The organism is Saccharopolyspora ipomoeae, from assembly GCF_029952525.1.
GTDB classification, from domain to species: Bacteria; Actinomycetota; Actinomycetes; order Mycobacteriales; family Pseudonocardiaceae; genus Saccharopolyspora; species Saccharopolyspora ipomoeae.
Window position 1 is genome coordinate 1 of record NZ_JASAOF010000018.1, and the last position, 112,803, is coordinate 112,803.

The 112,803-nt window shown below is 70.6% G+C and carries 106 protein-coding genes and 1 pseudogene (1 of these 107 only partly in view); 56 read left to right on the top strand and 51 right to left on the bottom strand.

What is annotated here, in order from left to right:
- Window positions 1–84 precede the first annotated feature (84 nt).
- Window positions 85–693 (bottom strand): malonic semialdehyde reductase, encoded by a 609-nt coding sequence (locus QFW96_RS22475; RefSeq protein ID WP_281457690.1) that lies wholly within the window; start codon window positions 691–693, stop codon window positions 85–87.
- Between the two features lie 74 nt (window positions 694–767).
- Entirely contained in the window at window positions 768–1,088 is a 321-nt protein-coding gene (locus QFW96_RS22480; RefSeq protein ID WP_281457691.1) for a hypothetical protein, read from the bottom strand.
- 297 nt (window positions 1,089–1,385) lie between these two features.
- Here QFW96_RS22480 and menD point away from each other — a divergent pair, with 297 nt between their 5' ends.
- The 4 genes and pseudogenes from menD (at window position 1,386) to QFW96_RS22500 (ending at window position 6,485) form a co-directional block, all read left to right on the top strand.
- The gene (gene menD / locus QFW96_RS22485; protein WP_281457692.1) at window positions 1,386–3,086 is read left to right on the top strand and encodes a 2-succinyl-5-enolpyruvyl-6-hydroxy-3-cyclohexene-1-carboxylic-acid synthase; all 1,701 of its coding nucleotides are present in this window, start codon (window positions 1,386–1,388) and stop codon (window positions 3,084–3,086) included.
- Between the two features lie 16 nt (window positions 3,087–3,102).
- Window positions 3,103–4,257: an acyl-CoA dehydrogenase family protein gene (locus QFW96_RS22490; RefSeq protein ID WP_281457693.1), complete on the top strand. Its 1,155-nt coding sequence runs from the start codon at window positions 3,103–3,105 to the stop codon at window positions 4,255–4,257.
- A 434-nt stretch (window positions 4,258–4,691) separates the two neighbouring features.
- Window positions 4,692–5,447: pseudogene (locus QFW96_RS30245) on the top strand (isochorismate synthase); the annotation flags it as partial.
- An 18-nt stretch (window positions 5,448–5,465) separates the two neighbouring features.
- Window positions 5,466–6,485: a methyltransferase gene (locus QFW96_RS22500; RefSeq protein ID WP_281457695.1), complete on the top strand. Its 1,020-nt coding sequence runs from the start codon at window positions 5,466–5,468 to the stop codon at window positions 6,483–6,485.
- On the opposite strand, the gene larA is transcribed toward QFW96_RS22500, so the two are convergent.
- Entirely contained in the window at window positions 6,478–7,758 is a 1,281-nt protein-coding gene (gene larA / locus QFW96_RS22505) for a nickel-dependent lactate racemase (protein ID WP_281457696.1), read from the bottom strand. The two genes, QFW96_RS22500 and larA, sit on opposite strands and share 8 nt — an antisense overlap.
- A gap of 401 nt (window positions 7,759–8,159) precedes the next feature.
- Between larA and sbnA the strand changes: the two genes are divergently transcribed.
- From sbnA to QFW96_RS22565, 12 genes are all read left to right on the top strand, one after another.
- Window positions 8,160–9,092 carry a 2,3-diaminopropionate biosynthesis protein SbnA gene (gene sbnA / locus QFW96_RS22510; RefSeq protein WP_281457804.1) on the top strand — a complete coding sequence of 311 codons (933 nt, stop codon included), beginning with the start codon at window positions 8,160–8,162 and terminating at the stop codon, window positions 9,090–9,092.
- Between the two features lie 29 nt (window positions 9,093–9,121).
- Window positions 9,122–10,141, top strand: coding sequence for a 2,3-diaminopropionate biosynthesis protein SbnB (gene sbnB, locus QFW96_RS22515; RefSeq protein WP_281457697.1), 1,020 nt, complete (start codon window positions 9,122–9,124; stop codon window positions 10,139–10,141).
- Window positions 10,141–11,778 (top strand): IucA/IucC family protein, encoded by a 1,638-nt coding sequence (locus QFW96_RS22520; protein WP_281457698.1) that lies wholly within the window; start codon window positions 10,141–10,143, stop codon window positions 11,776–11,778. The genes sbnB and QFW96_RS22520 overlap by 1 nt, the downstream gene beginning before the upstream one ends.
- Window positions 11,778–12,998 carry an MFS transporter gene (locus QFW96_RS22525; protein WP_281457699.1) on the top strand — a complete coding sequence of 407 codons (1,221 nt, stop codon included), beginning with the start codon at window positions 11,778–11,780 and terminating at the stop codon, window positions 12,996–12,998. Before QFW96_RS22520 ends, QFW96_RS22525 begins: the two co-directional genes overlap by 1 nt.
- 365 nt (window positions 12,999–13,363) lie before the next feature.
- Window positions 13,364–14,782 (top strand): IucA/IucC family protein, encoded by a 1,419-nt coding sequence (locus tag QFW96_RS22530; protein ID WP_281457700.1) that lies wholly within the window; start codon window positions 13,364–13,366, stop codon window positions 14,780–14,782.
- Complete coding sequence (locus QFW96_RS22535; protein WP_281457701.1) at window positions 14,779–16,554, top strand: IucA/IucC family protein; 1,776 nt, start codon at window positions 14,779–14,781, stop codon at window positions 16,552–16,554. Before QFW96_RS22530 ends, QFW96_RS22535 begins: the two co-directional genes overlap by 4 nt.
- Complete coding sequence (locus tag QFW96_RS22540; RefSeq protein ID WP_281457702.1) at window positions 16,548–17,321, top strand: HpcH/HpaI aldolase family protein; 774 nt, start codon at window positions 16,548–16,550, stop codon at window positions 17,319–17,321. Before QFW96_RS22535 ends, QFW96_RS22540 begins: the two co-directional genes overlap by 7 nt.
- Window positions 17,314–18,492, top strand: a complete 1,179-nt coding sequence (locus tag QFW96_RS22545) for a type III PLP-dependent enzyme (protein ID WP_281457703.1) — start codon at window positions 17,314–17,316, stop codon at window positions 18,490–18,492. The genes QFW96_RS22540 and QFW96_RS22545 overlap by 8 nt, the downstream gene beginning before the upstream one ends.
- An 87-nt stretch (window positions 18,493–18,579) precedes the next feature.
- Window positions 18,580–19,188, top strand: a complete 609-nt coding sequence (locus tag QFW96_RS22550) for a class I SAM-dependent methyltransferase (RefSeq protein WP_281457704.1) — start codon at window positions 18,580–18,582, stop codon at window positions 19,186–19,188.
- A 139-nt stretch (window positions 19,189–19,327) separates the two neighbouring features.
- Window positions 19,328–20,797 carry a sulfatase family protein gene (locus tag QFW96_RS22555; RefSeq protein ID WP_281457705.1) on the top strand — a complete coding sequence of 490 codons (1,470 nt, stop codon included), beginning with the start codon at window positions 19,328–19,330 and terminating at the stop codon, window positions 20,795–20,797.
- Between the two features lie 70 nt (window positions 20,798–20,867).
- Window positions 20,868–21,647, top strand: a complete 780-nt coding sequence (locus QFW96_RS22560) for an SDR family NAD(P)-dependent oxidoreductase (protein ID WP_281457706.1) — start codon at window positions 20,868–20,870, stop codon at window positions 21,645–21,647.
- Between the two features lie 290 nt (window positions 21,648–21,937).
- The gene (locus QFW96_RS22565) at window positions 21,938–22,795 is read left to right on the top strand and encodes an SAM-dependent methyltransferase (protein WP_281457707.1); all 858 of its coding nucleotides are present in this window, start codon (window positions 21,938–21,940) and stop codon (window positions 22,793–22,795) included.
- A gap of 134 nt (window positions 22,796–22,929) precedes the next feature.
- On the opposite strand, the gene QFW96_RS22570 is transcribed toward QFW96_RS22565, so the two are convergent.
- A complete protein-coding gene (locus tag QFW96_RS22570) occupies window positions 22,930–23,691 on the bottom strand; it encodes an SGNH/GDSL hydrolase family protein (protein ID WP_281457708.1) in 762 nt (253 codons plus the stop codon).
- Between the two features lie 203 nt (window positions 23,692–23,894).
- Between QFW96_RS22570 and QFW96_RS22575 the strand changes: the two genes are divergently transcribed.
- Window positions 23,895–24,812, top strand: a complete 918-nt coding sequence (locus QFW96_RS22575) for a hypothetical protein (protein ID WP_281457709.1) — start codon at window positions 23,895–23,897, stop codon at window positions 24,810–24,812.
- Between the two features lie 15 nt (window positions 24,813–24,827).
- Here the strand turns inward: QFW96_RS22575 and QFW96_RS22580 are convergent, their stop codons facing one another.
- Together QFW96_RS22580 and QFW96_RS22585 are read right to left on the bottom strand one after the other, a co-directional pair.
- Window positions 24,828–25,634, bottom strand: coding sequence for an SAM-dependent methyltransferase (locus QFW96_RS22580; protein ID WP_281457710.1), 807 nt, complete (start codon window positions 25,632–25,634; stop codon window positions 24,828–24,830).
- A gap of 172 nt (window positions 25,635–25,806) precedes the next feature.
- Window positions 25,807–26,025, bottom strand: a complete 219-nt coding sequence (locus QFW96_RS22585) for a hypothetical protein (protein ID WP_281457711.1) — start codon at window positions 26,023–26,025, stop codon at window positions 25,807–25,809.
- Between the two features lie 409 nt (window positions 26,026–26,434).
- On the opposite strand from QFW96_RS22585, the gene QFW96_RS22590 reads away from it, so the two are divergent.
- Window positions 26,435–27,040 carry a glycoside hydrolase family 25 protein gene (locus tag QFW96_RS22590; RefSeq protein WP_281457712.1) on the top strand — a complete coding sequence of 202 codons (606 nt, stop codon included), beginning with the start codon at window positions 26,435–26,437 and terminating at the stop codon, window positions 27,038–27,040.
- Between the two features lie 27 nt (window positions 27,041–27,067).
- Here the strand turns inward: QFW96_RS22590 and QFW96_RS22595 are convergent, their stop codons facing one another.
- Both QFW96_RS22595 and QFW96_RS22600 read right to left on the bottom strand, forming a co-directional pair.
- Window positions 27,068–28,138: a hypothetical protein gene (locus tag QFW96_RS22595; protein ID WP_281457713.1), complete on the bottom strand. Its 1,071-nt coding sequence runs from the start codon at window positions 28,136–28,138 to the stop codon at window positions 27,068–27,070.
- Window positions 28,139–28,299: 161 nt separating this feature from the next.
- Window positions 28,300–29,013 (bottom strand): C39 family peptidase, encoded by a 714-nt coding sequence (locus QFW96_RS22600; protein ID WP_281457714.1) that lies wholly within the window; start codon window positions 29,011–29,013, stop codon window positions 28,300–28,302.
- Window positions 29,014–29,946: 933 nt separating this feature from the next.
- Here QFW96_RS22600 and QFW96_RS22605 point away from each other — a divergent pair.
- Entirely contained in the window at window positions 29,947–31,362 is a 1,416-nt protein-coding gene (locus tag QFW96_RS22605) for an amino acid permease (RefSeq protein ID WP_425524783.1), read from the top strand.
- A 66-nt stretch (window positions 31,363–31,428) separates the two neighbouring features.
- Here the strand turns inward: QFW96_RS22605 and QFW96_RS22610 are convergent, their stop codons facing one another.
- Complete coding sequence (locus tag QFW96_RS22610) at window positions 31,429–31,863, bottom strand: nitroreductase family deazaflavin-dependent oxidoreductase (RefSeq protein ID WP_281457715.1); 435 nt, start codon at window positions 31,861–31,863, stop codon at window positions 31,429–31,431.
- Window positions 31,864–31,951: 88 nt separating this feature from the next.
- Window positions 31,952–32,689, bottom strand: a complete 738-nt coding sequence (locus QFW96_RS22615; RefSeq protein ID WP_281457716.1) for a LysR family substrate-binding domain-containing protein — start codon at window positions 32,687–32,689, stop codon at window positions 31,952–31,954.
- A gap of 42 nt (window positions 32,690–32,731) precedes the next feature.
- Here QFW96_RS22615 and QFW96_RS22620 point away from each other — a divergent pair, with 42 nt between their 5' ends.
- A complete protein-coding gene (locus QFW96_RS22620; protein WP_281457717.1) occupies window positions 32,732–33,142 on the top strand; it encodes a DUF5997 family protein in 411 nt (136 codons plus the stop codon).
- 264 nt (window positions 33,143–33,406) lie between these two features.
- On the top strand, window positions 33,407–34,297 hold the full coding sequence (locus tag QFW96_RS22625; RefSeq protein WP_281457718.1) for an AurF N-oxygenase family protein: 891 nt from the start codon (window positions 33,407–33,409) through the stop codon (window positions 34,295–34,297).
- Between the two features lies 1 nt (window position 34,298).
- Here QFW96_RS22625 and QFW96_RS22630 read toward each other — a convergent pair whose 3' ends face one another.
- Window positions 34,299–34,985, bottom strand: a complete 687-nt coding sequence (locus QFW96_RS22630; RefSeq protein ID WP_281457719.1) for a TetR/AcrR family transcriptional regulator — start codon at window positions 34,983–34,985, stop codon at window positions 34,299–34,301.
- Between the two features lie 103 nt (window positions 34,986–35,088).
- Between QFW96_RS22630 and QFW96_RS22635 the strand changes: the two genes are divergently transcribed.
- Window positions 35,089–35,991, top strand: a complete 903-nt coding sequence (locus tag QFW96_RS22635) for an AurF N-oxygenase family protein (protein WP_281457720.1) — start codon at window positions 35,089–35,091, stop codon at window positions 35,989–35,991.
- A gap of 61 nt (window positions 35,992–36,052) precedes the next feature.
- On the top strand, window positions 36,053–37,471 hold the full coding sequence (locus tag QFW96_RS22640; RefSeq protein WP_343231402.1) for an FAD-dependent oxidoreductase: 1,419 nt from the start codon (window positions 36,053–36,055) through the stop codon (window positions 37,469–37,471).
- Between the two features lie 194 nt (window positions 37,472–37,665).
- Here the strand turns inward: QFW96_RS22640 and QFW96_RS22645 are convergent, their stop codons facing one another.
- Both QFW96_RS22645 and QFW96_RS22650 read right to left on the bottom strand, forming a co-directional pair.
- Window positions 37,666–39,117, bottom strand: a complete 1,452-nt coding sequence (locus QFW96_RS22645; RefSeq protein ID WP_281457722.1) for a DHA2 family efflux MFS transporter permease subunit — start codon at window positions 39,115–39,117, stop codon at window positions 37,666–37,668.
- 461 nt (window positions 39,118–39,578) lie between these two features.
- Window positions 39,579–40,982, bottom strand: a complete 1,404-nt coding sequence (locus tag QFW96_RS22650; protein ID WP_281457723.1) for a PepSY-associated TM helix domain-containing protein — start codon at window positions 40,980–40,982, stop codon at window positions 39,579–39,581.
- Between the two features lie 160 nt (window positions 40,983–41,142).
- On the opposite strand from QFW96_RS22650, the gene QFW96_RS22655 reads away from it, so the two are divergent.
- A complete protein-coding gene (locus QFW96_RS22655; RefSeq protein WP_425524784.1) occupies window positions 41,143–42,027 on the top strand; it encodes a formylglycine-generating enzyme family protein in 885 nt (294 codons plus the stop codon).
- A 73-nt stretch (window positions 42,028–42,100) separates the two neighbouring features.
- Here QFW96_RS22655 and QFW96_RS22660 read toward each other — a convergent pair whose 3' ends face one another.
- Entirely contained in the window at window positions 42,101–43,030 is a 930-nt protein-coding gene (locus QFW96_RS22660; protein ID WP_281457724.1) for an LCP family protein, read from the bottom strand.
- Between the two features lie 417 nt (window positions 43,031–43,447).
- Between QFW96_RS22660 and QFW96_RS22665 the strand changes: the two genes are divergently transcribed.
- Window positions 43,448–43,858, top strand: coding sequence for a hypothetical protein (locus QFW96_RS22665; protein ID WP_281457725.1), 411 nt, complete (start codon window positions 43,448–43,450; stop codon window positions 43,856–43,858).
- 50 nt (window positions 43,859–43,908) lie between these two features.
- Here QFW96_RS22665 and QFW96_RS22670 read toward each other — a convergent pair whose 3' ends face one another.
- Window positions 43,909–45,072 (bottom strand): LLM class flavin-dependent oxidoreductase, encoded by a 1,164-nt coding sequence (locus QFW96_RS22670; RefSeq protein ID WP_281457726.1) that lies wholly within the window; start codon window positions 45,070–45,072, stop codon window positions 43,909–43,911.
- Window positions 45,073–45,444: 372 nt separating this feature from the next.
- Here QFW96_RS22670 and QFW96_RS22675 point away from each other — a divergent pair, with 372 nt between their 5' ends.
- Window positions 45,445–46,773, top strand: a complete 1,329-nt coding sequence (locus QFW96_RS22675; RefSeq protein WP_281457727.1) for an MFS transporter — start codon at window positions 45,445–45,447, stop codon at window positions 46,771–46,773.
- Between the two features lie 66 nt (window positions 46,774–46,839).
- Here QFW96_RS22675 and QFW96_RS22680 read toward each other — a convergent pair whose 3' ends face one another.
- The 5 genes from QFW96_RS22680 to QFW96_RS22700 all read right to left on the bottom strand — a co-directional run bounded on the left by QFW96_RS22680 (window position 46,840) and on the right by QFW96_RS22700 (window position 51,628).
- Entirely contained in the window at window positions 46,840–47,250 is a 411-nt protein-coding gene (locus tag QFW96_RS22680) for an FHA domain-containing protein (RefSeq protein ID WP_281457728.1), read from the bottom strand.
- 284 nt (window positions 47,251–47,534) lie between these two features.
- Window positions 47,535–48,356: a carbohydrate ABC transporter permease gene (locus tag QFW96_RS22685; protein ID WP_281457729.1), complete on the bottom strand. Its 822-nt coding sequence runs from the start codon at window positions 48,354–48,356 to the stop codon at window positions 47,535–47,537.
- Window positions 48,356–49,279: a carbohydrate ABC transporter permease gene (locus QFW96_RS22690; RefSeq protein ID WP_281457730.1), complete on the bottom strand. Its 924-nt coding sequence runs from the start codon at window positions 49,277–49,279 to the stop codon at window positions 48,356–48,358. Before QFW96_RS22690 ends, QFW96_RS22685 begins: the two co-directional genes overlap by 1 nt.
- A complete protein-coding gene (locus tag QFW96_RS22695; protein ID WP_281457731.1) occupies window positions 49,276–50,634 on the bottom strand; it encodes an ABC transporter substrate-binding protein in 1,359 nt (452 codons plus the stop codon). The genes QFW96_RS22690 and QFW96_RS22695 overlap by 4 nt, the downstream gene beginning before the upstream one ends.
- Complete coding sequence (locus tag QFW96_RS22700; protein ID WP_281457732.1) at window positions 50,627–51,628, bottom strand: zinc-dependent alcohol dehydrogenase family protein; 1,002 nt, start codon at window positions 51,626–51,628, stop codon at window positions 50,627–50,629. Before QFW96_RS22700 ends, QFW96_RS22695 begins: the two co-directional genes overlap by 8 nt.
- Before the next feature lie 130 nt (window positions 51,629–51,758).
- Here QFW96_RS22700 and QFW96_RS22705 point away from each other — a divergent pair, with 130 nt between their 5' ends.
- A complete protein-coding gene (locus QFW96_RS22705) occupies window positions 51,759–52,742 on the top strand; it encodes a sugar-binding transcriptional regulator (RefSeq protein WP_281457733.1) in 984 nt (327 codons plus the stop codon).
- A 100-nt stretch (window positions 52,743–52,842) separates the two neighbouring features.
- Here QFW96_RS22705 and QFW96_RS22710 read toward each other — a convergent pair whose 3' ends face one another.
- A complete protein-coding gene (locus tag QFW96_RS22710; RefSeq protein WP_281457734.1) occupies window positions 52,843–53,124 on the bottom strand; it encodes a hypothetical protein in 282 nt (93 codons plus the stop codon).
- 104 nt (window positions 53,125–53,228) lie between these two features.
- Between QFW96_RS22710 and QFW96_RS22720 the strand changes: the two genes are divergently transcribed.
- The 6 genes from QFW96_RS22720 to QFW96_RS22745 all read left to right on the top strand — a co-directional run bounded on the left by QFW96_RS22720 (window position 53,229) and on the right by QFW96_RS22745 (window position 60,590).
- Entirely contained in the window at window positions 53,229–54,542 is a 1,314-nt protein-coding gene (locus QFW96_RS22720) for a helix-turn-helix domain-containing protein (RefSeq protein WP_485119555.1), read from the top strand.
- A gap of 29 nt (window positions 54,543–54,571) precedes the next feature.
- Window positions 54,572–55,231 carry a toll/interleukin-1 receptor domain-containing protein gene (locus QFW96_RS22725; RefSeq protein WP_281457735.1) on the top strand — a complete coding sequence of 220 codons (660 nt, stop codon included), beginning with the start codon at window positions 54,572–54,574 and terminating at the stop codon, window positions 55,229–55,231.
- Window positions 55,228–57,243 (top strand): nSTAND3 domain-containing NTPase, encoded by a 2,016-nt coding sequence (locus QFW96_RS22730; protein WP_281457736.1) that lies wholly within the window; start codon window positions 55,228–55,230, stop codon window positions 57,241–57,243. The genes QFW96_RS22725 and QFW96_RS22730 overlap by 4 nt, the downstream gene beginning before the upstream one ends.
- Window positions 57,240–57,566, top strand: a complete 327-nt coding sequence (locus QFW96_RS22735; RefSeq protein WP_281457737.1) for a hypothetical protein — start codon at window positions 57,240–57,242, stop codon at window positions 57,564–57,566. The genes QFW96_RS22730 and QFW96_RS22735 overlap by 4 nt, the downstream gene beginning before the upstream one ends.
- 192 nt (window positions 57,567–57,758) lie before the next feature.
- On the top strand, window positions 57,759–60,095 hold the full coding sequence (locus tag QFW96_RS22740) for a molybdopterin cofactor-binding domain-containing protein (protein ID WP_281457738.1): 2,337 nt from the start codon (window positions 57,759–57,761) through the stop codon (window positions 60,093–60,095).
- Between the two features lie 18 nt (window positions 60,096–60,113).
- Window positions 60,114–60,590: a (2Fe-2S)-binding protein gene (locus QFW96_RS22745; RefSeq protein ID WP_281457739.1), complete on the top strand. Its 477-nt coding sequence runs from the start codon at window positions 60,114–60,116 to the stop codon at window positions 60,588–60,590.
- Window positions 60,591–60,595: 5 nt separating this feature from the next.
- Here QFW96_RS22745 and QFW96_RS22750 read toward each other — a convergent pair whose 3' ends face one another.
- Window positions 60,596–61,549: an LCP family protein gene (locus QFW96_RS22750; protein ID WP_281457740.1), complete on the bottom strand. Its 954-nt coding sequence runs from the start codon at window positions 61,547–61,549 to the stop codon at window positions 60,596–60,598.
- A gap of 144 nt (window positions 61,550–61,693) precedes the next feature.
- Here QFW96_RS22750 and QFW96_RS22755 point away from each other — a divergent pair, with 144 nt between their 5' ends.
- A complete protein-coding gene (locus QFW96_RS22755) occupies window positions 61,694–62,038 on the top strand; it encodes a hypothetical protein (protein ID WP_281457741.1) in 345 nt (114 codons plus the stop codon).
- A gap of 69 nt (window positions 62,039–62,107) precedes the next feature.
- Window positions 62,108–64,135, top strand: coding sequence for a glycosyltransferase (locus tag QFW96_RS22760; RefSeq protein ID WP_281457742.1), 2,028 nt, complete (start codon window positions 62,108–62,110; stop codon window positions 64,133–64,135).
- A gap of 177 nt (window positions 64,136–64,312) precedes the next feature.
- Here QFW96_RS22760 and QFW96_RS22765 read toward each other — a convergent pair whose 3' ends face one another.
- A complete protein-coding gene (locus QFW96_RS22765) occupies window positions 64,313–65,752 on the bottom strand; it encodes an Nramp family divalent metal transporter (RefSeq protein WP_281457743.1) in 1,440 nt (479 codons plus the stop codon).
- A 239-nt stretch (window positions 65,753–65,991) separates the two neighbouring features.
- Window positions 65,992–66,792: a hypothetical protein gene (locus QFW96_RS22770; RefSeq protein WP_281457744.1), complete on the bottom strand. Its 801-nt coding sequence runs from the start codon at window positions 66,790–66,792 to the stop codon at window positions 65,992–65,994.
- Between the two features lie 79 nt (window positions 66,793–66,871).
- Here QFW96_RS22770 and QFW96_RS22775 point away from each other — a divergent pair, with 79 nt between their 5' ends.
- Window positions 66,872–67,054: a PspC domain-containing protein gene (locus QFW96_RS22775; RefSeq protein ID WP_093416368.1), complete on the top strand. Its 183-nt coding sequence runs from the start codon at window positions 66,872–66,874 to the stop codon at window positions 67,052–67,054.
- Between the two features lie 57 nt (window positions 67,055–67,111).
- Entirely contained in the window at window positions 67,112–68,080 is a 969-nt protein-coding gene (locus tag QFW96_RS22780; protein WP_281457745.1) for an LLM class flavin-dependent oxidoreductase, read from the top strand.
- A 7-nt stretch (window positions 68,081–68,087) separates the two neighbouring features.
- On the opposite strand, the gene QFW96_RS22785 is transcribed toward QFW96_RS22780, so the two are convergent.
- The 8 genes from QFW96_RS22785 to QFW96_RS22820 all read right to left on the bottom strand — a co-directional run bounded on the left by QFW96_RS22785 (window position 68,088) and on the right by QFW96_RS22820 (window position 77,231).
- Window positions 68,088–70,013, bottom strand: a complete 1,926-nt coding sequence (locus tag QFW96_RS22785; RefSeq protein ID WP_425524786.1) for an APC family permease — start codon at window positions 70,011–70,013, stop codon at window positions 68,088–68,090.
- Window positions 70,014–70,174: 161 nt separating this feature from the next.
- Window positions 70,175–70,930 (bottom strand): ectoine/hydroxyectoine ABC transporter ATP-binding protein EhuA, encoded by a 756-nt coding sequence (ehuA, locus tag QFW96_RS22790; RefSeq protein ID WP_281457807.1) that lies wholly within the window; start codon window positions 70,928–70,930, stop codon window positions 70,175–70,177.
- Window positions 70,931–70,934: 4 nt separating this feature from the next.
- Window positions 70,935–71,591, bottom strand: coding sequence for an ectoine/hydroxyectoine ABC transporter permease subunit EhuD (gene ehuD, locus QFW96_RS22795; protein ID WP_281457747.1), 657 nt, complete (start codon window positions 71,589–71,591; stop codon window positions 70,935–70,937).
- A complete protein-coding gene (gene ehuC / locus QFW96_RS22800; protein ID WP_281457748.1) occupies window positions 71,588–72,289 on the bottom strand; it encodes an ectoine/hydroxyectoine ABC transporter permease subunit EhuC in 702 nt (233 codons plus the stop codon). Before ehuC ends, ehuD begins: the two co-directional genes overlap by 4 nt.
- 6 nt (window positions 72,290–72,295) lie before the next feature.
- Complete coding sequence (gene ehuB / locus QFW96_RS22805; RefSeq protein WP_281457749.1) at window positions 72,296–73,165, bottom strand: ectoine/hydroxyectoine ABC transporter substrate-binding protein EhuB; 870 nt, start codon at window positions 73,163–73,165, stop codon at window positions 72,296–72,298.
- A 264-nt stretch (window positions 73,166–73,429) separates the two neighbouring features.
- On the bottom strand, window positions 73,430–74,530 hold the full coding sequence (locus QFW96_RS22810) for an acetate/propionate family kinase (RefSeq protein WP_281457750.1): 1,101 nt from the start codon (window positions 74,528–74,530) through the stop codon (window positions 73,430–73,432).
- A complete protein-coding gene (locus QFW96_RS22815; protein WP_281457808.1) occupies window positions 74,515–76,890 on the bottom strand; it encodes a phosphoketolase family protein in 2,376 nt (791 codons plus the stop codon). The genes QFW96_RS22810 and QFW96_RS22815 overlap by 16 nt, the downstream gene beginning before the upstream one ends.
- 119 nt (window positions 76,891–77,009) lie before the next feature.
- Window positions 77,010–77,231, bottom strand: a complete 222-nt coding sequence (locus tag QFW96_RS22820; protein WP_281457751.1) for a hypothetical protein — start codon at window positions 77,229–77,231, stop codon at window positions 77,010–77,012.
- Window positions 77,232–77,349: 118 nt separating this feature from the next.
- Here QFW96_RS22820 and QFW96_RS22825 point away from each other — a divergent pair, with 118 nt between their 5' ends.
- Both QFW96_RS22825 and QFW96_RS22830 read left to right on the top strand, forming a co-directional pair.
- Entirely contained in the window at window positions 77,350–78,186 is an 837-nt protein-coding gene (locus QFW96_RS22825) for a helix-turn-helix domain-containing protein (RefSeq protein ID WP_281457752.1), read from the top strand.
- Window positions 78,187–78,212: 26 nt separating this feature from the next.
- Window positions 78,213–78,410 (top strand): DUF397 domain-containing protein, encoded by a 198-nt coding sequence (locus QFW96_RS22830; protein ID WP_281457753.1) that lies wholly within the window; start codon window positions 78,213–78,215, stop codon window positions 78,408–78,410.
- Window positions 78,411–78,569: 159 nt separating this feature from the next.
- On the opposite strand, the gene QFW96_RS22835 is transcribed toward QFW96_RS22830, so the two are convergent.
- From QFW96_RS22835 to QFW96_RS22855, 5 genes are all read right to left on the bottom strand, one after another.
- Window positions 78,570–79,631: a Gfo/Idh/MocA family protein gene (locus tag QFW96_RS22835; RefSeq protein WP_281457754.1), complete on the bottom strand. Its 1,062-nt coding sequence runs from the start codon at window positions 79,629–79,631 to the stop codon at window positions 78,570–78,572.
- A gap of 25 nt (window positions 79,632–79,656) precedes the next feature.
- On the bottom strand, window positions 79,657–80,355 hold the full coding sequence (locus QFW96_RS22840) for a response regulator (protein ID WP_093416391.1): 699 nt from the start codon (window positions 80,353–80,355) through the stop codon (window positions 79,657–79,659).
- Window positions 80,356–80,392: 37 nt separating this feature from the next.
- Window positions 80,393–81,634, bottom strand: a complete 1,242-nt coding sequence (locus QFW96_RS22845) for a sensor histidine kinase (protein ID WP_281457755.1) — start codon at window positions 81,632–81,634, stop codon at window positions 80,393–80,395.
- 211 nt (window positions 81,635–81,845) lie between these two features.
- Window positions 81,846–82,475: an MBL fold metallo-hydrolase gene (locus QFW96_RS22850; protein ID WP_281457756.1), complete on the bottom strand. Its 630-nt coding sequence runs from the start codon at window positions 82,473–82,475 to the stop codon at window positions 81,846–81,848.
- Between the two features lie 35 nt (window positions 82,476–82,510).
- Window positions 82,511–83,593, bottom strand: coding sequence for an S-(hydroxymethyl)mycothiol dehydrogenase (locus QFW96_RS22855; RefSeq protein WP_425442002.1), 1,083 nt, complete (start codon window positions 83,591–83,593; stop codon window positions 82,511–82,513).
- A 185-nt stretch (window positions 83,594–83,778) separates the two neighbouring features.
- Here QFW96_RS22855 and QFW96_RS22860 point away from each other — a divergent pair, with 185 nt between their 5' ends.
- Window positions 83,779–84,582 (top strand): SAM-dependent methyltransferase, encoded by an 804-nt coding sequence (locus QFW96_RS22860; protein ID WP_281457757.1) that lies wholly within the window; start codon window positions 83,779–83,781, stop codon window positions 84,580–84,582.
- A gap of 6 nt (window positions 84,583–84,588) precedes the next feature.
- On the opposite strand, the gene QFW96_RS22865 is transcribed toward QFW96_RS22860, so the two are convergent.
- From QFW96_RS22865 to QFW96_RS22875, 3 genes are all read right to left on the bottom strand, one after another.
- Entirely contained in the window at window positions 84,589–85,749 is a 1,161-nt protein-coding gene (locus tag QFW96_RS22865) for an MFS transporter (protein WP_281457758.1), read from the bottom strand.
- Between the two features lie 74 nt (window positions 85,750–85,823).
- On the bottom strand, window positions 85,824–87,017 hold the full coding sequence (locus QFW96_RS22870) for an acyl-CoA dehydrogenase family protein (protein WP_281457759.1): 1,194 nt from the start codon (window positions 87,015–87,017) through the stop codon (window positions 85,824–85,826).
- Window positions 87,014–88,195 carry a CaiB/BaiF CoA transferase family protein gene (locus QFW96_RS22875; protein ID WP_281457760.1) on the bottom strand — a complete coding sequence of 394 codons (1,182 nt, stop codon included), beginning with the start codon at window positions 88,193–88,195 and terminating at the stop codon, window positions 87,014–87,016. Before QFW96_RS22875 ends, QFW96_RS22870 begins: the two co-directional genes overlap by 4 nt.
- Before the next feature lie 118 nt (window positions 88,196–88,313).
- Here QFW96_RS22875 and QFW96_RS22880 point away from each other — a divergent pair, with 118 nt between their 5' ends.
- Complete coding sequence (locus tag QFW96_RS22880) at window positions 88,314–88,976, top strand: GntR family transcriptional regulator (RefSeq protein WP_281457761.1); 663 nt, start codon at window positions 88,314–88,316, stop codon at window positions 88,974–88,976.
- A gap of 167 nt (window positions 88,977–89,143) precedes the next feature.
- On the opposite strand, the gene QFW96_RS22885 is transcribed toward QFW96_RS22880, so the two are convergent.
- Entirely contained in the window at window positions 89,144–90,004 is an 861-nt protein-coding gene (locus QFW96_RS22885; RefSeq protein ID WP_281457762.1) for a 3-hydroxybutyryl-CoA dehydrogenase, read from the bottom strand.
- 345 nt (window positions 90,005–90,349) lie between these two features.
- Between QFW96_RS22885 and QFW96_RS22890 the strand changes: the two genes are divergently transcribed.
- Window positions 90,350–91,540: a low temperature requirement protein A gene (locus tag QFW96_RS22890; RefSeq protein WP_281457763.1), complete on the top strand. Its 1,191-nt coding sequence runs from the start codon at window positions 90,350–90,352 to the stop codon at window positions 91,538–91,540.
- Here QFW96_RS22890 and QFW96_RS22895 read toward each other — a convergent pair.
- The 4 genes from QFW96_RS22895 to QFW96_RS22910 form a co-directional block, all read right to left on the bottom strand.
- Window positions 91,524–92,348, bottom strand: a complete 825-nt coding sequence (locus QFW96_RS22895; RefSeq protein ID WP_281457764.1) for a serine hydrolase — start codon at window positions 92,346–92,348, stop codon at window positions 91,524–91,526. The two genes, QFW96_RS22890 and QFW96_RS22895, sit on opposite strands and share 17 nt — an antisense overlap.
- Before the next feature lie 265 nt (window positions 92,349–92,613).
- Window positions 92,614–93,618 carry a sugar ABC transporter substrate-binding protein gene (locus tag QFW96_RS22900; RefSeq protein ID WP_281457765.1) on the bottom strand — a complete coding sequence of 335 codons (1,005 nt, stop codon included), beginning with the start codon at window positions 93,616–93,618 and terminating at the stop codon, window positions 92,614–92,616.
- 33 nt (window positions 93,619–93,651) lie between these two features.
- On the bottom strand, window positions 93,652–94,662 hold the full coding sequence (locus QFW96_RS22905) for an ABC transporter permease (RefSeq protein WP_093416417.1): 1,011 nt from the start codon (window positions 94,660–94,662) through the stop codon (window positions 93,652–93,654).
- Window positions 94,655–96,163, bottom strand: coding sequence for a sugar ABC transporter ATP-binding protein (locus tag QFW96_RS22910; protein ID WP_281457766.1), 1,509 nt, complete (start codon window positions 96,161–96,163; stop codon window positions 94,655–94,657). Before QFW96_RS22910 ends, QFW96_RS22905 begins: the two co-directional genes overlap by 8 nt.
- A 230-nt stretch (window positions 96,164–96,393) precedes the next feature.
- Between QFW96_RS22910 and QFW96_RS22915 the strand changes: the two genes are divergently transcribed.
- Together QFW96_RS22915 and rocD are read left to right on the top strand one after the other, a co-directional pair.
- Window positions 96,394–98,007, top strand: a complete 1,614-nt coding sequence (locus QFW96_RS22915; RefSeq protein WP_281457767.1) for a serine/threonine-protein kinase — start codon at window positions 96,394–96,396, stop codon at window positions 98,005–98,007.
- A gap of 113 nt (window positions 98,008–98,120) precedes the next feature.
- A complete protein-coding gene (gene rocD, locus QFW96_RS22920; RefSeq protein ID WP_281457768.1) occupies window positions 98,121–99,347 on the top strand; it encodes an ornithine--oxo-acid transaminase in 1,227 nt (408 codons plus the stop codon).
- Window positions 99,348–99,551: 204 nt separating this feature from the next.
- Here rocD and zapE read toward each other — a convergent pair whose 3' ends face one another.
- Entirely contained in the window at window positions 99,552–100,583 is a 1,032-nt protein-coding gene (zapE, locus tag QFW96_RS22925; RefSeq protein ID WP_281457769.1) for a cell division protein ZapE, read from the bottom strand.
- 267 nt (window positions 100,584–100,850) lie between these two features.
- On the opposite strand from zapE, the gene QFW96_RS22930 reads away from it, so the two are divergent.
- Genes QFW96_RS22930 through QFW96_RS22970 form a run of 9 tightly spaced genes read left to right on the top strand, consistent with a single transcriptional unit; the run spans window position 100,851 to window position 105,739 of the window.
- Window positions 100,851–101,366 (top strand): Asp23/Gls24 family envelope stress response protein, encoded by a 516-nt coding sequence (locus QFW96_RS22930; protein ID WP_281457770.1) that lies wholly within the window; start codon window positions 100,851–100,853, stop codon window positions 101,364–101,366.
- 35 nt (window positions 101,367–101,401) lie between these two features.
- Entirely contained in the window at window positions 101,402–101,704 is a 303-nt protein-coding gene (locus tag QFW96_RS22935) for a hypothetical protein (protein WP_281457771.1), read from the top strand.
- Window positions 101,705–101,747: 43 nt separating this feature from the next.
- Window positions 101,748–102,014 (top strand): hypothetical protein, encoded by a 267-nt coding sequence (locus QFW96_RS22940; protein ID WP_281457772.1) that lies wholly within the window; start codon window positions 101,748–101,750, stop codon window positions 102,012–102,014.
- 31 nt (window positions 102,015–102,045) lie between these two features.
- Window positions 102,046–102,228, top strand: a complete 183-nt coding sequence (locus QFW96_RS22945; protein ID WP_281457773.1) for a hypothetical protein — start codon at window positions 102,046–102,048, stop codon at window positions 102,226–102,228.
- Entirely contained in the window at window positions 102,225–102,590 is a 366-nt protein-coding gene (locus QFW96_RS22950) for an Asp23/Gls24 family envelope stress response protein (RefSeq protein ID WP_281457774.1), read from the top strand. Before QFW96_RS22945 ends, QFW96_RS22950 begins: the two co-directional genes overlap by 4 nt.
- Before the next feature lie 3 nt (window positions 102,591–102,593).
- Window positions 102,594–103,130: a DUF6286 domain-containing protein gene (locus QFW96_RS22955; protein WP_281457775.1), complete on the top strand. Its 537-nt coding sequence runs from the start codon at window positions 102,594–102,596 to the stop codon at window positions 103,128–103,130.
- Window positions 103,127–103,729: an alkaline shock response membrane anchor protein AmaP gene (gene amaP / locus QFW96_RS22960; protein ID WP_281457776.1), complete on the top strand. Its 603-nt coding sequence runs from the start codon at window positions 103,127–103,129 to the stop codon at window positions 103,727–103,729. Before QFW96_RS22955 ends, amaP begins: the two co-directional genes overlap by 4 nt.
- Window positions 103,729–104,832 (top strand): ATP-dependent DNA ligase, encoded by a 1,104-nt coding sequence (locus QFW96_RS22965; protein WP_281457777.1) that lies wholly within the window; start codon window positions 103,729–103,731, stop codon window positions 104,830–104,832. Before amaP ends, QFW96_RS22965 begins: the two co-directional genes overlap by 1 nt.
- A gap of 10 nt (window positions 104,833–104,842) precedes the next feature.
- On the top strand, window positions 104,843–105,739 hold the full coding sequence (locus QFW96_RS22970) for a 2-dehydropantoate 2-reductase (protein WP_281457778.1): 897 nt from the start codon (window positions 104,843–104,845) through the stop codon (window positions 105,737–105,739).
- Here the strand turns inward: QFW96_RS22970 and QFW96_RS22975 are convergent.
- The gene (locus QFW96_RS22975) at window positions 105,736–106,608 is read right to left on the bottom strand and encodes an EamA family transporter (RefSeq protein WP_281457810.1); all 873 of its coding nucleotides are present in this window, start codon (window positions 106,606–106,608) and stop codon (window positions 105,736–105,738) included. The two genes, QFW96_RS22970 and QFW96_RS22975, sit on opposite strands and share 4 nt — an antisense overlap.
- Before the next feature lie 284 nt (window positions 106,609–106,892).
- Between QFW96_RS22975 and QFW96_RS22980 the strand changes: the two genes are divergently transcribed.
- The gene (locus QFW96_RS22980; protein WP_281457779.1) at window positions 106,893–108,449 is read left to right on the top strand and encodes an alpha/beta fold hydrolase; all 1,557 of its coding nucleotides are present in this window, start codon (window positions 106,893–106,895) and stop codon (window positions 108,447–108,449) included.
- A 275-nt stretch (window positions 108,450–108,724) separates the two neighbouring features.
- Here the strand turns inward: QFW96_RS22980 and QFW96_RS22985 are convergent, their stop codons facing one another.
- Window positions 108,725–109,495 (bottom strand): DUF4389 domain-containing protein, encoded by a 771-nt coding sequence (locus tag QFW96_RS22985; RefSeq protein ID WP_281457780.1) that lies wholly within the window; start codon window positions 109,493–109,495, stop codon window positions 108,725–108,727.
- Window positions 109,496–109,630: 135 nt separating this feature from the next.
- On the opposite strand from QFW96_RS22985, the gene QFW96_RS22990 reads away from it, so the two are divergent.
- The gene (locus QFW96_RS22990; protein ID WP_281457781.1) at window positions 109,631–109,930 is read left to right on the top strand and encodes a hypothetical protein; all 300 of its coding nucleotides are present in this window, start codon (window positions 109,631–109,633) and stop codon (window positions 109,928–109,930) included.
- A gap of 87 nt (window positions 109,931–110,017) precedes the next feature.
- Window positions 110,018–110,434, top strand: coding sequence for a peptide-methionine (R)-S-oxide reductase MsrB (gene msrB / locus QFW96_RS22995; protein WP_281457782.1), 417 nt, complete (start codon window positions 110,018–110,020; stop codon window positions 110,432–110,434).
- A 99-nt stretch (window positions 110,435–110,533) separates the two neighbouring features.
- On the opposite strand, the gene hemQ is transcribed toward msrB, so the two are convergent.
- The 3 genes in view from hemQ to hemE are tightly spaced (at most 4 nt apart) and all read right to left on the bottom strand, a layout consistent with a single transcriptional unit that may run on beyond the window.
- Window positions 110,534–111,229 carry a hydrogen peroxide-dependent heme synthase gene (hemQ, locus tag QFW96_RS23000; RefSeq protein WP_281457783.1) on the bottom strand — a complete coding sequence of 232 codons (696 nt, stop codon included), beginning with the start codon at window positions 111,227–111,229 and terminating at the stop codon, window positions 110,534–110,536.
- 4 nt (window positions 111,230–111,233) lie between these two features.
- Window positions 111,234–112,679 carry a protoporphyrinogen oxidase gene (hemG, locus tag QFW96_RS23005; protein WP_281457784.1) on the bottom strand — a complete coding sequence of 482 codons (1,446 nt, stop codon included), beginning with the start codon at window positions 112,677–112,679 and terminating at the stop codon, window positions 111,234–111,236.
- On the bottom strand, window positions 112,679–112,803 hold the 3' portion of the coding sequence (hemE, locus tag QFW96_RS23010) for a uroporphyrinogen decarboxylase (RefSeq protein WP_281457785.1). 961 nt of this gene lie beyond the right edge of the window; only the last 125 of its 1,086 coding nucleotides appear in the window; the start codon falls outside the window, past its right edge; the stop codon is at window positions 112,679–112,681. The genes hemG and hemE overlap by 1 nt, the downstream gene beginning before the upstream one ends.

Below are 112,803 nucleotides of genomic sequence, written 5' to 3' on the forward strand. Positions count from 1 at the left end.
AAGCCCTCGACCGGCTCCCACAACTTCGGATCAAACAGCTCAGACACAACGGGATCCTGCATCGAGGCGAACCGTCCAATGTGGTCAGATGAGGGAGACGACTTCCTCGTACTCCAAACGCGGGAGGCGGTCGAACCAGGGGTCCGGGCCGGGAGTGCCGACGTTGACGACCAGCACGACGTGCCGCCCGCCGTCGGGGAAGAACTCGGCGTCCACGCCTGCCGGGTCGAAACCGAGCATCGGACCGGCCGCGAGACCGGCCGCGCGGACGGCCAGGATGGTGTAACCCGCTTGCAGGGTGGCGTTGTAGTCGGCCGCCTGGGCGCGCGCCTGCGGGTCGGCGAACATCTCGCGCGCCTGCGGGGCGAACGGCAGCAGTCGGGGCATGTGCTCGTCGAAGTTCCGGTCCGCGGACAGCAGCAGCGTCATCGGCGCGGATGCGGTCTTCGCGCGGTTCCCCTCGGCCATCAGCGGCAGCAACCGCGCCTTCGCCTCCGGAGTCCGCACCGCCGTGATCCGCAGCGGCTGCGCGTTCGCCGACGTCGGAGCCCAGCGCATCAGGTCGTAGATGGCGCGCAGCTGCCCGTCGGTCACCGGCTCATCGCTGAAGGAGTTCGCCGTGCGCGCCTCGCGGAACAGCAGGTCCTGCGCCTCGGCCGACAGCACGAGATCGGTGTTCTCGCTGGTGGTCATGGGATCTCAACCTCCGTCCTGGGGAAGCGGGAGCGGTGCGGTGGCCCGGCAGGACCGGGCCACCGCACCCGTGTTCACGGCAGCAGGCCGATGACCGGGTCGATCGCCTCGTTCACCATCGCGAGGTGGATCCGGAGGTTCTCCTGCGGGCTGGTGAGCAGGCTCTTGACCTCCCAGGTGGGATCCGAGAGGTGGTACTCATCGAGGTGGTGCACGACGACTCCGACGGTCTGCTGAACAGCGCCCAGCGGTCCCCCTTCGGTGGGTTCGGGCGCGGACTCGTGGGCCGAGGCGGTGCCGGCACCCAGCAGTCCCAGCGCGGCTCCGCTCGCTGCCAGCACGACAGCCGCGCGGAGGGAGCGTCGACCGGTGTTCGCGACATCGTTAGTGCTCAAGGATCCTATATCCCTTCCCTGGACGGAAATTCCTATCGGTCGACCGAAATCGCCGACCGAACGCCGTGCCACCACGCAGAACGTGAGACCGATCGGGAATCCTGAAACGAATACCCAACGGATGCGGGGCTTTTCCGACGCACAGGGCGCAGTCAACCAGCGCAACCGATGCGCGGTGGTGAATGCGGCGTTCCGCGGCTGGAAACTACTTCTCTTCACGTAACAACATCCGATGTGTGCACTCCGTAACCGCGCATTCACATCGGGAAACGGGATCCGGCCGTATGTTCAGCACCCATGAACCCGTCTACGGACCAGGCCAACGCGATCGTGGACGAATTGATCCGATGCGGTGCGCGCGAGGCGGTGCTGTGCCCGGGATCGCGCAACGCGCCGCTCGCCTTCGCGCTCCACAGAGCGGATTCCGAGCGGCGCCTGCGGCTGCACGTGCGAATCGACGAGCGCAGCGCGGGATTCCTCGCCACCGGCCTCGCGATGCGCGCGGGCGGTCCGGTCCCCGTGGTGTGCACGTCCGGAACGGCTGCCGCCAACCTGCACCCCGCCGTGCTGGAGGCCGACCACGCCGGTCTCCCGCTGGTCGCGATCACCGCGGATCGCCCGGTCGAGCTGCGAGGCACCGGCGCGGGCCAAACCATCGACCAGCACGGATTGTTCGGCAGCGCGCTCCGGTGCTTCGCCGAGATGCCCACCGCCGGTTCGTCCGGCTCCCGGCACTGGAGGACCACTGTGGACCGCGTCGTGTCCTGCGCGCTCGGTTCGCTGTCGCACGACCCCGGACCGGTCCAGCTCAACGTCCCGCTGCGCGAACCGCTGGTACCGGATCATCTCGACGAACCCGCCGGTGGAGACACCGGCCGCGCCGCCGGGCTCGCCTGGAGCGCCGTCGTGCCCGGCGGCAGCTTCGCGGGCGCCCTGCCGCTGTCGCCGGGGGCTCCCACCCTGGTCATCGCGGGTCAGGGCGGGGCAGGTCCGGTCCCGCCCGAACTGCCGGTGCTCGCCGAGCCGGGCTCACCGCTGTGGCACCGGTCGCTGCGATCGGGACCGCTGCTGCTGGCGGAGGCGTTGTCCGGCCGTGCCGACCAGCTGCTCCCCGAGCAGGTTGTGGTGCTCGGCAGACCGACGATGCACCGGTCCGTCCAGCGGCTGCTGGCGGACGACCGGGTCGCGGTCTTCGCGGTACCGCACTCCTCCGGAGATCGGTTCCGTCCGGTGTGGACGGACGTTCCCGGGACGGTCCGCGCGGTGGGCGGCCTCCCCTCGGGCTGGGAACCGCCACCCGAGTTCGGCGATCGGTGGCGGTTCGCGGACAGGTCCGCGTGCGCCGCGATCGACCGGGTCGAGTCGCCCCGGACGACCGGACCGCAGGTGGCTCGTGCGCTGCTCGCAGGCGTGCCACCGGGGTCCCAGGTGTTCGCCGGACCGTCCAACGCCATCCGGGACATCGCTCTGGCCGCGGACCCCCGGCCGGACGTGGCGGTGCTGGCCAACCGGGGCGTGGCCGGGATCGACGGCGTCGTCTCCAGCGCCGTCGGAGCCGCTCTGACGCACGACGGGCCGAGCTACGCCCTGCTCGGCGACCTGACCTTCCTGCACGACTCGAACGGATTGCTCATCGGCCCGGACGAGCCGGTACCGCAGCTGACGATCGTCGTCGCCAACGACGACGGCGGTAGCATCTTCACGGTGCTGGAACAGGGTGCCGCCGCCTACGCCCCGGCTTTCGAGCGCATCTTCGGCACGCCGCAACGGGTGGACATCGCCGGTTTGTGCGCAGCGTGCGGGATCGAGCACGTCCTCGCCGACGATCCCACCGACCTGGCAGCGGAGCTGGTCGGTGCAGCGGGGATCCGCGTGGTCGAGGTGCGCGTCGACCGGTCGCACCGCCGCGAACTGCACGAACGACTGCGGGCGGCCGTCTCGAACGCGATCGCCGACGCGACGAGCGAACCGGTTCGCGTCGCGGCCGCCTCGCCCTGAGCTTCGAGGAGACCACGTGACCACGAACCCGGACCTCCCGCGCCTCGCCGCCGCGGCCCGCCCGGTGCTCGAACGCAACCGCGAGACCAACGACCACCAGCGCCGCCTCAGCGATGAGACGGTCGCCTGCCTCACCGACACCGGTCTGCTGCGCGCGCTCGTCCCCGCGCGCTTCGGCGGCGGCGAGTGCCGACTGCGCACCGCCATCGACGCGACGTGCGAGATCGCCAAGGCCGACCCCTCCGCCGGGTGGGTGGTGATGATCCTCGGTTCCGGCGCGTTCATCAGCGGTCTGTTCCCCGCACGCGCGCAGGAGGAGGTCTACGCCGACGGTCCGGACGCCAGCGTGTGCACCGTGCTGGCCCCGCGATCCACGGCGCGGCAGGTCGACGGCGGGTGGGTGCTGAGCGGGCGCTGGGCGCCGGCTTCCGGCTGCCTGCACGCGCAGTGGGCGATGCTCGGTTTTCCCGGCGGTGACGGCGGAGGGTCCTTGGCGCTGGTCCCGATGACCGAGCTGACGGTCGAGGACACCTGGTACACGGTCGGAATGCGGGCGACCGGGAGCAACCTGCTCGCGGGAACGGACCTGTTCGTGCCGGACCACCGGGTGCTCCCGCTGAGCTCGGCCGTGCACGGCCGCTTCCCCGCCGGGCTCCCGGAGCCCCGCTACCGCGCCGCGGTCATGCCCGCGCTGGCTTCCTACATGATCGCCCCGTACCTCGGGATGGCCACCGCCGTGCTCGACCACGTCGTCGCGGGCGCCGACACCAAGGGCATCGCCTTCAGCCACTACGAGCGGCAGCGCGATTCCACGGCGTTCCAGCTGGCCGTCGCCGAGGCGACGACGAAGATCGACGTCGCCCGGCTGATCGCGGAGAACTCGGCTGCCGTGGTCGACGGCCACGCCGATGCCGGAACCTTCCCGGACCAGCTCGCGCGAGCCCGGGTCCGCCTGCACACGGGCCACGCCGCGCAGCTGTGCCGGCAGGCCGTCGACGACCTCGTCACCGCCCACGGCGCATCGGCGTTCGCCGAGTCCAACCCGCTGCAGGCCTACGTGCGCGACATCCACGCCGCGTCCCGGCACGCCGTGGCCAACCCGGCTTCCTGCTCGGAGATCTTCGGGCGCGCGCTGCTGGGAGTCGAACCGAACATCACCGACATGATCTGAGGACAGGGGCCCGCATGACGACCGCACTCCCGCAACGCAGATCGGTCCACGTCCGCGAGGTCGAGGACGACGCCGACCTCTGGGCGCTCCCGCCGAGCGGCGACGCCACGGTGTCGTGGATGCACGACGGCCGGGGGATGATCGGCTGGGGCGAGGCGGCCCGGTTCGAGATCACCGGTCCCGGCCAGTACGAGCAGGCCGCGCGGGCGTGGTCCGGCTTCGTCTCGCTGCTCGGTGGTGATGCGGCGAGCGCCGTCGCGTTCACCAGCTTCTCCTTCGACGACCGCGGGCGTTCGGTGCTGATCGTGCCGCAGGTCCTGGTCACCCGCTGGGAGAACCGCAACTGGGTCACCACCATCGGTCCCGGGACTCCCTCGCGGCACACCCCGATCGCACGACCCGGCCGGGTGCGCTGGAGCGACGGCGCGCTGCCCCGCGACCGGTGGCGCGGGGCGGTCGCCGAGGCCGTGCGGCGGCTGCGCAGGGGCGAACTGGACAAGGTCGTGCTGGCCCGGGACCTGCTCGCCGAGACCGACCAGCCGCTCGACCCGCGCTTCCTGCTGCGGGAGTTGGCCCGCCGACACCCGCAGTGCTGGACCTTCGCCGTCGACGGCCTGATCGGTGCGACGCCGGAGATGTTGCTGCGGCGCCGGGGAGATCAGGTGACGTCGCAGGTGCTGGCCGGTTCGAGCTGGTCGGGGGACGGTGAACAGCTGCTGGCGTCGCAGCCCTACCGGGACGAGCACGACTTCGCGGTGGAGTCGCTGCTGACGGCCATCGCACCGCACTGCGCCGACGTGCGCGCCTCCGGGCCGAGCGTGCTGCGGCTGCGCAACATCGCGCACCTCGCCACCGATGTGAGCGCCACGCTCACCACCGGTGTCGACCTGCTCGGCCTGGCCGCCGCCGTGCACCCGACCGCCGCCGTCGGGGGAACCCCGCGACGCGCGGCGGCCGACCTGATCGCCGAGCTGGAAGACCTCGACCGGGGCCGTTATGCGGCGCCGGTGGGCTGGCTGGACGCGAACGGCGACGGCGAGCTGGGGCTCGCGCTGCGGTGCGCACAGCTCTCCGGCTCGCGGGCGCGGTTGTTCGCCGGGTGCGGGATCGTGGCCGAGTCCGATCCCGACGTGGAGGTCCGCGAGACCGATGCCAAGTTCGCCGCCGTGCGCGAAGCGCTCGGCGCCTGATCACCGACAGGAGACGCCGTGCGCACGCCGCAGATCGTGCTCGACACGATGCACGCCACCTTCCTCGCCCGCGCCCTGTTCGTGGTCACCGACCTCGGCGTGCCCGACTTGCTCGCCGACGGGCCGATGTCGTGCGCGAGCCTCGCGGACCGCCTCGGCGTCGAACCGGTTCCGCTGCACCAGGTGCTGCGCGCCGTGGCGACCACCGGGTTGCTGCGCACCGAACCGGGCCCGGAAACCGGCGCGCACCAGCGCTTCTCGATCACGGAGCCCGGGCAGACCCTCCGAGAGGGTCATCCGTCCGGTACGAGGGACATGGTGCTGACCATGCAGGGCGAGCTGTTCTGGAACGCGCTGCGCGTGCTGCCGGAACGGGTCGGCGAGGGGCGGACCGGACCGGAGATCGCTTGCGGGAAGCCGTTCTTCGATCTGATGTCGGAACGCCCCGCCGAGGCGGCCCGGTTCAACCGGATGATGATCGCCACCAGCGGGGACGAGCCCGCTGCCGTGGCGCGCGCCTACGACTTCTCCGAGGTCGGCCGGTTCGTCGACGTGGGCGGCGGCATCGGCACCGTGCTGCTCGAGGTGCTCCGCCGGTTCCCGCACGTGCGCGGCGTGCTCGTCGACCTGCCCGGGGTGATCGAGCAGGCGCGCCGGAACGTCGCCGCGGCCGGGGTTTCCGACCGGTGCGAGATCATCGAGGGCGACTTCCTCGACTCGCTGCCCGCCGGGGCCGATGCCTACCTGCTCTCGCGCATCCTGCACGACTGGGACGACGAGACCTGCTCGCGCGTGCTGGGCTCCTGCGCCCGCGCCATGACCCGGGGCAGCCGCCTGCTCGTCGTCGAGAAGGTGCTGCCCGACGACGACGAACCCCACCTCGGCAAGCGACTCGATCTGATCATGGCCGCGCTGACCCACGGCCGCGAGCGCACCGCCGCCGAGTACGCCGAGTTGCTCGCCGCGGCCGGGCTGCGCGTCGTCCGGCAGGTGCCGACCGGAACCGCGGCCTGCGTCATCGAGGCTGAGCTCAGGTGACGTACGGGATCGTCTGCGGACCTTCGGGCAGGACGCAGACGCGGGCTTGCGGACCCCGGGCCGCGAGCTCCTCGGCGACGGCGGTGGCGATGTCGTCGACGCGGTAGAGGTGGGCGGTGCGGAGGTCGGCGTCGGTGACGTGGGTGGTGTGGACGCCGACGCGGGCCGTGGCCAGGACTCGCGCGAGGATCTGGACCTGCCACTGGTCGGGGACCGTCTCGGTCCTGCCGGAGATGGCGCGCAGCAGGGCTTCCGGGGTCGGTTCGGACGCCAGGACCTCGCGGAACGAGCCGTGGTCGGGGAAGCCGTCGCTGCACTCGGCCGCGCAGATGATCAGTCCGCCCGGCTTCACCACGGTCGCCGCGGCCGTCATGCCCTTCACCGCCTGGTAGACGTTCTGGTCCAGCGGGAACCCCGAGTTCGTGGTCACCACGACGTCGTAGCGCTGCGGGACCGGCTGCATCGACAGCTCGCGCACGACCTCCCGCGCGGCCGCATGCATCGGCAGCAGGTCGCCGCCGAACGCCTCCACGACCTGCTGCTCGCGGTTGAGCACCACGTCGAAGGCGAAGTCCACGCCGGTGCCGTCGGCGATCGCGCGGACGTCGTCGTGCACCGGGTTGCCCTCGCACACCGCCCACGTCGCGCGCGGGCTCGCGATGCGCGCGGCGTCGTGCAGCGTGAGCACCGTGTCCAGCCCCGCCAGGCCCGGGGCGACGAGCTTGGGGCCGCCGCTGAACCCGGCGAAGAAGTGCGGTTCGACGAAGCCGGTCGTGATCCGCACGTCGGCGTCCACCCAGTGCCGGTTCAGCGACACCGCCACGCCGTCGCCGAAAGTGCCCATCGGGCGCAGCATCTCGGGATCGCGGCAGTCGTGGTTGATGATGCGCATCGTGTCGACGAGCTCGTCGCCGAGCATCGCGCGCAACTCCGCGTCCGTGTTGCCGCGATGGGTTCCGGTGGCCACCAGCAGCGTGAAGTCCTCCGGCGTCGCGATGCCCTCCAGCTCGGTCAGCAGCGCGCGCACCATCGCTTCGCGGGGTTGCGGTCGCGTCGCGTCGCACAGCGACACGGCGATCCGCTGCCCCGGCCGCACCCGCTCGCGCAGCGGCGGCCCGGCGACCGGCTCGCGCAGCGCCCCGCGCAGCGCCACCTCGACGTCGGGCGCGGCCGGCGGGTGCGCGGGCGCCACCACGGTCGTGCGCTCGCCGGGCAGCTCCACGGTCAGTCCCGTCCTGCCGTAGGCCAGGTCAACGGACACCTTCTCCGACATCCACCACTCCAGATCCGCTCGGTCCTGTCGGCGATCCTGCCTCCGCGAACACCGCGCCGGGACACCGGCACCCGGAGTGATCACCGCGTCGCTCATTCGGAGCCTTGAAATCCGAGCGACCGCCCGAATGCGGAAACGATTGTTCCAATTCCTCTCGACTATCCCGAGGAACCGCAGATCAACCCCGCTTCCGCAATTCGGTCAGACCATTCACGGCGGAAGGTGAGCACCCGCTTAGACCACTCCGATGTGTGCTGGCTCTCGTAGATCAATCCTGTTAAGTTAGGCTTGCCTTTGTTAGCGTTTTCGCTCGTAGCTCCGCCCTTTCGGTTGTCGATCTGAGGAGAAACGTGGCCGTCGACACCCAGACCGAATCCGCTGTCGAGTCGGTTCTCGAATGCGTGGGAAACACTCCTGCGGTCGTGCTGAACCGGCTTTTCCCCCAATCCGATGTCGAGGTGATCGCCAAACTCGAGCTGATGAACCCCGGCGGGAGCATGAAGGACCGGTCAGCGCGCCACATCGTCGAATCCGGATTGCGCAACGGGTCCATTCAGCGCGGCAGCCACCTGGTCGAGAGCAGCTCCGGGAACTTCGGGATCGCGCTGGCGATCGCCGCGCGCATCCACGGACTGCGCTTCACCTGCGTGCTCGACCCCAAGGCCGTGCCCGCCAACGTCGCCATCCTGCGCCACCTGGGCGCCGAGGTGGAGGTGGTCGACCAGCCGGACGAGACCGGTGGCTACCTGCACACCCGCATCCGCCGGGTCCGCGAGATCGTGGCGAACTCGCCCGGGGCGATCTGGATCAACCAGTACGCCAACGACCGCAACTGGCAGGCCCACTACCACGGCACCGGTGACGAGCTGACCCGTCAGCTCGCCGAGCCGCCGTCGTACCTGTTCGGCGCGGTCAGCACCACCGGCAGCCTGCTGGGCTGCTCCCGCCGCCTGCGCGAGAACTTCCCGGACCTGCGGGTGATCGCCGTCGACGCCGTCGGATCGGTGATCTTCGGCGGACCGCCGGGGCAGCGCGACGTGCCGGGCATCGGTGCCAGCCGCGTGCCCGAGCTGTTCAGCCCCGCCGAGATCGACGACGTGGTGCACGTCAACGACTTCGAGGCCGCGGTGGGCTGCCGGGAACTGCTGGCCACCGAAGGCATCTTCGCCGGCGGCTCCACCGGAGCCGTCGTCGCGGCGATGCAGCGCACCCTGCCGCGACTGCCCCGCCCCTGCCGGGTGGTGGCCGTCTTCCCCGATCGCGGGGACCGCTACCTCGACCTGGTCTACGACGACGACTGGTTCGACGCAGCCCGGCAGCGCTGCGAGAACTGACGAGAAATCCATCACACGAAGGAGAACAAGTGTCCTCTGAGGAATCGCCGCAGATGCTCTACCTGAGCCGCAGCGACATCGCCGCCGTCGGCGGGGACGAAGCCGAGCTCTACGTGGAGGCGCTCAACGCCGGGCTGATCGCCCATTCCGAGGGCAAGACCGTGCAGCCGCTCAAGCCGTACCTGCGGGTGGCGGGCAAGCAGGGCCACATCGCCGACCGGATCATCGCGATGCCCGCGCACGTCGGCGACCCCGGGCTGTCCGGCATCAAGTGGATCGGCAGCAAGCACGACAACCCGGCCGAGCGCGGCCGGGAGCGCGCCAGCGCCGTCATCGTGCTCAACGACCCGGCCAGCAACTACCCGGTGGCCGTGCTCGAAGGCAGCCTGATCAGCGCCTGGCGGACCGCGGGCGTGACCTGCCTGGCCGCCCGCCACCTGGCGCGCGAGGGCTTCACCGACGTCGCGCTGGTGGGCTGCGGAGTCATCGGCAGCACCCAGATCACCGCGCTGCTCCAGCAGTTCGGCTCGATCGAGCGGGTCCACCTGCACGACCAGCGGCCGGAGGCCGCGCGGGCCCTGGCCGAGCGCATCGGCCGCGAGCACCCGTCGGTCGAGGCGCGCGTCGCCGAGACCGCCGAGGACGCCGTGCGGGCCGGTGACCTGGTGGTGCCGTGCACCGTCACCAGCGAGCCCTACATCGCCTTCGACTGGCTCAAGCGCGGCGCGCTGCTGTGCAACGTGTCCATCATGGACGTGCACAAGGAGGTCTTCCTCAAGGCCGACAAGGTCGTCGTCGACGACTGGGAGCAGAGCAACCGCGAGAAGAAGATCATCAACCAGCTGGTGCTGGAGGGTTCCTTCTTCCGCGAGCAGCTGCACGCCGAGCTCGGCGAGATCCTCGCGGGGACCCGGCCCGGCCGCACCGAGGACGACGAGATCATCGTGCTCAACCCGATGGGCATGGCCGTGGAGGACATCGCCTGCGCCGGCGCGGTCTACGAGCGCGCCCGCGAGCGGGGCGTCGGCACCTGGCTGGACCTGTACTGATGGGGGCGGGATCGGCCGAGCTGGTCATGCGGGACCTCGTCGACGTGCTGCTGCAGGAGGAGCTGGTCGAGCTCACCGAAGAGGCGGGCCGGGCCACCCTCCGCACTCCCGGCGGCGCGGTGACCGTGCCCGTCCGGCCCGGCGGCGCGCTGCAGCGGTACCGCTACGACACCGGTCCGGTCCTGCTCGACGGCGCTCGACCGCTGACCCCGGCCGAGCTCCTCGCCCTGGTGCGGGAGGACTCGGCCGCGGTCGGCGCGGACCTGCGGGCGGCGGTCGAGCACACCGAGGTGCTGCGCGAGCAGCGGTCGGCGCTCGACCTGACCCCGGGCAGCGGTGCGCTGGCCGGTGAGCGGCTCGCCGCGACCCGCAACCGCCCGTTCCACCCCACGGCGCGGGCGGCGGCGGGCTGGTCCGCGGAGGAGGTCGCGCGGTACGGGCCGATGCGGGCCGAGCCGCTGGGGCTGGACTGGGTCGCGGTGCGCCGCGACCGGCTCGCCCGCGGCAGCGACCCGCTGTCGCAGCACCTCGCCGAGCTGGTCCTCTCCCCCGCCGAACTGCGCTCCCTCGGCGCGGTCGGGGACGAGCACCAGGCGATCCCGGTGCACCCGTGGCAGTACGAGCACGTGCTGGGCGAGTGCTTCGCCGGCGAAATCGCCGACGGGTCGGTGGTGCCGCTGGCGCGCGGGATCGGCGGGTTCCACCCGACCTCGTCGCTGCGGACGCTGACCACCTCGCCGGAGAGCGACCGGCACGTCAAGCTCCCGATCGGGGTGGCCACGCTGGGAGCGACGCGGCTGCTGCCGCCGCGCTACCTCGCCAACGCCGAGCGGGCGCAGCGCTGCATGGCCGAGGTCCTGGACCGGGATCCGGTGCTGGGCAAACGGGTCGCGCTGTGCGAGGAGCAGGTGTGGGCCGGGTGGCACGACCCGGACGATCCCTTCGGCGACCGGCCCGGTCAGCTCGCCGCGCAGGTCCGGATCTACCCCGGGCTCGACGGGCTCGTGCTGCCGATGGCGGCGCTGGCCGCGCACGAGTGGGACGTGCTGGCACCGGCGATCTCCGACCGGTTCGACCCGGTCGGGTTCTTCGGCGACCTGGCGCGCTCGTTCTGCGAGGTCGCGTTCGGCTTCCTGAGCCGGGGCGTGCTGCCGGAGCTGCACGGCCAGAACGTCGTGGTGCAGCTGCGCGCCGGTCAGGTGGAGCGGTTCGTGCTGCGCGACCACGACACGCTGCGGCTGTTCGACGAGTGGATGCGGCTCGCGGACACCCCCGATCCGGAGTACGTCATCAAACCCGGTGCGCCGCAGTCACTTCGGCTCGACTCGGCGGAGTCGCTGGTGGGTTACCTGCAGACGCTGGGGTTCCAGGTGAACCTGCACGGCATCGCCGACGCGCTGCGCCGCCACTTCGACCTGGACGAGCGGGTCCTGTGGGACCGGTTGCGGGAGGCCGTGATCGAGCACCTGCCCGGCCAGCCGGAGCCGGTGCGCGAGGTGCTGCGCGACCGGTTGCTGCGGGCCGAGACGTGGCCGAGCCGCCGGGTGCTGGAGCCGCTGCTGCGGCAGGGCGCCTCCAGCGGGGTCAGCATGCCCGCCGGGACCGGGTCGGTGCCGAACCCGCTGGCGGTGATGTGATGCGGGGCCGGACCTATCCGGTGCTGTGCCTGGGCCAGTTCGCCGCGACGGCGGGGCTGACGATCGTCGTGCCGCTGCTGCCGTTCTACCTGGCCGGGATCGGCACGCCGCGAGGCGAGATCCCCTGGTGGACGGCGGTGTCGGTGGCGGCCCCGGCGGTGGTGCAGCTGGTCAGCGGACCGCTGTGGGGCTGGGTCGGCGACCGGTTCGGGCACAAGGCGATGGTGGTGCGCGCGCACGCCGGGCTCGGTCTGGCGATCGCGCTCATGGCGGTGGCCGACACGCCGGAGGAGTTCCTGGCCTGCCGGTTGTTGCAGGGCGCGTGCGGCGGGGTGGTCAGCGCGACCGCCTCGTACGCGAGCGCCGCCGCCTCCACCGACCGGCGGGGCCGGGCGCTCGGGATGCTCTTCGCCGCCACCGCGGCGGGATCGCTGCTGGGCCCGCTGGTGGGCGGTCTGCTGGCCACCCGGCTCGGGTTCGGGCCGCTGTTCGCGGCGGTCGCCGGGATGCTCGCGGTCTCCAGCGTGCTGGCCGCGGTGTCGCTGGCCGAGGCACCCGCGCAGGCGCGGGAACGGCATTCGCCGCGCGCGATCGCGGCGCTGCTGCTGCGTCGCCGGGAGACCCGGCTGATGCTGCTGGCCGGGTTCGCCGCGCAGGCCGCGATCTACGCGCTGGTGGTGGTGTTCGCGCCGCAGGTCGAGCGGATCTCCGGCTCGGTCGCCGCCGCCACCACGTGGGTCGGGGTGCTGCAGGCCGTGACGTGGACCGCGTCGTGCGTCGGGAGCCCCTGGTGGGGGCGCCGAAACGACCGGGGGTCCGCGCAGCTCGGGTTCGCGGTGGCCGCCGCGTGCTGCGCCGTCGCGGTGGCGCTGCAGGGCGTCGTGCCGGTGGAGCTGCTGCTGCCGCTGCGGGTGGCGCAGGGCTTCTGCTTCGCGGCGCTGCTGCAGTCGGTGCTGCACGTCAGCTCCCGGCACGCCCCGGAGCGGGGCTCGGGCACTGCGTTCGGGTTCAGCACCGGAGTGCTCGACCTCGGCCAGGTCTTCGGCCCCCTCGCGGGCGCGTCCCTGGCGGTCCTGCTGCCGTCGGCGGCGGTGTTCCCCCTCATCGGCGCGATGCTCGGCGCGGCCGCCCTGCTGGCCGTCGCGGGCCGCGCCAAACCGGAGGTTTCCGCGGAAACCTCCCACGATCCGGTCGAAACTCACGAGAAGGTAATGCGGTGAACGAGGAAGCAGCACGCGCAGCAACCCGCCAACGGCTGCTCAACGCGCTCGACAGAGAGCTGGGAGGCGAGCACACCCCCACGTCCCTCCACATCCCCCTCCGATCCGAATGGAGGGAGGTTCTCATGAAAACTTCCCCACCCCAAGACACAGAACTGGGGAAAGTTTTCATGAGAACTGTACCCACACCAGAACCCGGACCAGGGGTAGTACCTGCGGAGACCGAGTCTCATGGGAGGGCAGAGGTCGGGGAAGTTTTCATGAAAACTTCGTCTCCCCTGGAGACGGAACCGGGGGAGGTTTTCATGAAAACTTCGGGTTCTTTGGAGGTGGGAGTTCGGCGTTGGTCTGATGCGGGGCATCACGTGTTCGAGGACGAGGTGAGCCTGGACGGGGTGGTGCTGGGGCACGAGGAGTTCGTGGCCGTGGTGGCCGCGGAGTTGGCCTCGCGGTGCGGCGAGGTGGACGAGGGGGTCGTGGAGCGGTTCCGGAGGCAGGTCGGGAACAGCGTGGCCCGGTCGGCTCGGTACCTGGACCGGGGGCCTCTTCCGGAACCGGCCACGCCCCAGGAGGTCACTCGGCGGGCTGAGCAGTCCTTGCTGCTGGGGCATCCGTTCCACCCGACTCCGAAGAGCGCGGAGGGCATCAGCGACGAGGACCTGGAGCGCTACGCGCCGGAGCTCGGGGCGTCGTTCCGGCTGCACAACTGGGCGGTGGATCCGGGGCTGCTGCTGGAGGACCGGGTGTGCGACGGCCCGTGGCTGCCCGGCGAGCCGGAAGCGGTGCTGCCGGTGCACCCGTGGCAGGACCGCTACCTGCGGGAACACCCCCGGGTTCAGGAGCTGATCGCAGCCGGGCTGCTGAGCCCGCTGGGCGCGGTGGGCCCCGAGGTGTACGCGACGTCGTCGGTGCGGACGGTGTGCGACCCGGACTTCCCGACGTCGTGGAAGCTGCCGCTGCACGTGCGCATCACCAACTTCGTGCGCAACAACCCCTTCGAGCACCTGCGCCGCGCCGCCGATGCCGGACGACTGGTCTCCGCGCTCGAGAAGAACTGGAATCACGATGGTTTCGAGGTGCTCGCCGAGTCCGGTTACCGCACCCTCGACCCGGTGTCGGTCGGCGACCTCGCGTCGGACTTCGGCGTGCTGTTCCGCCGGAACCCGTTCGCGGGCACCGACCTCGCCCCGCGCGTGCTCGCCGCGCTGCTGGAGGAACGACCCGGCCGGCGCCCGGCGCTGATCGACCTCGTCGAGCAGGCCGGTCCGCTCACCGCCGAGCACGCGTCCGAGTGGCTGGAGCGCTACCTGCGGATCTCGCTGGGCCCGCTGCTGGCGATCTTCACCGAGGACGGCGTCGGGTTCGAGGCGCACGTGCAGAACAGCCTGCTGCACACGGACAACGGCTGGCCGAGCCGGTTCTGCGTGCGCGACATGGAGGGCACCAGCGCCGACCGGGAGCGCGTCGCCGACGGCGTCCTGCCGCCGGGCAGCCCGGTGCTCTACGACGACGCCGAGGCGTGGCTGCGGTTGCGCTACCACCTGGTCACCAACCACCTCGGCCACCTGGTCGCGGTCCTCGGCCGGTGCACCCCGGCCGGTGAGCGGCGGCTGTGGTCGGTGGTGCGCGAGTTCCTGGGCGGCCTGCCCGGGCGCTACGCGGCCGAGCTGCGCGAGGCGCCGACGCTGCCCGCCAAGGCGAACCTGCTCAGCCGCTTCGCCGAGCGCGGCGAGAGCCCGCTCTACGTCGACATCCCCAACCCGATCCGAGAGGTGACCCGATGACCGCCGAGCTCGTGCGGGCCGCGCTGACCGATCCCCGGTTCCCCGAGGTGCGGCGCCGCGTGTTCCGCCAGCTGCTCGAATCCCTGCTCTACGAAGGCGCCCTGACCACCGAGAACGCAGCCACCGAGAACGCAGCCACCGAGCGGGACGGCGACGAGCACGTCGTGACCGGGGAGGACCGCGACGGGAAGCCGGTGCGCTACTCCTTCCGGGCGGTGCGGCGGTTCGGGTTCGACCGGGTCGGGCTGACCTCGCCGGTGCTGCGCGAAGGCGTCGAGGCGGACTCGGTCACCCGGTTCCTCACCGAGGTCCGGGGCTCCCTCGACGCGGACCCGGACCACATCGTCGCGTTCGCGCGCGAGCTGGAGGAGACGCTGTTCAAAGACGCCCTGTCGGAACACCTCCGGGAAGATCCACCGTCCACTGCGGACCACGACGCGCTGGAGACGGCGATCACCGACGGGCATCGCTACCACCCCACGTACAAGTCGCGGGTGGGCTTCGACGTCGCCGACGACCTCGCCTTCGGCCCTGAGTTCGCCAACCCGCTGCGGCCGCTGTGGCTGGCCGCGCACCGCGACATCACCGAGGTCAGCGCCTCGGGTTCGCTGGACCGGCAGTACCTGGCCGATCAGCTCGGCGGCGAGGCGACCCGCTTCCACCGGCTCATCGAGGACGTCGGCGAGCCCGACGAGTACGTGCTGGTGCCGGTGCACCCGTGGCAGTGGCGGGAACGCCTCGCCCGGGCCTTCTCCGAGCAGCTCGCGCGCGGCGAGCTGATCCCGCTGGGGCCCGACCCGCACGAGTTCCTCCCCCAGCAGTCCATCCGCACCCTGACCTGCCGAGACGTGCCCGAGCGGCCGTACCTGAAGCTGTCGCTGTCGATGGTGAACACCTCCACCTCCCGCGGCCTGGCCGCGCACACCGTGCGCAACGCGCCCCGCGTCACCGACTGGCTGCGCGAGGTCGTCGCGGGCGACGCCTACCTGTCCGGGGAGCTGCGGCCGATCCTGCTCGGCGAGGAGCTGGGCGTGGCGGTCACGCCGGAGTCGGGACTGCTGCGGCCCGACACCTACGGCGCGCTGGCCTGCATCTGGCGGGAGAGCCTGCACCCGCACCTCGAACCCGGCGAGCGGGCGATGCCGTTCACCGGTCTGACCTCCTGCCTGCGGGACGGGACGCCGCTGATCGCCGAGTGGCTCCGCGAGCAGGGCGCCGAGAACTGGGTGCGCGGGCTCGTGCGCGTCGCCGCGATCCCGCTGGTGCACCTGCTGTGCGCGCACGGCATCGCGCTGGAGTCGCACGCCCAGAACATGGCGCTGGTGCACGTCGACGGGGTCCCGGAACGGGTGGTGCTCAAGGACTTCCACGACGGCGTGCGGTTCTCGCCGCAGCACCTCGCGGGCGAGGCGCCGGAGCTGGCCGCTCCCCCGGCGCACCACCAGAACCGCAACTCCTTCGTCGAGACCGACGAGCTGAGCCTGGTCACCGACTTCCTGCTGGACGCGTTCTTCTTCATCAACCTCGGTGAGCTCGCGATCTTCCTGGACGACCGGGGAGAGCTGGCAGAGCGGGACTTCTGGCGGGTGGTGGCCGAGGAGATCCGCGCCCACCAGGAGCGATTCCCCGACCTGGCCGAGCGCTTCGCGCTGTTCGACCTGTTCACCCCGGCGATCGAGGTGGAGAAGCTGACCAGCCGCAGGCTGCACCCGGACACCGAGCTGCGGCTGCACGCCGTGCCCAACCCGCTCGCGGAGGTCGAGAAGTGCTGAGGACCAACACCGTCAAGCAGCGGCTGGCCGGGACCGGGGAGAGCCACGGGCTGTTCTGCTCGATCCCGTCGCCCGCGCTGGTGGAGATGATCGGCTGCGCGGGCTACGACTTCGTCATCCTCGACAGCGAGCACGCGCTGGTCGATCCGCAGCAGCTGGAGAACCTGATCCGGGCCGCGGAGGCCGTGGACCTCGTGCCGTTCGTGCGCGTTCCCGAAGCCGACCCGGGCGCGATCCTGCGGGCGCTGGACGCGGGAGCGCTGGGCGTGGTGGTGCCGCACGTGCGGTGCCGGGCCGACGTGGACGCGGCGATCCGCGCCGCCCGCTACGCGCCGGAGGGCATGCGCAGCCTCAACGGCGGCCGGGTGCCGGGTTTCGGGCGCATCGAGCTCACCGAGTACGTGCGGCGCGCCAACGCCGAGACGATGGTGATCGCGATGATCGAGGACGCCGAAGGCGTCGAGGACCTGCCGTCGATCCTGGCCGGTGGCGGCGTCGACCTGGTGCTGGAGGGCGCGGCGGACCTGTCGCAGTCCTACGGGGTGCCGTGGCAGACCCGGCACCCGCTGGTCCAGGACGCGCTGGCCCGCGTGCACGCCGAGTGCGAGGCGCGCGGCGTGCCGTTCTGCGCCATCCCCCGCACCCCCGAGGACCACCGCGAGTGGCGCGCGGCCGGGGTGCGCACGTTCGTGCTCGGCGAGGAGCGCGGCCTGGCCGCCCGCGCTCTGCGAGCCCACCTCGACCTGCACCGGGAGAACCATGAGTGAGCGACTGCACGACCTCGTCCGGCAGCGCGTCGGCGGCGATCCGGTGTGCCTGTTCGCCTACGACCTGGACCGGCTGACCGATCACGTCCGCGCCATCACCGCGACGCTGCCGCACCGGTGCCGGATGTTCTACGCGATGAAGGCCAACAGCGCCGAGCCGCTGCTGCGCGCGCTCGCGCCGCTGGTCGCGGGCTTCGAGGTGGCTTCCGGCGGTGAGCTGGACAAGGCGCGGGCCGTGAGCGCGGACGTGCCGGTGATCTTCGGCGGTCCGGCGAAGACGCCGGCGGAGATCGAGCAGGCCCTCAAGCAGGGGGTGCTGCGGCTGCACGTGGAGAGCGCGCTGGAGCTGCACCGGGTGTCGGCCGCGGCGACCCGGCTGGGCGTGACCGCCGAGGTGCTGCTGCGGGTCAACCTGGCCGGGCCGTTCCCGGCCGCGACGCTGGCGATGGCGGGCAAGCCCACCCAGTTCGGCATCGCCGAGGACGACCTGCCGGGAGTCGTCGAGGCCGCTCGCGCGCTGCCGGGGGTGCGGCTGACCGGGTTCCACCTGCACTCGCTGTCGAACAACCTCTCCGCCGAGGCCCACCTGGAGCTGGTGGCGCACTACGGGCGGACGGTCTCGGCGTGGGAGCGGGAGTTCGGGCTGCGCTGCGAGGTGGTCAACGTCGGCGGTGGCATCGGTGTCGACTACGCGCGGCTGGACCGGCAGTTCGACTGGCCGCGCTTCGCCCGGGGACTGCCGGCGGTGCTGGCCGAGTTCCCCGCGCACGTGCGGGAGATCGACTTCGAGTGCGGGCGCTACCTGGTCGCCGAGTGCGGCAGCTACGCGGTGGAGGTCCTCGACGTCAAGCGCAACCACGGCGTGCAGTACGCGCTGGTGCGCGGCGGCACGCACCAGTTCCGGCTGCCGTCGTCGTGGCAGCACAGCCACCCGTTCACCGTGCTGCCGGTGGACGAGTGGGACTCGACGGCGCCGCGCCCGCAGGCCGACGGTCCGATCACGGTGGTCGGCGAGCTGTGCACGCCGAAGGACGTGCTCGCCCGCGACGTGCCGGTGTCGCGGGTGCGGGCCGGTGACGTGCTGATCTTCAGCCACGCCGGGGCCTACGGCTGGGAGATCTCGCACCACGACTTCCTCAGCCACCCGCACCCGGAGATGGTGTTCCACTGACCAGGCCGACCGCCTCGCGCGTGGGTAGTGTTGGGTCCGATTCCTCGCGGGGGGCTTGAAACCGGGTCGACGCGGAAGGCTTGGTACATGGGTAGGACACCGTGGAGCCGGGACGAGCCGACCCGCTCACCGTTCGCGCTGCCGAGCGGTGTCCCCGGTCGGCTCGCGGGGCACGTCATGTTGTGGTTGAACCGGCAGCAGGACGTGCTGGACCTCCTCGACGTCCCACCCGGTGCCGCCGTCCTGGAAGTCGGCTACGGACCTGGTGGGTTGATCCGCCTGCTGCGGCGGACGGGCGCGAGGCGGATCTGCGGTGTCGACCCCTCGGTGCAGATGCGCGACCTCGCGAGCCGGCCGCACCGCGCGGAGATCATCGCGGGACGCATCGACCTGCGGCTGGGAACCGCTGCCGACACGGGCTTCGCGGAGGCGGAGTTCGACCGGGTGGTCGCGGTCAACAACGTGGCCATCTGGCCGGACCTCCGCGCCGGCCTCAGCGAACTGCACCGCGTGACCCGGTCCGGCGGTCGGGCGCTGATCGCCTGGCACGGCGGAACCCGACCGTCGCTGATCACGCGCAGCAACGCCCTCCCGGCGGAGAAGCTCGACGAGATCGAGCGAGCGCTCCGCGACGTCTTCGGCACGGTCACGCGTCGCGAGCTGACGACCCTCACCTGCTTGATCGCCGTTCGCTGACCGGTCATCCACACTGGACCGCCGAAGTCGGCGCGGCCGACCCGAGGCGGGTTTCCGACGCGGTCATGGACGCGGCCGCGTTCGCGGGTCATGCTTGCGCGTGCCCGCACGACGCCGACCGGGCTGGAGGATGATCGTGATGCCGCGTTCGCGGCTGGCCCTCTGCGTGATCGTCATCGGCCTGGTCCTGGCCGGGTGCTCCGCCGCTCCCCCGCCTGCGCCGACCGGCGACCGCCCGCCGAACATCGTGTTCGTGCTGGTCGACGACATGGACCAGGGGGTGTTGCGGTTCATGCCGCAGGTGCAGCGGATGCAGCGGGAAGGCGTGACGTTCTCGAACTTCACGGTCACCGACTCGCTGTGCTGCCCGTCCCGGGCCTCGCTGCTGGCCGGGAAGTACCCGCACAACACCGGCGTGTTCACCAACGACCCGCCGGACGGCGGTTTCAAGGTGTTCCACCAGCGCGACGAGCGCGACACCATCGGCACCCAGCTGCAGCAGGCCGGGTACCGGACCGGGTTCATGGGCAAGTACCTCAACGGCTACCAGCCCGGGGAGGAGCTCGGCGGTGAGCGGCCGTTCGTGCCGCCGGGCTGGAACGAGTGGGTCGTGGCCGGCAACGGCTACCCGGAGTACGACTACAAGCTCAACGTCAACGGTCACGTGGAGCCGCACGGGCATCGGCCCGGCGACTACCTGACCGACGTGCTGGCCAAGCGCGGCAACGACTTCATCCGCACCAACGCCGCGCAGGGCAGGCCGTTCTTCCTGGAGGTGGCGCCGTTCGCGCCGCACGGCCCGTCGACCCCGGCGCCCCGGCACGCCGACGCGTTCCCCGGGCTGACCGCGCCGCGCGTGCCCTCGTTCGACGAGGCCGACCGCACCGACAAGCCGGAGTGGCTGCGCCGACTCCCGCCGCTGCCCGCGAACAAGATCGCGGCCGCGGACGTGAAGTTCCGCAAGCGAGCCCAGTCGCTGCAGGCCGTGGACGAGATGCTCGCCGGGTTCCAGCGCACTCTCCACGACACCGGGCAGGAGCAGCGCACGCACGTCATCTTCACCTCCGACAACGGGTTCCACCTGGGCGAGCACGCGCTGGCCGAGGGCAAGCAGACCGCCTTCGACCACGACGTGCGGGTCCCGCTGGTCGCCACCGGTCCTGGCGTTCCGGCCGGGAAGGAGGTCGCGGATTCGGTGCAGAACATCGACTTCCGGCCGACCTTCGCCGAGATCGCCGGGGCGCCACCACGTCCCGGCATCGACGGCGCGAGCTTCGCCGGGCTGCTGCGCGGTGGGCCGGGCACGGGCCGCGACGTCGCGCTCGTCGAGCACCACGAGCCGCGGGCGTCCCGGGAAGACCCGGACCACCAGGAGAAGCCCGACGGCGTGCCGCCGACCTACAACGCGATCCGGGTTCCAGGGGGAACCTACGTCGAGTACCTCGGCGGCGAGCGCGAGTACTACGACGACCGCGCCGACCCGTACCAGCTGAACAACGTCTACGACGCCCTGCCGCCGGAGCGCCGCGACGCGCTCCACCGCGCTCTCACGGCGATGACCGGCTGCCGCGGCACCGCCCAGTGCACCGAGGCGGCCACGACACCCTGACCGCACCCGCCGGGCGCGCGGTTCCGGGAACACCCGCGTTCCACGCGGACGATCCGAGGAGGGCTTGCCGATGCCGGAGATCGCGGTGGTCACCGGAGCAGGAAGCGGTCTCGGCCGCGCGATCGCGCGGCGGCTGGGCGCGGCCGGGTTCGCCGTCGTGGCGACCGACGTCGACCACGCGGCCGCACGCGAGACCGCCGGATCGATACCGGGTTGCCGGTCCGCTGAGCACGACGTCCGCGACGCCGAGCAGCATCGTCGGATAGCGCGGGAGGCGACCGAACGCGGCAGGCTGCGGGTGTGGGTGAACAACGCCGGCGTGCTCGCCCTGGGCCCGGCGTGGACCCATCCCGACGCGGAGGTCAAACGGTGCGTCGAGACCAACGTGCTCGGCACCGTGCACGGATCGCGCGCCGCGGTCGAGGTGATGCGCGATCAGCCCGGCGGTGGGGCGGTCCTCAACATCGCGTCCTTCGCGGCCTTCGGCGCGGTCCCCGACCTCGCCGTCTACAGCGGTACGAAGCACGCCGTGCTGGGCTTCACGAAGTCGCTGAACGCGGACCTCCGCAACGCCGGCTCGCGCATCCGGGCCACGGTGGCCTGCCTGGACGGCACCGATACACCGATGGTCCAGCGGCACGCCGGGGACCCGAAGGCCGGAGTGCTGCGGCACCGCGGGCGCCTGCTCGACCCCGACGAGGTGGCGCGCCACCTCGTCGACGCGCTGGGCTCCCGGCGCCAGGTGGTCTGCGTGCCCCCCGCGCGGGGCGTCGCGGCGCAACTGCTGGGTCTCGCACCTGCGCTTTCACTGCGACTCACCAACGCCGCCGCACGTCGCCACCGCACCTGATCCCGAACCTGGACCGGAGTCAAGGCCGTCCGACGCGCTCGCTCCCTCCTCGCAGGTGAAGCGCTCTCCGCGCAAGCGGCTTCGGCGAAACCCGCGCCGAAGAGGTGACACGCGTCAAGATATCTTGCTCACAAGAAGATTCCGTGCGAGGTTGTTGTGCGCCGGACGGGACGCCCGGGTCGTCGGGAAGCGGATGAAGATCAGCCGATTCGCGGCGAATCCTGTTCCCCTCGAAGGGAATACCGTGCGGTAGCTTCGTGATCGTGGCCACCGAGCAAGCAGGAGCAGGCATGTCCGAGACGCCTTCGAAGGCGCCGAGTTCCGCACCGGTCGGCGTGGACACGGCCACGGCCAGCATCGCCCGCGTCTACGACGCGGCGCTCAACGGCAAGGACAACTTCGAGGTCGACCGCCAGGTGCTGCACGAGGTCGCCCAAGCCGCGCCGGAGGTCAAGACCATGGCGTGGTCGAACCGCGGTTTCTTGAACAGGGCGTGCCAGTACCTCGCCGACGAGGCCGGCGTCCGGCAGTTCCTCGACTGCGGTTCGGGTCTGCCGACCGCGGAGAACACGCACCAGATCGTGCAGCGGGTGGACCCCGAGGCCGAGGTCGTCTACATCGACAACGACCCGGTGGTCATCGCGCACGGCAAGGCGCTGCTCGAGGAGAACGATCACACCCACTTCGCCTCCGCCGACATCTTCGACCCGGGCGAGGTGCTGGGCCACGAGACCGTCCGCCGGCACCTCGACTTCGACGAGCCGATCGCGCTGCTGCAGATCGGGACCCTGCACCACTACCTCGGCGACGACGGTCCCGAACTGATGCGGACCTACATCGACGCGCTCGCCCCGGGCAGCTACGTCGTCCTCGCACACTTCTTCGACCCGGAGACCCCGGAGCACAGCGACCTCGCCCGCAGGATGGAGGAGCTCTTCCTGCACAGCCCGATGGGTTCGGGCCTCTTCCGCACCCGCGACCAGATCCGCGCGCTGCTCCCCGGCCTGGACATCCTCCCGCCCGGGCCGGACTCCCCCGCCGACATCGAGCTCTGCGACCTCTGGTGGCCGAACGGCCCCAGGCAGCGCCCGCTGAACCAGGCCGAGAGCTGCATCGCCGGCGTGGTGGGCCGCAAGAACCAGCGCTAGGAACTGCTCAGGAGTCGCGCTGCTCGGCGGCGCGGGTGGCAGAACCTGCGGCGGTGCGGGCTGAGCCCCGCACCTGACGCAGCGTCCGCCGCACTCCTCGACAGCTCCCGGTCCACATCGGATTGCCGAGCGCCTCAGCTCAAGGGCTGCAGCCGCGGTCGCTTCGCGGTCCGGCCGTCGCCGGACGATCGCCCAGTGATCCGCCGCCACAGCCACGGCGCCAAGAACACAGCGGCCCAGCGGATCTCGCCCGCGACCGCCTTCAGGAGCCCCGGTGCTCGCCGTTCCGGCAGCGGGCGGCTCCACGCGTCGTCGCTTCCGGGCAGTTCCAACGCGTGCGCGAAACCGTTGGCCAGCAGGGCGTGGCCCGACGGGTTGAGGTGCAGGCGGTCGGTGCTCCAGATCCGCCGGTCGGCGCAGACCGGGTGGCGGTCGGCTTCGACGACGACGGCGCCGTGCTTCGCGGCGATCTCGCGCACGCGCGCGTTGAACTCGGTCAGCCGCGGCTGCCAGCGCCGCGCGATCGGCGCGATCTCCCCGATGTCCGGGTAGGTCACCGTCGCCACCCGCGCACCCGCGCCCGCCAGCGCGCCGATCATCTCGTCCAGCTCCGCGGCTACCGCGTCGCCGTCGTAGTGGCTGCGCAGCACGTCGTTGAGCCCGGCGACGACGGTGGCCAGGTCTGGAGCGAGCGCCAGCGCCGGTTCGAGCTGCTCCGCGCGCACCTCGCCGATGAGCTTGCCGCGCACCGCCAGGTTCGCGTACCGGAAGCCGGGGTCGAGCGCGGCCAGCTGCTCGGCGAGCCGGTCGGCCCAGCCGCGCAGGCCGCTCCGGTCGTCGCCGTCGCCGACGCCCTCGGTCTGGCTGTCCCCGATCGCCACGTACTTCGCGTACATGCCCCACCTTCGCGCTCCCGACGATGACTCCGCGAGCACAGCACATCACGGCGCGTCCGAAAGGGGGCGGGCAGTCCGTGTTTTCGTCGCCATTCGTCCGCTTTCAACCGCGCAGAGTCACGTTTCGCGACTGCGCGTAGTCGTCACCGGGTTTTTCTCAGGCGGCCAACCGGCGTAACCGCGGATGTGTCATCGTCGGACACATGGGGACCGAGGTATGGCTGACGTGGATCCCGGCGATTCTGGCGCTCGTGGCGGTCGGAGTCGCCGGTTGGCTGCTGTGGTCGGCCCGCAAGGCGTCCGAGGAGACCGCGCAGCGCGCCGAGGCCGTGCGCCGGATGGCCGGTGCCGTGGAGGCCAGCGCCGAGAAGACCGGTCGCGCCGCCACGACCGCCACCGAGCAGGCCGAGCGCGCCTGGGAGCAGGTCAAGCTCACCCGCAGCCAGCTCGACGACGCCCGCCAGGAGCGGCAGGCCAGCACCCAGGCCGAGCAGTGGGAGTGGGCCTACGCGCTGACCACCGCCGCCCGCGAGCTGGTCAACAGCTGCCACGAGCTCATCCGCGTCTCGCTGGACACCCAGGTCGCCCCGCACTACCGGCAGTCCGCCGACCGGCACTACCGACAGGCGGGTCAGCGCTGGCAGGACACCATGATCAAGGCGATCGCCCGCACCCAGCCGCCGTTGGAGATGCAGCAGCAGGTCGCCACGTTCGCCGAGGTGCACCAGCGGCTGCACGGCCACATCGGCGTGCTGCTGCGCGCGGTGGAGACCAACACCCTCGGCGAGGGAGACACGCTCACCAAGCAGATCCACGGCATGCGCCACGAGCTCAACAACGCGCACCGCAACCTGCAGCGCATCGTCAGCTCGAACCTCTCCACCCCGCAGCAGGCCCCCAACGGCCAGAACGCCGGCCACCAGGTCCCCCAGGCCAACGGCACCGCCCAGACCCAGCTCACCCAGGCCCCGAACGCCCCGCAGCCCGACGCCGAGCAGACGCAGCTCACCCCGGCGGTCCCGCCGAGCGCCGCTCAGACCGGCCGCACCCACCAGTCCGGCAAGCTCACACCGGCAGAACCCGCCACCCAACAACTGGCCAACCGCCCAGCCCGGACCTGAGTCGGGGCCCGAGCCTCAGGGTTTGCGGGCGATTGCTGCGTACATGGCGATGTCGGCTTCGGGGATCTTGAGGTGTTCGAGGTCGTCGGGGCGCCACTTGTGCATCTGGACGAGGCCGGGGTCGACGATGTCGAGGCCGTCGAAGAAGCGCAGCGCCTTGTCGTGGGTGCGGAACTTGAGGGTCTCGCCGTGCTCGCGGTACGCGCGGCGGACCTCGGCGAGGAGTTCGGGCGCGTAGTCGTCGGTGGCGATCGTGGCGGCCACGTAGCTTCCCGAGGGCAGCACGTCGACGATGCGGCGGACGACGTCCAGGGCCTCGTCGTCGTCCTCGATGAAGTGCACGACCGCGATGAGCATCAGACCGATCGGGCGCTTCGCGTCCAGCGTCTCGCGGAACTCCCGGGAGTTCAGGATCGTGTCCGGGTCGCGCAGGTCGGCGTCGACGTAGGCGGTCGCGCCCTGACCGCTGCGCGACATCAGCGCGCGGGCGTGGGCCAGCACGATCGGGTCGTTGTCGGTGTAGACGATGCGGGCGTCCGGCTCGACCGCCTGGACGACCTCGTGCAGGTTCGGCCGGGTCGGGATGCCGGTGCCGATGTCGAGGAACTGGTCGATGCCGCACTCGGTGGCCAGGTAGCGGCCGGCGCGGTGCATGAACTCGCGGTTGGCGCGCATGTGCACCGGCAGCGCCGGCCAGACCTGCTGGGACGCCTCCGCGGCCGCGCGGTCGACGGCGTAGTTGTCCTTGCCGCCCAGGATGTAGTCGTAGATCCGGGCGCCGTGCGCCACGTCCGTGCGCAGGTCTTGCGTGCCATCGCTCATCGTTGCTCCTCCCACCGCTGGCGCCCGGATCCTTTCAATGATCAACATCCGGCGTCCACCGATCTTCGCACCGCGAACGTCACATCTGGGGCGGAACGAGCGCGGGGGCGGGAACCCGGGGGTCCGGGTCCCCGCCCCACTCGTCAGGGCGAGATCAGGCCCTCAGGCGAGATCAGGCACCGAGGCCGAGGGCGTCCAGGGCCGCGCCCACCGACGACAGGGTGTCGGCGATGGTGGCGTCCAGGACCTCCGCGATCGGCGTGAGCTCGGCCGCGTTGGCCGGCAGGGCCAGGCCGATCATCAGCGCCGGGACGGCGAGGGCGCCGAAGGCGATGCGCTTGGCGCGCGAACCGGTCCGGGCCTCGGTGTGCTGCTCGACGGTGTTGCTCATGGTGGTTCTCCTGTTCTCGCTGTGTTGCGCAGGCAGCGAGAACGCTCCCGAACCGGGATCTTCCAGACAAGGGGATTAACCGGCACTTAGCAGGCTCTGAACACCGGCCGCCCGGGCGTGGTCGGCGGCACAGACCTTCGCAGGTGGTGCACCGGTATTCCGTTTCCTCCGCGCAACATCCCGAAACACTCCCCCGGCAGGGCCAATCGGAACTGGACCATCCGGGTGCTTCGCGGGCGGGAATTCCAGGTGTTCACCCCACGGGGAGATCTTTTCCTGAGATCGTGGGCGGACATGGGTTGATCACCAGCGCAGCCGACCGTCCGGCCAGGGGAACGCCGACGGCCTCCCTCGTCGCCGTGCCCTCGCGAGCGTTGCGCAACCCGAGCACACCAGGATGAGGGACCCCATGGACTACGGAATCGACATCAGCCACCACAACGCCGTCGACGACTGGGCCGCGGTCCGCGGCAACAACATCACCTTCGCGAGCATGAAGCTCACCGAGGGCCAGTCGTGGGTCGACGACGCGGCGGGAGCGCACACGGCCGGAGCGCGCGGAGCGGGCGTCGTCACCGGCGGGTACCACTTCGCCCGTCCCGGGGCGATCGACCCGCAGGTCGGCCACTTCGCCTGGTGGCTGGGACAGCACGGGCTCAAGGAACCGGGCAACATGTGGCCGATGCTCGACATGGAGGACCCGGAGATCCCGGACCCCAACGGGTTCATCGCCGAGTTCGTGCGGCTGCTGCGCATCGCCACCGGCGTCCGCGGCGTGCTGGTGTACTCCAGCCTGAACTGGTTCCAGAACGTCATCGACCCGAACCTGTGGGCGGGCGACGACGTCCTGCTGTGGATCGCCCGCTACAACGGCGACCCGGGCAACCCCGGCTGGGGCCACCCGCGCCTGGCGCTGCACCAGCACAGCGACGCCGGTCAGGTGCCCGGGATCCCCGGCGGAGTCGACCGCAACGCCACCGTCGGCGCCTACGACCTGGCCTCCTTCACGCTCTGAGCGAGACCGCCCGAACCCCCGCGCGGTTCAGCCCTGGTGGATCGCGGTGAAGGGGTTCTCCTGCGACGGCTCCCCGGTGGAGCCGATGACCACCAGGCGTCCGTCGCCGGTCTCGGCTCCGGCGGTCAGCGGGCCCTCCGCCGGGCCGGCGACGGCCTGCCAGTGGGTCCCCTCGTAGCGCAGCACGCCGTGGGCGGCGACGTTCCACAGCGCGCCCTCGGCGCGGACGAACTCGCCCGGCTCGCCCGGCGAGTTGGTGGCGCCCGCCTCGCTCCACGCGGCGCCGTCCCAGTGCATGAGCACGGGCCGGACCTCCGGCCGGTCGTAGATCTGAACACCACCGGAGAACCACACGTCGTTCGGCGCGTTGGCGGCGACGTCGTTCACCGACAGGTACGCACCGTCGGGAACCTGGATCGCGGGAACCGGGACCTCGGCCCACGCGGTGCCGTCCCAGTGCATCGAGACGGCGGCGTTGTCGCGGACGCCCGCCAGCCACAGATCGTCCGGTGCACCGCCGATCGTGGAGAAGGTGGCCGCGTGGGCCGACTCCGGGACCGGCACGTTCTGCCAGGCCGCGCCGTCCCAGCGCTGGACGAAGGTGCGCTGCCGGGAATCAGGTCCATCGGTGTAGGCCTTGCCGACCAGCCAGACCTCTCCCCCGACGGCGTGCACGTCGTCGGGGCGGGTCCGGGCGGCGCCCGGGACCTGCACCGGGATCTCGGTCCAGGCCGCGCCGTCCCAGTGGTGCAGGGTGCCCCCGGTGTGCTTGTAGTCCCAGCCGATCGTCCACGCGTCGGACGGGCCGACGACCGCTCCGGACACCAGCTGCCCACCGGCTGGAGCGGGCATCTCGGTCCAGCTCCCCGCTGCTCCGCGCCGGTAGACCTGCGACGTCGTCGAGGTTCCGCCCGCCTGACCGAAGCTGCCGAAGGCCCACACCTCGCCGCCCGCAGCGGTGGCGGTGGCGATCGATGACAGCAGTCCCGGCCGCTGCGGGAACGGCTCGGCCGTCCAGGTCTCCTGAGCGGTCGCGACGCCGCCCACCAGCGCCGTCGTCGCGACGAGCGCGGTGATGATCCCGGTTCTCCTGAGCACGGTCGTCCTCCTCCGAGTGATCGAGACACCCGTCAGACGCCCGACACCGCTTCGAGGTTGTCGGGACCACTCCGCGAACACGACTGCGGCGGTCCCCCGGGGGGTGGGGACCGCCGCAGTCGGTGCGCGCAGCCGGTGCGCGCAGTGGTCGTGCTGGAGCGTCAGGCGACGTAGCCGCGGGGCTGGACCAGGGAGGTCAGCTGGTCGAGGCTGAGCCAGTACTCCTTGTTGCCGCCGAAGTTCGCCGGGTCGGCGATCTGGACGTTGTTCTTCTCCGCGTCGTAGCCGACGATCGAGACGTAGTGGTAGATCGTCTGGCTCGACGGGTAGCCGGGCGGCTGGTTGCCGGGCGGCGCGACGATGTTGGCGACCATCGCCTTGCCGCCGTCGATGTTGCGGACCGTGTCGTCCCAGAGCTCCTTCTTCATCTCCGGGGACACCTGACGGCTGCTGAGGTCCTTGGCCACGTACTGCGTGCCGGTCGGGCCGAGCAGCTTGTTCAGGCCGTCGGCGACCTGGCCGACGTGGTCCGTGCCGTTCTCGGTGGTGCCGAGCAGGCCGGCCAGCTCGGTCTGGGAGGGCAGCTCGCCGGTCTTGCTCGACATCGCGATGCGCGTCGCGGCGGGACCGCACCAGTAGCCGGTCACCTGGGCCTCGTAGTTGACGGGGAGGGACTTGGTGACGGCCTGCGGGACGACCTCGGCCGGCTTGCTCTCGGCCTTCTTCTCGGCCTCCTCGGGCTTCTTCTCCGCCTTCTCGTCGGCCTGGGGGGCGGCCGGTGCTGCGGGGACGGCGGCGGGGGCCGAGGGGGCCAGCGCGATGGGCGCGCGGGTTTCGGGGGCTGCGGGGGTCAGGGCGGGGGAGGGGCTCTGCACACCGACCGGTTGCGTAGCGGCGTCAACGCTGTGCGGGGTCGATGTTTCGGCGCTTGCCAATGCACCGAGGCCCAGGGCTGCGGCCAATCCGATCGGGGCTACCGCAACTGCGAGCCGGGGCATCTAAGTCTCCGTTTCGGGGCGGGAACATTACAACTTCATATCCTTACGCCAAGCGACGATCCTTTAATGGGCCGAATGGAGCAATCCATCGAGACCCGCGCCACCTTCTCACTCGCTGTCACGTGATCGTTTCCCCAGGTCATAGGCACAGGCAAGGATCACAGCGACGCGATCGACTTCCCCGAACAAGAACTGTCGGTGAACAGGCGAACACGATCCGCGATAATTGCGATGCAGTGCGCGAACCCGCAATTGACGGAGCGTGGCCCCGGCTGAGAACTCTTCTGTAATCAGCCGACCACACATTGTCGAACCAGTAATCAGCGTCACATTCCGAACCCACTCGGCGAGCACAAGAGGATCACTCTGCGATCCGTCGATCAAGACATTCGCGGTCACTCCGCGCGAACACTCCGCAACCGGGCGCCCACCGGCCGAGCCCGAATTGATCCGCATTGAGCGCGATCGCGCCATTCCTCCTTTTCGATCTCCGGGCGCACGGGGCGAGAATTTCCCATTTGATGGATCTCCGATGACGACGAACGCCGACGCGCCGGGCAGCTGTACGGCCTAGCAGGCCCCGGCCCCGCACTCCCCCGGACGTCCGCCACCAGCGAGGACGAGACGCAGGACACACCAGCAGGATTCTGGGAAGAACCGATGTGAACCACGCGAATCCGACTCGTGCGCAACACGAACGCAAAAAGCAGATGACTAGTATCGCCCCGCCGGATGACCTAGCACCGGCACGGAAACGCCTGGACGTCGCATTTTTCCGACATGTCCTGGTCACGAAAGGACTTGATTTTCGTGGATTCATCGCTGCGGTCGGGGCCGGATGCTGCGCCCACGACCGACGCCGAGGGCTACTCGAAGTCGCTCGGCAACCGCCAGGTGCAGATGATCGCCATCGGTGGAGCGATCGGCGTCGGGCTCTTCCTGGGTGCGGGAGGCAAGCTCGCCGCGGTCGGCCCCTCGCTGGTGGTCGCCTACGCGCTGTGCGGTCTGGCCGCGTTCTTCGTCATGCGCGCGCTCGGCGAACTGGTGCTGTACCGGCCGGTCGCGGGCAGCTTCGTGGAGTACGCCCGCGAGTTCATCGGCCCCTGGGCCGGTTTCGCCTCGGGCTGGATGTACTGGCTGAACTGGGCCATGACCGGCATCGCGGAGATCACCGCGGTCGCCATCTACGTGCACCGGTGGCTCCCCGACCTGCCGCAGTGGATCACGGCGCTGATCGCGCTGGGCGTGCTGCTGGCCGTCAACCTGGTGTCGGTGAAGCTGTTCGGCGAGCTGGAGTTCTGGTTCTCGCTGGTCAAGGTCGTGGCGATCCTGGTGTTCCTGGTCGTGGGCCTGGGCCTGGTGTTCACCGCGACCGACATCGGCGGATCGCCGGCAGGCCCCGCCAACCTGACCGGGCACGGCGGCTTCTTCCCCAGCGGCTTCGGCGTCACCCTGATGGCGATGCAGTCGGTGGTCTTCGCCTACTCGGCCATCGAGATGGTCGGCATCGCCGCCGGTGAGGCCAAGGACGCGCGCAAGGTGCTGCCCAAGGCCATCAACGGCGTGGTGTGGCGGATCGCCATCTTCTACGTCGGTTCCGTGCTGCTGCTGGCGATGCTGCTGCCGTGGACCGTGTTCAACGCCGACGAGAGCCCGTTCGTCACCGTGTTCTCCCGCCTGGGCATCCCCGGCGTCGGCGACCTGATGAACGCCGTGGTGCTCACCGCCGCCCTGTCGTCGTGCAACTCCGGGCTGTACTCGACCGGCCGGATCCTGCGGGCGCTGGCCAACGACGGCGAGGCCCCGAAGTTCGCCGCGCGGATGAACCGCAACAACATCCCCTTCGGCGGAGTGCTGTTCACCGCGGTCGCTCTCGTGCTGGGCGTCGTCCTCAACGGTGTCGTGCCGGAGCAGGCGTTCGAGATCGCCACGGCCATCGCCTCGCTCGGCGTGGTCGCGACCTGGGCGACGCTGGTGATCTGCCAGATGCGGTTGCGCACCAAGGCGCTTCGCGGCGAGATCGAGCGGCCGACCTACCGGATGCCGGGCGCGCCGTACACGAACTGGCTGACGCTGGCCTTCCTGGCGCTGGTGGTGCTCCTGATGGGCTTCTCCGACGGCGCCGAGCAGATCGCGTTCTACTCGATCCCGGCGATCGTCCTGGTGATCGCGCTCGGCTGGTGGGCGATCTCGCGCAACCGCGCTAAGCAGTCCCTCGGTTCCTGACCGCTGAACGAAGAACGGCTTCCGGGCGCGGACCCGGAAGCCGTTCTTCGTTCAGCTGCGGGAAGATCAGGCGGGTTCGAGCAGGACGACGGGGATCGTCCGGTCGGTCTTGGTCTGGTACTCGGCGTAGTTCGGGAAGGCCGCGACCGCGCGGTCCCACCACAGCTCCCGCTCGTCACCGGAGAGCTCGCGCGCCGCGTAGTCCTTGCGCACCGGCCCGTCCTGCAGTTCGACGGTCGGGTTCGCCCGAATGTTGTGGTACCACACGGGATGCTGCGGGGCGCCGCCCAACGAGGCGACGACGGCGTAGCGGCCGTCGTGCTCGACGCGCATCAGCGGAGTCTTGCGGATCTTGCCGGACTTCGCGCCCTTGGTCGTCAGCACGACCACCGGGTACCCGTGCATCGTCGCGCCCTCGGTACCGCCCGAGCTCTCGTACTTCTCCACCTGGTCGCGCACGAACTCGGTCGGGCTCGGCTCGTACTCGCCCGTCAACGGCATCGTCGTACCTCCATCACGAGAACTGGATGTGACCACGACAACATCACGGGCCCGCCGCGCATTCCACGCGGCTCACCCGATCGAGACCTCAGCGGCGGCGCGGTTTGCGGCCCTTCGCCGGGGCCGGGCCCCGCCGGTTCCCGGGCTTGCGCGGCTGGAGCTTGGCCGGTTGCGCCTTGGCCGGCGCCTTCTTGGCCTTCCGCTCGGGTTCGGCCTGCTGCTTGCCCCGGGTGCTGTTGACCGTGCGGCCGCGGACGATCCCGATGAACTGCTCCATCAGGTCGGGCGTCTCGTCGGTGACGAGCCAGCTCAGCGCGACGGTGGATTCCGGCACGTCGCCGATCGGCCGGTAGGTGAGGTCCTTGCGGTGGTGCAGCCGGGCCAGGGACTGCGGCACGACCAGCAGCCCCACCCCGGCGGCGACGAGCACGATCGCGTCGGCGGTGGTGGCCGGGCGCTCGATCGCGGGCAGGCCCGGCGGGCGCTCCCAGTCCAGGGCGTCGTCGAGCGGGTGCAGCACCACGTCCTCGGCCAAGTCCTCGGGGGTGACCTCGTCGGCGGCGGCGATGAGGTGGTCCTTGGGCACCACGACCACGGTCTGCTCGGTGTAGAGCGGGATGGCGTGCAGGCCCGTGCGATCGATCGGCAGCCGCAGCAGCGCCGCGTCGACCTCTCCCCCGCGGATCAGCCCGGTCGCCTCGGCGGGCGGGGTCTGGTGCAGGTGCAGCGGAACCCGGGGCTCGCGCTCCTGCCACTTGCGCGCCCACTTGTCGGGCGTGACGCCGGGGACGTAGGCGAGGTCGAAGGAGTCGGCCGAGTCTGTCACCTGGCCAGACTACCTACCGGAGTCACCGGATACGCTGGTCGGATGACGTCGCGCAAATCCGTCCAGACGATGAAGCCCGCCACGGCGGCCAAGAAGCTCGGTGTGCTGCTGGAGGCCACCCCCGCCGAGTTCCAGGAGGGCGTGGTCTCGCGCGACGAGCTCAACGCGCTGCAGGCCGACCCGCCGGAGTGGCTGCGCGATCTGCGCCGCAACGGCCCGCACCCGCGCCCGGTCGTCGCGGCCAAGCTCGGGGTGTCGATCAGCGGCCTGGCGCGCCACGGTTACGCCGACCCGCTGACCACCGAGCAGATCAACGCCCTCCGCGACGAGGACCCGGAGTGGCTCCAGCAGGAGCGCACCACCCGCGTCGAGGCGCGCCGCGAGGAGGAGCGGGCCCGCGCCCGCAAGGCCGACAAGGCCGCGAAAGCCGCCAAGGCGCGCGAGAACTCCTGATCAGGACCGCAGGTTTGCGCGCAAGCGGCGCCGGCCGCGAGGCGTGACCACCACTCCCGCAACCGGCACCGCCGCGGGTTCTCGGACGTCGTCCGGCGAGCACGCCACGACGCCGTGCATCGGCGAGTGGCGCACGGACTCCGGGCGGCGTCTGAGGTTCCGCTACCCGCACCGCTGATCAGACGGTGTTCTGCATCAGGAAAATATGGGTTACAGTCGTGTTCCTGTTACTTCCAGTACAGCGTAGTGCGGAGGTGTGTGGACATGACTTCTGTCCATCACGTGGAACCGGACTTCTCCACGCGATTGCTCGAATCGTCGGAGATGTTGTCCTACGACCCGATGACCGAGATCGACTGGGACGCTCCGTTGCCGGCGAACCAGTACGGGCTGAGCCCCGAGTGGAGCACGCTCTACGGGACCAAGCTGTGGGATGAGCTCACCGAACAGCAGCGGATCACGCTGACCAGGCACGAAGTCTGCTCGATCATGAGCACCGGCATCTGGTTCGAGATGATCCTGCAGCAGATGATCCTCCGGGACCAGTACGTCAAGAACCCGGCGAACTCCGAGTTCCAGTTCGCCCTCACGGAGATCGCCGACGAGTGCCGGCACTCGATCATGTTCGCCCGTGCCTGCCAGAAGCTCGAAGTCCCCGCCTACTTCCCGCACAAGGTGGTCATCGAACTGGCGCGGGTCTTCAAGAGCGTCGCCGGTGGGGAGGTCGCCTACGCGGGCACGCTCGTCGCCGAGGAAGTGCTCGACGTGATGCAGCGCGACTTCATGCGCGATGACCGCGTGCTCGACGTCGTCCGCACCGGCTCCAAGATCCACGTGGTCGAGGAGTCCCGGCACATGAAGTTCGCCCGGGAGGAGACCAAGGCCCACGTGCAGGGCATCGGAACCCTGCAGCGCCAGGCCAGCGCGCTGCTGATCTCCGGCGTCGCCTACGCGATCATCACCAGCCTGGTCAGCCCGCAGGTCTACAAGGCGGTCGGCATCCGGCCCCGCGACGGGGTGGCCGCCGCCGCGGCCAACGAGCACCGGAAGTCCATGCTGCGCAACGCTTGCGCTGGCCTGATGGACTTCCTCGACGAAGCGGGCCTGCTCACCCCACCCGCGGTGGCGGTCTACCGGCAGGCGCACATGCTCTGAGTCAGTCGGCTGGATCCGCTTCTGCCAGGGGCAGATTCGGATCCAGCTCGATTCCGTAGACCTGGAGCGACTGGTCGAGCAGGTGCCAGGTCCAATCGCAGAGCCAGTCGGTGAGCTCGTCGAGGGTGAGCCCGCCCGGGTCCTCCAGCCAGCTGTTCGCGCCGGACTCGACGAGACCGACGATCCCGAAGGCCAGCGGCTGCACGACCGGGACCTGGACGCCGAACTGGTCCAGGAAGAACTGGAACAGCCCGGTGACCTGGCGGGCGATCACCGTCTTGACGTCGGTGACGACGTTCTGCCCGGCCCCACCGGTCGCCGAGTTCATGCTCAGGTAGCGGTAGAGGTTGCCGTGCTCGGCCAGCCAGTTGGTGTGCGCGCCGATCGCGGCGCGGATCATCTCGTGCGGCGTGCCGCGCGGGTTGAACATCGGCGCGAGCTCTTCGGTGACCATCTCGGCGACGCGCTCGGCGATCGCCGCGCCCAGGTCGGCGGTGTCGTTGAAGTACTTGTACAGCCGGGGCCGGGCCACCCCGGCCTCTTCGGCCATCAGCTCGACCGACACCTCGGGCCCGTGCTTGGCGATGGCTCTCAGCGCCGCATCGACCAGCTCTTTCCGCCGCTTCTCGCGATACCCCGCCCACCGGGCGCTGCGGCCGTCCACCTGCCGTGTCGTTGATGCGGTCACCCGCAAAGTCTAGCCGCCGGGAAAAAGGGACTCCGCAACCGCGGATTTATGGGGTACAGTCTGTTCCTGTTACTTCGAGTACGACGAACTGCGGAGGTGCGCAATGACCGCCGTCGGTGTTGCCGGCCAGAGCGCCGAGCAGGACTTCTCCAGCCGCCTGCTGGAGTCCTCGCAGACGCTCTCCTACGACCCCAGCACGGAAATCGATTGGGAGAGCCCGCTGCCCGAGGACCAGTACGGCCTCAACCCCGAGTGGAGCACGCTCTACGGGACCAAGCTGTGGGATGAGCTCACCGAACAGCAGCGGATCGCGCTGACCAGGCACGAAGTCTGCTCGATCATGAGCACCGGCATCTGGTTCGAGATGATCCTGCAGCAGATGATCCTCCGGGACCAGTACGTCAAGGACCCCGCGAACTCCGAGTTCCAGTTCGCCCTCACCGAGGTCGCCGACGAGTGCCGGCACTCGATCATGTTCGCCCGCATCTGCCAGAAGCTCGAAGTCCCCGCCTACTTCCCCAGCCGCGGCGTCATCGAGCTCGCGCGGGGGTTGAAGAGCCTCGCCACCGGTGAGGTCGCCTACGGCGCCGGACTGGTCGCCGAGGAAGTGCTCGACGTGATGCAGCGCGACTGGATGCGCGGCGACAACGTCCTCGACATCGTGCGCACCAGCTCCAAGATCCACGTGGTCGAGGAGTCCCGGCACATGAAGTTCGCCCGGGAGGAGATCAAGGAGCACATGCAGAGCATCGGGCGGGTCAAGCGCCACATCAGCGCCGCGATCATCAGCATCGCCGCCTACGTCATCGTGAACGCCCTGGTCAGCCCGAAGGTCTACGCCTCTGTCGGGATCGACACCAAGCGCGCGCTGGCGGAGGTCAAGTCCAACGAGCACCGCAAGTCGCTGATGCGCAACGCCAGCGCCGGGCTCATCGAGTTCCTCGACGAAGCCGGCCTGCTCACCCGCACCTCGATCGCGTTCTACAAGCGCGTCCACATGATCTGAGCACACGGCCATGACCTACGCGATCACGCAATCCTGTTGCGCCGACGCATCGTGCATCTCGGTGTGCCCGGTCAACTGCATCCACCCCACCCCGGACGAGCCCGACTTCGGGACCACCGACCGGCTCTACATCGACCCGCGCGCCTGCATCGGGTGCGGCGCCTGCGCCGATGCGTGCCCGGTGGACGCGGTGTTCCCGATCGACAAGCTCACCGGTGAGCTGTCCGTGCACGCCGAGATCAACCGGGAGCGGTTCTCCGAGATCCCGGCCTCCTACCCCTGGGGTCAGCCGCAGTTCCCACGATCGCTGCCGACGCACGCCGCTGCGCCGAGCGTGGCGGTCGTGGGAACCGGGCCTGCCGCCGGCTACGCGGTGCAGTCGCTGCTGCGCTCCACCGACGCCGAGATCACGCTGATCGACCGGATGACCACGCCGGGCGGGCTGATCAAGTTCGGCGTCGCGCCGGACCACCCCAGCACCAAGCAGATCGAGCACACCTTCGCCACCAGCTACAAGCACCCGCGGGTGCGGATGCACCTGGGCGTGGAGGTGGGCCGCACCGTCAGCCACACCGAGCTGACCGAGCACCACAACGCGGTGATCTACGCCGTGGGCGCGCCCGGTCACCGCACGCTCGGGCTGCCCGGCGAGGACCTGCCCGGCACGCTCGCCGCGCGCGAGTTCGTCGCCTGGTGCAACGGGCACCCGGACCTGGCGGCCGACGCGGTGGAGCTGTCGGCGGAGCGGGTCGTGATCGTGGGCAACGGCAACGTCGCGCTGGACGCGGCGCGGCTGCTGCTCAGCGATCCCGACGAGCTGGTCGGCACCCCGATCGCCGAGCACGCGCTCGCGGCGCTGCGCAAGAGCAAGGTCCGCGAGGTCGTGCTGCTGGCGCGGCGCGGGCCCGAGCACGCGGCGTTCACGCGCTCGGAGTGGGTCGGCATCCAGCAGCGGCTGGCGGGCCGCATCGTGGTCGACGGCCACGGCGGTTCGGGCGAGGTCATCGCCTCGGCGGCCGAGGGCTCGACCGCCGGGCTGCTGCGCGACCTGCCGGTCGAGGACGTCGACTGGGACCGGGCTCCGGCCGGGGACCGCCGCCTGGTGCTGCGGTTCTCGTCGGCTCCGACCGAGGTCGTCGGGGACGCGCAGGTCCGCGCACTGCGGGTCGGCGACGGTTCCGACAGCCGCGACGTGGAGACCGGGATGGTGCTGTGGTCGGTGGGCAGCCGCGGGGTGCGGATCCCGCAGCTGCCGTTCGACGAGGCCAGCGGGGTCATCCCGAACACCGCGGGCCGGGTTCAGCCGGGCACCTACGTGGTGGGCTGGGCCAAGCGCGGCGCCGCGGGCGGCATCGGTGCGAACCGCGCGTGCGCGGCGGAGACCGTCGACGCCCTGATCGACGACGCGGCGGCGGGCCGCCTCCACGCGGCCCCGAAGAACGCCAAGTCCTTCAACAAGCTCCTCCGCTCCCGGAAGTAGGGGTCCTGGAGTCGGACAGTTTTAGCCATAATTGTCCGGACAAAAGGGACATTGATCACGGGTGATTATGGCTAAAACTGTCCACTGGTGAGGAACGCACCGAACTGAACACCAGCAGAAGAGGCCGGGGGGCGCCAGAAAGAGGCCGGGGGCACGTGGGTTTCACGTGCCCCCGGCCTCTTTCGACGGTTCGGTCAGTGCACGGCCGCTGCTGCCGAGGCGCCTTGGCCGTCGGTCTTGCGGATGAACAGGGCGGTGGCGAAGGCCAGCAGGCCGATGCCACCGGCGACGATGAACGCCGTGCGCAGGCCCGCCGCGTCGGGGGTGCCCGCCGGGTTGGTCGAGCTCAGCGACGAGACCGTCACGAACACCGCCGTGCCGAACGCGCCCGCGACCTGCTGCAGCGTGCCCAGGATCGCGCTGCCGTGCGAGTACAGGTGATCCGGCAGCGAGCTCAGCGTCGAGGTCATCAGCGGCGTCATCATCAGGCTCAGGCCCAGCATCAGCAGCAGGTGGAAGCCGATCACCGCGCCCAGCGGGGACTCCGGCGAGAGCGTGGCGAACAGCCACAGCGCCGCCGCCATCGCCGCCGCACCCGGGATGACCAGCGGGCGCGGCCCGACCCGGTCGAACAGCCTGCCGACCGGCCGACCCATCAGGCCCATCAGCAGACCACCGGGCAGCACCGCCAGACCGCTGACGAACGTGCTGGTCTTGAGCACCGTCTGCAGGTACAGCGGCAGCAGGATCGCCGCCGCGCCCAGCAGGCACATGAACAGCAGCGCGGCCAGCACCAGCGGCACCACGAACGAGCGGTTGCGGAACGGCCGCAGGTCCAGCAGCGCCTTGTCGTCGCGCTGCAGCCGCAGCTGACGGCTCACGAACAGCACCAGCGCCACGGCGCCCACCACGAGCGGCACCCACGGCGGGATCGCGTGCGCACCACCGGACTCACCGATCGCCGACAGGCCGTAGAGCAGGCCGCCGAAGCCGATCGCCGACAGCAGCACCGACAGCACGTCCAGCGGGACCGACCGGGTCTCGCTGTCCAGTCGCATCCACACCGCACCGATCGCCAGGGCGAGCACCGCCAGCGGCAGCACGATCCAGAACATCCAGCGCCAGCCCAGCGAGGACAGCACCGCACCACCGATGGTCGGGCCCACGGCGGGGGCGACCGCGATGACGATCGAGATGGTGCCCATCGTGGCCCCGCGCTTGTTCGGCGGGACCAGCCGCATCGCCGAGGTCATCAGCAGCGGCAGCATCACCGCCGTGCCCGCGGCCTGCACGATGCGGCCGAACAGCAGCATCCCGAAGCCGGGCGCCAGCCCGCTCAGCAGCGTGCCGAGGCTGAACAGGGTCATCGCGGTGAGGAACACCTGGCGGGGTGTGAAGCGCTCCAGCAGGAACCCGGTGATCGGGATGACCACCGCCATCGTCAGCAGGAATCCGCTGGTCAGCCACTGCACGGTCGTGGTGGACACGTTGAGGTCGACGGTGAGGTCGCGCAGCGCGACGCTCAGGATCGTCTCGTTGAGGATCATCACGAACGCCGAGGCGACCAGCACGCCGAGCAGCACGGTGGCGGCTTTCGGCGGGGTGGTCTGCCGGTCAGGCTCCGCGATCTCGGCCGTCTCGGTCATGGGGTTGTCGTGCACCTCGCTCGTGTGGGGCCTGGTCGCGGCCGGTGTTCCTCCCGGCCGGTCTGCCGGTCGGGCTCGCCGCGTCGCTGACGGCGATTCGGTGGAGTTCTGCGCTCTCAGGCGGGCGCGTCAGGTCCGCTCGCGCGGCGGATCGCCCCACACGGCGGTGGGGTCCGCGACGGCGTCGGGCGGCCGGATCTCGGCCGGCGGATCAGCGGGTCCAGTGCCGGGGCGGCACGTGAACCTTCTCCTTCACGAGCGTGCTCGTCCCCCAAGAGCTCCGATTCAGCTTAACGCTCGGCGCGAACGAAAATTCCCGTCGCGACGAAGCATCGCGAAACCGACACGTTCACCGGCGTGCGCGACGTCTTCCATCATCCGGGCTGGTCAAGCGAATTTCCCGGCCGGTCGAGCTGCCCGGGCCCGGAGTTCCTCCCGCGAAGCGGATGATGAACGTCACGTCAGGAACGAGCCGCCCGCCAGCGCCCCAGGGCGGTGTCGAGGACCAGGAACGCCAGCAACGAGATCCCCAGCAGCGGCAGGAAGAACGCCACCACCAGCGTCACCGCGCCCAGCGGAAGCAGCACCCGCAGCGGGACCTGGCGCCAGGCGCCGCGGGCCACCGGGGCGCCGAAGCTGCCTGCCGGGCGGCGAGTCCACCACATCCGGTAGCCGAGCGCGATCGCGGTCAGCAGGGCCACCACCAGTCCGGCCAGCACGATCTGGTTGACCAGGCCGAACAGCAGGCCCATGTGCGCGTCGACGCCCCAGCGCGCGAGCTTGGCCATCAGCGGCCAGTCGGCGAAGCGCACGGTCTCGACGACCTGGCCGGTGGCCGGGTCGACGGCGGCGGAGTCCTGCTGGGTGGGCCAGTGCCGCTGGATCTGCTGCACCACGTAGGCGCCGCCGTGGGACGGCGGGGTGATCTCCACCGGCCCGGTCAGGCCCTGGGCCTCGGCGGCCCGCAGCACCCGCTCCGGCCCGACGCCGACGCCGGTGTGCGCGCCGTGCCCGCCGTGGCCGTGATGGCCCTGGTGCTCCGGCGCGACGGCCGATGCGGAGACGGTCGGGGTCTCCCAGGACAGCGCCCCGCGCAGCGCGGTGACGTTGGCGCCCGCGTAGTTCGACCAGGTCAGGCCGGTCGCCGACAGGAACAGCAGGCCCAGCGCGATCCAGGTCCCGAGCGCACCGTGCCAGGACAGCAGCCGCTTGCGCCCGGTGGCCGCGGGCGCGGGGACGACGAGGGACCTGCGGGTGGCGCGACGGCGCCGGAACCACAGCAGCAGACCGCCGAGCACCACCACCCACAGCCAGCTCGCCGCGAGCTCGCTGTAGAGCCTGCCGAAGTCGCCCAGGTGCAGGCCGCGGTGCAGGTTGTCGATCCACGCGCGCAGCGGCAGCGCCTGGCCGCTGCCGTAGGTGTCGAGCACGCCGCGCACCTCGGCGGTGTGCGGGTCGATGAACGCGGTGCGCTGGAAGCTCTCCGGCAGGTCCGGGGCGGCGAACAGGACCTGCGTGGTGTCGGTCGGCGTGGGCGCGGGTCGGATCGACATCACCGAGGCTCCGGGCAGCGCCTCGCGGGCGGCCGCGAGCTGGTCGTCGACGGGCACGTGGTGCGGGCTCGCGGGCACGTGCAGCTCGCGGTCGTAGACCAGCTGCTCCAGCTGCGGGCTGAACACGTACAGCAGTCCGGTGGTGGCGGCCACGACCAGGAACGGGGCGATGAGCAGTCCGGCGTAGAAGTGCAGCCGCAGCACCAGCGGGCGCAGCGCCGCCCACGTTCCGGCGGTGGGCGTGGTCTTCCCGGCGGCGGCCCTCTCGGCAGCTGGGGTCGTCTCGTCAGCCGGGGTCGCCTCGGTGCTCATCTCGTCTCCGTTCGCGCGTCGTGCGTCCGTTCGAGATGTCGGTGCCGGGTCCGTCCTGGTTCCCGGGAGTTGCCGCCGTCACATCGGAAGCCGTCCTCCCGCGCGGGACGCGCGCGGGTAACGTCGTCGCGCAGCGCAAGACGAGTGCGGGAGGTGCCGAGTGGCGAGCTGTTGTCCCCCGTCGCGTTCCGGTTCCGCGAGCGGGCCGGAGCAGCCGATCACGCCGGGCGGTCTCGATCGGGACGGGATGGTGGTGCTGCCGGGCGGCGTGTTCCGGATGGGCACCGAGGACGCCGACGGGTTCCCCGACGACGCCGAGGGCCCGATCCGGGAGGTCCGGGTGGACTCGTTCGCCATCGACCGCCACGCGGTGTCCAACGCGCGCTTCGCCGAGTTCGTCGAGGCCACCGGGTTCGTCACCGAGGCCGAGCGGTTCGGCTGGACCTACGTGTTCGCCAAGTTCCTGCCGGGACACCTGCGCAAGGAGTCGCCGCGCCCGGAGCAGACTCCGTGGTGGTGCGGCGTGAGCGGCGCGAGCTGGAGCCGTCCCGAGGGCCCCGGAAGCGATCTCGACGGCCGCTGGGACCACCCGGTCGTGCACGTCTCGTGGAACGACGCCGTCGCCTACTGCACGTGGGCCGGCAAGCGGCTGCCGACCGAGGCGGAGTGGGAGTACGCGGCGCGCGGCGGCCTGGACCAGGCCCGCTACCCGTGGGGCGACGAGCTCACGCCGGGCGGAGAGCACCGCTGCAACATCTGGCAGGGGCGGTTCCCGGTCCGCAACACCGCCGAGGACGGCCACGTGGGCACGGCGCCGGTGGATTCCTTCGAGCCCAACGGTTTCGGGCTGCACAACGTCTCGGGCAACGTGTGGGAGTGGTGCGCCGACCGCTTCGCGGAGGGAATCGAGAACCGCTCGATGCGCGGCGGGTCCTACCTGTGCCACGACTCCTACTGCAACCGCTATCGGGTCGCGGCGAGGACGTCGAACACCCCGGACAGTTCGAGCGGGAATCTCGGTTTCCGCTGCGTCGCCGACGTCTGAGGGAATTCTTCCGGGCGCACCCCGGCACCGAATCGGAATGAATTGTTCCGATTCGGTGCCGGGAATCCGGGACTCACATTCCCGTGACGATGACGTCCGACGGGACCTCGGTGTCGTTGGCGAGCGCCCCGAAAAGCGTTTCCGCCTTTTCCCCGTCCCATTTCACGACGGAGGCGCCTTCGCTGGTCTCGCCGAACCCGGACATCGGGACCGTGGTGGTCACGCCCTGCCCGGAGGCGATGCCGTTCATCGCGAACGCGAGCCCGGCGAGGTGCCAGACGTGGTCGTCGGTGTTGACGATGAACGCGCCCGAGGTGTCCAGGATGAGCGGGAAGATCCGCAGCGGGTTGAGGAAAACCTCTGGGGAGGAGGCCTTCTCGGTGAGCGCGGCCAGGAATTCGCGCTGCCGCTGCACCCGGTCCAGGTCGCCGCGCGCCGACGCGCGGGTGCGCACGTAGCCCAGCGCCTGCGGGCCGCTGAGCTCCTGGCAGCCCGCTTGCAGGTCGAGGTTGGCCTTCGGGTCCTGCATCGGCTCCTTGACGCAGAGGTCCACGCCGCCGATCGCGTCGGTCATGTCGGCGAAGCCGCCCAGGCCGATCTCGGCGTAGTGGTCGACCCGCACGCCCGTGGACGCTTCGACGGTCCGGGCCAGCAGCTGCGGACCGCCGTAGGCGAAGGCCGAGTTGAGCTTGTCCTTGCCACGCCCCGGAATCGAGACGTAGGAGTCGCGCGGGAGGCTCACCATCGTGGGCTTGCCGCCGGCCTGCGGGATGTGCACCAGCATGACCGTGTCGGTGCGGCGGCCCGCGGTATCACCGGTTCCCAGCTCGGCCTGGCGGTCGGCGTCGAGCCCTTCGCGGCTGTCGGAGCCCACGAGCAGCCAGTTGGTGCCCGGCCCGTCGGCGGGCCGCTCGCCGTCGGTCGGCAGCGCCGCCTCCCGCTTGAGCGAGTAGTCCACGTAGATCAGGAAACCGGCCAGCGCCAGCACCAGGACCAGCAGCACGACGAGGATCTTCCTGCCCGTGCGACGGCGTTTCGGCCGATGGTTCGGTGGCCGTCCGTGTACCATCTGTTGCTGAGCGTAGTTCATCTGCCATCCGAGAAGTCGTGTTCGGGCAAGGTTTTTCGCGCTCCCCGACCTACCGCGCGGCGGGCGAGCATGCCAGATGATCATGCATCCGGAATAGGAGTGATCCCACAGCCCGGAACAACGATGCGGACTCGCCGGAATTACGCGAGAACAACGTTCGCTCACCCCCGCCAAACTGTTCACGCAGGGCGACTTCTCGATTTCCCAGGTCTTCGCCGCTTGCGGAATTCCTCTTCTCATTTCGAGGGGTTGTTCGTGGCTTTCCTCTCCACTCTCCGCAATCGCCGCGGGGTTGTTCCGAGCGCTTCCCGCTGACCACAATCCGGCCCCATGAATTACCCGCAGCCTCCGGGCCACGGCCCCTACCCGCCGCACCAGGGCGGCCCGTACCCGCCGCAGGGTTACGGCTATCCCCCGCAGGGACGGCCTCCGCAGGACGACTACTACGAGGAGCGGCGGCGCCGCGACGAGAGCTCTGCCCGCGTCGCGCACGTCGTCCGCGTCGTGCTCGGCATCGTGCTCACGATCTTCCTGCTGCACGTGCTGTTCGTCGTCTTCGACGCCAACCAGGGAAACGAGTTCGTCTCGGTCATCTACGTCCTGGCCAAGACCCTGGTGCTGGGCCTCGGTGACGTGTTCACCCCCGACGACGCGCTGCTGGGCGTCGTCCTCAACTACGGCCTGGCCGCGCTGGTCTACGTCGTCATCGGTCAGCTGATCATCAAGGCGCTGCGCCGCTGAACCGCGAACGACCCGGACGAGAGCGCTCGTCCGGGTCGTTCGCGTTCGGCTCAGGAAGCCGGAGTGGGCGCTCCGGCGAAGGGGATGCTCGCCGGGGCCGGTTCGGCCTCCGCTCGGGCCGGGTGCCGCCAGAGGCCCTTGCGCTCCAGGATCGGCAGCACGCCCTCGCCGAACCAGTACGCCTCCTCCAGGTGCGGGTGACCGGAGAGCACGAACTCGTCGATGCCCAGCGCGTGGTACTCCTCGATGCGCTCGGCGACCTCGGCGTGGCTGCCCACCAGCGCCGTGCCCGCTCCCCCGCGCACCAGGCCGACGCCCGCCCACAGGTTCGGGTAGATCTCCAGCTCCGAGGTGGAGCCGCGGTGCAGCTCCAGCATCCGCTTCTGCCCCTCGGACTCGCTGCGCCCCAGGCCCGCCTGGACCTGCTCGATGACCGACGGGTCGAGGGCGTCGAGCAGCCGCTGCGCCTCGGCCCACGCCTGCTCGGCAGTGTCGCGGCTGATCACGTGCAGCCGGATGCCGAAGCGCGGCGAGCGGCCCTGCGCGGCGGCCAGGCCGCGGATCCACTCGATCTTCTCGGCGACCTTGGCGGGCGGTTCGCCCCAGGTCAGGTACACGTCGGAGTGCTTGGCGGCGACGTCGCCCGCAGCCGGTGACGAGCCGCCGAAGTACACCTGCGGCACCGGGTCGGGCACGCGGGTGAGCTCGGCGCCCTCGACGCGGACGTGCTCGCCGTGGAAGTCGACCCGCTCGCCGCGCCACAGGCCGCGCACGACCTCCAGGAACTCGTCGCAGCGGGCGTAGCGGGCGTCCTTGTCCAGGAAGTCGCCGTAGGCGCGCTGCTCGTGGCTCTCGCCGCCGGTGACGACGTTGAGCAGCAGCCGCTGCCCGGAGTGCCGCTGGAAGGTCGCGGCCATCTGCGCGCCGAGGGTCGGCGAGAGCAGGCCGGGCCGGAAGGCGACCAGGAACTTCAGCCGCTCGGTGACCTCGGCGAGCATCGCGGTCGACAGCCACGCGTCCTCGCACCACGCACCGGTCGGCGTCAGCGCGCCTTCGAACCCGAGCTGCTCGGCGCTGCGCGCGATCTGCCCGAGGTAGCCCAGCGTGGCCGGGCGGGCGCCACCGGCGGTGTGCGTGGGCGTGCCGTGCCCGCCGCCGACGAGGTAGCGGCTGTCGCCGTAGGTGGGCAGGAACCAGTGGAAGGTGAGGGGCATCTGCTTCTCCAAAAGTCCGACGTGGACTGCCTGTCCGATCTGCGCGGGAGGGGAAGTCAGCTGCGACAGGCCTGCGCGACCACGCGGAGCAGGTCCACGTGGCGGCGGCGGGTCAGGGGTTCCACGCGCTTCATCGTTCGGCAGCGGGCGGAGCGAAGTCAACGAACGCGCGACGCATCCCACAACGTGGAAAATTGCTCCCACTCTTGACCGGGTCGGAGTCCGGCGGCGAAGCTCGGCCCGTGCTCCGCCCCGCACTGCTGACCTCCCGCCACCACGTCGACCTGCTCCGCGTGGCCTCCGCGGCGTGTCCGGGTACCTGATCCCGACACCCGTTCTTAACCGGCCGGACCCCCGGCCTTGGAGGCAGTGATGACCGCGGGCCTGCAGCCTGCTCCGGACGTGCGCGAGGTCTCGCGCCGGGACGTGCGCACCGTGATCGTGTCGAGCCTGATGGGCACCACGGTCGAGTGGTACGACTTCTTCCTGTACAGCACCGCGGCCGGGCTGGTGTTCGACAAGCTCTTCTTCCCCACCGACGACCCCGCCGTGTCGACGATGCTGGCGTTCGTCACGTTCTTCGTCGGGTTCGTCGCCCGCCCGCTCGGCGGAATCCTGTTCGGACACATCGGCGACCGCATCGGCCGCAAGCGCACGCTGGTGACCACCATGCTGCTGATGGGCCTGTCCACGGCGGCGATGGGCGCGCTGCCCACCTACGAGCAGGTCGGGCTGCTCGCGCCGCTGCTGCTGGTGCTGCTGCGCGTGGTGCAGGGGCTGGCGATCGGCGGCGAGTGGGCCGGCGCCGTGCTCATGGCCGTCGAGTACGCCCCGCCCGGCAAGCGCGCCTGGTACGGCGCGTGGCCGCAGGTCGGCCTCGCGCTCGGCCTCGGTCTGGGCACCGGGCTGTTCGCGCTGCTCGGCAACGTCCTCGACGACGCGCAGTTCCTCGGCTACGGCTGGCGGATCGCGTTCGGCGTGAGCATCCTGCTGGTCCTCATCGGCCTGGTGATCCGGCTGCGGGTGGCCGAAACCCCGGCGTTCGAGCGGATGCGGGAGACCCAGGGCGCCGCGAAGGCCCCGCTGGTCGAGCTGTTCCGCGACCGCACCACCCGCCGCAACACCGTGCTGGGACTGCTCTCGCGGTGGGCCGAGGGCGCGGCGTTCAACACCTGGGCGGTGTTCTTCCTGTCGTACGCCACCTCGACGCTGCACCTGCCGCGCAACGGCGTGCTGATCTCGGTGATGCTGGCCTCGGCCGTGTTGGCGGTGCTGCTGCCGGTGTTCGGACGCGTCAGCGACCGCATCACGCCCCGCCGCGCCTACGCGCTGGGCGCCGGGCTGTTCGCGCTGTCGGTCTACCCCGCGTTCGTGGCGTTCCAGACCCGGGACCTGCTGTTGTCCGGGATCATCATCGTGCTGGTTCTGGGCGTGGTGCACGCGCTGCTCTACGCGCCCCAGGGCACCCTCTACGCCCAGCTGGCCCCGGTGCGCTCGCGCTACACCGGGATGTCGTTCGTCTACCAGTTCTCCGGAATCTACGCCTCGGGCCTGACCCCGCTCATCGTCACCGCGCTCATCGCGGTCGGCGGCGGGTCGCCGTGGTGGGCGTGCGGCTACCTGGTGCTCACCGGCCTCATCGGCCTCACCGCCACCCTCGCGCTGCGGCCCGCCGACCTGCACGCGGCGGAAACCCGTTGATCGAGCGGACGAGCGCGGGCGTCGACCGGGAGAGCTTCGAACCCCCGGTCGACGCCCGCGTCGCGCTCACAGCCCCGTGCGGTAGGTGAACCGGGCCTTGCCGATCCAGATCTCGTCGCCCTCGTGCAGCTCCGCGGTGTCCACCGGCAGCCTGTTGAGGTACGTGCCGTTGAGCGAGCCGCCGTCGACGAGCACGTGGGCCTCGCCCCGGCGCCGGATCTCGGCGTGCTCCTTGGAGACGGTGATGTCATCGACGACGATGTCGCATATGGCGTCCCGCCCTATCGTGGTGCGCTCCGCCTGGAGCACGAAACCACTGCCCACAGCGTTGCCGCGGGTGATCATCAGGCGGGGCTTGCCGCTGAGCTCGTCGGCGGAGCGAGGCGCCGGAAGTTCATGAGGAGCGGACGCCCTGGCAGTCTCGGATTGCTTCTCGACTGCGTGCGATGCGGACGCGCCGATCCTGGTCTGTTCCATGGTCGTCTCCCTAGCCAACAAGCGTGAAACCTCCGAAGGCACCTGCCCGTAACCGAGCGGCTACACACAGCATGCCGAAGGAACGACCGCACTCGCTAGGACCAACGTCCTCAATTCACCGAACCTGACGTGGAGTGTGAGCCAGGTCTCGGTGAATTCGGGGAGACTTTTCCGGGTGGGGCCGCCGGAAACGCGCGATATCTCCGACGGCCCCGGTCCGGATTACTTCACCGGCGTCCTCTCTTCGGGGCGCCTCACTTGACGGTGCCTCACTTGACGGCGCCTCACTTGACGGCGCCCATCGACAGACCCCGCACCAAGTGGTTCTGCGCGATCCAGCCGATGACCATCACCGGCAGCGAGGCCATCAGGGCCGCCGCCGACAGCTGGGCCCAGTACAGGCCCTCGCTGGTGATGAAGCCGACCAGGAAGACCGGCACGGTGCCGGCCTGGGCGGCGGTGAGGTTGACCGCGTAGAAGAACTCCGTCCAGGAGAAGATCACGCAGATCAGCGCCGTCGCCGCGATGCCCGGTGCGACGACCGGCAGGATCACCCGGAACAGCAGCACCGGCAGCGGTGCGCCGTCGACCCGGGCGGCCTCGACCATCTCCTTGGGCACCTCCAGGAAGAACGACCGCATCATCCACACCGCCAGCGGCAGGTTCATCGCCGTGTAGAGGATGACCAGCGCCCAGACGTTGTCCAGCAGACCGATGTTCTGCGAGATGACGTACAGCGGGATGATCGCCGCCACGATCGGAAGCATCTTGGTGGACAAGAAGAATCCGAGCACGCCCTGGGTCCCGGGCACCGCCGAGATGGACAGCGCGTAGGCCGCCGGGACCGCCAGCAGCAGCACCAGCAGCGTCGACACGATCGTCACGAACGCCGAGTTGCCCAGGTACGGCAGGAAGCCGCGTTCCATGATCCCGGCGAACTGGCTCAGCGTCGGGGTGAACAGCAGCCGCGGCGGATCGGTGTAGGCGTCGGCCTCCTCCTTGAAGGAGGTCAGCACCATCCACAGCAGCGGGAAGACGAACAGGATCGCCACGACCCAGGTGAACGCCGTGAGCGCCCACCGGCCGATCGGGTTCGAGGTATGCATCAGCGCGCCTCGCTCAGGCCGAAGGTGCGGAACATCAAGCGCAGCGCGAAGTTCGCGACGATCAGGGTCAGGATGACCACGACGACGCCCATCGCCGAGGACTGGCCGATGTCGAAGCCCTCGAACGCGCGCTGGTAGATGTAGTACGGCAGGTTGGTGCTGGCCGTGCCCGGACCGCCCTGCGTCATCAGGAAGATCGCGTCGAAGCTGTTGACGATGTAGATCGCCCCCAGCAGACCCGCCAGCTGCAGGTACCGCGACAGCTGCGGCAGCGTGATCGACGCGAACGTCCGCCACCGCCCGGCGCCGTCGACCGCGGCGGCCTCCAGCACCTCCTTGGACTGGCCCTGCAGGCCCGCCAGGATCAGCAGCATCATGAACGGCGTCCACTGCCAGATGACCTGCGTCATCACCGACGCCAGCGGGAACTCCGCGAGCCAGTCGGTGTCGCCGCCGAAGACGAAGTTCAGCAGCCCGTAGGTCGGGTCGAACATCGTGGTCTTCCACAGCAGCGCACCGGCCGCGGGCAGGATCAGGAACGGCGTGATCAGCAGGGTGCGGACCACGCCGCGCCCCAGGAACTTCCGGTCCAGCAGGATCGCCAGGCCCAGGCCCAGCAGCATCGAGATGAACACGCACACCACGGTCAGCACCACGGTGTTGAGCAGCGCCCCGCGGAACTGGCTGTCGGCGAAGACGTCGACGTAGTTGCGCAGACCCACGAAGTGGCGCGAACCGGGCCGCACCAGGTTCCAGGACTGGAACGAGTAGACCACCGTCATCAGGAACGGGATCTGCGTGACCAGAACCGTGAACAGCAGCGCGGGCAGCAGCGGCGCCCGCCGCAGCCAGGCACCGGACTTCGCGGTCTCGTTCTTGCGCACCGCGGGCGCCTGGACTTCTTCGACCACCGTTTGGCTCATCGCGTCTCCCGGTAGGACTCGCCGACGGACTCGGCGTACTCCTGGGACTGCTCCAGGGCCTCGTCGACGGTGATCCGTCCGGCGATGGCCGCCGACAACTGCTGACTGATCCGGGTGCCCAGGTCCTGGAACTCCGGGATGCCGACGAACTGGATCCCCGGGTACGGAACGGGGTTCGCCATCGTGTTGGACTGCTTCGCCTTGTCGATGCCGTAGAGCGTCGGCTGCGCGTAGGCCGCGGCGGCCTGCTGGTACTCCGGGATCTCGTAGGTCGACTTGCGCACGCCCGGCGGAACCCGGTTCCAGCCGAAGGTCGTGCCGACCTGCTTGACGAACCGCTTGGAGGTCATCCAGCTCATGAACTGCCAGGCGGCGTCCTTGTCCTTGGCGACCTTGGGCATCGCCAGCGACCAGGTGTAGAGCCAACCGGCCTCGGGGGTGCGCTCGACCGGGGCGGCGACGTAGCCGTTCTTGCCGACGACCTTGCTCTCGGCCGGGTCCTCGTTGGTGCCGGCCATGACCGTCGCGTCGTACCACATCGCGGCCTGGCCCTGCGCGTAGTGCGTGCCGCACTCGGAGAACCCGGCGCTGGAGGCACCGATCTCACCGTGCTCGCGCACCAGGTTCACGTAGAAGTTGGCCGCCGCCTTGAACTCCGGCGAGGTGATCTGGGCGTTCCAGTTCTCGTCGAAGTAGCGGGCCCCGAAGGTGTTGGCGACCGTGGAGAACGGCGCCAGGCTCTCGCCCCAGCCGGGCTTGCCGCGCAGGCAGATGCCCGACATGCCGGTGGCCGGGTTGTCGAGCTTGGCCGCGAAATCGGCGATCTGCTGCCAGGTCGGGTGCTCGGGCATGACCAGACCGGCCTGCTCGAAGAGGTCCTTGCGGTAGGTCAGGAACGACGACTCGCCGTAGAACGGCACCGCGTACATCGACCCGTCGTGCGACAGCGAGTCCCGGATGGTCGGGATGAAGTCGTCGGCGTCGTAGCCGGGGGTCTTGTCGATGTAGGGCTGGAGGTTCTCCAGCCAGCCGTTGGCCGCCCACTGCGGGGTCTCGTAGTTGCTGATCATCGCCACGTCGAACTCGCCGCCCTGGGTGGCGGTGGAGGCGGTGATCTTCGCGCGTGCCTGGTTCTCCGGCAGCTGCACGAACTTCAGGTTGATCCCCGGGTTCTCCTTCTCGAACTCGCCCTTGAGCGCGACCGCGTCCTCCATCTGCGGGTTGGACACGATCGCGATCACCAGGGTTCGTCCGCCGGAGCCCAGCGCCCCGGCTCCGGCGCAGCTGGTCAGCAGCAGGCCGACCATCGCCAGCAGCGCGAGCCGTATCCGGCCGCGCCGTAACGACTTAGGCATCGGCACCTCCCGGCAGCACCTGGACCTTGAGCCCGGCGCCGCTGCGCATGAGCTCCAGGGCCTTGCCGAACTCCTCCAGCGGCAGCGCGTCGGTGAGCAGCTCGTCGCCGTCGATGGCGCCCATCGCCATCAGGTCGAGCGCGGGACCGAAGCTGTGCAGCACCGCCATCGAGCCGACGATCTTGATCTCGTCGTTGTAGATGCGGAACGGCGACAACGAGATCCGCGCCTCGGCCGGGGCGACGCCGAAGACCAGCAGTCGTCCGCCGCGGCGCAGCTTGTCGAAGGCGGTCTCGATGGCCGGGGCGGCACCGGTGCAGTCGACGGCGGCGTCGAAGCCGCCCTCCAGCTCGGAGGCGTCCTCGGTGGTGGCGACCGCGCCCAGCCGCTCGGCGCGCGGCAGCCGCGCGGCGTTGCGGTCGGCGACGGTGACCTGCGCGCCCGCGCGCTGGAGCAGCTGCTGCATCAGCAGGCCCATCGTGCCCGCGCCGATGATCAGGAACTTCTCGCCGGCTTCGACGCCGATCTGACGGACGCCGTGCACGGCGCAGGAGACCGGTTCCACGAGAGCGCCCTGCTGCCAGGTCAGCTCGTCGGGCATCCGGTAGCAGTTGGCCGAGGGAACGGCGACGTACTCGGCGAACGCGCCGTCGACGGTGTCACCCGTGGCGCCCCAGTTCGCGCAGAGGTTGCCGTGCCCGTTGCGGCAGGGCGTGCAGTACCCGCAGAACAACGACGGGTCGACCGCGACCCGGTCGCCCACCTTCCAGTCGCCCGGCACGTCCGGGCCCACCTCGACGACCTCGCCTGCGAACTCGTGGCCCGGCACGATCGGGTAAGGCGTGGGCGGGAAGTGCCCGTCGGCGATGTGCACATCGGTGCCGCAGATGCCGGTGGCGCCGACCTTCACCACCAGTTGCCGCTCCCGAGGTACCGGATCCGGTACGTCGCCAACCCGGATGGAACCGGGTTCGTCAATGATCGCGGCCCGCATCACACCTCCGACTCCAGAGCGCTCATCTGAGCGAACTGCGCTGTACTCTGCCCTGAACTTGCCACGCATTGAAGAGGTTCACTGTTGATGACGTCAACCTTTCGTTCAGATTTCACGTTATAGTGCTCATATGAGCACATCCCGGCCACGTAGCGGGCTCATCGACACCATGACGGCGGCGTCCATCGCGCACCGGTTCTTCGTCGCCGGGCGCTCGAAGCTGGAGATCGCCGAGGAGTTCGGCATCAGCCGCTTCAAGGTCGCCCGGATCCTGACATCGGCGCAGGAGAGCGGCCTGATCAAGATCTCGTTCGAGCTGCCTTTCCCGGTCGACGTGGAGCAGTCCGAACGACTTCGCACGGCCTACGGCCTGCGGCGCGCGCTGGTGCTCAGCCGAGCGCACTCCAAGGCCGAGCGACCCGACCTGCGCCGCCGGGTCGGTGCGCTGGCCGCGCAGCTCCTCTCCGAGATCACCGTGCCGGGCGACGTCATCGGCCTGTCCTGGGCGCGTTCGGTCAACGCGATGGCGGAGGCCGTCCGCAGCCTGCCCAAGTGCCCGATCGTGCAGCTCTGCGGCGTGCAGGCCGGGATGGACATGCGGGACCGCTCGGTGGAGACGGTGGGCCGGGTGGCCGCGGTCGCCGGCGGCGAGTCCTACCCCATCTACGGTCCGCTGGTGCTGCCGGACCGCCGGACCACCGAGATCCTGCGCAACCAGCCCGGCATCGCCGAGACCTTCGAGCAGTTCCACCACCTCACCAAGGCGGTGGTGAGCATCGGGGCCTGGCAGGAGAACGAGTCGACCGTCTACGACTCGCTGAGCCCGGCCGAGCGGGAGTCGATCCGCGAGCGCGGCGCCACCGCCGAGATCGCCGCCCGCCTCTTCGACGCCGACGGCAACGAGCTGTCCACCGGACTCGCCCACCACGTCCTGGCCATCCCGCACGAGCAGCTGCGCGCGGTCCCCGAGGTCATCGCCGTCGGCTACACCACGCCCAAGGCCCGCGCCATCGACGCGGTGCTGCGCTCGGGCATCGTCACCAGCCTCATCACCGACTTCGACGTCTCCGAGCTCCTCCTCCAACTCATCTCCCACCGCCCCCTGCGAACGTGAAGGAGCGGAGCGAGACCCCCAGCCTCGCTCCGCTCCCCCCGTTCCCGTTTCCCGTTCACGACCGAACGGGAAACGGGAAACCGTTGGTGAACCGCCGCTCTCAGTTCCGATCTCCGCCAGAATCCGTCGGTGTGCGCAGCGCTGCTGACGCAAACCAGCGAATTTCCATCCAGGCTTCGACGGTGACGAGGAATGCGGCGGCCATGACGACGACGAGCGCCACCAGAACGGGCCCGGACGCGTGCAACGAGGCCAACTCGAAGAACGCCCACACCTGGACGGCGGTGAATCCCAGCGTCGTCGCCACGCGACCGAGCAGGCGCGCAGGTGAAGCGCTGCGCTGTTCGGGTGTCACTTCGCGGGAGAGGTCGTCGGTCAACATCACTTCTCCTAGGGTCAGGCGGAGTTCCAGCTTCAGGACTGGACCCGCTGAACCCACCATGTGCGCTGGCAGGAGTGCCCGACCACCCGTTTCCCGGCGCCGGGGTGAACGGGAAACGGGCAACCCGGGGGGGCGAGTTGACCGAGCGGCCCACACTGTTCGGGGCAGAGCTTCGACGATTGCGGAACGAGGCCGGACTGTCGCTCTCCCGGCTCGCGGCAGTCCTGCATTACAGCAAGGGTTATCTCAGCAAAATCGAAACCGGCGGCAAACCACCGACTCCCGATCTGGCGCGCCGAGCCGATGTCGCGCTGAATTCCGGGGGAACGCTGTCCGACCTCGTCGCCGAGCATTCGTCGAAAGCACCTCTGCCATCCGAGATCCCGACCGACGGTGATGAGGTGTGGGTGTTGCGACTCGATTCCGACGGAAGCAGTTCGTTCCAACCGGTGGACCGCAGGAGCGTCCTGACGGCCGGTGCCGCCTCCGCGGTGGCCTTCGGCGTGGGCGGTTCGCGCGCGCTCGCCGCGACCGGTGCCACCGAACCCTTCCAGGCGATGTTCGCCCAGTTGCGCGCGCTCGGGCAGACCGCAGGCCCCTCGCTTGTGCTGCCGAGCCTGATCGCCCAGGCGCACTCGCTGCGCGACATGGCCCGCAACGCGAATCCCGCGCAGGCGGCGGAGATCCTGGCGCTGACGGCCCGCTACGCCGAGTTCGCGGGCTGGATGACCCAGGAGGCCGGGGACGACCGCACCGCGCTGTGGTGGACCGACAAGTCGGTGCGGCTGGCCGAGGCCGGCGGCGACCGGAGCCTGGGCGCCCACGCGCTGGTGCGCCGCGCGCTGGTCACCCTCTACCGCCACGACGCGCGGGAGACCATCGACATCGCACGGCGGGCCCGGCGCGACGCGCTCACCGACCGCATCCGGGGCTGGGCCGCGCTGCACGAGGCCCAGGGGCACGCGCTGGCGGGCGACTACGACCGCTGCATGCGCACGCTCGACCTCGCCCGAGCGCACCTCGACTCGGCGCAACCGGAGGCCGGTCCGGTGCTGGGCGCGTCGAACCTGAGCGACCCGGTCTCGATGATCACCGGCTGGTGCCTGCACGACCTGGGCCGCACCGACCAGGCAACCGAAGTCCTCGACCGCGAGGTCGCCGGACTGCCCGAGCAGGCGCTGCGGAATCGCGCGCGCTACGGCCTCCGCCGCGCCCTCGCCCACGCCGCGGCGGGCCAGATCGAGCACGCCTGCGCGCTCACCGCCGACGTGCTTCCGGTCGTCGACGCGGTCTCCTCCGCCACCGTCCTCACGGACCTGCGCAAGCTCAGCCAGCTGCTGGCCCGGCACCACCGCGTCCCCGCGGTCCAGGCCCTCCAACCGGCCCTGATCACCTCCCTGCACCACCACAACGGCTGAATCACCCTGCGACTGAATGGAGTTCTTCGATGCCGGACATCTTCGTCAACTACCGCACCGGGTACGGGGAACAGGCCGCTGCCCACCTCCAGGACCACTTGTCCGGTCACTTCGGGATCGAGCGCGTGTTCCGCGACTCCACGTCGATCCCGCCGGGCGACAACTTCGAGCGGCGGTTGCAAACCGCCTCCAGGGATGCGCGCGTGCTACTCGCCGTGATGGGTGAGGGATGGGCCCAGGCCAGGAAGAACGGTCGCCTCGCGCTCGAGGACCCGACCGACTGGGTCCGGCGGGAGATCCTCAACGCCCGCGAAGCCGGAGTGCGGATCGTCCCCGTTCTGTGCGGGCACAACATGGAACCGCCGAGCGCCTCGGAGCTCCCGCCCGAGCTCGCGTTCCTCCCGGACAACCAGGCGCTGCGCCTCGACCACCGCAACACCCGGAGCGACCTCGATCAGATCGCCGATCGGTTGGCGGATCTCCTCCCCGGGCGAAGCAAGACGGAGACTCCCAACGTCCAGAACATCAACCACGGCCAGGCCCAAAACCTGATTCAGACACACCAGATGGGAAATCTGCACATCGGCGACTCCCACGCGACGTCACATTTCCACGGCAACGTCACGGGTCCGCTGCACACCGGTACGGGTTCCCTCTACGCCGATCGCACCCGCGAGGAGGACCAGTGACCACTGAGACCGACGAAGCGGCGCCTCAGCAGGCTTCCACCTGGACCACGCACTCCCACTTCGAGGGCGACCAGCACGGTCCCACGCACGCCGGAACCGGCGATCTGAACGTCTACTACACCACCCACGAGAGCGTTCGAGCCCACGCCCGGAGCCCACGTCTGACCCTCCGCGACGACCTCCGCTGGCTGCGCGTGCGGTTCGTGGAACCGCAGCACCTGTCCTACGCACGAGAACAACTGGCCAAGTCCGGCACCGTCCTGCTCACTGGCCCGACCGGAAGCGGCCGCACGACGGCGGCGAAGATGCTCGTGGACGAAACCGCCGACGAGAACACCCCTTTCAGCATCCTTCCGGAGGAAGCGCTCGATCCGCGGGAGACCTTGTCCAGCGTGAAGGTCTACCCCGATCACCGCTTCGTGCTCGACCTCTCCGACAGCGATCAGGCGGTCTTCCTCGCTCGAATGCGCGAGCTCCCCGCGTTCCGCACGACTCTGGTCGAACAACACGGCTTCCTCGTAGTTGTGGTTCCCGACGAGTTGGCTCACCACTTGGACCCGGAGCTCAAGCAGTTCGTCGAGCGGATCAACCGCCCGCGAGGCGACCTCGTGCTCCGCAGGCACCTGCAGGCCGCCGATCTGAACCCCACCGGTGATCAGCTCGACCAGTCCGAGGTCGCGCAGTGCCTGAAGGCGCCGATGCAGGAGATCGCGGGCGTGGCGGAGCGGGTCACCGAAGCACGCGACAGCCTTCCCGGCGAAGACCTCGCCCGTTGGCTCAAGGAAGCTGCCGGCGCCAAGGCCCAACGCCGCGAGGAAGTGGCCGAGAAGCTCGCCGCCCACCCCAGCGGCCGGGAACGAGCACTGCTGCTCGCCTCCGCGATGTGCCGAGGAGCCTCCACGGACGCGGTGTTCTTCGCCGCCGACGACCTGGTTCGGATGATGGAGCTCGACAAGGCTGAGCGGCCACGTCTGGAACAGGACGGGTATCGCGCACAGCTCCAACGGCTGAACGTGGAGATCTCACCGCACGACAGCGTCGAGTTCAGCAAGCTGTCCTACGACGAAGCCGTGCTGGAGCACTTCTGGGACAACTTCCCCGATCTGCGCCCCCAGTTCCGACGCTGGGTTGAACGCGTGATCGAGTTGAGAGCTCTGACCGGCGAGAACCGGCTGCGGTTGGTGGACCGCTTCACCGAGCAGGCGCTGCGGACCGGAAGCCCCGAACAGGTCGGTCTCGTCGTCGAGCGGTGGATCTTCCCGAGCAACGGCAAGTCGAGCCCGCTGCAGGACTTCGGAGTCCGAGCACTGGTCACGGGCTTGAAGGACGCCCGCCACGGCACTCATTTCCGGCGCATGGTCTACCTGTGGTCACGAGCGCAAGACCTGCCCGAGTGGGTCGGTCAGATCGTCGTCGAAGTGACCGTCGAGGTCATCGCACCGAACTTCCCGGAGCAGGCGGTCGTTCGGCTGCATCACCGAGCGCGACGCGAATCAGGAGAACTCGCACGCAAAGCGCTGGTCGACCTCGTGCGGCGCGATCTCCCCCAGTACCGGCTCCTGCTGGAGCGGCTGAGCGACGATCTGACGAAAACTCAGCAGTGGAACGCGGACTTCCTGCTGTTCCTCGACATCGCCGACCCGTTCCTGCTGACCGATACCTCCCAACGATCCCGGCCGCTGGGTGCCGACCGGCAGCTGCGGGCCCAGCTGGTCACGTGCTGGCGGACGCTCATGCAAGAGCGCCGCGACCTGGTCGCACAACGGCTTTACCAGTGGCTCGCGGCCGCAGCCCGCATACCGGATCCGGATGTGCTGCTGGGGATTCTGGTGGATGCCGCGGGAGAGTCGATCTCTTTCCTGGGAGCGCTCTACGTCGCCGCCAAGGACTGGGCCGACGCAGCGGAAGGACATCCCGAGGTCGCGATCCGGTTGGCGCAGTTGATCGATCGTGCTCAGGGCGTGCAGAACCAGGACTACGCGTACCCACGACCGGAGGAGTTCGTGCTGTGAGCAAGGAGAACCGGATCCTCTACATCGGACTCGGGATCGCCGTGCTGATCCCGCTGGTGTTCGGGCTCGTGCTGGAATGGCCTGCGTGGGTGGTGGTTCCGCTGCTGGCGGGCGTCGGGTGGGGTGTGTTCAAGAAGCTGACCGGTGGGGCGCGCACGCCGTCGGATCACGTCGGTATGCTGCTCGACCAGCTCGGGTTGCACGGCGAGCGCAACCCGGTGCGCAGGCTGACCGCGCACCGGTTCGCGAAGCTCATCGAGGCGGCCGGACACCCGCAGGTCGCCGAGGACGTCCGCCGCCGGTTCGACTCGCCGGATGCGTGAAACGGACGGCGGATCGGGCACTTCAGCCGCTTGACTCGATCGTGATCTTGTTCCGGGGCCGATCCGTTGACCCGTTCAACGTTCAACGTTACAGTTCCGCTGTTCGAATGGCCTGGGAAACGTTTTTTCCCAGGCCACGCCCATTATTCCGGCTGCCGGGCACGCAGGCGCGTCCGGCGGAGGGGGAGCGAGATGACGACCGCGGACCGAACCTCACCGCCACCGTCGGAGCCGGCCGAAGCCCCGTCCCACGCCGTCGGGCGTCGCGGTTTCCTCGGTTACGTGCTGGCCGCGCCGACGCTGGTCGCCGCGGCCGATCTGAACCTGACCGCCCCCGCGGCGCGAGCCGAAGGGCTGCCTCCGGTCCCCTCCCCCGCACTCGCCGAGGTCGCCGATCTCAGCGACCTGCTGGAGTTCTCCGCCGCGCCCACCGCGAACCTCATCACCGTCACCGTCAACACCGACGGGACCGTGTCGTTCGAGCTGCCGCGCGCCGAGGTCGGCCAGGGCATCACCACCTCCACCGCGATGCTCATCGCCGAGGAGATGGACGTGCCGCTGGAGAACGTCCACGTCTCGCTCGCCGACGCCCGCCCGGAGCTGGTGTTCAACCAGATCACCGGCGGTTCCGGCACCACGCTGTCGACCTACACCCCGATCCGCGTCGCCGCCGCCGTCGCGCGCGGCCGCCTGCTGCAGGCCGCCGCCGTCGAGCTGGGCCAGGCCGTGGCGACGCTGCGCCTCAAGCAGGGCGTGATCACCGACCTGCTGGGCCACACCCTCGGCATCGGCGAGCTGGCCAAGAAGGCCGCCGGCCAGCGCACCGAGGAGGTCCCGGTGCAGCTCAAGGCCGACGAGGAGTTCTCGGTCATCGGCACCCCGCGCAACCGCGTGGACGCGCTCGCGGCGGTGACCGGGTCGAAGAAGTTCGCGATGGACCTCAAGATCCCGGGCGCGCTGCCGACGATGGTGTGCCGCCCGCCGACGCTCAACGGCAAGCCCGGCACCGTGCGCAACCTCGACGAGGTCGCCACGATGCCCGGCGTCACCGACGTCGTGGCGGTCTCCACCGGTGTCGCGGTGCGCGCGGAGACCTTCGGCCAGTGCATCGACGCAGTGCGGGCGCTGGACGTGGACTGGAAGCCCGGCACGATCGAGGGCAAGTCCGACGAATCGGTCCTCGACGAGCTGCGCGCGGCCGAGGTCCCGCTGGTGGCGCCGAAGGGCGACGACAGCGTCGAGGGCGACTTCACCTTCTTCTTCCGCAGCAACAGCGCGCTGGAGACCAACTGCGCGATCGCCGACGTGCGCGGCGACCGGGCGGAGATCTGGTCGGCGCAGAAGAACCCGATCGTCACCAAGGAGAGCATCGCCGCCCAGTACGGGCTCCCGCTCAGCGCGGTGAAGGTGCACGTCACCGAGGGCGGCGGGTCGTTCGGCCGCAAGCTGTTCAACGACGGCGCGATGGAGGCCGCCGAGATCTCCCGCGAGATCGGCAAGCCGGTCAAGCTGATGTGGCACCGCGCCGACGACTCGCGGCAGGGCCGCACCCACCCGATGGCGACCTCGCGGGTGCGGGTCGGCGTCGCCGGGAACGACGTGCTCAGCTACGAGCAGCGGCACACCAGCGTGTTCACCGACTTCAGCCACGGTTTCGGTGAGATCCTCACCGCCAGCGCGGCGAAGCTGCCGATCGCCGACGCGACGTTCTCGCAGACCATCTTCCACTACACCCAGACGATGCCCTACGGCTTCGGGGCGACGACGATGCTGCTCAACGAGACCGACCGCGGTTTCAACACCGGCAGCATGCGCAACATCTACTCCCCCGACGTCGTCACGGCGCGGGAGCTGATCATCGATCAGCTGGCCGCGAGGATGGGTGAGGACGCCTACGAGTTCCGGAAGCGGTTCCTGCAGGAGGAGCGGCTCAAGGCGGTGCTGGACGAGGTCGTGAAGACCGGCGGGTGGGGCCGGTCGATGCCGGCCGGTCACGCCCAGGGCATCGCGCTGCACAACGAGTACCGAGCGGCGATCGCGACGCTGGTCGAGATCGACTGCTCACCGGAGACGGTCAACCGCCGCGTCCGCGACGCCGTGACCGGCCCGCGCGTCACCAAAGCGGTCTGCGCGGTCGACATCGGCCTGGCGGTCAACCCGCGCGGCCTGGAGGCCCAGATCATGGGCGGCATCAACGACGGCATCGCCAACGCGCTGACCTCCAGCCTGCACCTGACCGACGGCTACTTCCTGGAAGCCAGCTGGGACAACTACTTCTACACCCGGCAGTGGAACTCGCCGCCGGAGCTGGAGATCATCATCATGCCGCCGACGACCGGCAAGCCCGGTGGTGCCGGTGAGCTCGGCGTCGCCTCCGCCCAGGCGGCGGTGGCCTGCGCCTACGCCCGCGCGACCGGCTCGGTGCCGACGAGCTTCCCGATCAACCACGGCACGCTGTCGTTCGAACCCAAGCCGAACGTGCCTCCGATGCCGGAATCGCCCACCGACGGCCTGCGCCACGCGCAGTGAGGACCTGGAGGAATTCCCGTGCCTGAGCACACTTTTCGACTCAACGGCGAGCAGGTCACCGTCGACGTCGCCGACGACGTGCGGGTGCTGTGGGTGCTGCGCGACCTGCTGGGCGTGACCGGGCCGAAGTACGGCTGCGGGATCAACGTCTGCAAGGCGTGCACCAGCCACATCAACGGCAAGGCGTTCAACCCGTGCTCGGTGAAGGTCGGTGACATCTCCGCCGAGGACGAGATCACCACCATCGAGGGCCTTCCCGCCACCGCGGACGCCGAGCTGCACCCGATGCAGGAGGCGTGGCTGGAGCAGGACGTCGCGCAGTGCGGCTACTGCCAGCCGGGCCAGATCATGGCGGCGGTGGCGCTGGTGCGCCGCGCGTCGGACGAGGGCCGCCAGATCACCGAGAAGGACCTGGACTCGATCCGCAACATCTGCCGCTGCGGCACCTACTTCCGCATCCGCGAGGCCATCAAGGCGGGCGCCGCGAAGATGTGACCCCCTCACGGCAGCGGCCGGTCGTGCCGCAGCGCGTCGAACAGCGCTGCGGCACGCGGTTCGTCCCAGCGCAGGGCCGAGCCGACACCGGGGATCTCCTCGGTGCCGCCGACCGGCACCGTCTCGGTGGTCAGCCCCGTCCCGGCCAGGCTCGCCTGGTAGCCGAGCCTGCCGAGGTCGTCGAGGTGGTCGGGGTCGCCGATGGTGATCGTGTCGGCCAGCCGCCACGTCATCGGCACCGTGCGCAGCGGGTTGAGCAGCACCTCCCGGCTGGTGGCCTTGTCGATCAGCGCGGTGAGGAACTGGCGCTGGTGCTCGGCGCGCTGCAGGTCGCCACCCGCGAAGTTCCGGGTGCGCACGAAACCCAGCGCTTGCGCCCCGGTCAGGTCCTGGCACCCGGCGGGCAGCGACAGCGAGATCTTGGGGTCCTCGATCGGTTGCGGCAGGCAGATCCGCACGCCGTCGATGGCGTCGACGACCCCGGCGAACCCGCCGAGACCGATCTCCAGGTAGTGGTCGACGTGGAGCCCGGTGCGCTCCTCCACCGTGCGCGACAGCAGCGCCGGTCCCCCGGTGGCGTAGGCGGCGTTGAGCTTGTCCGGACCACGTCCGCGGATGTCGACCAGCGAGTCTCGCGGCAGGCTGACCAGCGTCGGAGCCCCTGATCCGGCCGGGATGTGCAGCAGCATGATCGTGTCGGTGCGCGCGCCCTCGGCGTCGGCGGTGCCGCCGGTGACCAGGTCCTGCTCCTGCTCCTGGGTGAGCCCTTCCCGGCTGTCGGAGCCGACGAGCAGCCAGTTGGTGCCCCGGACGGGCGCGGTGCGCCCGGCGTAGTCGGTGGCCGCCGGAACCCGGGTCAGCACGTGGTCGACGTAGCCGGTGATGCCGAACCCGGCCATCGCGAGCACGACCAGCACCAGCGCGAGCGACCTGATCGCGCGCCGCAAGAACTTCCTCACCGCGTGTGTTCACTCCTGTTGTCGGGAGTCCTCGCGCACCACCCCGACAACCAGCGCGCCTTGGATCAACGTGACCTTAGCGTTATCGTACCGAGCCTAGATCACCATAACGAGTGAATGACACCCCCTACATTCGGAGTATCGATGCCCTCCCGAGGCCACCCCGCGCCCCGGCAAGGATCACCGGCCCGGCACCGGCACCGTCGCCGTCCGGGCTCGGTCCTGGTGCGCACCGAGCGCACCGACCCGGCCACCTACCGCGGTGCCGAGACCGTCGGCCTGACCCCCGACCGGCGGCTCCAGCGCCACTACCACCCGGCGGACCCGGTCTTCGTCGACGGCAGCGGCCGGCGACGCCGCGCGGTGCGGCGCTTCGTGCTGCTGGTCAGCCTCGTGCTGACCGGGCTCGTACTGCTGCTGGCCGCCGCGATGCTCGACTCCCCCACCCCGGCTCCCCCGCTGCCGAACACCCCCGAAGCCACCCGCTGATTCGGAAACCCCTTGCCCCGAAACCGAAAACCCCGAACCCCCCGATCCCACTGGCTGCTGCTGGGCCTGGTGCTGCTCGTGATCTCCGGCCTGCTCGGGCTCGACGTGCTGCTCAGCCGCGTCGGCACCGACGGCACGCCCAGCGGCACCCGCCAGTTCGTGCCCCCGACCGCCTTCGACGGCGGGTCGGTGATCGACCCGCGCGAACCCACCGTGCGCCCGGTGCCGCCGCGCACCGTGGCGCTGACCTTCGCCGAAGGACCCGATCCGCAGTGGACACCGCGGGTCCTGGACGTGCTGGCGCGCAACGACGTGCGCGCGACGTTCTTCGTCACCGGCGCGCAGGCCGCGCGCAACCCCGGTCTGATCCGGGAGATCGTCGACGCCGGGCACGAGATCGGCAACCGCACGCTGACCCGCACCGACCTGCGCGAGGTCGGCGCCCGGCGCGTGCAGCTGGAGCTGAAGTCCACCGACCTCGCGCTGGCCGGAGCCGCCGGGATCACCACGACCCTGGCCCAACCCGCGCACCTGACCACCGGTTCGCTCGACCAGGCCGCGTGGAACTCGTTGCTGCGCATCGGCAATCACGGTCACCAGGTGGTGGTGCCGGACCGGGACTCGGAGGACTGGCGCGGCCGGGGACCCGATGCCGTGCTGGCCGCCTCCACCCCGCACGACGATCGCGGCACGGTCCTGCTCATGCACGACGCGGCCGGTCCGGACACGGTCGCCGCGCTCGAACGGCTGCTGCCCCAGCTCAGAAGCACCGGCTGGCAGGTGGATTCGGTCGGCGCCGCGTTCGGCCTGCGCACCACCACCGTGCCCGCCGGGCTGCTCGACCGGGTCGCCGGATCGCTGTTCGTGGGCGTGGTGGTCGCCTCGGCCTGGCTCGCCGACGCCTTGCGCGCCCTGCTGTGGGCGGCGGCCGCGCTGGGCATCCTGCGGATGGTGTTCGTGCTGGTCCTGGCCCCGGTCCAGCGGTGGCGCTCGCGCCGCTGGGTGCCGCCGTGGCAGATCAGCCAACGCGTCGGCGTCATCGTCCCGGCCTACAACGAGCAGGCCGGCATCGCCGCGACGGTGCGCACGATCCTGGCCTCCGACCACCCGGTGGAGGTCATCGTCGTCGACGACGGTTCCACCGACCGCACCGCCGAGATCGTCGAGCAGCAGTTCGGGCGGCACCAGCACGTCCGGCTGATCCAGCAGCGCAACGCGGGCAAGGCCGCCGCGCTCAACACCGGGCTCGCCGCGGCGCGCTCGGAGCTGGTGGTGGTCGTCGACGGGGACACGATCCTCGAACCGGACGCGGTGTCGCGGCTCGTCGACCACTTCACCGACCCGTCGGTCGGGGCGGTGTCCGGCAACGTCAAGGTCGGCAACCGGCGCACGATGCTGGGCCGCTGGCAGCACATCGAGTACGTGATCGGGTTCAACCTGGACCGCCGGGTCTACGAGATGCTCGGTTGCACGCCGACGATCCCCGGTGCCCTGGGCGCGTTCCGGCGCTCGGCGGTGCTCGCGGTCGGTGGCGTCAGCGACGACACGCTGGCCGAGGACACCGACCTGACGATGGCGTTGGAACGCGACGGCTGGCGGATGGCCTACGAGGAGAACGCGATCTCCTGGACCGAGGCGCCCGCGACCGCCGGTCAGCTGTGGAAGCAGCGCTACCGCTGGTGCTACGGCACGTTGCAGGCCGCCTGGAAGCACCGGCGCTCGGTGCTGGAACGCGGCCCTGGCGGCAGGCTCGGCCGCCTCGGCCTGCCCTACCTGCTGGTGTTCCAGGTGCTGCTGCAGGTCATCGCCCCGGTGGTGGACGTGGCTGCGTTCTTCGCGCTGCTGAGCGCCGACGGGCGCACCTTCGCGCTGACCTGGCTGGCGTTCCTGGCGATGCAGCTGCTGCCGGGCATCATCGCGTTCCGGATGGACGGCGAGCGGCTGCGCCCCCTGTGGGCGCTGCCGCTGCAGCAGGTCGCCTACCGGCAGCTGATGTACCTGGTGGTGGTGCAGTCGGTGATCACGGCCGTGGCGGGCGCCCGCCTGCCGTGGCAGAAGCTCGACCGCCGAGGCCAGCTCACCCCGGCCCGGAGGTAGACGAAACCGCAGGTGAGCGAGCTATCCTGGTGGTGCCGGCGGGCGCTCCGCGCTGGCACGTGGAGCATTCGGCTCCCCGCACGGCGGAGCCTCCGGCCCGAGCGACCGGAGGCTCCCCACGACGGTTCCGTCGCCTGAGGGGTGGGGGGAAGTTTTCATGAAAACTTCCCCCACCCCTCAGCCGCCGAGCAGCTCCCCGACCTGCTGGTGCACGGTCAGCACCGCGAGCACGCCGAACAGGACGATCGACCAGATCAGCGCGCCGAGGCGCACGCCCGAGATGCGGATCTGGGCGGGCAGCATCTTGCGGTTGATGGCGATGAGCAGCCCCGAGTAGATGAACATCATGACGCCACCGGTGCAGGCCGCGATCGTGGCCAGCACGAGCGGCTGGTCCATCCCGGCCATGATCACCACGGTGCCGATGATGCACAGGCCCCACACCAGGATCGCGTAGATCTTGCTCTCGGAGGCGTCCGGGAAGTAGCTGGTCTTGAGCACGTCGGCGGCCAGCCGGCTGGTGTAGTCGACGATGCCCAGCGCCGCAGCGAACAGCGAGAACGCACCCACGACCCAGAAGAAGTAGCCGAACCAGCCGCCGGCCGTTTCGGACATCTTCTCGCCCTCGATACGCAGGAACGACACGTCGTTCTCCAGCCCGGGGTGGCCGAACACGGTGCCGTAGGCGAGCAGCGACATGAACATGATGGACAGGAACGTGATGGCCACGAAGGTCATCAGCTGCTCCTTGTTGGCGAAGCGCCACCACGCCTTCCAGCGGCCCAGGTTCTCCTCGGTGGCCGGGAAGATGAACCCGGCCTGGCCGCGCGCCTCGGACTGACCCGTCAGCGGCGAGACGATCTTGGGCACGTAGTGGCCCATGCCGAAGCCCTTGTCCCGGATCCAGTTGCTCTGCACCAGGTTCTGGCCACCACCGGCACCGGCGAACGCCAGAGCGCCCATGAGCACGGCGAATCCGAGCTCGGCGGCCGGGAACCCGGGTTCGGTGACCACGGTGGGCAGCGCCTGCCAGCTCTCGGCTCCGATGACGAACAGGCAGCCGATCACGATGAGCAGCACGATCGCGGCGACCTTGAGCATCTCGGCGCGCTCCAGCGCCGTGTAGACGGCGGGCGCGAGGGTGAGGATCAGCGCCACCAGCACCAGGATTCCCACCGCGATCAGGGATTTGTCGCCGCCGATCGCGTAGGTGATCAGCGTCGCCGAGCTCGTCGCCCACGCCGGCCAGAGGTTGGCGAAGTAGGCCATGATCGCGAAGACCAGGCCCCAGTGCTTCCACAGCCTGCTGAAACCGGTCACGGCGGTCTCACCCGTGGCCAGGGTGTAGCGCTCGATCTCCATGTTGAGGAAGTACTGCGTGACCAGGCCCAGCAGCGCCGCCCACACGAAGGTCAGGCCGACCTGCGACGTGATGTAGGGGAAGAGGATGAACTCCCCGCTGGCCAGGCCGACGCCCGCTGCGACGATGCCCGGGCCGATCAGCCGCCACTGGTCGCGCGGCGGCTCGGGCAGGTCGCGCACCTGCGGTCTCGGGATGTACTTGTCGGGGAACGCCGCCTCCGGGCTCACCGGGCTCGCGTCGTTGCGATCTGCCATCGTCGGCACCCTTGCTCGTTGTGCTTGTCCTGCGAGAGCCGCCAACGTAAGCGCCCGAACAACACAACCAGGCGAAAAGTAATACTTCTGTCGCCTACGCCCGAGTAACGTCAGCTCTGCTCATCGCCACCGACGAGGAGCGCGGCGGGGAGTGCGTCCTTCTCACCAGGGGACAGTTTTTCCTCGAATTGTCCGGACAAAACGGACATGATCATGGGGTGATTCGAGGAAAACCGTCCTCAGTCCTCGCCCAGGGCCCGGGCGGCGGCGTCCTTGGCCTTGACCGCCCGCTCGTGCTCCTGCCGCGCGGTCTTCACGTCCCGGCGGCGCACCCGGAGCTCCGCCTCGGCGTCGGCGAGCTCCTCGCGCAGCCGCTCGTGGCGCTCTTCCGCCTCGCGGCACGCGGTTTCGGCCCTCGTGAGCTCGGCGGCCGCGGCGTCGAGGTGCTTCTCGCTGTCCCGCAAGCGGTTTCGCAGCTCCAGGACCTTCCCCTCACCGGACTCCTCGCTCTTGCGGGAGGTTCGGGGTCGTGCGGCCTGGCGCTGGATCGCCGCGACGGCGAGGTCGTCGAGGCCGAAGCCGCTGTACTCGAGGGGCTTGGTCAGGGTCGCCCGCTGGACCTCGGCGGCGGCTTCGGGGTCGGAGAGGGCGGCGGTGAGGGTCTGCGTGATCTGCTCGCGGCCCGAGTCGGCGATCTCGTGGCCGCCTTCGACGGCGAGCTCGGCCGCGCGGGTGGTGAGGCGGTCGAGCAGGCGGGTCCGTTCGGCGGCCAGGTCGCGGAGCTCGTCGCCGCGCAGCTCGCGCTGCGCCTGGCGGAGCCGGTCACCGAGGTCGAGCAGGGCACCCAGCTCGTCGGGGTCGCGATCGGCGAGCAGGTTCACCGCCCACGCCGACGTGGTGGGCTTGCGCAGCTTCTTGATCCGCTCGGCCAGCCCGGTGTCGCCGGACTCGCGGGCGCGCGCGGCGGCCGCGTTCCGGGCGGTGACGAAGTCCACCGGATCGCCCGTGCACAGCTCCCGTGCCACTTCCCGCAGGTCCACGCCCTCAACCTGCCATCCGGACGGGCGGCACGCGAGACGCGGGTTGGCGAGATCGTCGGAGCGCGGGCAAGGTGGAGTCATGACGGCATTGGAGCGTCCTCGCAACGGAAAGATGATCGCCGGCGTGTGCGCGGGCCTCGCTCACCGGTTCGGGCTGCCCGTGTTCCTGGTGCGGCTCGCCTTCGTGGTCTCGTGCATCCTCCCGGGTCCCCAGTTCGTGCTCTACATCCTGCTGTGGATCCTGCTGCCGAAGGCTCGCTGACGGGGAGGTCACACGCGCCTGCCGGAATCTCTGGTTCCGGCAGGCGTTGCACTTGACGTGAGTCCCCGCCTGTCCGTGCTGGACCGCTCGCACATCCCCGTCGGCGGCAGCGCCCAGGAGGCGCTGCGGGAGACGGTGCGCTTCGCGCAGGAGGTCGAGCGGCTCGGCTACCACCGGTTCTGGGTCGCCGAGCACCACGGCGTGCCCGGCGTCGCCGGAGCCGCCCCCACCGTCCTGGCCTCGGCCGTCGCCGCCGCCACCAGCCGCATCCGTGTCGGCACCGGTGGCGTGATGCTGCCCAACCACCGCCCGCTGGTCGTCGCCGAGCAGTTCGGCGTGCTCGCATCGCTGTTCGGCGACCGCATCGACGTCGGCCTGGGACGGTCGCTGGGGTTCACCGGAGGCATCCGCAAGGCGCTGGGCGCCGAGGACGCGAGCGGCTTCACCGAGCAGCTCGCGGAGCTGCTGGCCTACCTCGACGGCGGCGTCGCCGGGGTGCACGCGATCCCCGCCGAGGGCCTCGACCTGCCGGTGTTCGTGCTGGCCACCCGCACCGCCACCAGCGCGGCCGAGCTCGGGTTGCCGCTGGTCATCGCCTCACCGCTGGGCGAGAACCAGATGCTGCGCACGATCGACGACTACCGGCAGCGCTTCCGCCCGTCGCCCCGCGCGGCCGAGCCCCACGTGGTCGTGGCCCGCTCCATCGCGGTCGCCGACACCACCGAGGACGCCCGCCGCCTGCTCGTCCCCGAGGCCTGGGCCGGTGTCTGGTCCCGCACCCGCGGCGAGTTCCCGCCGCTGGACGACCCGGACCGGATCCTCGCCCGCGACATGACCGACCGCGAGCGCACCCACTTCACCCGAGCCATGCAGGGCCACACCTACGGCACCCCGGACGAGGTCGCGGTGGCCCTCAAGGACCTCGTCACGACCACCGGAGCCGACGAGCTCCTGGTCACCACCACCGCCCACTCCCCCGAAGCCCGCCTCGACTCCTACCGCCACCTCGCCACCCTCACCGGGTGAGGCGATTTCAGCGGAAATCCGGTCGGATTCCGCGCCGGACGTGGCCCGGCGGGTGGTGCGCGCGGTCGACCTCCCTGCGGTGGCTGGAGTCGAGCTGCCAGGGAACGCTGACCACGACCACACCCGGTTCGAAGCGCAGCCGCCAGGTCAGGCGCAGGGCGCTCTGGTTGTGCAGCAACCCCTCCCACCAGTGCCCCACGACGTAATCCGGGATGTAGACGCACACCAGGTCGCGCGCGCGGGAGCGGCGTAGCTCCTTGATGTAACCCACGATCGGCCGGGTGATGTCCCGGTACGGCGATTCCACGACCTCCAGCGGGAAGTCGATGCCGAGGCGTTCCCACTCGCTGCGCAGCAGGTGCGTGTCGGCCTCGTCGACCTCGACGGTCAGCGCCGTGAGCGTGTCCGGCCGGGTGGCGCGTGCGAACGCCATCGCGCGCAGCGCCGGTTTGTGCACTGTGGACACCAGCACGACGGCGTGCACCCGGCTCGGCGAGTCCAGCAGCCCGGACTCCGGTTCCAGCTCGCGCCGCACTTGGCGGTAGTGCCGGTGGATGCCGCGCATCAGCAGGAACAGCAGCGGGATCGCCAGCACCACCAGGTAGGCGCCGTGGGTGAACTTCGTGGCCAGCACGACGCAGAGCACCGTGGCCGTCAGCACCGCGCCGACGGCGTTGATCAGCCGTGCCCGGTGAGCTCTGCCCGGGTCATCGGATTCGCGCAGCTCGTGGTTCCAGTGCCGCACCATGCCGACCTGGCACAGCGTGAACGACAGGAACACGCCGACGATGTAGAGCTGGATCAGGGCGGTCACCGAGCCGCCGAAGGACGCGATCAACGCGATCGAGACCGCACCAAGCACGATGATGCCGTTGGAGTGCGCCAGCCGATCGCCTCGGGTGTGCAGCTGTCGCGGCAGGTATCGGCGCTGGGCGAGCAGCGAGCCGAGCATCGGGAAGCCGTTGAAGGCGGTGTTGGCCGCCAACACCAGGATCAGTGCCGCGCCTGCCTGCACCACGTAGAACATGACGCTGCCGTCGCCGAACACCGCAGCGGCGAGCTGCGCGATCACGGTGCGCTGGCCGCTGTTGCGGCAGTCGCCGGGGAACCCGATCAGATCGCACGGGTTCTCCGCGACCCGCACCCCGCTGATCACGGCCAGCGCGGTGACGCCGCTGAACAGCCCGATCGCCAGGCATCCCATGATCAGCATGGTGCGTCCGGCGTTGTGCGCCCTCGGGCGGCGGAACGCCGGCACCCCGTTGGAGATCGCTTCGACACCGGTCAGCGCGGTGCAGCCGGACGCGAAGGCGCGCAGCAGCAGGAACACCAGAGCGATCCCGGTCAGGTCGGTCTGCTCGGGCCGGATCCCCCATCCCGCGCTCTCGGCCACCGGCGCGTGACCTGCTGCCGTCTGCACGAATCCGACCAGCACGGTCAGCCCCATCGCCGTGACGAACAAATATGTGGGCACGGCGAAGGCGCGGCCCGACTCGCGGGCACCGCGCAGGTTCAGCGCGGCCAGCACCAGCACCAGCACCACCGCCAGCCAGACCCGCGACGAGTACAGCGCGGGCACCGCCGAGACCAGGTTGTCCACGCCCGCCGCCACCGACACGGCCACGGTCATCACGTAGTCCACCATCAGCGCCGCGGCCACCACCAGGCTCGCGTTCCGGCCGAGGTTGCGGGCGGCGACCTCGTAGGACCCGCCGCCGCTGGGGTAGGCGTGCACCACCTGCCGGTAGGAAGCGACGACGACCGCCAGCAGCAACACGACACCCAGTCCCACCCACGGCGCCAGGTGCAGCACCGCCAGCCCGCCCAGGGACAGGATCAGCAGGATCTCCTGGGTCGCGTAGGTGACCGAGGACAGCGGGTCGCTGGCGAAGACCGGCAGCGCGAGCCGCTTGGGCAGCAACGTCTCGCGCATCCGGTCGCTGCGGACCGGAGGCCCGAGCACGAGCCGCTTCACCACCTGCCGGAACGAAACCACCGACCCAGGCTAGGTTCGCGCCCGCCACCCCACCGACGAACTACTCCGTGCGAGTGTTTTTCCCGATGGCTCCCGGAGGGGAAGGTGAGCGGAGAGGGCTACTTGCGTTCGAGGACGGCCTTGAGGAAGCGCTGGGTTCGTTCGTGCTGGGGGTTCTGGAGGATCTGCGACGGGGGTCCGGATTCGACGACGGAACCGGAGTCGAACATGAGGACGCGGTCGGAGATCTCCTCGGCGAAGCGCATCTCGTGAGTGACCAGCAGCATCGTCATGGCCGTGGTGTGGGCGAGGTCGCGGATGACCGCCAGTACCTCGCCGATGAGCTCCGGGTCCAGCGCCGAGGTGACCTCGTCGAAGAGCATCACCTTCGGCCGCATCGCCAGGGCGCGGGCGATGGCGACGCGCTGCTGCTGACCGCCGGAGAGCTGGCCCGGCTTGTGCGACATGTGCTTGTCCAGGCCGACCAGCTGCAGCAGCTCGACCGCGCGCTGCCCGGCCTCCTCGCGGCTCATGCCCAGCACCTGCACCGGCGAGAGCGTCACGTTGTCCAGGACGGTCATGTGCGGGAACAGGTTGAAGTGCTGGAAGACCATGCCGATCGTGCGGCGCACCTCGGCCTGCTTCTTCGCGTCGAACCGGGCGCCCTCCCTGCAGTCCCACAGCGGTTCGCCGTCGACCTCGATCAGCCCGCTGTCGGGGTTCTCCAGGGTCATGAGCAGCCGCAGGATGGTGGTCTTCCCGGAGCCGCTGGGCCCGATGATCGACACCTTCTCCCCCGGCGCCACCGTCAGGTCGAGTTCGCGCAGCACGTGGTTGTCCCCGAAGGACTTCCCCACGCCGGCGAAGGAGATCATCGCGTCATCTGGGGTGGGCAAGACGCAGCTCCAATCGTTTGATCAGCCTCGCCGCCGGGAGGCTGACCGCCAGGAACAGCAGGGCGGCGATCGTCATCGGCTCCAGGTAGCGGTAGCTGCTGGAGCCGATCGCGGTCGCGTGCCCGAGCAGTTCGAACACGGTGATGGCGTGCAGGATCGCCGAGTCCTTGAACATCTGCACCAGGTAGTTGCCCAGCGCGGGGATGACGTCGCGGATGGCCTGCGGCAGCACCACGAACCGCCAGCGCTGCCAGGTCGACAGGCTCAGCGCGGTGCACGCCTCCCACTGCCCGGCGGCCACGCTCTGGATTCCGGCGCGGTAGACCTCGGCGGTGTAGGCGCTGTAGTTGAGGCCGATGACGACGATGCCGGTGATCATCGGCGAGAACTGCACGCCGACGCTCGGCAGCACGAAGAACGCGAAGTAAGCCTGCACCAGCAGCGGGGTGCCGCGCACGAACAGCACGTAGAAGGTGAACAGCTTGCTGATCACCGGCACCTCGGAGTAGCGCACCACGGCCACGAACAGCCCGACGACCAGCGCGATCGCCATGCCGATCAGGGTGATCTGCACGGTGACCCACAGGCCCTGCAGCAGGAACGGCACGATCTGCGCCGCGAACGACCAGTCCCAGATCACGACATCACCCGCCGATCCGGCAGCACCCGCTGCCAGAAGCCCTGCGAGCGCGCGGGACGGGTCGGGTCGACGCGGCGCTCCAGCCACGACGATCCGAGCGACAGCGCGTAGGCGACCACGAAGTAGAGCACCAGGATCGTGCCGAACACGGCTGCGGTGGCTCCGGTGGTGTTGCGGACCATCTGCGCGGTGAAGGTCAGGTCTGCCACGGTCACCAGCGACACCAGCGAGGTGTTCTTCAGCAGGTCGACCATGACGTTGCCGAACGGCGGGATCATCGCCGGAACCGCCTGCGGCAGGATGACGAACCGCATCCGCTGGTAGGGGCTCAGGCTCAGCGCGATGGCGCCTTCCCGCTGGCCGCGCGGCAGCGCGGTGATCGCGCCGCGCACGATCTCCGCGCCGTAGGCCCCCTCGTTGAGACCGAGCGCGAGGATCGCGGCGGCGAACGGCACCAGCTGGATGCCGAAGAACGGCAGCGCGAAGAACAGCCAGAACAGCTGCACCAGCATCGAGGTGCCGCGGAAGCTCTCGATGAACACCGCCGCGGGCCAGCGCAGCCAGCGGCGGTGCGACATCCGGGCGATGCCGGCGGCGAAGGCCACCACCACCGCGAGCACCATGCCCGCGAGGGTGAGCGCGATGGTGATCAGCAGGCCCTCACCGAGCAGCGGGAAGTACGGGAGGATCTCCGACATCGGCGGCTAGCCCGCTACGGAGCAGAGCTGGTCGCGGGTGACCCCTCGCGCGGCTTCGCCGGAGAACCCCCACTTGCCGAGGATCTGGTCGAACTCCGGGGTGCCCTTGAGCGCCTTGAGCTGCTCGTCGTAGGCGGCGACCAGGGCGCCGTCGGCCTGCCGGAACCCGGCTCCGGACCCGGTCTGCTGCACGTCGGTGATGGCACCGGTGATCTCGATGCCCTCGGTCTTGAGCGCGTCCAGCGACAGGGTCGGCAGGAGGAACGCGTCGGCCCGGCCGGCCTGCACGGCCTCGATCCCGCTGCGGCCGTCGGGGATGTTGACGATCTGCGAGGCGGGAACTCCGGCGGTCTTGAGCGCGCCGTCCTCGAACCCGCCCGGGAGCACCGCGATCTTGAGCGCGGGATCGGCTTTCACCGCCGCGATTCCGGTGAGCTTCTTGGGGTTCCCGGCGGGAACCGCGAACGATTCGGTGGACACGATTTGCGGTTCGGAGTAGCTGATCTGGCTGCAGCGGGACTGCTTCATGAACAATCCGGCGGCGATGATGTCCCACCGGTTGGCGTTGAGCCCCGGAATCATCGATTCGTAGGGGGTGACGACACCTTCGATGCGCGGCACGCCCATCCGCTTGAGGACGGCGGCGACCACGTCGGGCTCGGCTCCGGTGACGCTGCCGTCGGGGTTGATCTGGGTGTAGGGCGGTTCGTTGGCGATCGCGATCCGGGCGTATCCCTGCTGTTTGAGGCGGTCCAACGTGGATCCGGTCGGTTGTCCGGTGCCGGGTTGGGTGAAGCTGCACCCGGCGAGGAACCCGGCGGCCGGCAGGGCTACTGCGGCCGCTCCACCAGCGCGGAGCAACTGTCGTCGGGACATTTCGGTCCTGAGCATCGGCCCAAACCTCCCTAGTGCATCGCCCATTCGAGTGATGCGGTTGGGCAGAGACCGTAAGACGCGCGTTTGTCCGTGTCAACGCGAAAACAGCCCGTGACGGGTTACCGAGCGGTTTCCGAAAATCGCGCCGACGCAGCGCATCGAGTCGCATTCCAGCGCAAACACGAGAATGTCGGACGAGCGCCCCGCAAAGCGGACGAAATTCGTTCAGATGGCGATTCAACACGGACGGGTGAAGGTCAGACCTCACCCGCGCACGGCGACCGCGACGCGCGATTGCCGCGCGATTTCCAGGTCCTCCCGCGCCCGCACCACCACGCTGCGCGCTCCGGCCCCGGCGGCGCTGATCTCCCCCTCCTCGGCGTGGATGTTGCGCGCCGGGTCGATCGCCGCCCCGGCGAACACCAGCGCCGAGCCGACCGCCGCGCGCACCGGCGGCTGGTGCTCGCCGATGCCGCCGGTGAACACCAGCAGATCCAGCCCGCCGAGCACCGCCAGCATCGCCCCGGCGTGCCGCACCAGGCTGTGCCGGTAGACGTCGAAAGCCGTTGCGGCGTCGTGGTCCCCGTTCTCCCGCGCGTCCAGCACGTCGCGCAGGTCGCCCGATCCCCCGGACAGCCCGGCGATCCCGGACCGAGTCGCCAGCGCCTCGAAGACCTCCTGCGGCGCAACACCTCTCGCGTCGATGAGCCAGCCGAGGAGGCCCGGATCGACGCTGCCGCTGCGGGTGTTCATCACCAGGCCCTCCTCCGGCGTGAACCCCATCGTGGTGTCGACGCAGCGGCCGTCGAGCACCGCCGCCATCGACGCACCGGCCCCCAGGTGACAGCTCAGCACCTTCCCGCGCCCGGGTTCCAGCCCGGTCAGCTCCGCCCCGCGACGCACCGCGTAGGCGTGCGACAGACCGTGAAAACCGTAGCGCCGCAGGCCGTACCGCTCGTTCCACTCGCGCGGCAGCGCGTAGGTCGCGGCGGCGGTGGGCAGCCGGGCGTGGAACGCGGTGTCGACGCACACCACCGACGGCACCTCCGGCGCGACCCGCCGCGCCACCCGGATCCCCGCGACGGCGCGCGGCTGGTGCAGCGGCGCCAGCTCCGCCAGCGACTCCAGGTACGCCTGCACCTCGTCGTCGACCACCGTCGCCTCGGTGACGCGGGCGCCACCGTGCACCACCCGGTGTCCGATGACCTCGGCGCCGTGGGTGTCGAGGAACTCCGCGATGGGCTCGGGTTCACCGTCCCAGCGCTCGGCGTGGTGCTCGTCGACGAGCTCGTCGCCGTCGAGCAGGCCCAGCTTGAGGCTGCTGGAACCGGCGTTGACCGTCAGCACCCTCACCGGCCCGGCCACACCCACTCCCGGATCTCCGGCATGTCCTCGCCGTGCGTGGACACGTAGTGCCGGTGCTCGATCAGCTTGGTCTTCAACGCCTCTCGCGCGTACGCGGCGCGCGGGCCGAGCCGGGGGACCCGGTCGATGACGTCGATGGCCAGGTTGAACCGGTCGATCTGGTTGAGCACGCACATGTCGAACGGCGTGGTCGTGGTGCCTTCCTCCTTGTAACCGCGCACGTGCATGTTCTCGTGGTTGTGGCGGCGGTAGGTCAGCCGGTGGATCAGCCACGGGTAGCCGTGGTAGTTGAAGATCACCGGGCGGTCGCGGGTGAACAGGCTGTCGAACTCGGCGTCGGACAGGCCGTGCGGGTGCTCGCGCTCGTCCTGCAGCCGCATCAGGTCGACCACGTTGACCACGCGGATCCGCAGGTCCGGGAACTCCCGCAGCAGCAGGTCCACCGCGGCGAGGGTCTCCATCGTGGGCACGTCGCCCGCGCAGCCCATCACCACGTCCGGGTCGCCGTCGGCGTCGCTGGAGGCCCAGTCCCAGATCCCGATTCCCTTCGTGCAGTGCACCACCGCCGATTCGACGTCCAGGTACTGCGGCGCGGGCTGCTTGCCGGCGACCACCACGTTGATGTAGTCGCGGCTGCGCAGGCAGTGGTCGACCACCGACAGCAGCGTGTTGGCGTCCGGCGGCAGGTAGACGCGCACCACCTCGGCCTTCTTGTTCACCACGTGATCGATGAAACCCGGGTCCTGGTGCGAGAAACCGTTGTGGTCCTGCCGCCACACGTGCGACGTGAGCAGGTAGTTCAGCGAGGCGATCGGCTGCCGCCAGGCCAGTCCGCCGGTGACCTTGAGCCACTTGGCGTGCTGGTTGACCATCGAGTCCACGATGTGCGCGAAGGCCTCGTAGCAGGAGAAGAACCCGTGCCTGCCGGTGAGCAGGTACCCCTCCAGCCAGCCCTGGCAGGTGTGCTCGGAGAGGACCTCCATCACGCGTCCGTCGCGCGCCAGCGAGTCGTCTCCGGGCAGGATCTCCGCTTCCCAGGTGCGGGAGGTGACGTCGAGGATCGCGCCCAGCCGGTTGGAGTTGTTCTCGTCCGGGGAGAAGATGCGGAAGTTGTGCTCGGTGTCGTTCAACCGCATCACGTCGCGGAGGAACCGCCCGAGCACGCGGGTCGCCTCTCCGGTGGCGGCGCCGGGCTCATCGACCTCCACGCCGTAGTCCCGGAACTCGGGCAGCCGCAGCGCCCGCAGCAGGTGCCCGCCGTTGGCGTGCGGGCTGGCGCTCATCCGCCGATCCCCGACCGGGTTGTGGTCGCGGATCGCGCGCACCGGGGCGCCCGAGGACTCGAACAGGTCTCCGGGTTCGTAGCTGCGCATCCAGGATTCCAGCTGCCACAGGTGTTCCGGGTTGCCGCGCGGATCGGTGATCGGCACCTGGTGGGCGCGCCAGGTCCCGGCGACGTACTTGCCGTCGACGGTGTCGGGTCCCGTCCAGCCCTTCGGGGTGCGCAGCACGATCATCGGCCAGCGCGGCCGCTGCCCGGATCCGTCGCGCCGGGCGCGGCGCTGGATCGCGGCGATCTCGTCGAGGCAGCGGTCCAGCGTCGCGGCAAACAGGTGGTGCATCGGCGCCGGTTCGTCACCGGCGACGAGGTAGGGCTCGTAGCCGAAACCGCGCAGCATGCTGAGCAGTTCCTCGTCGGGGATGCGCGCCAGCACCGCCGGGTTGGCGATCTTGTACCCGTTGAGGTGCAGGATCGGCAGCACCGCCCCGTCGGTGGTGGGGTTGAGGAACTTGTTGCCGTGCCAGCTCGTGGCCAGCGGACCCGTCTCGGCCTCGCCGTCGCCGATGATGCACGGCACGATCAGGTCGGGGTTGTCGAACACCGCCCCGAACGCGTGCGACAGCGAGTAGCCGAGCTCGCCGCCCTCGTGGATCGAGCCGGGCGTCTCCGGCGCGACGTGGCTGGGAATGCCGCCGGGGAAGGAGAACTGGGTGACCAGCCGCTTGAGGCCCTCGTTGTCCTGGGCGACGTCCGGGTAGATCTCGCTGTAGGTGCCTTCCAGCCACGACGCCGCGACCAGGCCGGGGCCGCCGTGCCCGGGGCCGATCACGTACATCATGGCCAGGTCGCGCACCCGGATCGCGCGGTTGAGGTGGGCGTAGATGAAGTTCAGCCCGGGCGTGGTCCCCCAGTGCCCGAGCAGCCGCGGTTTGATGTGCTCGGCCCGCAGCGGTTCCCGCAGCAGCGGGTTGTCCATCAGGTAGATCTGGCCCGCTGACAAGAAGTTCGCGGCCCGCCACCACAGGTGCAGCCCGTCGAGCTCCTGCGGGTCCAGGTGCTCGCTCACCGCAGGCGTCATCGTCCAACCCACCTCGGCGACCTCCACGTCACTGCTCATCCCGACCCCCTGCAACGTCGACCCACGCACTCAGCGTGGTCCCCCAGCCCCAACCCGCAACTCGGGGTGACGACGAGCGACTACCCCTCCCCCTTGAGAACCCCGAAGCAGTCCGCGCAGGTGGGGAACAGGATCCAGTCCATCTCCGACGGCTGCGCCATGCCGACCTCCTTCCCGCACACCGTCCGCTCCTGCCGCCGCCCCTCCCAGCGCGGCCCGCGGAAGGCGTGGCGCGTTCCCGCGCTCGTGCCCTCGTTCGGAACCGGCAGCCAGTAGTGCCGATTCGCCCGCAACGTCGTCATCCCAACCTCCAGATCTCCGAGAAACCGAGTGGGTTGAAGTTAAATCTTTTGCCAAAGATTTGAGAATTGCTCGTTTGGGTGATCTTCTGGCTGGAAGAACATCGCTAGGGTCTTCGACATGACGCTCGGACCCACCGCGCGGCGCCGTCGACTCGGCGCTCACCTCGCAGAACTCCGTCACGCCGCCGGATTGACGACCGCCGACGTCGCGGAGTTCTTCGGCTGCACCGCCCAGACCATCCGCAACTGGGAGCGCGGCACCTCCACCATGAAGAAGGTGGAGCTCGCAGCACTGCTGGACAAGTACGGCGCAGCCGCGGACACGCGCTCGCAGCTGGAGGAGACCCGCCGCGAGGGGTCGAAACGCGGCTGGTGGAGCACCTACAAGCTCCCGGAGTGGTTCAAGCCCTACGTCGGCCTCGAGACCGACGCCGCGATGGTCTGCAACTTCGAGGTCGAGCTCATCCCCGGCCTGCTCCAAACGGAGTCCTACGCCCGCGAAATCCACAGCTCGGGCGGCTTGACCAAACCAGATGAAGTCGACAAACGGGTGTCAGCCAGACTTGCCCGGCAGCGCCGCCTCACCGAGGAATCGCCCCTCGAACTTCGCGTGGTCATCAGCGAAGGAGCCCTGCGTCGCCGAGTGGGCGGCCCGGAAGTCATGCAGGAACAGCTCGACCAGCTCATCAAGCACGCGCAGTTGCCGAACGTGATCTTCCAAGTGCTCCCGTTCAACGCCGGGGCGCACGCAAGCATGCCCAGCGGATTCACCCTGCTGACCTTCGCCGAACAGACGGACCCCGACGTCGGCTACCTGGAAGGTCCGCTAGGTGGTCACGTGATCGAGGATGTCGACGACGTCACCACATTGCACAACCGGTTCGACAGAGTCCGTTCCGCCGCGCTGCCAGAGCGGGAGTCTCTTTCGCTCGTGCGTACGATAGCCAGGGAATAACCGCCGCTATCAGCACGGAGACGCGAGTGAGCGACTTATCGAACGCGACGTGGCGAAAGAGCTCGTACAGCGCCGATGCCGGGCAATGCGTCGAGGTCGCAATCACCTCGACCGCCGTCGGCATCCGCGACAGCAAGAACCCCCACGCAGCCCACCTCACCACCGCCCCCGCCCAGTGGGCCGCCTTCCTCACCACCCTCAAAGCAGGGCGCTACGACCGCTGAGCACTGCTCGGCGGAGGGTTCCTCGCTCACCAGGGGACAGTTTTAGCCATAATTGTCCGGGCAAAACGGACATTGATCATGGGTGATTATGGCTAAAACTGCCCGTTGCCAACGGACGTCGGCAACGGGCAGCGGCATCCCGGTCCGGGGTGCGCGGGGTCAGATGAGGGTCTCGACCGTGTGGTTCTCGGCGGAGCGCCGGGCTGCGGTGATGATGTCGAGGGCGGTGATGGCGTCGGTGGGGTCCACCGGGGCCGGGGCGCCCGTGAGCAGGGAGTCGGCGACTCCGTCGTAGAAGGACTGGTAGGCGCCCGGCTCGCTGGGGATCGTGCGGGTGGTGTCGCCGTCGCCGAGCTCGCCCCAGATGTCCTCGGCTTCGCGGCCCCACGCGTCGTCGACCGGGCGCTTGCCCTCGCGGAGGTCGGCTTCCTGCGGATCGGTGCCGTGCTTGGTGAACGTGCCCCGGTCGCCGAGCAGGCGCAGTCGCGGCCCCGGGACTGCCGCGAGCTTGCTCATCCACAGGTGCGAGCGAACGCCGTTGACGTGGGTCAGCGAGACGAACGAGTCGTCGTCGGCGCGCACCCCCGGCCTCCGGCAGTCGATCTCGGCGTAGACCGAGGCGACCGGACCGAACAGCTGCAGCGCCTGGTCGATGAGGTGGCTGCCCAGGTCGTAGAGCAGCCCGGCCACGTCCTCGGCACCGCCGGAGTCGCGCCAGGTCGGCTTCGGCTGCGGCGCCCAGCGGTCGAAGCGCGACTCGAACCGGTGGACCCGCCCCAGCTCGCCGCTTTCCAGCACCTTGCGGACCGTGCGGAAGTCGCTGTCCCACCGGCGGTTCTGGAACACGGTCAGTAGCAGCCCCCGCTCGCGCGCGTGCTCGACGAGCTCGCGACCCTCCTGCGCGGTCGGTGTGAACGGCTTGTCCACCACCACCGGCACGCCCGCGTCCAGCGCGGTCCTGGCCAGCTCGGCGTGCGTGCGGTTCGGCGTGGTGATGACCACCAGATCCGGCTCGCGGGCGAACAGCGCGTCGAGGTCGGCCACCGGCTCGGCTCCCGGCAGGTCCGCGCGCACCTGCGCCTGGCGCTCCGGGTTCGCGGTGACCACCGCGTCCAGCCGCAACCGCGGGTGAGCGGCGATCAGCGGCGCGTGGAAGATCTTCCCGCCCGAGCCGTAGCCGACGAGTCCGACCTTGAGTTCGTGCTGTTCCGAGCCGTGCATGTCCCCATTAGACACGCCGGTGAGCTCAGACCGAGACCTGGCTCGGGGGCCGCGCGTTGTCCTGGCCCGGGCAGACCAGGCCCGTCTCGTAGGCGAGGATCACCAGCTGCGTGCGCGAGGAGATCTGCAGCTTCTGCATCACGTGGTACAGGTGCGATTTCACCGTCAGCTCGGCCAGCCCGAGGTTGCGGGCGATCTCGGCGTTGGAACCGCCGCGCGCGACCTCCAGCAGCACGTCCACCTCGCGCTCGGTGAGCACCGACAGCTCGCTGCGCGCATCGCGCACGCCCAGCGCGGCGAAGCGCTGGAGCAGCCGCTTGGTCACCCGGGGCGCCAGCAGCGCCTCACCGGCGGCGACGGTGTGCACGGCCTTGACCAGCTCCTCGGGACTGGCGTCCTTGAGCAGGAAACCGCTGGCGCCGGCGCGCAGCGCGCCGTAGACGTACTCGTCGAGGTCGTGCACCGTCAGCATGATCACCGACGTCGCGCCGTCGGTCTCGGCGAGGATCTCCTGCGCGGCGGCGATGCCGTCCTTGCCGGGCATCCGCACGTCCAGCAGCACCACGTCCGGGCGCCTGCGGCGCACCGCCGCCACCGCCGAATCACCGTCCGACGCTTCGGCGAGGACCCGCAGACCCGGCTCGTTGGACAGCAGCGCGACCAACCCGGCGCGGATCATCGCCTGGTCATCGGCAACCAGGACGGTCGTCTCCGCAGTTCCCACCGACGCCTCCTAGTCCTGGCGGCCTGACATTTACGGCTCAGGTCAGGTCCGAATTTTCCGGGCACGGTAACACGGCCTCGAGCCGAAATCCGTTCATGACCGGATGTGCTGTCAAAGTTCCGCCCAGCAGCGCAACGCGTTCCCTCAGCCCGATCAACCCGTGACCCGACTGTTGGGACACCGGCCGCTGCACCTCGCCTTCGGTCGCGGCCAACTCGTTGGTCACCTCGATCCGCAACGTCGCCGCCGCGTACTCGACGAGCACCCGCGCACGCCCGGACCCCGCGTGCTTGAGGACGTTGGTCATCGCCTCCTGGACGATGCGGTAGGCCGTCATCTCCACGCCCGCGCCGAGTTCGCGCACCGGCCCGCGCCGGTCCAGCTTCCAGGTGACCTGCCCGCCGCGAACCGAGTCGACCAGCGCGTCCAGCCCGTCGAGGGTCGGCGTGGGCTGCCAGTCGATGGTCTCCTTGCCGCTGGAATCGCGTTCCCGCAGCGCGGTGAGCATGTCGCGCATCTCCCCCAGCGCCCCGCGCGAACTGCTCTCCAGCTCCTGCAAGGTCTGCCGCGCGTGGTCGGGGTCGCGGTCGATCACCGCCCGCGCCACGCCCGCGCGCAACGCCACCACCGACAGGTTGTGCGAGACGATGTCGTGGAACTCCCGCGCGATGCGGGCGCGTTCGATGGAGGCCGCGTCGGCGGCGAGCTGATCGCGCGCGTCGTCGAGCAGCGCCAGGGTCCGCTCCAGCTGCTCGGCGCGCCTGCGCCCGATCTGCACCGCGTAGGCCAGGCCCACCACGATCACCAGGTTCACCACCGCGCCGATCACCCGCAACGTCCCCATCAGCGGGCCCATCCCGTAGGCGATCGCGTCGGAGACCGGGTAGCACATCGCCAGCGTCGCGGCCGCCACCATCATCGACGGGGTCGTGCGCACGCACACCGAGTAGAGCGCGACCTGGATGACCAGGTTCAGCGCGCCGATGCTCAGCTGGAACGCGGTCAGCCCGACCGCCGTGGCGGTCAGCAGGAACAGCACCGTCCACGGCGCGCGGCGGCGCAAGGTCAGCAGCAGCCCGGCCGGGCCGCCGATGGCCATCGGCACCCACCACGGGATCGACGGCGGGTGGTCGGCCAGCGCCGCGTCGAAGACGTAGAGCACCGAGGCGGCCAGCACGAACGAGACGTCGAAGAGCGTCACGCGGTGGTTCAGCGCCCAGGTCCACAACCCCGAGCGGGAGCGGGAGAACACCAGTCTTCCGGCGACCTGGTCGACCATCGCACCTGCCTGTCTGCAACGGGGCTCGCGGAACCGCGCACGGCACCGCCCGCTCGGCGTGCCGCGAACACCGGAGTCACGGCTCCGCAGCACGCCGCTCCCGCCAGACCGGCGCTGCGGACGGCGGGCTCCAGATCTTGCCCGCCGTCCGGCCCCAGCTCATCAGTCGAAGGTGTGAGTGTAGAACGCCCCACCTCGTACCGACGACTGATCAGTGGCCGCGCGCCACCCACTCGTCGAACTGACCGCGCACCTCGCCGATGGTCGTCGACTCACCGTGACCGGGACGGACCTCGGTCTCCGGGGGCAGCGGCAGCAGCCGGTCCCGGATCGAGTCGGTGATCACGCCGAAGTCCGAGTAGGACCGCCCGGTCGCCCCGGGCCCACCGGCGAACAGCGTGTCGCCGGTGAACACCACGCCCAAGCCGGGGACGTGGAAGCACACGGCGCCGGGCGCGTGGCCCGGTGTGTGCAGCACCCGCAGCTCACCGCCGCCGACCTCGATCACCTCGCCGTCGGCGAGCTCGCGGTCCGGCTTCCGGTCGGGATGGGTCATGTCCCACAGCACCCGGTCGTCCGGGTGCAGGTGGATCGGTGCGCCGACGGCATCGGCCAGCTCCGGCGCCTTGCGCACGTGGTCGTCGTGGGCGTGCGTGCACAGCACGGCGCGGACCGTCCGGTCGCCGACCAGCTCCCGGATCGCGGCCACGTCGTGCGGCGCGTCGAGCACCACGCACTCCGAGTCGTCGCCGACGACCCAGGCGTTGTTGTCCACGTCGAAGGTCTGCCCGTCCAGCGAGAACGTTCCGGACGTCACCGCGTGGTCGATTCGCAGCGTCATTGTTCACACCACCGGGAAATCGGGGTCGTTTTCGTTCAGAAGGTCACCACGGAGCGCAGGACCTCGCCGCGGTGCATCTTCTCGAACGCCTGCTCCACCTGGTCCAGGGCGATCTCCTCGGTCACGAACTTCTCCAGCGGCAGTCTGCCCTGCTGGTAGAGCTCGATGAGCATCGGGAAGTCGCGCTCGGGCAGGCAGTCGCCGTACCAGGAGGACTTGATCGCGCCGCCGCGCCCGAAGACGTCCAGCAGCGGCAGGTCCAGCGTCATCTCCGGGGTCGGCACGCCGACCAGGACCACCGTCCCGGCCAGGTCGCGAGCGTAGAACGCCTGCTTGAAGGTCTCCACCCGGCCGACCGCGTCGATCACCACGTCGGCGCCGAAACCACCGGTGAGCTCGCGGATCGCCTCGACGCTGTCGTTCTCCGCGGCGTTGACGGTGTGGGTGGCGCCGAAGCCCTCGGCCCAGCTCAGCTTCTTCGGGTCGGTGTCCACGGCGATGATGCGCCGCGCCCCGGCCATCGCGGCTCCGACCACCGCGCCGTCGCCGACACCGCCGCAGCCCAGGATCGCGACCGTGTCGCCCGGGCCCACGCCGCCGGTGTTGACCGCCGCGCCGATCCCGGCCATCACCCCGCAGCCCAGAAGGCCCGCCACCGCGGCTCGCGCCGAAGGATCGACCTTCGTGCACTGCCCGGCGTGGACCAGGGTCTTCTCGGCGAACGCGCCGATGCCCAGCGCCGGCTCCAGCCGGGTGCCGTCGGCCAGCGTCATCGGCTGGGCGGCGTTGTGGGTGTCGAAGCAGTACTGCGGGCGGCCGCGCTTGCAGGCCCGGCAGACGCCGCAGACCGCGCGCCAGTTGAGCACCACGAAGTCACCGGGCGAGACGTCGGTGACGCCCTCGCCGACCTGCTCGACGACGCCGGCGGCCTCGTGCCCGAGCAGGAACGGGTAGTCGTCGCTGATGCCGCCCTCGCGGTAGTGCAGGTCGGTGTGGCAGACCCCGCAGGCCTGGACCCGCACCACCGCTTCACCCGGACCCGGGTCCGGGACCTTGATCGTCACGACCTCGACCGGACTGCCCTTGCCGGTCGAAACCACCGCCTGCACGTCGGACACGACTGCCTCCCGGGACCACATCGTCGGGGTGCTGATCACTCGCCTGGGCTGGTGCAGCCCAGGCACATCGTCATATGCGCAACGGGCCATCACAAGAGCGCATTGATCAGTGCCCCCGATCGTTGCGAACACTCATCGTGACAACGTGATTACTGTATGATTTCAGCGGAGAGGGAGGACGAGCGATGATGGACACGCGCAGCACGGCGATCCGGGAGATGGACATCAACCGTCCCGCCTCGGCCCGGATGTACGACGCGTTCCTGGGCGGCTGCCACAACTTCGGCGTCGAACGCTCCATCGTGGAGCGACTGGAGACGGCGCTGCCGGGCATCGGCGGAACGTACCGGGAGAACCGCGCCTTCCTGCGGCGCGCGGTCGAATACCTGCTCGCCCACGGCGTTCGCCAGTTCCTCGATCTGGGGTCCGGAATCCCGACCATCGGCCACGTGCACGAGGTGGCACGCCGACGCACGCGCCACTTCCGGGTGGTTTACGTGGACAACGAACCGCTCACCGTCGCGCACAGCAAACCCCTGCTGGCCGCCGAGATCAACGCGGCGATCACCCACGCCGACATCCGCGACCCGAAGTCGGTCCTGTGCTCGCCCGAGGTCCGGGCGCTGCTGGACCTGGACGAGCCGGTCGGCCTGCTGATGTCCTCGGTGCTGCACTACCTCCCCGACTCCGACCAGCCGGCGGAGCTGGTGGCCACCTACCGGGAGGTGCTCGCCCCCGGCAGCCACCTGGTGATCTCGCACGTCACCGACAGCCACGACCCGGCCCCGGCGCGGGTGCTCGCCGAGCACTACGCGGAGACCTCCGACCCGATCCACCTGCGCGACACCCGGGAGATCGAGTCGTTCTTCGGCGACCTCGACCCGGTTCCCCCGGGCGCGGCCTGCCTCGCCGACTGGCGCCCCGACCCGGGCACGCCGGTCCCGTCGCCCTACCGGCTGGTGCACGGCGGCATCGCCCGCAAGGGCTGAGCCCGCTCAGCGGCGGACGAACAGGAGCAGGATCGCCGCGGTGATGGCGCAGGCGCCCGCGGCGAGCCACGCCCCGGCGAGACCGGCGTGCTCGGCGAGGAGACCGAACAGCAGCGGGCCGAGGCTGCCGCCGAAGTAGATGCCGGTCTGGGTGAACGAGGTCGCGCTGGCCACCCGGTCCGGGGCGATCTTGGCGACCGCGAAGTTCAGCAGTCCCGGCCACGCCCAGCCCGCGCCGAAGCCGACGGCCACGCCGACGAGGAACACCGGAGGCGACTCCACCGCCATCAGGCCGAAGCCCAGCGACCCGATCAGCAGCATCACCGTGATCACGCGGATCAGGTCCGGATTCCGGCGGTCGGCGGCCACGCCCGCCGCCAGGCGGATCGTCAGGCCCACGGCCGACCCCACCGACAGCACGAGTCCGGCCGCCCACGGGCTGAATCCCACCTCGACCGCCGTGGTGGTGACGAACGCGCCCAGCGCGTTGGCCGCCGCCGATCCCAATCCCCCGGCGATCGCGATGAGCAGCAGCGCCGTGAAGTTCGCGCCCGCACCGCCCCCGCCCGGACGGGTGGCCGCCGAGCGCTCGGCCTGCGGCAGCGCGGGCACCGCCGCGGCCGCGACCAGCCCGACCACGCCGCCGATCAGGAACACCCAGCGCCAGCCGACGGTGAGCGCGATGGTCGGCACGGCCACACCGGCCAGCAACGTGGCGACCGGGATCGAGGACTGCTTGACCCCGAACCCCATGCCCCGGTGGTGCGCCGGAATCCCTTGCGCGATCAGCAGGTTCGAGGCGGGCTGGGCCAGCGAGTTGGGCAGGCCCGCCAGCCACAGCAGGCCCATCAGCCACACCGCGTTCGGCGCGGCCGCCAACCCGAACAGGCACACCGAGCTGCCCAGCGCACCGATGCGCATGCCGAGCCGGGCGCCGATGCGCTCCACCACCCAGCCCATGCCGCGCGAGGACACCGAAGCGACCCCGAAGAACCCGGCCGCGCCCACGCCCAGCAGCGCGGCGCCGAAGCGCAGGTCCTGCTGGAGCTGCACGCCGAGCCCGCCGACCAGGAACACCGGGAAGACGCCGACGGTCACCACCGCGGCCACCGACGAGAGCACCCGCGGAATCCCGACGCTGCGCTGCCCGACCACCACGGCTGACATCACGACCCCCTAGTCCAGGTCCTGTCAGCCTCCGACGCCGGACAATCCTTAGCAAGGCTAAGGTGACGAACCCGTCATCCCCGGAACGCGGGAATCCCGGTCATCGCCTGGCCGATGGTCAGCGCGTGCATCTCGCTGGTGCCCTCGTAGGTCAGCACCGACTCCAGGTTCGTCATGTGCCGGATCACCGGGTACTCCAGCGAGATCCCGTTGGCTCCGAGGATCGTCCGCGCGGTGCGCGCGACCTCCAGGGCGCCGCGGACGTTGTCGAGCTTGCCGAAGCTGACCTGCTGCGGGCTCAGCTGACCGGCGTCCTTGCGCTTGCCCAGGTGCAGCGCCAGCAGCCTGCCGTTCTGCACCCGCACCGCCATGTCGGCGAGCTTGGACTGGGTGAGCTGGAACCCGCCGATCGGGCGGCCGAACTGCTCCCGGGTGGTCGCGTAGTCCAGCGCCGCCTCCAGGCAGCTGCGCCCGGCGCCGACCGAACCCCACACGATGCCGTAGCGGGCCTCGTTGAGGCAGGACAGCGGCCCGCGCAGGCCGGTGACCTCGGGAAGCACGGCGTCGCCGGGCAGCCGGACGTCGTCGAGCACCAGCTCGGCGGTCACCGAGGCGCGCAGCGACAGCTTGCGCTTGATCTCCGGCGCCGAGAAACCCGGGGTGTCGGTCGGCACCACGAAACCGCGCACGCCCTCATCGGTCTGCGCCCACACCACGGCCACCGAGGCGATGCTGCCGTTGGTGATCCACATCTTGCGGCCGTTGAGGATCCAGTCGGAGCCGTCGCGGCGCGCAGCGGTGCGCATCGACGAGGGATCGGAGCCGTGGTCGGGCTCGGTCAGGCCGAAGCAGCCGATCGCCTCGCCCGCGGCCATCTGCGGCAGCCAGCGCTGCTTGTGCTCCTCCGAACCCCAGCGCCAGATCGCGAACATCGCCAGCGATCCCTGCACCGACACCAGCGAGCGCAGCCCGGAGTCGCAGGCCTCCAGCTCCTCGCAGGCGATCCCGTAGTCCACAGCGGACAGACCGGCGCAGCCGTAGCCCTCCAGGTGCATGCCCAGCACGCCGAGCTTGCCGAGCTCCCGGGCGAGTTCGCGCGCCTGCGGGAACTCGCCGTTCTCGTACCACTCGGCGACGTGCGGCTGAACGTGGTCGCGGCACAGCGCCCGGACGCTGTCGCGGATCGCCAGCTGCTCCGGGGTGAACTCGGCGTCGATGCCCAGCGGGTCGTGCGGGTCGAACTTCGGTCGGGAACCACCGGTGCTCATTGCGAGTCCTTCCTGGACGAGATCGGGGGAAGCGGTCGCTCGGGGTCCTGCAGCCACGCGAGGACCTCCTTGTCGTGCTGGCCCAGCAGCGGCGGCGGGGCCACCTCGGCGCTGCCGTGGCCGGAGAAGTCGATGGGCATCCGCACCTGCATCGCCGCGCCGCCGCCCGGGTCGACCATCGGCCGCAGGCCCAGCGACTCGGCGTAGTGCACCGCCCCCGACAGGTCGTTGACCTGCCCGCACGCGATGCCCAAGCCCTGCAGCCGCCGCTGCCAGTCGGCGGCCGGCCGGGCACCGAGCACGTTCTCCAGCCGCCGCACCATCTCCTCGCGGTGGGCGACGCGCTGGGCGTTGGTGGCGAACTCGGGCTCGTCGGGCATCGACACGAGCCCCAGCCCCTCGCAGAGCTTGCGGAACTGCGCGTCGTTGCCGACCGCGACGGCCAGGAACGCGTCTTCGCAGCGCAGCGTCTCGTACGGCGCGATGCTCGGGTGCCGGTTGCCCATCCGCTGCGGCGCGATGCCGGTGGTGAGCAGGCTCGACATCTGGTTGGCCAACGACCCCAGCAGGCTCGACATGAGGTTGACCTCGACGTGCTGCCCCAGCCCGGTCCGCTCGCGGTGGCGCAGCGCGGCCATGATGCCCAGCGCCGCGTCCTTGCCGGTGAGCACGTCGACGACGGCGACGCCGACCTTCACCGGTGGTCGCTCGGGCTCGCCGGTGATGCTCATCAGCCCGCCCAGGGCCTGCACCACGAAGTCGTAGCCGGGCAGCTCGGCGCCCTCGGCGGAGCCGAAGCCCGAGATGGAGGTGTAGATCAGCCCGGGGTTGAGCTCGTGGGCGGAGTCGAAGTCCAGGCCGTACCGCGCGAGCGAGCCGACCTTGAAGTTCTCCACCAGCACGTCGGACCGCCGCACGAGTTCGCGCGCGGCCTCGCGGTCGTCGGGGTCGGACAGGTCGAGGGCGACGCTGCGCTTGCTCCGGTTGACCGACTCGAAGTAGGCGGACCCGTTGTCCGTCCACGGTGGACCCCAGGAGCGCGTGTCGTCGCCGGTGCCGGGCCGCTCGACCTTGATCACGGTGGCTCCGAGGTCGGCCAGCAGCATCGTCGCGTAGGGCCCGGCCAGGACCCGGCTGAAGTCCGCGACGAGCACGCCGTCCAACGGCAGCGTTTCCATGCCCCCACCTCTCCGACGGCTTGCGCGTCCGGAAATGTGGATCCAATATACAGTTGCTCGAGACGCGGTCAACCCGAACTCGCCGCCCGCGTGTCCGCACCCGAGGTTGGAGCTCCCGATGCGCAGACCACCCACGACGCAGGCCTTCGTCCTCGATGAGCTGCGCAGATCCATCGTGTCCGGCGATCTCACGCCGGGGCAGCCGATCCGCCAGGACACCATCGCAGCGGGCCTGGGCGTCAGCCGCGTGCCGCTGCGCGAGGCCCTCAAGACCCTCGAAGCGGAGGGACAGGTCGTCTACCAGCCGCACCGCGGGTACTCGGTGGCCGAGCTGTCGCTGGCGGATCTGCTGGAGGTCTACCGGATGCGCGAGCTGCTGGAGGCCGAGGCGGTGCGGGTGGCCGCCGAGCAGCTCACCGACGCCGACCTGACGCGCATCACCGACGCCGGTCAGGACGTGGAGAAGGCCGCCGAGGACGGCGACCTGGTGGCGATGATCGCGGCCAACCGCCGCTTCCACTTCGCGCTGCTGGAACCCGCCGGCATGCCGCGCCTGCTGCGCGTCGTGCGCACGCTGTGGGACGCCACCGACGCCTACCGCGCGGTCTACTACAACTCGGGCACCAACCGCGAACGCGTGCGCCGCGAGCACGAGGCCATCATCTCCGCGGCCCACGACCGCCGCTCGGACGACCTGATCCACCTGCTCGCCGCGCACCGCGACCACGCCGTCGACGCGCTGCGCGGCACCATCGGCGAGCAGGAGCAGGCCCGGCGGTAGCCGGTGTTTGAGGTGTGGGACTCAGCCCGCACCGCCGCGGGTTCTGACACGTCTTCTGGCGAGTGCGCCGCGACGCCGTGTATTGGCATACATCAGGAGTGGCGCACGGAGTCCAGAAGGCGTGTCAGGTTCCGCTACCCGCACCGCCGAGCAAGACGACCACTGGTTCACTCGTAGCTGTAGAAGCCCTGGCCGCTCTTCTTGCCCTTGAGCCCGGCGTCGACCATGCGCTTGAGCAGCGGCGGGGCGGCGTAGGTGGGCTCGGCGTACTCCTCGTACATCGAGTCGGCGATGGCCTTGAGGGTGTCGAGGCCGACCATGTCCGAGAGCCGTAGCGGGCCCATCGGGTGGGCGCAGCCCTGCACCATGCCGTTGTCGATGTCCTCGGCGCTGGCGTGGCCGTCCTCGAACATCCGGATCGCCGAGAGCAGGTAGGGCACCAGCAGCGCGTTGACGATGAAGCCGGAGCGGTCCTCGGCGCGGATGGTCTCCTTGCCGAGCTGCTCGGTGGCGAAGGCACCGGCGCGCTCGACGGTCTCCTCGCTGGTGAGCAGCGACGGGACCAGCTCCACGAGGTTGAGCACCGGCACCGGGTTGAAGAAGTGCACGCCGATGACCTTGTCGGGGCGCTTGGTGGCGCCGGCGAGCTTGGCGATCGGGATGGACGAGGTGTTCGAGGCCAGGATCGCGTCCGGGTCGGTGAGCAGCTCGTCCAGCTCGGCGAACAGCTTGAGCTTGAGACCTTCGTCCTCGGCGATCGCCTCGATCACCATGTCGCGGTCGTCGAGGTCGGCGAGCGTGGTGGTGAAGTGCAGGCGCTCCTGCGTGGCGTCGCGCTCGGCCTCGGTCATCTTGCCCTTCTGGACCGCGCGGTTGAGCGACTTCCACAGCCGAGAGCGAGCGGCCCGGGCGGCGTCGTCATCGATCTCGCGGACGATCACGTCCAGACCCGCGCGGGCGCCGACCTCGGCGATGCCCCCGCCCATCTGCCCGCCACCGACGACTCCCAGGCGTTCGATCTTGGTCACCACACAGTTCCTTCCGGTCCCGGCCGCACTGCCGTTCATGACGCTATCCGCGTCGGATCATGCCAAAAACCGCCGAACGGGACCGATCAACCGTGCTCGAAGGCACACCGGGGCACCGCGCACCGGGGCGAAACGCACGGAGAGCCGGGTCCTGGCGTGCGGACCCGGCTCCCGGTCGTCCCCCGACTGTCCGACCCTGACCCCCTTGCACCCCCGAGGCTACCGCACTGTCCGTGTCCGGGCGCATGCGCTCCGGTCATGCACAGTGGACGATCATTTCGTTCCCGCAACTCCCCCACCTGCGTGAACGCTGATCGAAGCGACGTGCTGTCATACTCCGCCACCATGAGCAACAATCTGCCGCCGCTGCGGGGCCGGATGGTCGCGCGCGATCCGGAGGAACGTCACCGCGCGGCGACTCCGCTGGAGCTGCTGTTCGACCTGTGCTTCGTGGCCGCGGTCGGCCAGGCCGCCGTGCAGCTGCACCACGGGCTCTCCGAAGGGCACTTCGCGCCCACCGCCCTCGGCTACCTGATGGTCTTCTTCGCCATCTGGTGGGCGTGGATGAACTTCACCTGGTTCGCGTCGGCCTACGACACCGACGACGTGCCCTACCGGCTGCTGACGCTGCTGCAGATGGGCGGCGTGCTGGTGCTGGCCGCCGGGGTGCCCGCGACGTTCCACGACTACGACTTCCGGATCGTCACCTTCGGCTACGTGGTGATGCGGGTGGCGATGATCGCGCAGTGGCTGCGCGCCGCCGCCGAACACCCGGAGAACCGCGGCTGCACGCTGCGCTACGCGGGCGGCATCGCGATCGTGCAGGTCGGCTGGCTCCTGCGCCTGCTCCTGCCGCACCCCTACGGCGAGATCGGCTTCGTGGTGCTGGTCGCCGCCGAGCTCGCGGTGCCCGCGATCGCCGAGCGCCGCTCGCAGACCAACTGGCACCCGCACCACATCGCCGAGCGCTACGGCCTGTTCACGATCATCTCGCTGGGCGAGGTCGTGCTGGGCGTGACCGCGGCGATGCAGGAGGACGTGGCCGACGGCGGCTGGTCGGCCGGACTGCTGCAGATCGGCGTCGGCGGCCTGCTGCTGATCTTCGCGATGTGGTGGATCTACTTCAAGCACTCCGCCGTGCAGCACCTGCGCGAGAGCGTCAAGACCGCTCTGACCTGGGGGTACAGCCACATCTTCGTGTTCGCCTCGGTCGCGGCGGTGGGGGCCGGGCTGGAGGTCGCCATCGACTCCCACGCGCACAAGGCGCACATCGGCGAGGTCTCGGCCGCATTGACCCTGGCCGTGCCGCTGGTGGTGTACCTGCTGCTGATCGGCCTGCTGCACACCGGATACGCCGACGCGGGCCGGAGCGCCATGCTGATCTCGGTGGTCGGCTCGGTGCTGCTGGTGGGCACGGCGCTGCTGGCGCACACGTTCGGCATCGCGCTGACGGTGCTGCTGCTGGGCGTGCTGATGGCGCTGATCCTGACCGCCGGGCTGCTCACGCAGCGGAACCCGGTCAGCGCAGCGGACTGAGCGCGGTGCGGGCGGCCTCGGTGATGTCGGCGATGGCCTCGCCGTAGCCGACCGAGCTGGGCTGGTCGCTGAGCAGGGCGACGACGTAGCGCCGGCGGTCGGGGTCGACGACGCCCGCGCTGTGCACCCAGACCTTGCCGAGCTGGCAGCACATCCAGCCGGACTTGACCGCTTCGGCGCGCACCGCCATCAGACCGAACTTCTGGTTGACCCCGTCGGCCGCCCGCTCCGGTGCCGCGTGCAGCGCGGCCAGGACGAAATCGCGGTCGGCCGACGGCATCCGGCCGAGCAGGTGCTGGAAGACCGCGGCGATGTCGCGGGCCGAGGTGAGGGTGTCGCCCCAGCGCCCCGGGTCGGCGGGCGGCCGGGTCTGCTGGAGGCGCATCCGCTCGGCGGCGTCGGCGATGAGCGAGCTGCCGCCGTGGCGGTCCCAGAGGGCGTTCATGGCCTCGTCGTCGCTGGGACCGAGCGCGCGCCGCATCAGCTCCCGGTCCTGCGGGGTGACGTCTCCCCGTTCGAGCAGTTCGACCGCCACGACGACCTTCGACAGCGACGCCGAGTACATCTGCCGCGCCCCGTCGCGCCCCCAGGACAGCTCGCCGGTCGAGCGGTCCAGCACGGCGACGCCCAGGGAGTTCCCCCGAGCCTCGGACAGCTGGTCGACCGCGTTGATCGCGGCGGCCACGGCCCCGGTCGGCCGGTTGACGGCCTCGTAGGTGCTGACCTGCTCCTGGTCGTGCCCCTCCCACGTCGCCACCGCCGGCGGCGAGCACCCGCTCACCAGCACCCCCACGACGACACCGGCCACCTCCACCGCGCACCGGCGCGGCGGACGTGTCGAACACCGATGCCCACCGAACACGGAACCCCCCGATGTCGTGGTCAGGCACGCAACGACACACGAACTCGGTTCGCGAAACCCCCTCAAGTCCCACGACAACACACCCCGACCACCCCCGCAGCTGGATCACACCGTTCACCCGGTCGAAGACCGCTGCGTTCGTCGCGCGAAAACCCCGGTTCTCGTCGCGCGAAAACCGGGGTTCTTGACGCGGTGTGGATCTTGGGGTCGGTTACTGGGGTGGGTTCTCGCAAGTGGGGTTCAGGATCTTCTGGATCTCCGGGGAGTCGAGGTTGTCCTTGGTGATGAGGGTGGCGCCGGTGTCGGTGGCCGGGGCCTGCTCGGCGGAGCCCCGGATCTTGGAGACGGCGGTGTTGACCGCCGCGTAGCCCATCTTGAAGGGGTTCTGGGCGATGAGGCCGGTGATCACGCCGTCGCGGAGGGACTGGATCTGGCCCTCCGAGGTGTCCCAGCCGATGATCTTGACCTGGCCGGCCTTGCCCGACTGCCGGACCGCCTCGGCCGCGCCGAGCACGCTGGGCTCGTTGGCCGCGTAGATGCCGTTGAGGTCCGGGTTCGCCGTCAGGATGTCCTGGGTGACCTGCAGCGCCTTGTTGTAGTCGCTGTCGCTGGACTGCTGCGCCACCAGCTGCAGCCCCGGGTGCTTGGCCAGCCCGTTCTTGAAGCCCTGGCCGCGCGTCTCGTTGGTGCTGGTCCCGGCCTGGAACTCGATGAAGGCCACCTTGCCCTGCCCGCCCAGCTGCTTGGCCAGCTCGTCGGTGCCCTGCTCGGCGGCGGCGACGTTGTTGGTGGCGAACACCGGCACGTCCGGCGGTTGCGGGGTCGTCCCGGAGTCCATGTTGACCACCGTGGTCCCCTGCCCCTGCGCCGTCTTGGTGACGTCGGACAGCGCCTTGGCGTCGGTGGCCGCGTACACCAGACCCTTCACGTCCCCCTGAGCGAGCATGTCCTGCAGGAGGCTCTGCTGGCCGCTGACGTCGCTCTCCGCGCTCACGCCGTCCCAGTGCAGCTCGACGCCCTGCTGCTTGGACCCGGCGCACTCGGCGCCGACGCGGACCTTCTCCCAGAAGTCGAAGCCGATCGCCTTGGGCACCACCGCGATCTTGATCGGACCGCCGTCCTGCCCACCGCCGCCGGTCTGCTCGCGCACCCCGACGCTGCAGCCGGTGGCGGCGAGCGTCAGCAGCACGCACGTTGCCGTCAGAACCTTCTTCACCGCAGAGCTCCTTTGCTCATCGCGAAAACAGGGCTATCCGGCGTCGCCGCCGAGCTTGCGGCGCTGGTACAGGTCCCACCAGACCGCCAGCCAGATGATCACGCCGATCAGCACGTTCTGGTAGAAGGTGCCGATGTTGAGCTGCACCGCGCCGTTGCGGATGACCGCGACCAGGAAGGCCCCGATCAGCGAGCCCAGCACGGTCCCGCGCCCGCCCATGAGGCTGGCGCCGCCGATGACGACCGCCGCGATCACGTCCAGCTCCAGGCCCTCGCCGAAGTTCGGCTGACCCGAGTTGATCCGCGACGCCGCGATCATGCCGCCGAGTCCGGCCAGCGCGCCCGAGAGCACGTACACCGACGTGATGTAGCGCTTGACCGGGACGCCGGACAGCCGCGCGGCTTCCATGTTCGAGCCCATCACGTAGGCGTAGCGGCCCAGCCGGGTGCGGGTGAGCACCACGTACCCGAGCACGGCCACCAGGATGATCAGCGCGATCGGGATCGGCAGGATGCCGATGACGCCCTGCCCCAGCAGCCGGAACGAGTCCGGCGCGCCGAACACCGCGACCGCGCCGGTGGCGATGAGCACCAGACCCCGGCCCACGCTGAGCATCCCGAGCGTGGCGATGAACGGCGGCAGCCCCACCACCGACACCAGCAGCCCGTTGACCAGCCCGGCCAGCGCGCCGACGACCAGCCCGCCGACGATGCCCAGCAGCGGGTTGAACCCGTACTCGGCCATCAGCAGCACGCCGATCACCCCGGACAGCGCGGCAACCGATCCCACCGACAGGTCGATGCCGCCGGTGATGATCACCAGCGTCACGCCCACCGCCATCACCGCGTTCACCGAGGTCTGCGACCCGAGGTTGAACAGGTTGTCGGCGGTGAGGAACGACGGCGCGACGATCGACAGGACGATGAACACGACGATCAGCGCGCCCGCCGCCGCGACCTGCGAGACCGCTCCGGAGAGCCGGTCGCCCAGGCCGCCCAGCAGCCCGCGGTCCCCTGTGGACGGTGCCTTGGTCTGCTCAGTCATGGTTGCCCTTCGCTCCGGTCGCGAGCGCGACCACGCGTTCCTCGGAGAACTCCGTCCGCTGCACCTCCCCGGTGATGCGGCCGCCGCGCATCACCAGGATCCGGTCGCACATGTTCAGCAGCTCCGGCAGGTAGCTGGAGATCAGCACGACCGCTTTCCCCTGCTCCGCCAGGAAATCCAGCTGCTGGAACATCTCCGACTTGGCGCCGACGTCCATGCCCCGGCCGGGTTCGTCGAAGAACAGCACGTCGGCACCGGTCTCCAGCCAGCGCGCCAGCACGACCTTCTGCTGGTTGCCGCCGGAGAGGGTCTGCGCCTGCCGCCCGACGCGCGGGACCCGGATGCGCAGCGACTCCCGCTCGCGCTCGGCGATGTCCCGCTCCGCCTTCAGGTCGATGAGCCCGAAGCGCAGCATCGGCAGCTTGGCCATCGTGATGTTCTTGTCCACGCCCAGCTGCAGCGCCAGACCGTCTTCCTTGCGGCTCTCGGTGAGGTAGCCGATGCCGGCCGCGATGGCGTCGGCCGGGCCGCGGATGCGCAGCGCGCGACCGTCCACTGTGATCGTTCCGCGATCGGGTGGTTCGGCGCCGAAGACCGCGCGCGCCAACTCGGTTCGGCCCGCACCGACCAACCCGGCCAGTCCCACGATCTCGCCGGCGCGGACCTGGAAGGACACGTCGCGCACCCGCTCGCCGCGGCTGAGCCCGTCGACCTCCAGCCGCACCTCGCCGGGCGCCCGGTGGGTGCGCGGGTAGAGGTTGGCGACGTCGCGGCCGACCATGAGCTGCACCAGCCGCGCCTCGTCCAGGCCGTCGACCGGCGCGGTCTCCACGACCGCACCGTCGCGCATCACGGTCACCCGATCGCCGATCTCGAAGATCTCGTCGAGCCGGTGCGAGATGTAGAGGACGGCGATGCCCTGCCCGGTGAGCTCGCGGACGATGCCGAACAGCTCCTCGGTCTCGCGTTCGGTGAGGCTGGCCGTCGGCTCGTCGAGGATGAGCACTTTCGCCCGCACCGCCAGGGCTTTGGCGAGTTCGACCCGCTGCTGCTCCGCTGTGGACAGCAGCGACACCCGCCGCCCCGGGTCGACGTCCAGGCCGACGCGGGCGAGCAGCTCCCGCGCGTCGCGGCGCTCGGCCGCGCGGGAGATCCAGCCGCTGCGGCCGGGTTCGTGCCCGATGAAGAGGTTTTCAGCTACCGACAGGTCCGGGGCGAGGGCGAACTCCTGGTGCACCATGGACACCCCGAGCCGCCGCGCCGCACCCGGCCCCTGGTGGACGACCGGTTCACCGTCCAGTTCGACGCGACCGCTGGTGGGCGGCTCGACCTGGGCGATCAGCTTCATCAGCGTGGACTTGCCGGCACCGTTCTCACCTGCGAAGACGTGCACCTCGCCGGGTTCGATCTCCAGCGTCACCCCGTCGACGGCGACCACCCCGGGGAACCGCTTGCCGACGCCGCGCAGCGCCACCGCCGGGCGTCGTCCGCTGGCTGTCACGGCGTGCCTCCCTCGATCGTCGTTGATCGTGCTCCAGGTCACGGTGCGCCGGATCATACCCACAGCGCAGCTCATCGTGAAAGGGCTGGAACGAAGCCAAGTAACCGATTACCGGAGCGGCGCGAGCCGCGGAATCCGGACGACTCCCGGACAGGGATGCGGTGGGTACGTAAGCTTTCGGTCGGGGACAGCGCGAATGCGACATCGATGATCTAGGGGGCGAAGACGCCGTGCAGCCGTTGCTCGCCAGTGATCCGACCGCGGTCGGCGACTACCGGCTGCTGGCGCGGCTGGGCCGCGGCGCGATGGGCGGGGTCTACCTCGGCCGCTCGCGCGGCGGTCGCGTGGTCGCGGTCAAGGTCATCCGCGCCGACCTCGCCGAGGACCCCGAGTTCCGCGAGCGGTTCCGCCGCGAGGCCGACGCCGCGCACGCGGTCGGCGGGTTCTGGACCGCCGCGGTCGTCAACGCCGACCCGGACGCCGAGCAGCCGTGGCTGGCCACCGAGTACGTCCCGGGGCCGACGCTGCACCAGGCGGTCGCCGACCACGGGGCGCTGCCCGAGGCCACCGTGCGCAGCCTGGGCGCGGGGCTGGCCGAGGCGCTGGTGGCCATCCACAACGCCGAGCTGGTGCACCGCGACCTCAAGCCCGCCAACGTCCTGCTGGGGCCGGACGGGCCGCGCGTCATCGACTTCGGCATCTCCCGCGCCATGACCGGGCATTCGCTGACCGCCACCGGCATCTTCCTCGGGACGCCGGGGTTCTTCTCGCCCGAGCAGACGCTCGGCGGCGACGTGGGACCCGCCAGCGACGTGTTCTCGCTGGGCGCGGTGCTGGTGTTCGCCGCGACCGGCTGCGGGCCGTTCGGCGAGGAGAGCACGGCTTCGCTGCTGTACAAGGTCGCCCACGCCGAGCCCGACCTGGAGAAGGTGCCCGACGGACTCCGGCCGCTGCTGGCGGAGTGCCTGGCCAAGGACCCGGCGGACCGGCCGACCCCGACGCAGATGCTGGACCGGATCGGTGAGACCAGCCCGCAGGGCAGCGGTTGGCTGCCGCAACCCATCACCGCGGTGATCGCCCAGCACGCCACCGAGCTGCAGCGCACCGCGCAGGCACCGGACGCTCCCCCGGCACCGCCCGCGCCGCCGAACCCGCCGAAGCAGCAGACCCGGACCTACACCCAGTCCGCACCCGCCCCGTCCGCTCCGGCCCCGCCCTCAGCCGCTCCTGCCGCGCCCGTCGCGGCGGCTCCGGCTTCGCCGATGCGGCAGCCGATCACGCCCGCGGCGCCGCAGAAGCGCGCCACCCAGGCGCAGGTCGTCCAGGTGCGCCGGGACGGGCCCGGCCCCGAGTTCCGCACCGCCGGGCGGGTGTCCGCCGGCATCTGGGCGGCGTTCTTCGCGGCGCTGCTGGTCGGCGTCGCCTACCTCGCCGAGCGCGTCAGCGTCGACCGGGAACCGCTGTTCCTGCTCGGCGCCGGGCTGCTGGTGTTCGGCGCGATCTGGTCGGTGGGGCGGATGCTGGCGCCGAGCCTGCGGTTGAAGGTCAACGGCGACGGCGTCGTGGTGCACCGGTTCGGGCTGACCCGCGAGTACCCGTGGAGTCAGATCTCTCGGGTCGGCGTGGTCGGTCGCGGCAAGTCGACGGCGCTGGCGCTGTGGCTGGCCGACGGTTCGGCGCCCAGCTCGGCGCTGTGGCTCCGGGTGCGGCGCTACCACGGCGGCGGTCGGGTCTACCCGATCGGAGCGACCGGCGGGTTCATCGCCCGGCGGCAGGAGGCCCGCCGGCTGCGGACGGCCCTGGAGCAGTACGCCCCGGGGCGGTACGACTCACGCATCCTCTGACACCCGCTGGCACAACGAAGCTTCGCCTTCACTCGAATCTACGCAACGAAGCGACGCAACAAGCAAGGCTCGACGACTGAAATCAACTGGACCGCCGTCATAGCCTTGTGCTCATGGCTACCGTCCACCCCCATCTCGACACCCAGTCCCGCGCCGACGAGTTCCTGGCGCTCGACGAGCGCTACAGCGCGCACAACTACCACCCGCTGCCGGTCGTGATCGCCGAGGCCGAGGGCGCCTGGATGACCGATGTGGACGGTCGCCGGTACCTGGACTTCCTGGCGGGCTACTCGGCCCTGAACTTCGGCCACCGCCACCCCGACCTGGTCGCCGCGGCCACCGAGCAGCTGGGCCGGTTGACGCTGACCAGCCGCGCGTTCCACCACGACCAGCTCGGGCCGTTCTGCCGCGAGCTCGCCGAGCTCACCGGCACCGACCGGGTGCTGCCGATGAACTCCGGCGCCGAGGCCGTCGAGTCGGCGATCAAGATCGCCCGCAAGTGGGCCTACCAGGTCAAGGGCGTGCCGGAGAACCAGGCCGAGATCATCGTGGCCGGGTCGAACTTCCACGGCCGCACCACCACGATCGTGTCGTTCTCGACCGACCCGGAGGCCCGCGCCGAGTTCGGCCCCTACACGCCCGGGTTCACCGTCACCTCCTACGGCGACGCGTCCTCGGTGGAGGCCGCGATCAGCGAGCGGACCGCCGCGGTGCTGGTCGAACCCATCCAGGGCGAGGCCGGCGTGATCGTGCCGCCCGCGGACTACCTGCCGCGGCTGCGGCGCGCCTGCGACGAGCACGGCGCGCTGCTGATCTGCGACGAGATCCAGTCCGGCCTGGCCCGCACCGGTGAGCTGCTGGCCAGCGCCCACGACGGCGTCCGCGCCGACCTGTACACGCTGGGCAAGGCGCTGGGCGGCGGCATCCTCCCGGTCTCGGCCGTGGTCGGCCGCGACGACGTCATCGGCGTGCTGCAGCCCGGCCAGCACGGCTCGACCTTCGGCGGCAACCCCCTCGCCGCGGCCGTCGGCCGCGCGGTGATCCGCCTGCTGAGCACCGGGGAGTTCCAGCAGCGCTCCCGCGAACTGGGCGCCCACCTGCACGAACGCCTCGCCGGACTGTCCGGCGTGGCCGAGGTCCGCGGCCGCGGCCTGTGGGCGGGCGTCGAGATCGCCCCCGGCGGCCCCACCGGCCGCCAGGCGAGCGAAGCGCTGATGGCCGGGGGCGTCCTCTGCAAGGAAACCCAGGCCACCACGCTGCGCATCGCCCCGCCCCTGACGATCAGCCGCGACGACCTCGACACCGGCATCGACGCCATCGCCGACGTCCTCGCGAAGTGACCGCTCCGCTGCGGCGCTGATGCCGGAACCCGTTCACCGCCCGCGGTCGCGGTGCCGACGACCGTGGGCAGTGGACGGTTTTAGCCATAATCACCCATGATCAATGTCCGAAATGTCGGGACAATTATGGCTAAAACTGTCGCCTCCGCAGCACCGCGCCCCACCCAGCACCCCAGGACGCGGGATCGGGGTCTCGGGTGGGGGTCAGGACTTGGTGAGGTCTCGGGAGAGGGCTGTGAGGCGGCTGATCGCGCGGAGGTACTTCTTGCGGTAGCCGCCCTGCAGCATCTCCTCGGTGAACAGGCCCGACAGCGGGGTTCCGGAGACGCGGACCGGGATGGCGCGGTCGTAGAGCCGGTCGGCCAGCGCCACCAGCCGCAACGCCACGTCCTGGTCCGGGGCGGCGTGCACACCGGAGAGGTGCACGGCCGTGATGCCGTCGACGAGCCGGCCGTACTTCGAGGCGTGCAGGCCCGCGAGGAATCCGCACAGCTCGTCGAAGTCGTCGAGCGTGGACCCGTCGGTGGCCTCGGCCAGCCGCGACAGCTCGTCGTCGGCCATCGGCGGCGGCGCGTCGGGCAGACCGCGGTGCCGGTAGTCCGGTCCGTCGACCCGCACCACGCCGAACCGGTTGGACATCGCGTGGATCTCCCGCAGGAAGTCCACCGCCGCGAACCGGCCCTCGCCGAGCTTGTCCGGCAGCGTGTTCGACGTGGCCGCCACGTGCACACCGGCGTCGGTGAGCTTCGCGATCAGCTGGGTCACCAGCATCGTGTCGCCCGGGTCGTCCAGCTCGAACTCGTCGATGGCCAGCAGCCGGTGCTCGGAGAGCCGCCGCACGGTCTCGGCGAAGCCCAGCGCGCCGACCAGGTTGGTGATCTCGACGAAGGTCCCGTAGGACTTGGTGCCCTCGGTGGCGTGCCACAGCGAGGCCAGCAGGTGGGTCTTGCCGACGCCGAACCCGCCGTCGAGGTAGAGCCCGCGCTTGTCGCCGTCGGTCTTCTTCCTGCCCCCGAACATCCCGCGCAGCCAACCGCCGCCACCGCTGCCGGCAGCGTTGATGCGCTGGGCGAACGCCGAGCAGTCCCGCACGGCCTCGGCCTGGCTGGGCTCCTCGGGGTTGGGGATGTAGGTCTCGAAGCGGGCCGCCTCGAAGCGCGGAGGCGGCGTCATCGCCTGGACCAGCTCGTCCGGGGTGATCTCTGGACGGCGGTCGACCAGACGGGCGAAATTCATGCGACCGACTCTATAACCGGGGCCCGCCGCGCCAGCTCTCACCGGCACGTGCTCCTGCTCACCGTCGCGCGATCAACCGCGTTCGGGAGCCGGTTCGCCGCCGCTTCTGCGTTGCGGAAGAATGCGCGAGTGACGGATGGGGCGCCGTCGTCCGGCACCGAATGGTGCCGTCCCCGCACCTGGGACACCCTCGGATCAGGTGCGACCAGAACTCGCGTCACACCTCGCCGAATCGCTTCGGCGTTACCGGGAAGGAGCTGCATTTCCATGGCCCAGAACAGCGGCACGCCGTCCGGTCAGACCACCCAGGCGGGCACTTCGAGCACCGAGCGGCGCATTCCGGAGACGCGCACCGGCGGTTCGCCCGCACGGCTCGCCGACGAGACCTCGCAGGGCAAGACGACCATCGCCGCCTCGGTGGTGCAGAAGATCGCCGGGATCGCCGCGCGCGAGGTCTCCGGCGTCTACGCGATGGGCGGCGGAGTTTCGCGGGCCTTCGGCGCCCTGCGCGACCGGATCCCGGGCGGCAGCGGCACCTCCTCCACCTCGGGCGTGCAGGTCGAGGTCGGCGAGAAGCAGGCGGCGGTGGACCTGGACATCGTCGTCGAGTACGGAGCGTCCATCGTGGACCTCTCCCGCGCGGTGCGGCGCAACGTGATCACCGCGGTGGAGCGGATGACCGGGCTCGACGTCATCGAGGTCAACATCGTCGTCAACGACATCCACCTGCCCAGCGAGGACGAGGAGGAGGCGTCGCAGCCCGCGCCCTCGCGCGTGGAGTGACGCCGTCCCCCACCCACACCGCCGAGGAGGCCCAGGTGCCGGAGCAGCACACCGCTCAGGAGCTCGCCGATGCGGTGCTCGCGCACCCGTCGGTGGCGCGGTTGCACGGCGGCGCGTTCGGCGAGATCGCGTCCTACTTCCCCGGACAACGCATCACCGGCGTGCGGATGTCCGAGGACGGGCCGGTGGAGATCGGCGTGGTGCTGCGGCTGGACCGCCCGCTCACCGAGACCCTCGACGACCTGCGCGGTGCGCTGGCCGAACGGCTCGGCGGGACCCGGGTGGACATCTACGTCTCGGACGTGGACGCCGGCGACGACGCCCCGGAGGCTGGGTGAGCCGGGACCGGGTGAACCGGCCGGACCGGACGGGAGGCGCAGAATGGTGGACGTGCAGCACGATCCGGCGACGCGCGCCGAGATCCGCGCGTTCGTCCGGGAGAACCACCCGGACGTGGGAGGGGACCCGGAGGCCTTCGCCGCCGGGCTCGCCCGGCTGCGCGCCCGCCTTCCCGACGATGACCGCGACGACGATCCCCGGTTTTGGGCGCCGATCGTCGTCGAGGTGAGGCCGCGCGGGGTCCGCGGCCTGCTGCACCGCGCCCGGTGCCGGTGGCGGCGCCACCACGCCCCACCCCGAGTTCGATGACCCGCTCGTTTCTTCCACAGGAGGCTCGGAGATGAATGCGACGCAGACCGGACTGATCTCCGGACTGATCCTCGGCACCGCCGCCGCGGTCGGCGGTTTCAGCGGGTTCCTGATCGCGCTGCTGATCGGCATCGTCGGTCTGGTGATCGGCCGGATCCTCGACGGCGAGCTGGAGATCGGCGACCTGCTGGGCCGCGCCAAGGACCGCCGATGACCGCAACCGCGACCAGCCCCGAGGAGACCGTCCCCGACGAGGACTCCGGCGAGCGCGGCAGCCTGCACGTCAACCGGTCGGTGCTGCGCAAGATCGCCGCGCACGCCGCCGACGTCGACCCGGGCAGCGCGCGCAGCGGCCGCAAGCACACCGCCGGGGCCGAGGTCAGCGGCCCTGACGACGCGCTGCGGGTCCGGCTGACCGTGGCGCTGCGCTACCCGAACCCGGTTCGGGACTCGGTGGCCTCGATGCGCGAGCGCGTCGGCACCGAGCTCGCCCGCATCGCGGGCTGCCGGGTCCGCAGCGTCGACGTGACGGTGTCCGCCCTGGTCCCGCCGGCCGCACCGCCGAGGGTGGAGTGAGCGATGCGCCTGTTCGTAAGACTGATCACCGCCGTCGCCGGGGTCGTCGGGGCCGCGGTCGGGGTGCTGCTGACCGTCGAGTCGGCGTGGTCGCTGATCCGGCCCGGCGCGCGCGGGCTGATCGTGGGTCCCGCGGCGGTGCGCGATGCGCTGAGCGGGTTCTCGTGGGACGACGCGCCGGTGCGGATCGTCGCGATCGCGCTCGTCGTGCTCGGCGTGGTGCTGCTGATCGCCGCGATCGCCTCGGGCCACCGCGAGCTGCGACTGCACGACCCGGCGCCGGAGGTCACGGTGACCACGGACCGGCGCTCGCTGGCGCGGCTGGTCGGCCACCAGGTCCGCGACCAGGACGGTGTCGCGGGAGCGACCGTCACGGCGGGCTCCAAGCGGGTGCGGGTCAAGGCCGCCGCTCGCTTCCGCGAATCCGGTGACCTGCGGGAACGGCTGACGTCCACCGCTGAGCACGCGGTCGCCGACCTGCCGCTGCCGAGCACGCCGAAGGTGCTGGTGTCGGTGACCGCGCCCAAGGAGCGCCGATGACCGAGATCAAGCCGAGCAGCACGCCGATCGGTCGCAGCGCCGCGTTCGAGCGCGGCGCCGTGGTCCTGCTGGGCGTGCTGTCGCTGCTGGCGGGTGCGGCGGCCATCGTGGTCGGTTCCGGCGCGCTGGGCGTGTTCCGCGCCCGGCGGCCGCTGGCGGACCCGCTGCTGGCGCAGTGGCTGGCCGACCACGCGCAGCTGGCCGGGGTGATCGGACTGGTCGCCGGGGTGGTGCTGTTCGTGATCGGCCTGTGGTGGGTGGTGCGCGCGTTGCGCCCCGAGCAGCGTCCGGACGTGCGCCTGGAGCACGCCGACGCCGGCGACCTGAACGTCACCGCGGGCGCGCTGGCCAACGCCGTGCGCACCGACGCCGAGCAGGTCTCGGGCGTCACGCGGGCGCGGGTGCGGATGGCCGGGACGGACCGGTCGCCGTCGCTGCGCCTAACGCTGTCGCTGAAGGAGGGCACCAACGTCCGGCACGTGTGGGAGGAGCTGGACGAGAAGGTCCTCGCCCGCGCCCGCCAGGCGTTGGGCCGCGAGACCCTGCCCACTGCGATCCGGCTGCGCCTCGACCGGGGCCCCAAGCAGCGGGTGCGCTGATGCTGCCGCTGCAGCCGCCGGTGAAACCGATGCTGGCCAGCCCGGTCGACGGCGTCCCGCACCGCGACGGCCTGCTGTTCGAACCGAAGTGGGACGGCTTCCGCTGCCTGGCCTTCGTCGAACCGGGATCGCCGCCGCTGCTGCAGTCGCGCACCGGGCGCGGGCTGGAGCGCTACTTCCCGGAGGTGCGGTCGACGCTGGCGGAGCAGCTGGAGCGCCCCGCGGTGCTCGACGGCGAGCTGGTGGTGATCCACCGCGACGACGAGGGCGACCGGCTCGACTGGGACCTGCTCAGCGAGCGCATCCACCCGGCCGCCAGCAGGGTCAACACCCTCGCCGAGCGCACCCCGGCCACGTTCATCGCCTTCGACCTGCTGGCCCTGGACGACCAGGACCTCACCGCCTCGCCGCAGTCGGAGCGCCGCGAGCTGCTGACCGACCTCGGCCTGGACCGGTCGGGTCTGCGCACGACACCGGCCACCGAGGACCCGGAGCTGGCCGAGGAGTGGTTCCGCCTGTTCGAAGGCGCCGGGCTGGACGGGGTCGTCGCCAAACCGCTCGACGGCGCCTACGTGCCGGGCAAGCGGACCATGCTCAAGATCAAGCACTCGCGCACCGCCGACTGCGTGGTCGCCGGGCTCCGCTGGCACGCCAACACCGAACCCGGCACCGCCGTCGGCTCGCTGCAGCTGGGGTTGCACGACGAGCGCGGGGTGCTGCACCACGTCGGCGTCGTCGGGGCCTTCCCCGCCGCGCGGCGGCGCGAGCTGGCCGGCGAGCTCGCCGAGCTCATCACCGAGGGCGAGCACCCGTGGGTCGGCGAGAACGCCACCGGGCGGCGGCTCCCGGGATCGGTGAACCGCTGGAACAGCACCGAGCAGCCGTGGGTGCCGCTGCGCCCGGAGCGGGTCGTGGAGGTCTCCTACGACCACACCGAGGGCGGGGTCCCGGCCCGGTTCCGGCACACCGCGCAGTTCGTGCGCTGGCGGCCCGACCGCGATCCGGGCTCCTGCGACTACGCCCAGCTGGAGGAACCGGCGCGCTACGACCTCGACTCGGTGCTGTTCGGTTCCGCGCACCGGACGGATCGTTCGGACCGGTAACCTCCGGCTCGTGGCACAACGGATTGCGGTGATCGGTTCGGGTGGCATCGGCGGCGTGATCGCCGAAGCGGCGCACGCCGCGGGCCACGAGGTGACGATGTGCGTGCGCACCCCGTTCGAGCGGCTGGTGCTGGACGCGCCCGAGGGGACGTCCGAGATCCCGGTCGAGGTCGCCACCGACCCCGGCGCGGTCGGCGAGTGCGACTGGATCGTGCTCACCACCAAGGTCCACGACGTGCCCGGCACGGCGCCGTGGCTGAACAAGCTCGACGACGGCAGCACGCCGCTGGTGGTGGTGCAGAACGGCGTCGCCCACCGCGAGTCGGTCGCCGAGCTCGGGGTGCGGGCACCGGTGCTGCCCGCCCTGATCTACGTCGGCGCCGAGCGCACCGGTCCCGGCCGCGTCGTGCGCCGCTCCCCCACGACCATGCAGGTCGAGGGCGGTGAGCTCGGGTCGCGCTTCGTGGCGCTGCTGGAGGGGTCCGCGGTGAAGCTGCGGGCGACCGACGACTTCCACACCGCGGCGTGGCGCAAGATGCTCACCAACGTGGCACCGAACCCGATCACGGCCCTGACCCTGCGCCGCCTGGACGTGCTCGCCGACGACGACGTGCGGGAGCTGTGCGCCGGGATCCTCGCGGAGGCGATCGCGGTCGCCCGGGCCGAGAGCGCGTCGCTGACCCAGCAGGACGCGGACAAGGTCCTCGCCGACTACACCGCCCGGATGCCCCCGACCAACGGGACCTCGATGCTCTACGACCGGATCGCCGGTCTCCCGCTGGAGCACGAGCACATCACCGGCGCCCTCGTGAGCGCCGCCGACCGCCACGGCATCCCGGTCCCGCTCAACCGCACCCTGCTGACGCTCCTCCGCGCGATCAAGCCCGCTCCGATCCCGGGCGTCTAGTTCGCGGGCGGATCGCTGTCCTCGGGGGTGGTGCGGGTGGTGGCGACCGAGCCGACGGAGGCGATGACCACGCAGCAGATGGCGAGCCACTGCCAGCCGGTCAGCAGCTCGCCGAGCACCACCAGGCCCGCCAGCGCGGCGACGGCGGGTTCGGTGCTCATGAGGATGCCGAACACGCGCGGCGGCATCCGGCGCAGCGCCTCCAGCTCCAGCGTGTAGGGCACCACCGAGGACATCAGCGCCACCAGCAGGCCGATGAGCAGCACCGTCGGGCTCAGCAGCGCGGGTCCGGAGTCGACCGCGCCGATCGGGATCGCGATCAGCGCGCCGAAGCCCATCGCCAGCGCCAGCCCGGAGGTCCCGGTGGTGCGGCTGCCGAGCTTGGCTCCCAGCAGGATGTAACCGGCCCAGCAGGCACCCGCCGCCAGGGCGAACGCGACGCCGATCCAGTCGAGCCCGCCCTCGACGCGGGACAGCAGGAACACGCCGGTCCCGGCGAGCAGCGCCCACACGACGTCGAGCTTGCGGTGCGAGCCGAACAGCGCCACCGTCAGCGGCCCCAGGAACTCGATGGTCACCGCCGCGCCCAGCGGGATCCGCTCGAACGACTGGTAGATGCACATGTTCATGCCGGCCAGCACCGCGCCGTAGCCGATGACGACCCGCAGCGTCGGCCAGTCCATCCGCAGCGCGGGGCGGAAGACGGCCAGCAGGATCACCGCGGCGAACACCAGCCGCAGCGTCACCACCCCGGACGCTCCGGCCACGCTGAACAGCTGCTTGGCGAAGGCGGCCCCGACCTGGACGCTGATCACCCCCACCAGCACCAGCATCGGCGGAGGCACCGCCCCCAGCGCAGCGGCCGACATCCGGCTCGCGCTGAACCGCCGTTCCTCCCCCGGTCCCCAGGCGACCTGCACAACGCTCCTTCACGGCTAAAGAACAACCCCGAGCACGTTAACCCGGCGAACGACCCACCAGAACCCGCATCGGAGGTCACCTTCACCACCCCGGGCCGCGAACCGGAACGTCCCCTCACCAGGGCCACACGCCGATCATGGGATGCTTCGCGGGGAGTCCGTCCCCGTGTTGAACATGAGGTGGCGTCGGCCGCCAAGCCAGGTGACCACAACACAGCTTTCTAGGAGTTCCCGTGCCTCGCTGCATCAACCGGGCCTGGGCCGCGCTGCTGCCGTTGCTGCTGCTGGTCGCCGGTTGTTCGGTCGGGCCCTCGCAACGCCCCGCGGTCGCCTACCACGACAGCGAGCAGCAGATCGCGCCCGCGCCGCAGCCCCCGAAGCCGCAGCCGGTGCCGCCGCTGGGGTCGGCCCCCAGCGACTCGCTGAGCTGGCAGGACTGCACCGACCAGACCCGGACCGAGCTCGGCGCGCTGCCGCCGGGCATGACGTTCTCCTGCGCGCGCCTGCTCTCGACGCTCGACGCGCCGGAGGCTCCCGAGCGGGGCACCGCGCGCAACTCGCTGATCCGCACGGGCTCGGGCAAGGTGCCGCTGGTCGTGGTCGGTGACGTGGGCGGCGAGCCGGGGACGACGTTCGCGGCGCGGCTGGCCACCCAGCTCCCGCCGGAGATCCGCAACACCTTCGACATCGTGGGCGTGGACCGGCGCGGGACCGGCGAGTCGGAGCCGGCCGACTGCGTGCCGCCGCAGCAGCGCGAGCAGGTGATGGGCTTCGACCCGCGCGCCACCGAGCGCGCGCAGCTGGACCAGCTGCTGGATTCGGTGCTCAAGGCCAGCCAGGAGTGCCTGCTCAAGCTGGACGAGCGGCTGCAGGCCTACGACACCTGGCGCACCGCCTCCGACCTGGAGGAACTGCGCCTGGAGCTGGGCGTGCCGAGGCTGCACGCGATCGGTCGCGGCGAGGCCGGGCGGCTGCTGACCACCTACGCCGAGCGCTACCCGAACTCGGTGGGCCGCTTCGTGATCGACGGTGCCCCGGACCCGACTCGGGATTCGATGGGCCAGGCCGAGTACCAGGCGCAGGCCGCCGAGCAGACCTTCGACGTCTTCGCGAACGACTGCGCGAGCCGGGGATGCCCGCTGGGCCCGAACCCGCGCCAGGCGGTCACCGATCTCGTGGAGCGCGCCCGCACCGCACCTCTGCCCGCGCCGGGCACGTCGGTTCCGGCGGGGCGCGTCACCCAGGCTCTGCTGCAGGGCCTGGCGGACCGCAACGCCTGGCCCGCGCTGGCGGACGCGCTGGCGGCGGGGACCCGGGGCGATGGCACCCGGCTCGCGGAGCTCTCCGCGCCGCTGGTGACACCGCAGGGCGTGAACCCGCCGTGGTTCGACGGCGACCTCATCACCAGCTGCAACGACACGACGTTGCGCGTGCCGCCGCAGCGCAGCAGCGAGCTGGCGCAGGACTGGGTGGGGCGCTTCCCGCTGTTCGGCGGGATCGCGGCGCAGCGCGTGGTGTGGTGCGGGTCGTGGCCGGTGCCGCAGCAGCCGCTGCCGTCACCGCGCCGCGCGGACCTCCCACCGATCCCGGTGATCACCACGGCGCACGATCCGCGGTCGCTGGCGCTGGGCACCGATCACCTGGCCGACGAGCTGCCGACCGGGGTGGCGATGCGCTGGCAGGGCGCCGGGCACGGAGCGATCGCGCGCTCGTCGTGCGTGACCGACGCGGTCAGCCGGTTCCTGGTCCAGGGCGTCGTGCCCACCGAAGGCATGGCCTGCCCGGAGTGATCCCGCAACACCCCGGGCAAGCCACCGCCGCTTCAGCCGCAGCTGGAGCAGCAGCCACAGGAGGGGCCGCTGCAGCTGCTGCAGCAGCTGCACCCGCCCTGGTGGGGTGCATCGGTGCGGACCATTCCCGACCTCCGATCGGTGTGGGATACCAGCACCTGTCGATGTTCCTCGCCGCTCCAGCGGGCAGAACACCGCTGCTAGAGCGACACGACGTCGCCCGACGAGCGGAACCCGGCGGCTGCGGTCGGTGACCGCGACGCCGTCGGGATCGCTCAGCCGGCGTAGTCGTACTGGTACTCCGTCGGTGGCGTCTGGGTGGCGGTCACCGCGCCGTTGCCGACCGCCGTGAGCACGCCGAGCACGAGGAACGCGATCAGCAGGATCCGGCCGCCCTGCGACATCACCAGCGGCCGGGTGCCGGGCGAGACCTTCGCCGGTTCGCCCTCCTCGCGGGCGTCGCCGAACAACTTCTTCGGGTACGCGCCGGTGAGCATGTAGGTGTAGGCGTTGGTGCGCAGCATGTAGCGCAGCGCGGCGGCCGAGGCGTCGAAGATCGGGCGCGGGGTCCGGCCCGTGATCAGGACGATCAGCCACAGGAAGAACGCCAGCACGCCCCAGCCGTAGGTGAGAACGGCGGTCACGATCCCCACCGGGATGATCAGGATGAACCGGAACAGCACCGCCCACCGGTTGAGCCGACCGGGCCGGATCTCGACGTCGACGGGGAACTGCGGGTCGCCGACGACGAACGGCGGGTACCGGTCCACCAGCAGCCACGCGGAGGCGTTCACCCGGATGCTGTACGTGATGTAGAGGGTGAGGAAACCGGAGATCCACTCGGGCAGCCGCCCCAGGACGAGCGCCGCGAACCAGCCGATGAACGCCACCACGGCGGCCGCGATGCCCAGCGCCCACAGCACGATGAAGTGCGGGATCAGCAGCAGGAACCGCAGCAGCACGGTCCAGCGGCGCTGCCGTTCCGGGTGCGTGATCTGCATTTCCGGCAGGAACCGGCCGTCGGCGACCCCGGCTGACTCGCTCATCAACACCCTCTCATTCGATCCATTGTGGATTCTTCCGAGAGTAGGCGACGGAGGTCGACGACGAACGGTTCCGACACACCCCATCCGGTGAACGTGACGATTCCGCTCGCCCCGAGCAGGCGATACGGTGAGCCGATGCAGCGCCGCGAACCGGACGACACCGCACGCTTCGGCGACCTGGCGGACCTCGACCACGAGGACCCGGAGGTCCGGGCGTTCGCCGAGCACCGCGCGCGGATGGATCGCCCGCACTCCGAGGCGACCGTGGAGGGCATGCTGCGCGGGGTGGACGAGTTCGCCCAGAGCGCCAACCGCACCGGTGGCCACCGCAGGCTGCTGGCGGTGTCGGTCGTGGTGCTGATCCTGTTCGGCGTGCTGTTCACGGTGTGGAACGCGCTGGTCTACATGCTCGGGGTGTTCTTCGGTTCCTCCTGAGCCGGGCGACCCGGCTTGATCGTGGCGTGGGCCTCGATGAGGACGGGCGACTTAGCAATCGATCTTCGATCGCATTAGCGTGGAAGCATGGATCCGGTTGCAGGCACTCCCCAGGTCACCAAGAGCGAGCAGGAGTGGCAGGAGCAGCTCACCCCGAACGAGTACGCGGTGCTGCGCCAGGCGGCCACCGAGCCGGCGTGGGTGGGCGAGTACGTCGACACCAAGACCACCGGCGTGTACGAGTGCCGGGGCTGCGGCGCGGAGCTGTTCCGCAGCGAGACGAAGTTCGAGTCGCACTGCGGCTGGCCGTCGTTCTACGACCCGACCGACTCCGACGCGGTGATCCTCCGCGAGGACCGCAGCATGGGCATGGTCCGCACCGAGGTCCTGTGCGCCTCCTGCCACGGCCACCTCGGCCACGTCTTCACCGGCGAGGGCTTCCCCACCCCCACCGACCAGCGCTACTGCATCAACTCGATCGCGGTCCGCCTCGTCGAGAGCTGACCCGCGACGCGAGAAGGCCCAGCACTCATCGAGCGCTGGGCCTTCTGAGCGCTGGGCCTTCCGAGCACTGGGCCTTCGGGGTGCTTCTCGTCCGACGCCTCAGGGGAGGCGGGTGACGAGGTCGGTGACCTCGACCCGGTGGCCCGTGTAGAAGGGGACCTCTTCGCGCACGTGGAGGCGGGCCTCGGTGGCGCGGAGGTGGCGCATCAGGTCGACGATGCGGTGCAGCTCGTCGGCCTCGAACGCGAGCATCCACTCGTAGTCGCCCAGCGCGAACGACGCGACGGTGTTGGCGCGCACGTCCGGGTAGTCGCGGGCCTCCTTGCCGTGGTCGGCGAGCATCTTGCGGCGCTCGTCGTCGGGCAGCAGGTACCACTCGTAGGACCGCACGAACGGGTACACGCAGATGTACTTCTTGGGGTCCTCACCGGCCAGGAACGCCGGGATGTGGCTCTTGTTGAACTCCGCGGGCCGGTGCAGCGCCACGTTGCTCCAGACCGGCTCGGAGGACTGGCCGAGCGGGGTCTCGCGGCGGAAGCCGGTGTAGGCGGCCTGGACGGCCTCGACGTCCTCGGCGTGCCACCAGATCATGAAGTCCGCGTCGGCGCGCAGGCCCGAGACGTCGTAGACGCCGCGCACCACGACACCGGACTCGGCCAGCGACTCCAGGTACTCCCGGGTCACCTGCGCGGCCTTGTCCCGGTCCTCGGGCAGGGTCCCCTGCTCGATCCGGAAGACCGACCACATGGTGTAGCGGATGGTGTCGTTGAGCTCGTCGTAATTCAGCCGCGCCATGACCTCATGGTCCCACTTCTCGGGGACCGGCCTGCAGCAGGTCCCGCGTGATGCTGGTCGCTGCCGCCTCGCCGGTCGCCACGCACGCCGGAACGCCGACGCCGTGCAGCGCGGCCCCGGCGATCGCCAGCCCGGGAACAGCGGCGACCTCGCGTTCCACGTCGGCGACCAGGTCGAGGTGCCCGACGCCGTACTGCGGCACACCGCCGCCCCAGCGGAGCACCGCGGACTCCACCGGCTCGGCGGTGATGCCGGTCAGCTCGGCCAGGTCCGCGCGGACCCGGCGCAGCAGTTCCTCGTCGTCCAGGCGCAGGTCCTCGGTCTCGCCGAAGCGGCCGACCGACCCGCGCACCAGCACCTCTCCCCCGGCGCCGCGCAGGTGCTCCCACTTGGCGCTGGAGTAGGTGAAGGCCTTGGCCGTGAACGGGGTTCCGCCGTCGTGCCGCTCGCCGCGCGCGATCAGCGTTCCCGAGGCCGGGGTGCCGTCGCGCTCGGGCAGTTCGGTGCCGGGCGGCAGGGCGAGGCCGACCACGACCATCGACGCCAGCTCGATCTCGGCGAGCTTCGCCGACGCCGCGGGAACGGGCCCCTGCAGCAGTTTTCGCGCCGCCGGAGCGGGGACCGCGAGCACGACGGCATCGACGTCGAGGTGCTCCGGCGCGGGCGCCGACCCGATCTCCAGCCGCCAGCCCTCGGCGGTGCGCGCGAGCGCGCGGACCGGCAGGCCCAGCCGCACCTCGGCGTCGGCGGCGAGCACCAACCGGTCCAGGAGCTCCCGGTACCCGTTCCGGAACGCGCCGAAAACGGGTTGCGGCGCACCGGGTTCGGGCGCCGGGAGGGACGAGCGCGCGGCCTCCGTGACCCATCCGGCTCCGTCGTCGAGGGCTTCGGCCAGCGCCGGGATCGTGGCGCGCAGGCTCAGCCGGTTCGCGTCGCCCGCGTAGACGCCGCCGAGCAGCGGCTCCACCAGCCGGTCGACGACCTCGTCGCCGACCCGGGCGCGCAGCAGGTCGCCGACGGAGATGTCGGCGCCGCCGAGCTCGATCGGCGACATGCCGGATTCCGCCCGCACCGCGGCGATCCCGTCCTCGGAGAGGACTCCGGCGATCGACTCGGCCTCGGCGGGCACGCCCATCACGGTCCCGCCGGGCAACCGCTGGGTCCGGCCACCGGCGCGCACCGTCGCGGCCGCGCGGGCCGGGTGCACGACGTCGGCGCGCACGCCCAGCTCCTCGGCCAGGTCCAGCACTTCGGGCCGCCGGGCCAGGAACGCCTCGGCGCCCAGGTCGTAGCCGCGACCGGCGAGCTCGACCGTGCGCAGCTTGCCGCCCAGCCGGGACGTCTGCTCCAGCAGCACGATCTCGGCCTCGGGACCCAGCTCCCGGCGCAGCCGGTGGGCGGCCGCCAGCCCGGCGGCACCGCCGCCGACGACCGCGACGCGGCGGGCCATCAGCGCTGGGCGGTCGTGGTGTGCACCAGCTCGACGACCCGGGTCAGGATCTCCGGGTCCGTGGTCGGCAGCACGCCGTGACCGAGGTTGAAGATGTGCCCGCCGGCCTCGCGGCCCTCGGCGA

What these genes read in the sequence shown, in the direction of transcription:
- QFW96_RS22475 (WP_281457690.1), bottom strand. Translation starts at nt 693, where the DNA reads ATGACCACCAGCGAGAACACCGATCTCGTGCTGTCGGCCGAGGCGCAG.
- menD (WP_281457692.1), top strand. Translation starts at nt 1,386, where the DNA reads ATGAACCCGTCTACGGACCAGGCCAACGCGATCGTGGACGAATTGATC.
- larA (WP_281457696.1), bottom strand. Translation starts at nt 7,758, where the DNA reads ATGTCGGAGAAGGTGTCCGTTGACCTGGCCTACGGCAGGACGGGACTG.
- QFW96_RS22520 (WP_281457698.1), top strand. Translation starts at nt 10,141, where the DNA reads ATGGGGGCGGGATCGGCCGAGCTGGTCATGCGGGACCTCGTCGACGTG.
- QFW96_RS22525 (WP_281457699.1), top strand. Translation starts at nt 11,778, where the DNA reads ATGCGGGGCCGGACCTATCCGGTGCTGTGCCTGGGCCAGTTCGCCGCG.
- QFW96_RS22535 (WP_281457701.1), top strand. Translation starts at nt 14,779, where the DNA reads ATGACCGCCGAGCTCGTGCGGGCCGCGCTGACCGATCCCCGGTTCCCC.
- QFW96_RS22545 (WP_281457703.1), top strand. Translation starts at nt 17,314, where the DNA reads ATGAGTGAGCGACTGCACGACCTCGTCCGGCAGCGCGTCGGCGGCGAT.
- QFW96_RS22550 (WP_281457704.1), top strand. Translation starts at nt 18,580, where the DNA reads ATGGGTAGGACACCGTGGAGCCGGGACGAGCCGACCCGCTCACCGTTC.
- QFW96_RS22555 (WP_281457705.1), top strand. Translation starts at nt 19,328, where the DNA reads ATGCCGCGTTCGCGGCTGGCCCTCTGCGTGATCGTCATCGGCCTGGTC.
- QFW96_RS22560 (WP_281457706.1), top strand. Translation starts at nt 20,868, where the DNA reads ATGCCGGAGATCGCGGTGGTCACCGGAGCAGGAAGCGGTCTCGGCCGC.
- QFW96_RS22565 (WP_281457707.1), top strand. Translation starts at nt 21,938, where the DNA reads ATGTCCGAGACGCCTTCGAAGGCGCCGAGTTCCGCACCGGTCGGCGTG.
- QFW96_RS22570 (WP_281457708.1), bottom strand. Translation starts at nt 23,691, where the DNA reads ATGTACGCGAAGTACGTGGCGATCGGGGACAGCCAGACCGAGGGCGTC.
- QFW96_RS22575 (WP_281457709.1), top strand. Translation starts at nt 23,895, where the DNA reads ATGGGGACCGAGGTATGGCTGACGTGGATCCCGGCGATTCTGGCGCTC.
- QFW96_RS22580 (WP_281457710.1), bottom strand. Translation starts at nt 25,634, where the DNA reads ATGAGCGATGGCACGCAAGACCTGCGCACGGACGTGGCGCACGGCGCC.
- QFW96_RS22585 (WP_281457711.1), bottom strand. Translation starts at nt 26,025, where the DNA reads ATGAGCAACACCGTCGAGCAGCACACCGAGGCCCGGACCGGTTCGCGC.
- QFW96_RS22590 (WP_281457712.1), top strand. Translation starts at nt 26,435, where the DNA reads ATGGACTACGGAATCGACATCAGCCACCACAACGCCGTCGACGACTGG.
- QFW96_RS22610 (WP_281457715.1), bottom strand. Translation starts at nt 31,863, where the DNA reads ATGCCGTTGACGGGCGAGTACGAGCCGAGCCCGACCGAGTTCGTGCGC.
- QFW96_RS22620 (WP_281457717.1), top strand. Translation starts at nt 32,732, where the DNA reads ATGACGTCGCGCAAATCCGTCCAGACGATGAAGCCCGCCACGGCGGCC.
- QFW96_RS22625 (WP_281457718.1), top strand. Translation starts at nt 33,407, where the DNA reads ATGACTTCTGTCCATCACGTGGAACCGGACTTCTCCACGCGATTGCTC.
- QFW96_RS22635 (WP_281457720.1), top strand. Translation starts at nt 35,089, where the DNA reads ATGACCGCCGTCGGTGTTGCCGGCCAGAGCGCCGAGCAGGACTTCTCC.
- QFW96_RS22645 (WP_281457722.1), bottom strand. Translation starts at nt 39,117, where the DNA reads ATGACCGAGACGGCCGAGATCGCGGAGCCTGACCGGCAGACCACCCCG.
- QFW96_RS22650 (WP_281457723.1), bottom strand. Translation starts at nt 40,982, where the DNA reads ATGAGCACCGAGGCGACCCCGGCTGACGAGACGACCCCAGCTGCCGAG.
- QFW96_RS22665 (WP_281457725.1), top strand. Translation starts at nt 43,448, where the DNA reads ATGAATTACCCGCAGCCTCCGGGCCACGGCCCCTACCCGCCGCACCAG.
- QFW96_RS22670 (WP_281457726.1), bottom strand. Translation starts at nt 45,072, where the DNA reads ATGCCCCTCACCTTCCACTGGTTCCTGCCCACCTACGGCGACAGCCGC.
- QFW96_RS22675 (WP_281457727.1), top strand. Translation starts at nt 45,445, where the DNA reads ATGACCGCGGGCCTGCAGCCTGCTCCGGACGTGCGCGAGGTCTCGCGC.
- QFW96_RS22680 (WP_281457728.1), bottom strand. Translation starts at nt 47,250, where the DNA reads ATGGAACAGACCAGGATCGGCGCGTCCGCATCGCACGCAGTCGAGAAG.
- QFW96_RS22685 (WP_281457729.1), bottom strand. Translation starts at nt 48,356, where the DNA reads ATGCATACCTCGAACCCGATCGGCCGGTGGGCGCTCACGGCGTTCACC.
- QFW96_RS22690 (WP_281457730.1), bottom strand. Translation starts at nt 49,279, where the DNA reads ATGAGCCAAACGGTGGTCGAAGAAGTCCAGGCGCCCGCGGTGCGCAAG.
- QFW96_RS22695 (WP_281457731.1), bottom strand. Translation starts at nt 50,634, where the DNA reads ATGCCTAAGTCGTTACGGCGCGGCCGGATACGGCTCGCGCTGCTGGCG.
- QFW96_RS22700 (WP_281457732.1), bottom strand. Translation starts at nt 51,628, where the DNA reads ATGCGGGCCGCGATCATTGACGAACCCGGTTCCATCCGGGTTGGCGAC.
- QFW96_RS22705 (WP_281457733.1), top strand. Translation starts at nt 51,759, where the DNA reads ATGAGCACATCCCGGCCACGTAGCGGGCTCATCGACACCATGACGGCG.
- QFW96_RS22710 (WP_281457734.1), bottom strand. Translation starts at nt 53,124, where the DNA reads ATGTTGACCGACGACCTCTCCCGCGAAGTGACACCCGAACAGCGCAGC.
- QFW96_RS22725 (WP_281457735.1), top strand. Translation starts at nt 54,572, where the DNA reads ATGCCGGACATCTTCGTCAACTACCGCACCGGGTACGGGGAACAGGCC.
- QFW96_RS22740 (WP_281457738.1), top strand. Translation starts at nt 57,759, where the DNA reads ATGACGACCGCGGACCGAACCTCACCGCCACCGTCGGAGCCGGCCGAA.
- QFW96_RS22755 (WP_281457741.1), top strand. Translation starts at nt 61,694, where the DNA reads ATGCCCTCCCGAGGCCACCCCGCGCCCCGGCAAGGATCACCGGCCCGG.
- QFW96_RS22765 (WP_281457743.1), bottom strand. Translation starts at nt 65,752, where the DNA reads ATGGCAGATCGCAACGACGCGAGCCCGGTGAGCCCGGAGGCGGCGTTC.
- QFW96_RS22775 (WP_093416368.1), top strand. Translation starts at nt 66,872, where the DNA reads ATGACGGCATTGGAGCGTCCTCGCAACGGAAAGATGATCGCCGGCGTG.
- QFW96_RS22785 (WP_425524786.1), bottom strand. Translation starts at nt 70,013, where the DNA reads ATGCGCGAGACGTTGCTGCCCAAGCGGCTCGCGCTGCCGGTCTTCGCC.
- ehuA (WP_281457807.1), bottom strand. Translation starts at nt 70,930, where the DNA reads ATGATCTCCTTCGCCGGCGTGGGGAAGTCCTTCGGGGACAACCACGTG.
- ehuC (WP_281457748.1), bottom strand. Translation starts at nt 72,289, where the DNA reads ATGTCGGAGATCCTCCCGTACTTCCCGCTGCTCGGTGAGGGCCTGCTG.
- ehuB (WP_281457749.1), bottom strand. Translation starts at nt 73,165, where the DNA reads ATGTCCCGACGACAGTTGCTCCGCGCTGGTGGAGCGGCCGCAGTAGCC.
- QFW96_RS22815 (WP_281457808.1), bottom strand. Translation starts at nt 76,890, where the DNA reads ATGACGCCTGCGGTGAGCGAGCACCTGGACCCGCAGGAGCTCGACGGG.
- QFW96_RS22820 (WP_281457751.1), bottom strand. Translation starts at nt 77,231, where the DNA reads ATGACGACGTTGCGGGCGAATCGGCACTACTGGCTGCCGGTTCCGAAC.
- QFW96_RS22825 (WP_281457752.1), top strand. Translation starts at nt 77,350, where the DNA reads ATGACGCTCGGACCCACCGCGCGGCGCCGTCGACTCGGCGCTCACCTC.
- QFW96_RS22835 (WP_281457754.1), bottom strand. Translation starts at nt 79,631, where the DNA reads ATGCACGGCTCGGAACAGCACGAACTCAAGGTCGGACTCGTCGGCTAC.
- QFW96_RS22845 (WP_281457755.1), bottom strand. Translation starts at nt 81,634, where the DNA reads ATGGTCGACCAGGTCGCCGGAAGACTGGTGTTCTCCCGCTCCCGCTCG.
- QFW96_RS22850 (WP_281457756.1), bottom strand. Translation starts at nt 82,475, where the DNA reads ATGACGCTGCGAATCGACCACGCGGTGACGTCCGGAACGTTCTCGCTG.
- QFW96_RS22860 (WP_281457757.1), top strand. Translation starts at nt 83,779, where the DNA reads ATGATGGACACGCGCAGCACGGCGATCCGGGAGATGGACATCAACCGT.
- QFW96_RS22865 (WP_281457758.1), bottom strand. Translation starts at nt 85,749, where the DNA reads ATGTCAGCCGTGGTGGTCGGGCAGCGCAGCGTCGGGATTCCGCGGGTG.
- QFW96_RS22870 (WP_281457759.1), bottom strand. Translation starts at nt 87,017, where the DNA reads ATGAGCACCGGTGGTTCCCGACCGAAGTTCGACCCGCACGACCCGCTG.
- QFW96_RS22875 (WP_281457760.1), bottom strand. Translation starts at nt 88,195, where the DNA reads ATGGAAACGCTGCCGTTGGACGGCGTGCTCGTCGCGGACTTCAGCCGG.
- QFW96_RS22880 (WP_281457761.1), top strand. Translation starts at nt 88,314, where the DNA reads ATGCGCAGACCACCCACGACGCAGGCCTTCGTCCTCGATGAGCTGCGC.
- QFW96_RS22890 (WP_281457763.1), top strand. Translation starts at nt 90,350, where the DNA reads ATGAGCAACAATCTGCCGCCGCTGCGGGGCCGGATGGTCGCGCGCGAT.
- QFW96_RS22905 (WP_093416417.1), bottom strand. Translation starts at nt 94,662, where the DNA reads ATGACTGAGCAGACCAAGGCACCGTCCACAGGGGACCGCGGGCTGCTG.
- rocD (WP_281457768.1), top strand. Translation starts at nt 98,121, where the DNA reads ATGGCTACCGTCCACCCCCATCTCGACACCCAGTCCCGCGCCGACGAG.
- zapE (WP_281457769.1), bottom strand. Translation starts at nt 100,583, where the DNA reads ATGAATTTCGCCCGTCTGGTCGACCGCCGTCCAGAGATCACCCCGGAC.
- QFW96_RS22930 (WP_281457770.1), top strand. Translation starts at nt 100,851, where the DNA reads ATGGCCCAGAACAGCGGCACGCCGTCCGGTCAGACCACCCAGGCGGGC.
- QFW96_RS22940 (WP_281457772.1), top strand. Translation starts at nt 101,748, where the DNA reads ATGGTGGACGTGCAGCACGATCCGGCGACGCGCGCCGAGATCCGCGCG.
- QFW96_RS22945 (WP_281457773.1), top strand. Translation starts at nt 102,046, where the DNA reads ATGAATGCGACGCAGACCGGACTGATCTCCGGACTGATCCTCGGCACC.
- QFW96_RS22950 (WP_281457774.1), top strand. Translation starts at nt 102,225, where the DNA reads ATGACCGCAACCGCGACCAGCCCCGAGGAGACCGTCCCCGACGAGGAC.
- QFW96_RS22955 (WP_281457775.1), top strand. Translation starts at nt 102,594, where the DNA reads ATGCGCCTGTTCGTAAGACTGATCACCGCCGTCGCCGGGGTCGTCGGG.
- amaP (WP_281457776.1), top strand. Translation starts at nt 103,127, where the DNA reads ATGACCGAGATCAAGCCGAGCAGCACGCCGATCGGTCGCAGCGCCGCG.
- QFW96_RS22965 (WP_281457777.1), top strand. Translation starts at nt 103,729, where the DNA reads ATGCTGCCGCTGCAGCCGCCGGTGAAACCGATGCTGGCCAGCCCGGTC.
- QFW96_RS22975 (WP_281457810.1), bottom strand. Translation starts at nt 106,608, where the DNA reads ATGTCGGCCGCTGCGCTGGGGGCGGTGCCTCCGCCGATGCTGGTGCTG.
- QFW96_RS22985 (WP_281457780.1), bottom strand. Translation starts at nt 109,495, where the DNA reads ATGAGCGAGTCAGCCGGGGTCGCCGACGGCCGGTTCCTGCCGGAAATG.
- QFW96_RS22990 (WP_281457781.1), top strand. Translation starts at nt 109,631, where the DNA reads ATGCAGCGCCGCGAACCGGACGACACCGCACGCTTCGGCGACCTGGCG.
- msrB (WP_281457782.1), top strand. Translation starts at nt 110,018, where the DNA reads ATGGATCCGGTTGCAGGCACTCCCCAGGTCACCAAGAGCGAGCAGGAG.
- hemQ (WP_281457783.1), bottom strand. Translation starts at nt 111,229, where the DNA reads ATGGCGCGGCTGAATTACGACGAGCTCAACGACACCATCCGCTACACC.
- hemG (WP_281457784.1), bottom strand. Translation starts at nt 112,679, where the DNA reads ATGGCCCGCCGCGTCGCGGTCGTCGGCGGCGGTGCCGCCGGGCTGGCG.